We start from the raw sequence: 111397 nt of genomic DNA, 5'->3' as shown, positions 1-111397 counted from the left end.
CCAGCAGGCGGGCCGGACCGCTGGGAATGATACTGCGTCTGGCTTCGAGGAGATGGAGCCGGAAGCTGCAACACTCGATTCATCAATCGCTTCCATGCAGGTCAGTGAGGTCGAGGGCAAGACCATCGTTAATGCCGAAGACGAGACACTCGGCAAAGTCGAAAAGGTACTGCGACACAAGGACGCCGGCGACCTGCATGCCGTCGTCTCGGTGGGTGGCTTCTGGATCTTCGGCGCCTCCGATGTTGCCCTGCCGCTGAGCAATATGCAGTTCAAGGGCGAGCAACTGGTACTGCAGGACATCATCGGTAAGGATGAGCTCGATGATCTGGCCACCGATTACGATGAGGGCCGCTACAGCGAGGTGGACGGCGACATGACCCTGACGGAAGCGATGGAGCGCTAGGCTTTCCCGTTTGGATAGACAACGCCGCTGGCGATCGCGAAGGCAAGGCCACCAGGCCTTGCCTTTATCATGGGTTCGAAAAGACGGCAGTACCGCCTTTTGTCGCGACCGGCGCTGCCGGGCCATGCCGCACGACATCTGGCAAACTACGCTGAACGTATCCTGAACCGTCGAGAAAGGAAGCCATATGAGCGAGACGCAAAAGCCTTGGGCCGAGCCCATGCCGCAAACGCAGTTCACCCTGATGCAACGCATCCTGGATGCGCCCAGCCCCGTGGGGCTGGAGGGGGCAATGACATACAGTGTGCTCAAGCCCCATTTCGAGAGCTTCGCTCCCGAGGGTTGGCACATGCACCAGTACAAGGGGCATGCCGGCGTGGTGTGGGATACCCACCCGGGCCGCGACGACCTGTTCAAAGTGATGCTCATCGGTCACGCCGACAAGATCCGCATGCAGGTGCGCAGCATTGGCGACGACGGCAAGATCTGGATCAACACCGATGCCTTCCTGCCCAACGTACTGGTCGGTCACGAGGTCAAGCTGTTCAGCGAGGACCCGGAGCGGCCGGGCCGCTACCGCATCATCCAGGGCGGTACCGTGGAGGCACTGGGTGCCATTCACTTCTCTGACGCGGCCCAGCGCGAAGGCAGCAAAGGCATCAAGAAGGAGCAGATCTACCTCGACCTGCAGATCCACGGCGAGAACAAGAAGCAGCAGGTGCTCAACCTCGGTGTGCGACCCGGCGACTCGATCCTCTTCGACCGCCCCATCCGCCACGGCTTCAGCCCCGACACCTTCTACGGCGCCTACCTGGACAACGGCCTGGGCTGTTTCGTCACCGCCGAAGTGGCACGGCTGATCGCCGAGGCCGGTGGTACCGAGAAGGTGCGAATACTGTTTGCCATCGCCAGCTACGAGGAGATCGGCCGCTTCGGCAGCCGCGTGCTGGCCGGTGAGCTCGAACCCGACGTAGTGATCGGCGTAGACGTGAATCATGACTACGTGGCCGCCCCCGGCATCGGCGAGCGGCGCATGCAGCCGCTGGAGATGGGCAAGGGCTTCACCATGTCGGTGGGCGCGATTGCCAGCGAGCAGCTCAACCGTATCGTCGAAGCCAGCGCCAGAGAACACGGTATCCCCATGCAGCGCGACATCGTCGGCGCCGATACCGGTACTGATGGGATGGCCGGCGTGCTGGCCGCCATCGATTGCGCCGCTACCTCCATCGGTTTCCCCATTCGCAACATGCACACCATCTCCGAGACCGGCAACACTCAGGACGTGCTGGCCGCTATCCATGTGCTCAAATACACTCTCCAAGCGCTGGACACCTTGCCGGACCCGCATCGGGCGTTCCTCGACAACCATCCGCGGCTCGATCAGGCTGAACGCCTGACACACCAGGGGTCGGCCAAACCCGAAGAGGGTCTCGACGGCAAGGGCCAAGAAGAGGGTCAGCAGCGACACCCTTCCTGAGTGAAGACGGCCATTCCATGTCGGGTGGATACTGCTTCACGATCCAGGAGTAGGCGATGGTTGGGACAGCATCGCTCGACATGGACCCATGGACGGTCGGTCATGCTATCGCCCTGACGGGATTCTACGCCTCGGCACTGCTGGCGGTGGGAGGCGTGCTGTTTCGCAACATTCGGTTACCGCACGCAGATTGTATTCCTGTCGGCTCGGGCTAGGGTCTTAGTGAGAAATCGTCGCAACTGCACGACAGGGAGGTGCCGCAATGCCATCCGATCAAGCTTTCGACCCCACACGCCGGCACATCGTCGGTGGCCTGGCCTCGGGAGTGGCCGCCGCGGCAATGGCCGGGCCGGCACTTGGCCAGCAGTCGTTGCCGTCTACTTCACGAGCCGAAGGGCAGGGCGCCGCAGCCGGGGGCGGTTCCTTGCTGCAGAAGCAGGACCCCACCGAGCAGTATCCCAGCCCGCCATTTCCCGAGCAGCCGCAGGAGTGGCCGGGGTTGGCCAGCGAGATGGAGCCGCGCCCGGACCATGGCGAAGAGAGCTACCGCGGCAGCGGCCGGTTGACGGGGCGCAAGGCGCTGATCACCGGCGGCGATTCCGGCATCGGCCGGGCCGCCGCGATCGCCTATGCTCGAGAAGGAGCCGACGTGGCGATCAACTATCTGGAAGCGGAGGAGTCGGACGCCCGCGAAGTGATCGAACTGGTCGAGGCGGAAGGACGCACGGCCGTGGCCATTCCCGGCGACATCCGCGAGGAGTCCTTCTGTCGCGAGCTGGTCGAATCTGCGGTGGAGCAGCTCGGCGGACTCGACATTCTGGTCAACAATGCCGCCCGACAGCAGTGGAAGCCCTCGATCAGTGACATTACCACCGAGGACTTCGACGCCACCCTGAAAACGAACCTCTATGCCATGCTATGGATCACCCAGGCGGCCATGCCGCATCTCGAAGCGGGAGCCTCGATCATCAACACCGCTTCGGTGGTAGCCTACGATCCACCCGAAATATTGCTCGATTACTCGATGACCAAGGCGGCGATCGTCAACTTCACCCAATGCCTGGCCAAGCAGGTCGCCGGCCAGGGCATCCGAGTAAACGCCGTTGCCCCCGGTCCGTTCTGGACCCCTCTGCAGCCGAGCGGCGGCCAGCCCCAGGAGAACGTGACCAGCTTCGGTAAGGAAACGCCAATGGGCCGCCCCGGCCAACCGGTGGAACTCTCCGGCGTCTATGTGCTGCTCGCCTCGCAGGAGTCCAGCTACGCCACCGGCCAAGTCTATGGCGCCACGGGCGGCAGCGGCGGCCCGTAACGAGGTGACACATGACAACGTCTTCACACGATTCGAATCACGACCCGAAGGGACGTATTTCCCTGCACTCGCACGACCGGCGAGTGCAGGTGCGGGTCGGCGATGTGCTCCTCGCCGACACCCGCAATGCCCTTGAGCTGCGCGAAACCGGCTATCCGCCCCGGCTGTACCTGCCGTGGGAGGACGTGGACATGGCGCGTCTCCAGCGTACCGATACCGTCACGCACTGCCCGTTCAAGGGCGACGCCAACTATTTCTCGGTCGTCCTCGACGGTGAAAGCCTGCGCGATGTCGCCTGGAGCTACGAAACGCCATTCGAAGCCATGTCGGCGATAGCCGGGAAGCTTGCCTTCGATACGCAGAAGGTCGATCAGCATGTGCGGGATTAACGCACGCCAGGCCCGCCATCTGCTCGAAGCCGCCCCTACGGCCTCGCTGCCGATGACCTACCAGCAGCTCGCCGAAGCGCTGGGATTCACGCCGCCGCGTACCATCCAGCGTGTCGCCCAGGCGCTCGAAGCACTGATGCGCGAAGATGGCGAGCTGGGACGCCCTTTCATCGCTGCACTGGTAGTAAGCAGGCAAGGCAACCTCCCGGCGCCAGGCTTCTTCGAGCTGGCCGTGGCATTGGGCCGCTTCCCTGTCGACCCCTCCCGGCATGCCGAGGCGTATCGCGTGGAGTTACAGCGTGCGCTGGCCGCTCGAGATGGGCGCTAGTCACGCTGTTCGTCTCGGCGCAGCGGATCGAGCAGCGGGCCAAGGCCATTGTGATCGATCTCGTGCATCAGATGCAGCAACTGGCCGATCTCGCCGGGTGGGAAGCCCTCCCGGGCGAACCAGTTGAGGTAGGGCCCTGGGAGGTCGGCGATCAACCGGCCTTCGTACTTGCCGAACGGCATCCTGCGGATGACCAGCTTTTCCAAGTCTTCGGGCTTCACTCGCTCACTCCTTCGTCGGGCGACGGCTCGTATCCCACCAGCAATTTCGGACAGGGGCAAGTCGGAGTGAAGAGAGCCATCGGATTTGCGTCTGTCTCGGCTTCTACTGCTAAGCTTTCTTCGAGCGAATGGCCGGAAGCGCCATGTCAATCAGCGGGAAAAGGATGTCAGTAGTGAGCGTGACGGACAGGACGCCGCAACGGGAGATTCAGCAGGCAGCGCCGGTAAAGTCGCTGCAGGTAATGACGATCAACGTGCACAAAGGCTTCAACGTGTTCAATCGTCGTCATATCCTGCCGGAGCTGCGCGATGCCGTGACCACCCTATCGGCCGATATGGTGTTCCTGCAGGAAGTACACGGCGAACACAAGAAACACTCCCTTCGCTACCATGACTGGCCGGGCGTGCCGCAGTATGAGTATCTGGCCGATACCATGTGGCCCGACTTCGCCTATGGGCGCAACGCCGTTTACCCCGACGGCGACCATGGCAATGCCCTGCTGTCCCGCTACCCGATTCTTCATTACGAAAACAGGGATGTCACTATCCACGGCACGGAAAGGCGTGGGCTCCTTCACTGCCAGTTGGCGGTTCCCGGTCAGCCCACGGTGCACGCGGTCTGCGTCCATCTTGGGCTGCGCCAGAAACATCGCCTGCTGCAGCTGAGATTGTTATGTCAACTACTGGACTCGATACCCGATGATAAGACGGTCATCGTCGCGGGAGATTTCAACGACTGGCAATTGAAAGCTGACGCGGTGCTGACCGAGTGCGGGCTGCGCGAGGCGTTCGTGGACTGCAAAGGAGGGCCGGCAAAAACGTTCCCGGCGCGCTGGCCCCTGCTGTGCCTGGACCGGATATACGTCCGCCACGCCTCTTGTCGCAACCCCAGGGCCCTTTATCGCAAGCCGTGGTCGCATCTCTCCGATCATGTTCCACTCATAGCAGAGATAGGCCTGTGAATTTCCAATGGAAGGAAGGCAATCAAGCCAAACTGTTGATCAATGGAAACCAGTACTTCCCCGAGGTGTTCGAGGCGATTCGCTCGGCGCGGTGGGAAATACTGATCGAGACCTTCATCATTTTCGATGACGAGGTCGGCCAAGGGCTGAAAGAAGCCCTGCTCGAAGCCGCAGCCCGAGAGGTGCGCATCGAAGTCACTGTGGACGGCTACGGCACGGCGGACCTGAGCAGCGACTATATCGCCGAGCTGACCGACGCCGGCGTGAACATGCACATCTATGATCCGCGCCCTCGCCGTCTGGGGATGCGCACCAACCTGTTCCGCCGCCTGCATCGCAAGATCGTGGTGGTCGACGGGGAGGTAGCCTACATCAGCGGGATCAATTACGGCTGGGACCACTTGCCCGATAAGTACGTCATGGGCAAGCAGGACTATGGCATGCGCGTGCGTGGGCCGGTCGTCGAGGACGTCCGCCGCGCCGCCACGACACTACTTTTGGAGCATCAGGCGGTCGAGGGGTTGCCGCAGCGCCTCGGCGACACCTCACCCGTCGGGCAGGCCGCCATGCGTCTGGCCGTTCGCGACAACCATCTGCATCGCACCGATATCGAAGATCACTACCTGGAAGCGATTCGAACGGCAAGGTCGCGGCTATTGATCGCCAACGCCTATTTCTTCCCCAGCTATCATCTCTGGAGTGAATTGCGCAACGCCGCCCGGCGGGGTGTGGAGGTGACACTGATACTTCAGGGCCGCCCTGACATGCCTTGGGCGAGGATGTTCTCCAGCTCGTTGTACAGCTACCTGCTCAAAGACGGTATACGTATCTATGAGTACAAGGAGCACCCTCTGCATGGCAAGATCGCCATCGCCGATGACGACTGGGCGACCGTGGGGTCGAGCAACCTCGATCCGCTCAGCCTGTCGCTGAACCTCGAAGCCAACCTGTTCATTCGCGATACGGACCTCAATCGGCAGATCCATGAACACCTTACCGAGCTGATCGAGAACAGCTGCCGCATGATCACGCCCGAAGCCGCGGACAAGGGGCGCTGGTGGCGGGCGCCGCTGATGTTCGTTAGTTTCCATTTCCTGCGCCACTTTCCTCTCAGCGCAGGTTGGAGCCCTGGTCACTCTCCCAGGCTCGAGCCGCTGACCCCGAAAGAGCGGCCGAAGAAGCGGGCCCTGCGTTGAGCCAACGAGGTAACGACATGAAAGCTCCCGCCACCGAAAGGCTCAAGCCATCCCGGACCTGGCGACGCTGGTTGAAGCGAGGCATCACGCTGGCTTTTTTCGTGCTGGTTGCGGTGCTGCTGTTTTCGCTGGCCCGCAATGTCGACTGGCCCAAGGTCATGTCAACCTTGCGGGGCTACAGCCCGCTGATGCTGGTCGCCGGGGTGGGTATTACCGCGGCCAGCTATTCCGCCTTCTGCAGCTACGACCTGCTGGGCAAGAAGTACACCGGTCATGGTCTGTCGGCCGGGCGTGTGCTGCTGGTCGCCTTCGTGTGCTACTCCTTCAATCTCAACCTGGGCGCCTGGGTGGGCGGTCTGGCCATGCGCTACCGGCTCTATACCCGACTGGGCCTCGAGGTAGGCACCGTTACCCGCATTCTCAGTATCAGCCTGATCGCCAACTGGCTGGGCTACATGATTCTCGCGGGTGTCATCTTCTCCTTTCGCCTGCTCGAGCTGCCACAGAACTGGGAAATCGGTGCCACCGGTTTGCAGTTCATTGGCTTCGGGCTGCTGGCGGTCTCCTTCGCTTATCTGGCCGCCTGCCGCTACTCCAAGCGACGCGCATGGCACGTGCGCGGTCATGAGGTCGTTCTTCCGCCGCTCCGGCTGGCGCTGATGCAGGCCGCCCTGGGCGCGACGAACTGGTCGTTGATGGGGGCGCTGATCTACCTGTTGCTGCCGCAAGGACTGTTTTTCCCAAGTATTCTCGGCATTCTTCTGATCAGTTCGATTGCCGGGGTTGTCACCCACATCCCAGCCGGTCTCGGCGTGCTGGAAGCGATATTCCTCGCCCTTCTTCAGCACCACGTTGCCCCGAGCCAGATACTCGCCGCGCTGATCGGCTACCGTGCCCTCTACTTCCTGCTGCCGCTGACGGCAGCCTTCCTGGTCTATCTGGTACTGGAACGGCGCGGTCAAAAGCGCAAGAGAGATGAAGCCAGGCAAGAGGGGTGAGTGAGCCAACCTGCTTCACTTGAGCGGTGCTGCGGCCTGGCAGGCAGGACCGAACGGATCGAAGGCTCGCCGGGTAGAGTCGGTATTGGCTGCACTCTGTTCGCTTCTCGATGAATGGCTTACCCTTGGTTTCCCTGTGTTGCAAGAGAGAAGCAATGGCTGGTTCTGCATCGCGTCGCCTGCCCTACCATGTCGCGGATACCATCAAGGGCTGGATCGTGGAACGTCAGTTGGTGCCGGGCGATCGCCTGCCCAGCGAGGCCGAGCTGATGGAGACCTTGGGCGTCTCCAAGGGCACCATTCGCGAGAGCACGCGGGTGCTGGAAGCGCAGGGATTGGTGGTGACGCGTACCGGCCCGGGGGGCGGCGTTTTCGTCTGTCGTATGAGCGAGGCCAAGGCGACCTCGCTGCTCAGTCACTATTTCTATTTCCAGGACATCTCGATTCGGGACATCTACCAGATCCGCCTGGCGCTGGAGCCCGAACTCGCCGCTTCGCTGGCCGGCAAGGTCGGTGCCGACGATCTGGCTCGCCTGCGTGAAAGCCTGCACACCTACGCCACGCCGGCGCCCGACCTGGAGATCGAGCGCCAGCAGCATATCGACTCGCTGCGTTTCCATGAAATGCTGGCCGAGCTGGCGGGGGGCAATCCGCTGCTGTCGTTCATCATCCGCTTCACCGTGCAGGTGCTCTCCGACCTGACCGTCTATCGTCGGCTCTACGAGCCAGGGGACCACCAGATCGGTCCCACCGGCTGCCAGTATCACGCGCGGCTGCTGGATGCCATCGAAGCGGGCGATGCCGAGCTGGCCCGCGAACTCATGCGGGAACACATGCTCTCGGCACAGGCGGTAATGAACGACAACGAGGCCCAGGTCCGGCGCGGCTTCCTGACCGACTGACACCGCGCCTTGCCTGAGGTCAGTTCCTGCCGCACGCTTGCGATCCCAGATTGGTGAGGAAGCGCATCAGCACACGGGTCGCGCGGTCGGCATCCTCGATGCTGATGGCTTCGTCCGGGTGATGGCTCAGACCGTCCTTGCAGCGCACGAAGAGCATGCCGATATCGGTGAGGTCGTGCATGGCCAGGCCGTCGTGGCCGGCACCGCTGAACATGCGTTCAGCGGGTTCACCGCATTCCTCGCAAGCGCCTTCCAAGGCTTCGATCAGCCATTCGGCGCATGCCACCGCTTCGGCCTGGTAGGTAGGCTCGCTCGACAGCTCGAGCCCGCGCGCCTGGGCAAGCCGCTGGCAGGCATCCAGGATTCCCTGGCGCCCCTGCTTGCGCACTGCGGCGACGGGGGAGCGCAGTTCCAGCGTGAAGTTCACCTCGGCGGGAATCACGTTAACGGCATTGGGCCTGACTTCCAGCTTTCCGACCACGCCAACGAAGTCCTGGGTGGCGTTCAGTATCCTGTCCGCTTCCACCACCATCTCGGCCGCACCCACCAGGGCGTCGCGACGGCCCGGCATCGGCGTGGTGCCGGCGTGGCCGGCCTTGCCGCGCACGCACATGCGATGGCGCTCGATCCCGGTCAGCGCGGTGACGACACCCACCGCCTGGTCGCGCTGTTCCAGCACCGGGCCTTGCTCGATATGCACCTCGACGAAGCCGATGACCGACTCGGGCCTGCGCGCCAGATGAGGAATATTGCGCGGGTTGCTGCCGAAAGTCTCAAGGGCCTCGCCGAGTGAAACGCCCTCGGCGTCGCGCGCTTCCAGGCTCGCGGGGTCGAAGGTGCCGGCCAGGGCGCGGCTGCCGATCAGGGTCGACTGGAAACGCGTGCCTTCCTCGTCGCCGAAGGCCACCACCTCGATTCCATAGGGCAACTCGATGCCGTCTTCCTTCAGCGCCTGAAGGGCTTGCAGCGGCAGGGCAACGCCCAGCATGCCATCGTACTTGCCCCCCTCGGCGACCGTGTCCTGGTGGGAGCCCATTATCAGACTCTTCTCGCCCGCCATGGCGCGTGCATTGCGCCCCACCAGGTTGCCGGACGCATCGAGCTCTGGAGTGAGCCCGGCCTGGCGCATCCAATCGGCAATCGGCTCCAGTACCGCACGATGCTCGTCGGAACAGAACAGGCGCGTGACGCCCGGGCCGGGCCGGGAGTGGCGCGCGGCTTCGTCCAGGCGCGCCATCAGGTCTCGGCCAAGGGGCGTCTGCGTCGTGGAATCGGTCATGCTTCTCTCCTGAATCAGTGCGTTGGCAGCGAGGCAAGGAAGGCGGAGAACGCCGGGGCGCGCACGCGACGAGCCAGCGCTCGTAGCGCATCGGCGGGGTCGTCGTCCCAGTCCACCCGCAGGTCGATGGGGGCCGTATCGAAGGACTCGATGCGCAGGGCGGCCGAGCGAGTACCGCGGGCGTCACCGCCGACCTGCAAGGCCGTGTCCAGCGACTCGACCAGCGTCTCCAGCAGGTGTGCTTCGTAGCCGTCGTGATAGCGAGGCGTGACGCTCTGCGTCCATACCTCGTCGGGATTGGCGCAGGTCAGCGCCAGAAAGGTCTGCAGCAGTGTCACCACGACCCGCTCATCGGCCAGCATGTTGCCGGCCACCGCTACCGTAGGGCGCAGCTCGGCGCTCACCACCGCGACGTTATCGCTGCCGGAGTGCACCGCGGCCTGGCCGCCGGCATCCATCACCAGGCACTGGCGGCGCGACGCACCGCTGTCCTGCCGGATCACCTTCTGCAGGGCCTCCTTGGCGGTGCAGCGCTGGCCCAGGGCCTGGCGAATACCTTCGGGGTACCAGGGGTTCGTGACCAGCCCCTGGGTGGCGCAAGCGCCCAGGCCACGCCAGGCATGATGCACGTAGCCGCCCACCGCCACGCCGCCGGTGGCCGTCAGCGCGGCGACCATGCCGGTCGCCGGCTGCACGTGAATGAGTGACAAGGTCATGTGGTGGCTCAGTAGCCGACGTAGTGGCCGATGACCAGGCCGACCCAGGCCAGGACATAAACCAGCACCATGAAGGGCAGGATGGCCTTCAGCCACTTCACGTAGGAGACCCGCCCCAGAGCCAGCATGGCCAAGGTGCCGCCGGAAGTGGGCACGATCAGGTTGGTCAGGCCGTCGCCGACCTGGAAGGCGGTGATCATCAACTGGCGGCTCATGCCTACCAGATCGGCCACCGGGATCAATATGGGCATGGTGACCAGCGCCTGCCCGGAGCCGGAAGGCACGAAGAGGTTGATCGCCCCCTGCACCACACTGGCCATGATCGCCGACATGGCGCCGGGAATTCCCTGAATCAGGCCGCTCAGTCCGTGAACGATGGTGTCGATGATCTGGGCCTGGTTGAGAATCACCTGAATGGAGGCGGCCAGGCCGATCACCAGCGCCCCGGCGGTAACCCTGGAGGCACCTTCCATCATTTGAGCGACGATCTCGTTGGCGGTGAGCCCATTGACGATGCCGATCACGATGGCAATCAACAGGAACATGCCGGCAATCTCGTTGATGTACCAACCTTGAGTGAAGACGCCCACCAGCATCGCCGCCAAGCCCAGGATGAACACTGCCAGGGTCATCTTGTTCTGCTTCGTCAACTGGTATTCATCCAGTGACTTGGTCATCGCCTTGGCGTTGTCCGGCTCCTCGAAATCCATCTTGACAACCCACTTGCAGATGTAGAACGAGAGCAGGGCCAGCGAAGAGACCACCAGCAGGGTGCGCAGCCAGGCACCGGAGAAGGTAGGCAGTTCGGCAATGCCCTGGGCCACGCCAACGGTGTAGGGGTTGATCGGTGAGAGGGCAAAACCGATACCGATGCCGCCGACGGCCATGGTGGTGCCGACCAGGCTGGAGCAGCCGATGGCGCTGGCGATCAGCACCGCGATGGGCACCAGGGCGATATTGTTCTCGAAGCCCACTGCCACGCCGAAGAATCCGTAGATGAAGGTGCCGGCGGTAATGATGATGTTGCGTCGTTCGACGCCGACCCGGTTCACCGCTACGCCGATCGCGTTCTCCAGGGCGCCGGTGCGCTGCAGGATATGGAACAAGCCGCCGGCTATGAACACGATGAACAGGTAGAGCGACGCCTCGTTGAGGCCGCGCGGGACCGCCACGAAGATATCGAAGGGCGAGATGGCATCCACATCGGGAAGATAGGTGAAGGACTCCGGCACCACTCGGGTGCGGCCATCCTGCTCGACCCGCTCGTACTCACCTGCCGGCACCACGAAGGTGAGGGCATAGGTGGCCAGTAGAATCAGGAAGATCAAGACCATGGGGTCGGGTACCGTCCGGTACCATTTTTTCTTGCGCTGTGTCAGCGCCTGTTCGGTTGTCTGCATGTCGTTGTCCTTGTTCGCCGGGCGCCGGCGAGGGGAGTACCGACGCATACCATAAAATTTATCATGATAAATTGGCGGGTCAAGGAACGGGGTGAGCTCAAGGACCGCATGCCCGAAGCTCTAGCCTCAAAAAGATAGTGGACCGAGACACTGGCGTTTCATCGCCAACGGCGATAAATTGCAACTTATACGTTGCCTATTTGGTGTCTATGCAACACATGTGATGCTTATGAGGCTTCTCGATCAATACCGTCAAAGGCGACTGACGCTGCACCTCACGCAACAGGACATGGCCGATCGAACCGGCATGGTGCGTCAGCAGTACCAGCGTCTCGAGCAAGGAGGGAACCCCCGCCTGAACTCCCTTGAGCTCGCTGCGGACGGCCTCAATGCCAGGCTGATGCTGATCCCGCTTGAAAAATGGCACGCCGTCCAGTCGTTGTTGAAGGGAGAGACCAGCGAGACCGCTGGCCTCGATGCCGACCCTTGGCAGGGCCTGCTCGGAGACGGCGAACGTGATGAGAGCGAGCGCAATGAAGAATGAGGCGGTCGAAATGCTGCGCCTGAGGCGCGAGTAAGAACCGCTGCCCTACCTGGGCGAACTGATGTTCTGGTGGCTGCTCCAGCCATTGATCGCCGAGCCAGAGCCGCTTGTCAGAATCAGCGATACCCACCGGGAATGGCCCCACCGCCAGCTCGCCCTGACTGAGCGAGGGGCGGGACGTGCTCGAAGAATGAAATATCTGGACAGCCACAGTAACGCTACGGAGTTCGGTGAACCGCCGGATCGTTAATCGTTCGATGGTATTGCAGCCGGATCCATCCAGAATGACTCCCAGACGTGGCCATCGAGGTCCGTCAGGGAGCGACCGTACATGAAACCGTGATCCTGAAGAGGGTTGTTATCCGCCGTGCCGCCATTGGCCGAAGCTGCCTCGCACATGGCATCCACCGCCTCGCGGTTCTCACACGACAGGGCGAGCATCACTTCGCTGGAATCGGCCGGCGGAATCGGGCGGTCGGTGAAGGTGCGCCACTTATCATGGGTGAGCAGCATCACGTGGATCGTCTCGCTCAGCACCATGCCCGCGGCCGTCTCGTCGGTGAAATGCGGATTGTTGGTGAAGCCCAGCGCCTCGTAGAACGCCATCGATTTATGCAGATCGGCAACGGGTAGGTTCACGAAGATCATGCGCGACATAAGAAAACTCCATCGAGTGGTGTAACAGGATTAGTCGATTGTGCTGACTCCTGCTAGTCGATTGAGTCGTGATGTTTTCGACAGTATGTCGCCTCTTCTTATGCCGAACACTGCAACCGTGCGTCTCGCCGCATACGCAGCATGGTGAGCACATTGGTCAGGAAGATCAGGCTCTCGGCAATGGTGCCGCCGATCGAGCCCGCCAGCACGTTGCTGGCAACCCAGCACAGCGCTGCCCCGGCCAGGGCGATGCGCATCGGAATGCCACTCAGCATGAACATGCCGTAGGTGCCGAGCAGGCCTGCAGCCAAGGCCGGAATGTCCCGCGGGCCGCTCCAGGTCAGAGCGGCGACCAAAAGCGTGGCCAGCAGCATGCCGAGCATGATCGCCGGATTGCGCCGAAAGCGGCGCACCAGGGCAATGCGCAGCACGATCAGCGCCGAGATACCCGCGGCCACCCAACTCTCGAAGAGGGCGAACTGCGCGGCGAAGGCGACATTGGCGAACAGCAGCAGCACGAACAGACGGTCGTCGCGCTTGCTGGCGAAGGCCACGATGCACAGGGCAAGCGCCACCAGGCTGACCCCTTGGCCCAGCAGCCATCTCAGGCCGATCTCTTCCATGCGTCATTCCATTATCGAGCTAATAAGTCACACGAGCTTAGCATGGCAATCTCGACCGGGCGTCCTGGGCTCACATCTGGGAGAGCAGGTAGTTCGGCTTGCCCAGCATCTTGATCAACCGTAGCTGCTGCTCGAGCCAGTAGGCATGGTCTTCTTCGGTGTCTGCCAGCAGTCCCAGCAGTACGTTGCGGGTCTGGAAGTCCCGCTCCTGCTCGCAAAGGGCGATGCCTTCCTTCAGGGCATCACCCCACTTCGTATTCGAGCTGAAGGTCATTGCCGAGCATTTCCTCTACGTCCTGGCCGATGCGCACCGGGGTACGGGTATGCATGTCGGGCTTGCCTTCCAGGAACAGAATCCGCTCGATCAGCTGCTTGGCATGCCCCTTTTCGTCGTCGAATTCGTGGGCGATGCGCTCATAGAGCTTGGTGAGCCCCCAGTCAGCGTACATTTCGGAGTGGATGAAGTACTGGTCCATGGCGGCGAGTTCCGCTGCCAGCAGGCCGTTCAAGGCCTCGATGATGGTCTGTTTGCCTTTCATGCGGTTCCCTGTGTTAACGCAAGAGAGTAGATTGGCTCATCCTAGGGTGAATAGAAGTTATGGTCAATTTTTCCTTTAAATTCAGCTGCTTGATTTTGACTCCGCGTGCGATTCGCATTTGGTTTCCAGGCGCCCGCTAAGGCTCGGCATGGCTTGTCGCATTCGATACTCCAGGGCAGGCCATGCAATGCGCAGGCGAATGAAAGATACTAAGCAGAGTAACGATAGACAGGCATTACGCGAGGCGACATGAATTCCACCATCGAACTGCTGAAATCCCACCGCTCGATTCGCAAATTCACCGACCGGAAGATCCCGCACGAGCTGCTGCTGGATCTGATTCGAGCAGGCCAGGCTGCGGCGACCTCCAGCCACGTACAAGCCTACACCGTCATTCACGTAAAGGACCCTGCTAACCGCGAGAAGATCGCCGAGCTGGCCGGCGGCCAGGCGTATGTCGCCACCGCCTCCGATTTCCTGGTGTTCTGCGCCGACATGAAACGTCCTACCGAGGCCTCCGAGCGCACCGGTGCCAACGTCGTGCGCGGCATGACCGAGCAACTGGTGGTGGCCAGCGTGGATACCGCACTGATGGCCCAGAACGTCGCCATCGCCGCCGAATCCGAGGGGCTCGGCATCTGCTACATCGGGGGTATTCGCAACAATCCTCAGGCCATCAGCGACCTGCTGCACCTGCCGGAGCACGTTTTCCCGGTGTTCGGCATGTGCCTCGGCTATCCGGCCATCGATCCGGACGTCAAACCGCGCCTGCCGGTAGACGCTATCCTCAAGGAGGATTACTACACCGACGACAGGGAGCAGGTGGCGGCCTTCGACGAGGCCATGCAGGCCTACTACAGCGAACGTAAGGGTGGCAACAAGGACAGTAACTGGTCGCGCAACCTCACTCCGCTGTTCGACAGCAAGCTGCGCGCCCATATGCGCGAGTTCCTGACCAAGCGCGGTTTCGAGATGAAGTGATTAGGTGAAGTTCATGCAGAAATGGATCGCTATCGGTATGGAACGACGCGAATCATGCACGAGAGAACCGAATGGCTGAGATCGTATTGTTTCATCACGCCCTAGGGCTGACTCCTGGTGTCGTCGCATAAGCCGACAGGTTGCGGCGGGCCGGGCACGAAGCGCATATACTCGATCTTTTCGGTAGGCGTACTTTCGACAGTATCGAGTGCGGTATGGGATTCGTTGAAGAGCTTGGGTTTGGTGAAGTGATCGAACGTGGGGAGCGAGCGGTAGACGGGCTGTCGAATGATCTCGTCTACGCCGGGATTTCTCTCGGCGTGCTCCCGGCCCAGAAGCTTGCCCAAACCCGAGCCGGTGCGCGTGGTGCCCTATTATTCGATTTCTGCGTACCTGTTTCGGAGTTCGGGCCCGCTTGGCCCAAAAACGTGCCCGTGCAGATCCATGCCATGGATACCGATCCGATTTTTGTTGGCGAGGGGGACATAGATGCCGCCCAATCGCTCGCCGAAGCCGTCAAGGAGTCAGAGTTGTTCCTCTACTCGGGTAATCAACATTTTTTTACCGACAGCTCTCCGGGTTCGTATGATGCCGAGGCAACGGCTCTCATGCTTGAGCGAGTATTGACGTTCCTGGCTGCACGTTAACGGAATGATTTCGGGCCGGACGGTTCGAGCTTTACCCATCGACCGGAGCATCGGAGACATCATGGAAACCCTGTTGAGTTCACGCTCGGAAGTGACGGAGGCAGCCTTGGCCGCCATCGCGCACATGCCCACCGCCAGCCTGCCGGTATTGATGGACGATGCGTTCGCCCAACGCCTGACCGATGCCGACCTCATGCGGATCGCGGTACTGCTGGCGCAGAAGAGCCATGACGAAGGCGGCTGCCCCATCGGCGCGGTGATCGTCGACAACGCTACGCGCCGGATCCTCGGCAAGGGGCACAATACCCTGGTACAGGAGAATCACCCCTATAACCACGGGGAGACCTCCGCCATTCGCGATGCCGGCCGCTGCGACTTCAGCCGGGCCACGCTCTTCACCACGCTGAGCCCCTGCGAGATCTGCGCGACCCTGCTCCACATGAGGGGCTTCGCTCGGGTGGTGGTGGGTGACGTGACCAATGCCTCGGGTACGGAAACGCTGCTGCGCGACAAGGGCATTCAGGTAGATATCCTGGAAGATTCGCACGGTATCGAACTCTATGCTCGCTTCCGTGCCGAGCGGCCCGAGCTGGACCTCGAAGACTGGAAGGGCGTGAGAGCCACACGTGAGCCATGACGTCCCCGATCACCACCGAGCTGCCGATCGGCATCATCAGCGATACCCACGGGCTGCTGCGCCCCGAGGCGCTCACGCTGCTGGAGGGCTGCGAACTCATCCTGCATCTGGGCGACGTGGGCAGTCGGGACGAGGACGCCACTATCCTCGAGCGGCTGGCGGAGTTGGCGCCGGTGAAGGCGATACGCGGCAATATCGACACCGCCCCCTGGGCCGAGGCGCTGCCACTGAAGCGGGACCTCACGGTCAACGGCTGGCACCTGCACCTGGTGCATATCCTGCAGGATTTCGACCCAGCCACCCCCTGCGACGCCGTGCTCCACGGCCACTCCCACAAGCCGCGCCACGAATGGCAGGGCAGCCAACTGCTGTTCAACCCCGGTGCAGCAGGCAAGCGACGCTTCCGTCTACCCATCACCCTGGGCAAACTCTGGGCCGACGAGCGCGGGCTGCGTGGCGCTATTCTGCATCTTCCGCTCCGCTGAGCCAGGCATGGGGCAAGCCGTTTTCTGCAATAATACCCAAGCCTTCCCCTGAGGCTCGGCTTACGCTATCCCTGTATGGCGTTCAGGGAGGCGCGACATGGCCAGGCAATCCAGCCGGTTCGACTACTATAAGAGCCGACAGATACCCGAGCTCACGGTGCTCCAGGCGTCGCTGAGCGACTTCTGCTACGACCGCCATGCCCACGAGGAGTACGCCTTCGGCGTGACCCTCTACGGGCGGCAGGACTTCTTCAGTGGCGGTGAGTTTCACCGCAGCCCGCCGGGCAACGTCATCCAGTTCAATCCCGAGCAGGTGCATGACGGTCACCCGGGCGACGACAACAGGCTGGGCTACGTGATGCTCTACGTGCCTGCCGAGCAGCTCGAAGCCTCGTTCGCCGACGCGGCCGGGCACCTCGAAGCCATCCAGCCGTGGCAGCAGTACGTCGAACAGGATCAGGTCGAAACGCTGGCTGAGTGCCGTCAGCAGCCCGTCTTCCCCCGCATAGCACTGCTGCGTCTCGAAACCGTTGCCTTCCAACAGTCGGGAGATCTGGCCGTTCAGCGTTTTGTCGTCTTCTACGACCAGCACGCGAGGCAGGCACGGGGTGATCGGGGCCATGGCTCATCCATTCTTAAATGAAAGTTATTGTCATATGCGCATGAGATTGCAATGGACAAGCGCGATAGTAGGCTGCCGACATCGGCGCGCCGACGACATTCGAGCCATCGAAGCCTGGGCGTGCTTCAGTTCGTCTAATCAATTCAACAGGTGTGAGGTGAACCATGGTCAAGCGCTTCAAGGTGGGAGATCACGTCAGCTGGAACTCCGAGGCGGGGCAGGTAAGCGGCAAGATCATCAAGGTTCATACCCAGGACACGGAGTACAAGGGGCACAAGCGCCATGCGAGTGAGGACGAGCCGCAATACGAGATCAAGAGCGACAAGACCGATCACATCGCCATGCACAAGGATTCGGCGCTCTCCAAGCTAGACGACTAGCTAGCCGGGGGTGCGCTCATCGACAGCGGCTCTCTCCTTCAGCAGCCAGGTCCCTAGCCCGGCGACGGCGAGCCCCAGGGTGGCGAAGAACATGAAGGTGGCGGCATGGCCTTCGGTACCGACGAGCCAGCCTGCCAGTGGTGAGCCGGCGACCTGGCCGACCGAGGTGGCCAGCAGTGGAAGCACCGGGGCGAAGGCGGGCGCGTCGGCCATGATTTCAACGCTCCTGACCAGGTGGAACCCGGTAAGGATCATGTACCCGGCGCCGAACAGAGCCGCCGATGACATGGCGAGGACGAAGTTGCTGGGATGCAGGGCCAGCAGCGCTAGGCTGGCGGCCATCACCGTGATGCCTGTCATATGGCTGATGAGCGATCCGAAGCGCGAGATGAGATCACCAGCGCTGCCACCCACTAGCCCACCGAGGCCGACTGCCAGCCACATCCAAGCGGTCTTGCTCGACGCCAACCCTCCGGCGGTGATTACCGCATCGGGGGCAAACACCCAATAGGCTGCGCTAACGCACCCCATCCCGGCGGCCAAGCCGCTTAGCCGGATGATTCTCAACCACTGCTTGCGACTGCGAGGAAGGGCTGCTGAACGGGGCCGTGATGAAGAGGTAGAGCGCTTGCCCCGGGGAAGGTAGAAGTAAGCCGTCAAGGCAGCCAGTGCCGCCAGCGCAGCGAAGCCGGTATATGCACTTCGCCAGGCTTGCGCCCAAATAAGCACCGCGGGCATGGCGAGCGCGATCCCAACGCTCGTACCTGCATTGATGGTGGCATTGACCCGTCCGCGCAGCCCGGGCGGAACGACGCGGGACACAGCCTCGGCCATCGCCGGTGAGGAGAGGCCGGTACTGATGCCGCAGACCAGCACGCCAGCGGCCAGCAGTAGCGATGAAGGTGCCAGGGCGATCGTCATCAGCCCGACCCCGGCCAGGCCAGCCGCCGCGGCTCCGGCGTGCCGAACCCCGAGGCTCCGAGTCACCCAAGGGGCCGCAAGAATCGCAAAAACGAAGCTAAGGAAGGGCAGGGCGCCGATCACACCCGCCATGGTGGAGGAAATCGTCAGCTCCTCGCGCATCGAAGGCAGGAACAGCCCGAATACGAAGCGGGCCAGGCCATAGGTGATGGCAATTACCCCACTGCCGAGGGTCGCCATGCCGAGTGGAGTAAGGCGCTTCATAGAGCCTCGCTCCGAATTGCGGCGTGCCTTCGCTGACCTTGAGGCATGTCGTCTTCCAAAATACCCAACATGCCTATCTTGAAGCTCTGGATCATCCTTCAGGTTTTTAGCCTGTGTTCAGGTCTGGACATGGTTTTCAACCTCCTGTCGAAAACGGTGCGGCGAATAGGCCAGTACCTCGGTAGTGCCGAGCATTCCGGAATCAGCCTAGCTACCCGGAGCATGCTCGGCAAATGAAGCTCGCGTGAGAATCCGCTTCGCAAGAAATTGACGCCCCCGGAAGGGGGCGTCATAGGGTGGGTTAAAGCCGTGTATCAGGTCGCGCCCGCAAGCACCAGATCGCGATGTTCCTGGCGCAGGCTCTTTACCAGGCCCACGCACATCACCAGCAAGACCAGGGAGAAAGGCAGGCCAGTGGCCACGGCGCCGGCCTGAAGGGCGCCGAGTGCGGCGTCGCCGCCGCCGTATAGCAGTATTCCGGCGATCACTCCTTCCAAGGTGGCCCAGAAGACCCTTTGGCCGCGCGGGGCATCGGTCTTGCCGCCAGCCGTGATGCTGTCGATCACCAGCGAGCCGGAATCCGAGGAGGTGACGAAGAAGATCAGCACCAGCAGGATCGCCAGGCTGGAGGTCAGGGTCGTCAGCGGCAGCTGCTCGAGCATGTGGAACATCGCCAGGGAGACGTCGCTGATGCCATTGGCCAGCTCGCCGACGCCGGCCGCGGACTGGGCTAGGGCGGTGCCGCCGAAGGCGCTCATCCAGACGATGGTGACCAGGGTCGGCACCAGCAGCACAGCGGTCAGGAACTCGCGGACCGTGCGCCCGCGCGAGACCCGCGCGATGAACATGCCGACGAAGGGCGACCAGGAGATCCACCAGGCCCAGTAGAACACCGTCCAGCCGTGGTACCAGGTGGTGTCATCGCGGCCGATCCAGCTGGAGAGCGGCACGATATGGCTGGCGTAGGCCAGGGTGGTGTCCCACAGGCCGTTGAGGAACAGCAGGGTTGAGCCGGTCAACACCACGAACAGCAGCAGCAGCAGTGCGAGCACCATGTTGATATTGGAGAACAGCTTCACGCCCCCGTCGATGCCGCGCCACACCGAGAACAGCGCCACCGCTGTGACACCGACGATGATGGCGATCTGGGTGCCGAGGGTGTTGGGCACGTCGAACAGGTAGTTGAGGCCGCCGGCGGCCTGGGAGGCCCCGAAGCCCAGCGAGGTGGCCAGGCCGAAGATGGTCGCCAGTACCGCAGTGATGTCGATCAGGTGGCCGGGCCAGCCACGTACCCGGTTACCCAGCAGCGGGGTGAAGGCCGAGCGCAGGCTCAGCGGTAGCCCACGGTTGTAGGCGAAGAAGGCCAGGGAGAGGCCCACCACGCCGTAGATGGCCCAGGGATGCAGTCCCCAGTGGAACATGGTGGCACCGATGGCGGCACTAGCCCCTTCCGGGGTTCCGGCGGCGGCGTTCAGTGGCGTACCGTACCAGTCAGTGTAATAAGCAACCGGTTCGGCCACGCTCCAGAACATCAGGCCAATGCCCATGCCGGCGGCAAACAACATACTGAACCAGGAGAGCCGCGAATGCTCCGGCCGGGCGTTCTCACCGCCCAGCCGGATGCGCCCCAGGGGCAGCACGATCAGCACCAGGCAGAGCAGCACGAAGATATTGCCGACGATCATGAACAGCCAGTCGAAATGCTCGATGGACCAACCCCGGGCGGCCGTCAACTGAGTGTTGGCAGCGTCGGGATAGATCAGGGCATAGAGGATGAAGGCGATGATCGCCAAGGCAGAGAGGGGAAAGACGGGGTTGTGGAAGTCCAGGCCCAGCACCTGGGTGTTATCATGGCCCGGGGCCATGGTGATTTCGTCGTTGTGGTTCATGCGAGGTCCTCTATTGTTATTGTCGCGTCGCCTGTGAGCGATACTGGACATTCTTGGCGTGTTGGTGAGGTTTAACGATCAGGCCAACTGACACCTTGCTGCACGGGTCGTATTCAAGAGCAGGCAGGCGATCGTCATTGGACCCACGCCACCGGGTACGGGCGTAATTGCACCAGCGACGCGGGCAACCGACTCGAAATGCACATCACCCACGAGCTTTCTCTTGCCGTCGACATCAATGGCGTTAATGCCGACATCGATTATCGTTGCACCTGGCTTGATCCAGTCAGCGTTGATGAACTCCGCGCGGCCGACCGCCGCGACCACAATATCGGCATCGCGGCACAGTGATTCGATGTCCTTGGTTCGTGAATGGGCAATAGTGACAGTGCAGTTTGCCTGTAGGAGCAGTGCAGCCATTGGCTTTCCTACGATATTGGAGCGCCCCACCACTACGACATTCTTGCCACTAAGGTCCGGATGGATCTGGTGCAACATGATCATGCAACCTTGTGGCGTGCACGGCACGAGCAATGGCCGCCCAGAAGCAAGTGCCCCGACGTTTAGTGGGTGAAAGCCATCAACATCTTTAGCTGGATGGATGGAGGCTATCACCACATCCTCATCGAGATGTGATGGAAGCGGCAGTTGCACTAGAATGCCGTGAACCTCGGGATCTTTGTTTAGATGATCAATTAGCTCATTCAGTGTGTTCTGGGAGGTTTCGGCATCAAGGCGGTGCTCAATAGAACCCATTCCCGCCTCTTTCGCCCGCTTCACCTTGTTTCTCACGTACACTTGGCTGGCGGGATCCTCCCCCACCAGCACGACAGCCAGCGTCGGCACTATGTCATGTTCGCCCTTGAGCAGCTCGACTTCAGAGGCAACTTCTTGCAAGATCTGGTTCGAGAGCTTTTTTCCGTCTATTAATTGAGTCATCATGCCCTCTTTTTCTATTTAAAAATAATGGTTTTGTTACCTGAAAGGAATACACGGTTCTCAGTATGCAACTTAACGGCGCTTGCCAGTGCTTTCGTTTCGGTGTCGCGGCCAAGGGCAACAAGTTCATCCGGGTAGTAAGCATGATTAACTGGCAGCACGGCCTGTTCGATAATCGGGCCTTCATCCAGATCCGCGGTCACGTAATGTGCAGTGGCACCGATCAGCTTAACGCCACGCTCAAATGCCTGATGATAAGGCTTGGCCCCTTTGAAGCCGGGCAGAAAGGAGTGATGGATATTAATGGCTCGGCCGTGCAGCTGCTTACATAGACTGTCAGACAAGACTTGCATGTAACGTGCCAGTACCACCAGGTCGGTTCCGGTCTCTTTGATGATGTTGAGCAGCTCGGCTTCCTTTTCCAGTTTGGTTTCTGCTGTCACTGGTAGGTGAACAAAGTGAAAGCCTTCTCGCTCAACTAGTGGTTGAAGATCCAGATGGTTGGATACGACCGCAGTGATATCGATATTAAATTCGCCTTTTCGATAACGGTAAAGAAGATCGACCAGGCAGTGGTCGAACTTGGATACCATGATCAAGACCTTAGTCGGATGGATGACCTCATGCATCGCCCACTCTATGCCATGCTTGTTTGCCAAGTCATTGAATCCAGCGCAGATGTCGTCGAAGGTGTAGCTGGAGTCCGGGGTGATATTGAACAACGTCCGCAAAAAGAACTGTCCACTGATTTTGTCATCAAATTGAGACAGCTCCGCGATATAGCCGCCACGATCTGTAATATAAGATGCGATACCGGCAACGATGCCAGGTGCGGTTTTGCAACTGACAGTGAGGATGTACTGGTTGGAGTAATCCGAAATTTCACTCATGGCAGAAACCTTTGTGTATGGGTATTTTTTGGTTTATTTAGCTGACGGTAACTTGATGTCTTTGGTGTTGTTTTGTTCAAGCGTAAAATGGATTGCATGGCGAGTTATTCACTATTGTGAAGGAACTCCGCATCATAAAGGTTCATCTTGAAGGGTTCTTATGGCCTTGTGTCGAGTTAGACGCGTTACGAGCGACACGCAGCCAGGACGAGGTTCCCTTCTGACGGTGATCAACGGGCAATTGCACTACCTGGATCTTGTCGCCGTCTTTCATCTTCTGGCTTCCATCCCAAGCTTCGACCCAGACACACCGCATCTCCGGATATACCTCACAATTGCCGTTGGTGCGTACCCCACCACAAGGGCCGTTGCGCAATGATTTAGGACAGTTCATGGGGCATGACATCCCGGTAGAGATGAGGACGCACTGACCACACATCTTGCAGTCGAAAAGCAATTCTTTGCTGATCTTTTCCAGTTTGCCCACGGTCTTTTCCGCGCGCTGGTAGCCTACCGAGTTCCAAAGCGGCTGCAAATTGACGACTACCGGTTCGAATAATCTATATACGTGCTCAAGGAATCTCGCGTGCCGCACGGCCCAAAGACGAATGGAATACATATGTCTCTCCTTTCACGGCAGCGCCACTGTAAAGCTGAAAATGGATTCCAGGATCCGTGAAACGCCAACTTGCTTCTTCAGTATCAACAAGGAACTTCACGCCTTGCCAGAGAATACTTCCCAGTACAAGAGGTGGGTAATTATGTCTCTATGGCGCTTCACGAATGCAATTGCTTTGTAAGCCAACCACTAGGCCTGTTATTCAAGCCGATATGGCGATTTTCTTTTTAGGGTCGAAGAATGGCTTTTCGACAACAACAGCCTGCACGGGTCCGGATGCCGTTGGAATTTGCAGTTCGGTGCCGAGCGTGGCATGTTCAGCGGTAACCATGGCCAAGGCAATATTCTGCTCGAGGCGTGGGGAGTAGACCGCAGAGGTCACCTTTCCGACGGTTTCGCCATCTTTGCTAAGCGGCCAGAACCTAGTGTTGGGTTTCTTGAGGGGTGCCATGTCTACCCGCAGCCCGACCTGCTTACGACTCACGCCATTTTCACGGATGCGTTGCAATGCGGCCTTGCCGATAAAATCCGCCTCCATATCCGGTTTCACCAGGCGGTCCATCCCGAGTTCGTAAGGATTGGTGTTGCTGTCCGCGTCAGCGTGATAGGAGAGCATCCCACCTTCGATGCGGCGAATCGTGGAGGTATGACCAGGCTTCAGCCCAAAGGGCGCACCTGCCGCCATGATCTTTTCCCAGAGTTCGTCCCCTCGCGTGCCGTCACGCAGGTAAAGTTCGTAGCCCAGTTCGCTCGACCAGCCGGTGCGCGAGACAATCAGTGGGATGCCATCAAGCTCGATCTCGCGCAACCAGTAGTAGCGCAGGTCCATGATGCTCTCGCCAAAGAGTTTCTTCATCACCTCGCCCGAGTTCGGGCCTTGTAATTGCAGAGGCGAAACATCGGGTTCGCGGATGCTGACATCTAGCCCGGCATGAACCGCAACGCCTTGCGCCCACAATAGGATGTCGCTGTCAGCCAGAGAGATCCAGAAGTGATTCTCTGCCAGCCGTAGCAGGATCGGGTCGTTAAGGATGCCACCGTCCGCATTGGTGATGAGAATATACTTGCACTGTCCAACAGCCATTTCCGACAAGTCACGCGGGGTAAGGCTCTGCACGAATTTCGCTGCATCCGGACCTGTGATTTCGACCTGTCGTTCGCCGGCTACATCGCAAAGGATGGCCTCATTCACGAGATTCCAGAAATTCTGCTCCGGATCCCCGAAATCACGCGGAATATACATATGGTTGTATACTGAAAACCCTTTTGCTCCCCAGCGTACTGTTGCGTCAAAGTAAGGGGACTTTCGAATCTGAGTTCCAAACCCAAAGTCATCTTCTTTTTCTATGCTGATTGAAGTAACGTTTGTCATTGTAATCTCCTTTCGATTCATGATGTAAAATACAAGAGAGTGTCCGTGCTGGCTGGCTTGACAACATCACTATAGACCCACATGGCACTGTGAAACGGTCCAAAATTTCTGTGATTTAAAACTGAACGGACCATTTTCTTTCGCAGCGAAGACCATTTGGTTCGGCTTGCCCGAACAGCGCCTCTTCGTCGATCAAAGCATCTCGGTGACCGCTCGGGTCTCGGTAGCGGTGGCATGCCAGTTGTTTGTCCCCATGGAGAGACTACCGGAGAGATATCTGAGCTTTACGCCGATATCTTTCGCTTCCGGTTCAATCACCTGATTCAGCCATTAAACTGGAAAGTTTGGGCTGAGTCGATTTTATGTCTCTGGTTGCGATGTAAGTCATGTAGCGTTCAATTCCCAGTTCCGCTGAAAGAAGTTCTTCCATTACGCACTGAAAAGCGGAAAGGCTGGGTGCGACTACTTTCAAGACGTAGTCCATGCCACCGCCCGTCGCTATGCATTCGATTATTTCATCTACTTGACCGATATAAGACTCAAAGCGTTCGAAAGCCGATTTTTGATGGCCTTTCAAGGAAATAGTTACAATGACTTTCGAGACATCTACGATTTTATCCAGCGAGATGTCTGCATGATATCCGCGTATCAGGCCGGCTTCCTTTAATCGATTGAATCGAATCCAGCATGGCGTCGGCGAAAGGTTGACCAGTTCGGAAAGTTTGATCTTGCTGAGCTGCCCGTGCTGCTGTACTGCACAAAGAATACGCAAATCTGCAGCATCAATGGTAATTTTCCTCATGTGTTCCCAGCCTTTATAGTGATTCCGCAGGTGGGGCCTTCATCGATTCATGTGGATTTGGCCTAAGCTCAGTTTAGATCATACCGATAAATTTGGCCTCGTGATGGCCGGCTCACCCAGGCGCACGTCCCCGTAACGACTGACCGTCAGGGCAACGAGGAAGATCACTACCTTCAGCCCGATAAGCAGGTACAGCCAACTGAACTGGCCCGTTGCGCTGGGTACCTGAGTGGTGGCAGTTACACTCTTCACTCTTGATGACTCATGTTTTCGGCTGCGTAACGCCTACACTTGTCCCGAGCATTGATCAAGACGTCTCGTAACAGCTCTTCGGCGCTGGGATGGTAAACCGGCATCGACAGGACCTGCTCTGCCGTCATACCGTGTGTGATGGCTAGGGCAAGCAGGTGTGCCAGGTGTTCAGCCTTGTACCCGAGCAGCTCGGCCCCCAGTATCTCGCCGGTTTTCGCGTCCAGGTAGACTTGAATGCGCCCTTGGACCTTGTTCCAAACCACATGGCGAGGACTAGTAAACGGCAGGTCGCCAATGACAATCTCCTGGCCTTCCAGTTGCCGAAAGCTCTGACCGATTATAGCAATCTGAGGATCTGTAAAGGCCACCATCAACGGCGGCCTACGCTGTGCAGGCATCGGGTTCGGGTAGTTCAATGCATTCGCGGCGGCGATACGTCCTTCATCGAAGGCTTCGTGCCACAACGGCAGGTGGTCGGTCACATCGCCGGCTATGAAAATAGGAAGGTTCGAGCAGCGCATCGTCTGCGGGTCGAATGTCACTGCGCCTGCTTCAGTGACTTCCACGCCCGTATGCTGCATACCCAATCGGTCTACATTGGGTATCCTCCCCGTGGCTACCAGTACTCTGTCGAACACCTTGGTGACCCGCTGGCCATTTGATTGCTCAAACTCGATCCAGGCGCCTTCGGCATCCTCCCGTGTGCTCACCACCTGGCCGACGGGATAGATCTCCAGTTCGGTGCAGAAGAGATCGAGCGCTTGCTGCTGCATGGCCGGATGGGTGAGGGCGTTGATCCTTCCGGAGCGGCCGTAAATTGTCGTTTCGACTCCCAGTCGATGGAATGCCTGCCCCAGTTCCAGCGCAATCACTCCTGTACCTATCACGGCTATCGAGCGGGGCAGATCCTCCAGCTCAAAGACAGTATCGCTGGTGAGGACGCGGGCCATTACGGGCTCGAACTCCTCGCTGACAGCAGGCCTGGAGCCGCAGGCGAGGATGAACTTCTTCGCATTGACCTCGACCGCTTCACCCACTCTGAGGCGGCCTGGTCCGATGAACCGGGCGCGCCCCTCAAGCTTATGGTGGGCCGGAATCTTGTCTACATAGCGGAGATTGTTGGCAACAAATCGATTATCTCGCTCTCGGCGCAACCGTTCGAAGACCTTGCGGCCATCCACTCGGCCCGTCGCTGTCACCCCGAAAAACTCACTGGTGTTCAAGTGGTGAGCGTAATCGGCTGCGGTGATCATCAGCTTGCTGGGCATGCAGCCGACTCGAGCACAGGTGGTGCCGTAGGGACCGTCCTGGATCATCACCAGGCTATCGGTCTTACGGCTTATCTTCGAGTAGGCGCCCAGCCCGGCAGTGCCGGCGCCGATGATCGCGTATTCAACATTCAGGGTCTTCATGGAAGATTCGCTCATGCGGCGCCTCATCGTATAGGGTGTTTAATTGTTGAAACGAGTAACTTAGTGGTTGAGAGGTGTCGCGCTTGGCTTCAAACCCTCGCTAAATTCACAAAGGCTGGCGAGGGGATATTTAAAGCTTGTGTTTTTTCAAGTGAAGTAGGTTGAATGTCGACAGCCCAAGGCAGGCTATCCGGAGCCTTACAAGCGGTAAAGCGATAGATTCTAAGCATTTGGGTTATCTTTTCTAACCCATGGGCGGCCTGGCAGTCCGGTGTCGACCCTCGTGGAGGTTGGTAGAACATCCCTTTTGCAATTTTACCAAATTGCAAGTCCTCACGTTAGGCAAGCTAATCCTACTGCTTAGAAATCGTCGCTTTCCAGGCGTTTGCCGCATCACATAGGATTCAGGGATTCGCCGAAAGGGAAGCCTATCCATGTCAGTTCACCAGTCCGCCATCCGTTGGCAGCGAAATCCTCATGAAACCGAGGTCGAAACCTACTCGCGCAAGCACCAAGTCACATTGAATGGTGGCCAGCAGATCAACGTTTCCGCGTCGGTTGAATTCAAAGGGGATTCAAGCTGCGCCGACCCGGAACAGATGCTGGTCAGCGCGGTGTCCAGCTGTCACATGCTGTTTTTTCTGGCAATTGCCGACTTCCAAGGTTATCGAGTCGATTCCTATGACGACAACCCCGTCGGACATTTGGAAAGCAGCGCTAATAAAGGGATGGAGGTGACGCGTATTGTGCTATCGCCGCGCATTACCTTCGGTGGCGATATCATGCCGAATCAGGATGCAATAGCCAGAATCCATGCCTATGCCCATCGTAATTGTTTTATCCGTAACTCTATCACCGCCGAGGTGACGATCAAATGATGTTTAATCAACTATGCCTGGCGGGGAGTAGATTATGAATAACAATCAATCTTCTGAAAGTGTGCTTCTCAGAGAGGATAATGACGGGGCTGTCTATCTCACGTTGAATAGGCCGGATAAGTTCAACACCCTTTCCGAGGCGATGCTGACTGCGTTGCAGCGGGAGCTGGATGCGATCGCCGTCGATCCTGCCGTTCGCTGTGTGGTAATCGGTGGCAAGGGGCGGGGGTTTTGCGCCGGTCACGACCTGAGGGAAATGCGTTCCAATCCTGAACAGTCCTATTACCAGGCGTTGTTTCGTCGTTGCAGCCGAGTGATGCAGAGTATCGTCGCCCTGCCAGTGCCTGTCATCGCCAGCGTCCAGGGTATGGCCACGGCGGCGGGGTGCCAGTTAGTAGCCAGCTGCGACCTCGCCATCGCCGCCCAATCAGCCAGCTTCGCGGTATCGGGCATCAACGTGGGCCTGTTCTGTTCGACCCCCGCCGTGGCGCTGTCGCGCAATATATTCCCCAAGCGGGCGTTCGACATGCTGATATCTGGCCACTTCATCGATGCGGATACGGCATTGGAGTGGGGGCTGTTGAGTGGCGTCACCGACGATGCCGACCTGGACGCTGCCGTGGCCGACAAGGTGGCACAGATCCGGAGCAAGAGCCCCGCGGCGGTGCGTTTCGGAAAGTCCATGTTCCACCCCCAGCGTCAAATGGCCCTCGAGGACGCCTACGACTTTGCCGGCGATGTGATGGCCGAAAACATGTTGAGCGCTGACGCAGGCGAGGGGATCGATGCCTTTCTCTCCAAGCGTAAACCTATCTGGGAACAGCCAGGCCGCTAGCTTCACTACACGTCATATAACCGTGATACCGGTCAGGCCGCGGTTCATAATAGGGATTAAAGCATGAGTGATCTTTGCCATTTCAATGATGCTCTCGAGAAAACGGCGGCGAATTATGTACCACTGTCACCCTTAAGCTTCATCAAACGGGCTGCTGCCGTTTATCCTGACAGGACAGCGCTGATCTACAACGAGACGCGCTACAGCTGGCAGCAGACTTATGCCCGCTGTTGTCGACTGGCAGCCATGCTGAAACATTTCGGTATCAAAAGGGGCGATACGGTGGCCGTCATGTTGCCGAATGTCCCGGCCATGTACGAAGCCCACTTTGGGGTTCCCATGGTGGGCGCGGTGTTGAATGCGATCAACATTCGCCTGGATCCCGAGGCGGTGGCCTTTATCCTCGAGCATAGCCGCTCGCGACTGCTGCTGGTGGACCCCGAGTACGTGGACGTGGTCGAAAAGGTCTTGGCCCGGCTCGAGGGGCCGGCACCCAAGGTGATCAACGTATCCGACCCGAGCCAGGGTGAAGAGCGTTTGATCGGCAACCTGGAGTACGAGGCGTTGCTGGCCGAGCAACCGGCGCTGGATGACTGGCGGCTGCCGGTCGACGAGTGGGATGCGATTGCGCTGGGGTACACGTCAGGCACTACCGGCAATCCCAAGGGGGTTGTCACCCACCATCGGGGTGCTTACCTGAATGCGGTCAGTAATGTGCTGTCCTGGAATTTGCCTTCCAGCGTGGTCTACTTGTGGACCCTGCCGATGTTTCACTGTAACGGCTGGTGTTTCCCGTGGACACTGGCGGCGATCGGCGGGACCAGCGTCTGTCTGCGCCGGGTCGACCCGGAGGTGATCTTGCACCTGATCAGGCAGCATCGGGTCAGTCACTACTGCGGTGCGCCCATTGTCCACTCGATGATCGCCGATGCCGCCGATGCTGCGCAGGCAACGATCGATCATAAGGTGTCGGGGCTGATCGCCGGTGCGGCGCCGCCGGCGTCCGTGCTAGAGCGGATGGAGAAGCTCGGTGTCGAGATTACCCACGTCTACGGACTGACCGAGACATATGGCCCCGCGTCGGTGTGTGCCAAGCAGGATGGCTGGGACCAACGTCCCCTGGAGGAGCGAGTCCGGCTCAACGGACGCCAGGGGGTCACTTATACCCTGCAGGAGGGCATCGCGGTACTCGACCCGACCACGCTGGAGCCCGTCCCTGCCGACGGTGAGACTGTGGGCGAGATCATGTTTCGAGGCAATATCGTCATGAAGGGATATTTGCGTAACGAGGCTGCAACCAGCGAAGCCTTTGCCGGCGGCTGGTTTCACTCCGGTGACCTTGGCGTAGTGGAATCGGATGGCTACATCAAGATTCGCGACCGACTGAAGGACGTGATCATCTCTGGCGGGGAAAATATCTCCTCGATGGAAGTCGAGGAGATCATTCAGCGGCATGAAGAGGTCGAACTCGCGGCGGTCGTGGCGATGGTGGATGCCAAGTGGGGCGAAGTTCCCGCGGCCTTCGTCCAGTTGCGCCCCGGCAGTGAGCTAAGCGAAGACGCGTTGATCAGCTTCTGCAAGGAGAATATCAGCCGCTTCAAGGCTCCCAAGAAGGTGATCTTCGGCCCCTTGCCGACTACTCCCACGGGGAAAATCCAGAAGTTCCTGTTGCGCAAGCAGCTTGAGACTGCTCCCTCGGCCTGATTCGATCGAGGAGTAGAGGAAGCAACGGGGTTGGCGGAGTGAGGACACTGACCCTCGAACAAACAAGGAAACTATCATGTACAGGATGCGTCGCTGGGTGGTTCGTCATTCCAGAGCCTTTGAGATGATCTACCGACGCTTCGAGCCGGTACTCGTCAAGCTCGCCCCTGTGTGGAGGCGACTGGGTCACGACCGCGTCGAGGCGCCGATGAGGATAGTGGAAAAGGCCGCCAAGGGGGCGCTTTTCGATTGCCAGATGTGCGGTCAGTGCATTCTCTCTGCCACCGGCATGTCCTGTCCCATGAACTGCCCCAAGACACTACGCAACGGCCCCTGTGGCGGGGTGCGTGCCAATGGGCATTGCGAGGTGAAGCCAGACATGATGTGTGTCTGGGTCGATGCCTGGGAAGGAAGTCGTCGCATGAAGCAGGACGATCATATCCACGCTGTCCAGTTGCCGGTCGACCATCGTCTCAAGGGAAGCTCATCCTGGCTTCGCGTGGTTCGCCAGCAGGACGGTACCTCCTCTTCAACCGCCAACAGAGAGACAACAAGATGAAGTTCGATGACGAGCCCGTCCCGGGCTACTCCCTGCCGATCCTGCCCGGCCATGTCTCCCCCGGGCGTCTGGAGAGGGTTCTGCGCGCGGGCAAGTTCGCCATCACCAGCGAGATCGACCCGCCGGACTCTGCCGACCCGGCAGAGGTGCTCAAGCGGGCGGCAATCTTCGATGGCTATGTCGATGCCATTAACGCGACGGACGGCTCCGGTGCCAACTGCCATATGTCCAGCGCCGGGGTCTGCTCACTGCTGACCCGGGTCGGCTATGCCACCATCATGCAGATATCCTGCCGTGACCGTAATCGCATCGCCATACAGGGCGAGATCCTCGGTGGAGCGGCCATGGGCGCCTGCAACCTGCTGTGCCTGACCGGTGACGGTGTGCAGGCCGGCGACCATCCCCAAGCCAAGCCGGTATTCGATCTCGACTCCATGTCGCTGCTGCAGATTGCCCGCAACATGCGCGACGCGCACCGCTTCGAGAGCGGGCGGCGCATCGAGACGCCCCCGCGGATCTTTCTCGGTGCGGCCGAGAATCCCTTCGTACCGCCGCTGGACTGGCGGCCGCATCGGCTGGCCAAGAAAGTGGCGGCCGGTGCCCAGTTCATCCAGACGCAGTACTGCTTCGATATCGAGCGGTTGCGCGATTTCATGCTCAAGGTGAACGACCTCGGCCTGCTGGAAGGCCCTGACCGCGTATTCATCCTGCCCGGGATCGGGCCGCTGGCTTCGGCACGCAGCGCCCGCTGGATCCGCGAAAATGTCCCCGGGGTGCATATCCCCGACGCGGTGATCAATCGGCTCGAGGGGGCCGAGAACCAGAAGGAGGAGGGCAAGCGGCTGTGCATGGACCTGCTTCACGCAATTCGCGAGATTCCGGGAGTCAGCGGCGCCCACATCATGGCCTACCGCCAGGAGCACAGTGTGGCGGAGATCATCGAGACGACGGGGGTGCTCGAAGGCCGCGTGCCTTGGTACCCAGGACGCGACGACCCGAAAGCGCTCAACCCTGAATCCCCCGGCGCCTTGCCGTTAACGTGATGGAACTGGATAGTGACACCGGGACGTTGCCTGGCGACCGTCTCTACTGTTCGCCGGATAGTGCCAACCTGGTCGCGCTTCCCTGGAAGCGCTTGCCGAGCGACGAATTTCTGCCTTGTATGGCCGTTGCTCGTCAACTCTTCAAACAGAGCCTGAACTGGGTGAGGGTATATTGGCTTCCTCCAGTAACCATTCGCGAAATCGTCCGGCGATCGGTCGCTCCAGACCTTCGCCCGCACTTACCACGTAGTAAGCCTGGTCACAGTCCAGGGGGCGGTCGGCCAATACCGTCAGCTTTCCGGCAACCAGCTCCGCCTGGTGTAGATCCCGACTGCCGAGAAGGGCGCCCTGACCGGTAATTGCCGCTTCCAGCGCGAGAAGGCCGTTGCCGAATCGCAGCTCCCGCAGCGTTCCGATGTCATACCCCTGTTGCTTGAACCATTCTCTCCACCCGTAGGGCTCGTCGAAACGGGTGAGTGTGCTGTCGCACAGCAACGGCAGCCCGCGCAGAGTATCGATATCGTCCACGGTGGCGGCCAGTTCCGGTGTGCAGAGAGGCACCAGATCCAGGTTCATAAGACGCTGGGGCTCTAATCCCATGTAGTTGCCGTAGCCAAGGCGCACGGAAACGTCGATGCCGGCGCGCTTGAGATCGGTGACTCCGAAGACGCTATCACGTGAGCGATCCACCGTATGCAGGCTTGCCTGAAGCCTCACTTCGGCTTCCGGACAACGGGCATAGAAACGGTGCAGGCGTGGCACTATCCATTTGGTGGCGAAGAGGGGTTCTGCGCATACGGTAACGATCAGGCTCTCTTCGCCATAGGAGCGGATCTTGTCCACCCCGCGGCCAAGAGCCTGAAACCCCTCTTGCAGCTCCGGCAGGGCTACGCGTGCGGCTGGGGTCAGACTTACCCGCCGATGGTGGCGGATGAACAGGTCGACACCGAGATACTCCTCGAGAGCCTTGATCTGGTGACTGATCGCCGCCGGTGTGACATTGAGCTCTTTGGCGGCCGCAGCGAAACTCTTGGTTCGCGCGGCGACCTCGAAATAGTGAAGTGCAATCAGGGATGGGAGTCGTAACATGGCCAGTACTCACAGAATGGCGTTGAAACACTGCGCAACCCCTCGCGCCGCTCAAGGATATGCTACAGAAGGCGTGGCGTACTCGGGCTATCTTCATCCTCCGCAACGGGTTCGACCGGCTCGCCATTTTCATCCAGCAACTGTTGATCATATGCTGCCTGGAGACCGGTATCTTCAACCGACACCTGCTCCTCCTGTGGTTCTCCTGCAGTTTCCTCGGCCCAGTCTGCCCAATAATCGATGTGGCCCGGATATATCGGCGACAGAATCGCTACCACGATGCCGATAACCGAGAAAATCGAAAACGCATAGGCATAGCCGAAGCCGTCTACCAGCATGCCTGCAATGGGTGATCCCGTAGCTTGCCCCAGTGCTACCGCCATGAAAGGCAACACCGGCCCCATCGAGAGTCGACCCGGCAGCAGGCGGATGCCGGTCATCAGGTACAGCCCCGTAAGGCTCATATAGGCAAGGCCGAAGACCAGCGCTGAGAACATTGCCAGGCCTAGCTGGCTTGGGCTCGCGGCAAGCAATACCAGGCTCGAGGAAAGCATCATCAGCATCAATGCTTGCGTAATAGGCGGGTTGTTACGGTCAGCCAGGTCACTCACCATGGCTCCACCGAGCCCAGCAATACCGACCGCGAACCATAGCCAACCGGTGTGGCCGGGGTGCAGGTCGCCGAGGGTAACCGTCAGGTCCGGGGCAAAAAGCCAGTAAGGCGCCGCAATAAAGCCCATGGCAAAGGCGAACAACGTGAGCCGGATGAGACGCGACCACTGCAACCTGCTGATAGGGGGCGGTGGCGCGGCGTTTGCTGGCATGATCCGTGATACCGAGGGGAGGAAGTACCACGCCGCAACGACACCGATGCCTGCCAGCATGGCGAACATTGTATAAGTGAAACGCCATGCATTGGAGAGGAACACAACAGTAGGTACCGCGACGATGATACCGATGCTTGTACCTGCGTTCATGATCGAGCTCACTCGCCCGTGCATCGTGCGGCTCACCATTGCCTGCATGGCAGCGGTTAGTGCCGGCATCATCAAACCGGTACAGATGCCGCAGACGAACACACCAACACCAAGCGATAGCGCATCTGAGGCCAGGCTGATCAATGCAAGGCCGACTGCACCGAAACCACTCGAGAGTACCGCCAGCAAACGAGCACCAAGGCGATCAGCGGCAAACGGTGCGACCAGCGTGGCAAGTACGAAGCTGATTAACGGCAGTGCCCCGATGATACCGATCAGGTAGGCCGTCAGTTCCAGGTCGGTGCTGATGGAAGGTACGTACAGGCCAAAAGCAAAGCGTGCAAGCCCGAAGCTGATGGCGATTAACGCGGCACCGAAAAAAGCAAATCCCATATTCGACAAGGTTCTCATTGATCCTTGCTCCAAGCCGCAGCGAGAAGGGCATCGACTACCGACCGAGTGTCAGCTAAGGCCGTCCGCATGCCCAGCAGCAGCACCGCCGTATTACAGCCTTCCAGCACCAGGAAGAGGCGTCTCGCCAGATCCGGGTGGTGGCCCAGGCCATCGAGTGCCACAGCGGTTTCGAGTCGTGTCAGCAGGTCGCGCTTGGAAGATCTCGCCAAGGCATGGATCTCGGCGCTGTGCTCGGCGAACTCGCCCATCGCCTTGGTCATGATGCAGCCATGCGGACTATAGGCTTCCAGCCAGCGGCCATGGGCATCGACCAGCGCCCGCGTCGCCTGGCCCGGTGAAGCGGCGGACATTGCCGCATCCAGGCTGGCGACGAAGCGTTCATGGCGGGCCTGCAGCACGGCCGAAACCAGCGCTTCCTTGGAGGCGAAGTGGTTGTAGAGCGTCATGCGTACCACCCCGGCGGCCGCCACGATGCGGTCGATGCCGGTGGCGTGAAAGCCCTGCTCATAGAAGAGTCGCTCGGCCGTGGCGAGCAACTGGTCACGCTTGGAGGCTGGCATGGGCATGCTCCTATATAGACCGATCTATCTAAATGCAATCACATCTAAGACCAGAAGAGCAGCCTGTGTCAAACGATAAGTAAAAGGGCCGCTTTCCTGGGAAAGCGGCCCTGCACATTAGGCTTACTGATCAATCAGCCGGCATGTCAGTTCTTAGGCGGCTCCCGACTCCCGGAAGTTATGCCAGGCATGGTGATAGAGCACGCCGGCATAGCCGTTACGCTGAATGATCTTGAGAATCTTCGCGGGATCTTCGTCATTCAGGGCCTTGTGCAGTTTCGCCCGCTGCTCTTCATCCAGGGCCTCGTACCAGTGGTAGGGCATGCCCTGGGCATGGCTATCCTCGGTCTTGCGCATCAGGTCAATCTCGATGCGGCCGCCATGTCGATACAGGATGTCGTAGCCCTCCTGCAGCTGAGCCGACGGTACGTCGCACGGCTTTTCGAGACCTTCCAACACGTTATAGTAGTAATAGCTCAGCGGTTGCATGTGGCTCCTCCAGCGGTATGCCGTTGCTTGTCTCTGCCAACCTACTTCCTTTCTTCATCCTGCCTGAGACAGGGCGGCGAGCTCAATGAAAAAAGGCACGCCATAAGGGCACCCGCGCACACCCTGGGCCGCCACGGCGGTGTTGCTCGGCAGCGAGGCCCATCTCGTCGGAATCACTGGTTCACCTCCTCGCGAATCAACGCTCCAGAGGTAGTGGCGAGAGATGGCCTTTCACCTTACAGACGCTGCCGGTGCACGATGTCAGCCACCGAACTTCTCGTTCTCGCCCAAGTTCGGGGTAGCGTCCTTCTTGACATTGGCCTTGGCGAACTCATACAGCTGGAACACCTTGCTCTCCTTGGCCTTCCAGTGCTCGCCCATGGTCACCTTGATCTCCAGCAGGGCGAGGTCCGGGTCGTCCTTGCCGTCGGGGAACCAGGCGGCGACGAACGGGTTCCAGTATTTCTCGACCAGCTCGCGGTCAGCGGTCAGGTTGGCCTTGCCCGAGAGCGACACGTACACGCCCTCTTCCTGATCGGAAAAACTGAGGCAGACATCGTGGTCGCGGCTGGTCTCGGAAACCTTCTCGGCACTTCGGCGGGTAAAGAACCACAGGGTGCCGTCATACTCATCCTGCACCAGGTGCATCGGCCGGGCGCGAGGCGTCTCGCCATCCAGCGTCACCAGCATGCCGACTTTGATGTCTTTGATCATCTTCCAGATTTTCTGCTTATGCTCCGGGCTGGACATGGTTTCAACCTCCTGTCGAAAACGGTGCGGCTAATAGGTATCACGCCGGCAATGCCGAACATGACGAGATCAGCCTAGTTACCCGGAGCCACCCCAGCAAATGCCCTGCCGTTGGCAGAGCAGAAACATGTTGCGAGTCATGCCCTCGCGGGCAGTGTTGACGCTAAACTGAGATAAGCGAGGGGCTGCGGCTAGCGAGGGCGGGCGGTGACTTACGAACAATCTGTGAAGATCCTCTGGCGCCATGGCGATGGGCAAGCGTCCGATCGTGCCGCAAGGCTGAAGGAGCTCATTCGCTATGCCACCCTGGCCCCTTCCGGCCACAACACCCAGTGCTGGCGATTCAGAGTCACTGACGATGCCATCGCTATCCTGCCGGACCTCTCGCGGCGTACTCCGGTCGTCGACCCGGACGACCACCACCTCTACGTTTCGCTGGGATGTGCCGCCGAGAACCTGAGCCTGGCGGCGCAAGCTTCCGGGCTGTCAGGCGAGGTGACCTTCCATCCCGAAGGCGACGGAGAGGTGCGCGTTACGCTGACACCCTGCCAGCCGGAACTCTCCCCACTGTTCGAGGCCATCCCGGCGCGGCAGTGTACGCGCACCGACTACGACGGCACGCCCCTTACCGATAACGAGTTGAGTCTGCTGCAGGCCGCGGGAACCGGGAAGGGCGTTTCCATCAGCCTACTGACCGAGCGCAAAGCGATGGAAAAAGTGCTGGAGTTCGTGCTCCAGGCCAACAGCCTGCAGATCGGCAACCGGTCATTCCGGCAGGAACTCGAGAACTGGATCCGCTTCGGCGACCGAGAGGCAGTCGAAGCCGGCGACGGGCTTTTCGCGCGCTCGATGGGCAGCCCCGCCACCCCGCGCTGGCTGGGCAGGTGGCTGTTCCGCAGCCTGTTTCGGCAAGGCGTCGAAAATGCCAAGGTGGCTCGTCAGGTACGCAGCTCCGCCGGAATTGCCGTGTTCATCTCGGAAAGCGACGACAGGGCGCACTGGGTGGAAGCCGGCCGCTGCTACCAGCGCTTCGCCCTGCAGGCGACGGCACTCGGCATCTGCAATGCCTTCATCAACCAGCCAATCGAAGAGGCGAGCGTTCGCCCTGTGTTCACCGAGGCACTGGGTCTAGTGGGTGGGCGTCCCGACCTGGTGGTGCGGTTCGGGCGAGGCAAGGCGATGCCGCGTTCGCTGCGGCGGCCGGTGGAAGCGGTCCTCATTCCGTCAAGCCCAGCGTGAAGCTGCACCGCAGTGTGGACAGCTAGCTATCCACGGCAACCCTGAAAAATGCGCAATCGAGTTGTTACGCCCGGCTATCTTGCATGAGCGGTTATGCCAACTCCCTGGCTCCATTGCCTCAAGACTCGCGATAACCCTCCAGCGCGAAGGGATTGAGAAACTGCCTGCCCCAAAGATAGCCCCGGTCGACTTTGCTCAAGTCGGCTTCATCGCACACGCTCTCCCACCGTTCCCGGATCGTGGCGAGTTGGTGGTCGATGATCTCTTTGGCCTGTATTCGGGTTAACCCCAGATGTTCCGCCGCTGCCAGGCAACGGACAAGCTGGCTGCGACGTTCCTGACCGTGCAACAGCATCGCCTGAGTAGCTTCTCCTCTGGTTTTCGATTGGGGGCAGATGTCATAGGCCGCCGTCGATCGCGAGCCGCGCATCCGCTTCGCCAAGCTCGACACCGAGGCGGGACCGGCCCAGGCCGGGCGCTTCGGCATTCGCAGCATTCCCATGCTGATCGTGTTCAAGGAAGGGCGTGAGAACGCCCGCCAGGCCGGGTTGATGCAGGCGGGGCAGCTCAAGCGCTGGCTCGAGCCGCACCTGCTCTAGAAGAAGCAAGCGTCAGCGCGACAACAGCCCCTCGGCGAGCGCCTCGCCGAGGCGGTTGACGGCGCCGGCCAGCTTCTCGTCGATGACGTGCAGATACTCCGTCCAGTCGTCGACGTGGTGCAGCTCCGCGTTGCCGTCCGAAATGCCACGCAGCACGATCAGCGGCACGTCGAAGCGCATGCAGGCGCGCAGGCAGGCGTAGCTCTCCATGTCCACCATCTCGGCGGCAATGGCGGCATAGGCCTCGCCCGAAACGATATTGGCGCCGGTAGAGAGCGTAGCCTCGGCAATGCCGGGGATGCGCAGCGTCAGCGGAAGGATCGCCGGCAGGTCGAGAAAAGGCGTAGTGCCTTTCTCGAAACCCAGCGGCGAGGCGTCCATGTCGCGGTAAGCGATAGAGCTCGCCTGATAGATCTCGGTCTGCTCGAGCGAACGGCTACCGGCCGAGCCCAGCGACACTACCAGGTCCGGCAGGCGTCCGTTTCGGGCGAGGGCGGCCAAGGCTGCGGTGAGTTCCACCGCCGCCTCCACCGGGCCGACGCCGGTCATGAACGGCGCGAAACGCTGCTTGAGGTGCGGCCCGTACTCGGCCTCGGCGGCCATCGCGAAGAGGATCTCGCAACCGCCCAGTTGAGTCAGCGCTGGCGGTGTGGGCTTTACCGCGCTCATCATTCGCTCGCGTTGCCGACCGTCTGGATGACCTCGAACCCCTCGAAGTTCGGCGGGCCCAGGTAGAGTCCCTCGCGCTTGCTCTGGCCGGCGTTGGCGTGCGCCTTGCGGAACGCTTCGGAGTGGGTCCAGGCCTCGAAGTCGTCGCGCGAGCGCCAGATGGTGTGCGAGGCGTAGAGCACGTGATCCTCCTTCTCGGGGCCGCGCAGCATATGAAATTCGACGAAGCCGGGCAGGCCCTGCAGGTGGGTCTCCCGCTCCAGCCAGATCTGCTCGAACTCTTCCACTCGCTCGGGATTGACCCGAAAACGGTTCATGGCGATGAACACGATATTGCTCCTTGTGGTCTGGCAGCCAATGGTGACCGCAAGACGATGACACCGACGCCGACAGGGGGCAAGCCTGTAGAGGCGGGTTCAGCCCGGCGCTCGTCCCCTTGATCGGATAGCCTTCAACTTCTGCCGGTCGACTCGAGAATCGCCTGGCGCAGTGCCTCGGGCGGTTGGGCGCCCGAGAGGCCCGTGGTGCCGTTGATGATGAAGGTGGGCACGCCGCTCACGCCCAGGCGCCGCGCCTCGGCGAGGCCGGCTTTTACCTCGGCCCGACCCTGGTCGCTGGCCAGGAAGGCGGCTATGTCGATATCCGTTAGCCTGCCGTCTCGGGCGGCGTTGGCCAGTACCGTTCTGTCACCGATGTCCTCACCCTCGACGAAGTAGCGCCGGAAGAGTGCTGCGACCACCGCCGACTGAACGCCATACTCCCCAGCGAGCCAGATCAGCCGGTGGGCGTCGAAGATATTGGGCGTTCGCTGCATGCGTTCGTGGTGAATCTCGAGACCGGCCTGGGCGGCGGCAGCCTCCACCTGGGCGTCGAGAGCCTGGGAGCGCTCCCATGATCCGAACTTGGCGGTGCGGTAGTCACGCCGCGACAGGCCTCCGGCGGGCATGTCGGGGTTGAGCTCGAAGGGGTGCCAGGCCACCGATACGCTGATCTCCTCGGGCACTTCGGCCAGGGCGAGGTCGAGGTGGCGTTTGCCGATGTAGCGCCACGGGCAGATGGCATCGTAGATCACGGTGATGTCGACGTGGGGCATGGTCGCGGAGCCATTGGGTAGGGTTCCCTCGAACCCTACCATCTCCTGCTCGCGTTTGACGCTGGTTACAGCCATCGGATACCGGAAGGGCTATCGTAAGCGAAAGCCACCGGGAAGAGACGCCGATGCACCAGGGAAGCTGCCTGTGCGGGAAAGTGAAGTACGAGTACCGCGGCGAGATCGATGAAGTCTCCATGTGCCACTGCCAACAGTGCCGGAAGGCCCAAGGCTCCGCCTTTGCCGCCGTGTCGCCCATCCGTTCGGCCGACTTTTGCATCACCCAGGGCGCGGAATACCTCAAGGAGTACCGCGCCACGCCTAACAAGGTGCGGGTGTTCTGCGCCGAGTGCGGCAGCCCGATCTACAGCGCCCGCAACGACCTGCCCGAAGCCAAGCGGCTGCGGCTGGGCACCCTCGATACGCCGATAACGCCCAACAAGCGCTACCACGCCTGGGTCTCTTCCAAGGCCGAGTGGTTCGAGCTTGCCGATGAGCTGCTCAAGTTTCCCGAGTTCCCCCGTTGAATGACCAGCGCCATGCCAAAGGCGTGGCGCTGACCAAGATCAAGGAAGAAGCACAATTATCCCGGTAACCACCGATCCCTGCGTGCCGGCAATTCTCTTTCAATCCTGTTTCTCCATACTGCAAGGGAATGTCTCGGGCACTGCCTGACAACTCAGAAAAGGATTGCATTGTGAACAAGACCGTTTTGATCACTGGCGCGGCATCTGGCATGGGCAAGGCAACGGCGCTGCTACTCGCCGAACAGGGTTACACCGTGTACGCCGGCGTCAGGAGTGACAGCCACGAACTGATGGAGGAGGCGGGCAAGCGCGGTCTCGAGCTGAACACCGTGTCTCTCGATGTGCAGGATACCGCGTCGATACAAAACGCCGTTCAGCACGTCATCGAGAAGGAAGGAAAGATCGATGTGCTGGTCAATAATGCAGGCTTCGGTCTTCTTGCCACCCTTGAAGAAGGCACCGATGAAGAAATCTTCAAGCAATTCGATGTGAATGTTTTTGGTCTCATCAAGATGACCAGAGAAGTTCTTCCCCATATGCGCAAGGCGGGTAGCGGCGTTATCGTCAATATCTCTTCCTTCCTGGGCAGGATGGGGCTGCCTCTGCTCTCGCATTACAATGCCAGCAAATACGCGGTGGAAGGGATCACCGATTCCTTGAGATTCGAGGTGGCGCCTTTCGGAATACGGGTTCACTCCGTTCTTGCCGGCCTTTTTGGCACCAATTTCGTCAAAAAAGGGCTTGTCGCCAACAGCCAAACGACCGGTGACGACTCTCCCTACAAGGAGCTGGTGGCCCATTTCGTGCCGATCGTGGCCAAAGCCATCAATGAAGGCCCGGATCCACAGCCCATCGCACTGGCGGTGAAGAGCATCATCGAGAATGAGGACAGCGAAATCGCCGTCAAGGTCGGCCAGGAGGCGGAACTGTTCGTGCCACTGCGCAGGGAGATGGATGACAAGGCGTTCGAAGCGAAGGTAAAGGAAACCTTTGGTCTATAAAGCTGCCTCTCGCGTTTCACCCGGTACGCTGAGTTTGCTCGCCGCACCGACGAGAGGAAGAGCGCCAGGTGAAACGCAGGAGAAACCGAATGGCCTACTTCGGAGTGGCCGCTGGCCTGCTGCTGGCGCTGGTACTCACAGGCGTACTGGCCATGCAGGCCTGGCGCCTGGCCGATAATCGCGCGATGGACACGGCCTGGGCCTGGCTGCAATCCCAGGCGCCCGCCACCGTCGAAACGTTCGATCCCGCCATGGTCGAAGGCCTGCCCGACGCCGCCCGTCGCTACTTCCTCTATACCATCGCCCCGGGCACACCGCTGCATGTGGTCAGCGAGATCCATATGACCGGCGAGCTCGGCCTGGGCGACAAGCAAGCGCCGGGCTATCGCCCCATGCGCGCCCACCAGATACTCGCCCCGCCCCACGGCTTCATCTGGCGGATTCGGGCCGGTTCGGGATTCATGCAACTCAGCGGTTCGGACGGCATGGCCAACGGCCGTTCCTGGACGCGCTTCTGGCTCAACGGCACGCTACCCGTCGCCCGGGCAGGAAGCGACGACAACCACCTACGCTCGTCGTTCGGCCGTGTGGCAGGGGAGGCCGCCTTCTGGACACCCGCCGGCCTGCTACCGCAACATGGCGTGCGCTGGGAAGAGACCGACGAGCCAAACCTGGCACGAGCGGTCATCACCCACGGCACCCTGGAGCAAGCGATAGAGATCGCCGTGGCCGAAGACGGCCGCCCGATTTGGGTACAGTTCCAGCGCTGGAGCAACGCCAAACCCGAGAAGGAGTGGCGGCTTCAGCCCTTCGGCGGCTATCTCGACGACTTCCGTAACTTCGATGGTTTCACCCTGCCCACCAGAGTCGACGGCGGCAATCACTTCGGCACGGAGGCGTACTTTCCGTTCTTCCGGGCGAGGGTGGAAGAGGTACGGTTTCTGTTTCCGTAGCGAACAGCTCTGGCTGGACTTCGTTGATTCAGCGCATGGGAAAAGCCATGCTCCAGTGCTAGGCTGAAACACAAGAACACATAACGACACGTCCATGCGCACAGGGATGGCCCATATGCGTCGGATCCCGTGTGATTGATCATCAGGGACCCGTCAGTTAGTTGTCTTTCATTTGTGGATAGGATCACTAAGCATGAACCGAATTATGCTTTTTCTGCCAATGCTATTTTTTACTGGCTGTGCGTCCACGACAGGTCCTGATAATGACTTAGGTTTCGCTGAGCTGGCCGACCTAAAGGCTTTTGAAGGTTGCTATAAAAACTGTAGCGACCCTTCGGATGGCTCAGCATCGGCCTGCCTGAGCGATATAATATGGCCGAAAAGGTTTGAGATAAAAAGCAAGCCTGAGGCAATTTTCATCGAGCAGGAAGGCAGTAATGTATTAGTGGTTTCTGCGATATCTAATGGAGTGGCTGTCAAAAAATCCTCGTTCGAAGCCGGAAAAGACTTTAATTTCAAAAACGGCCGCATTGAGCTGGACCGAGAATACATAGCATCCGGGGCAGGTGAGCCCGGAAATGTTTTCATCGGTTTTGGGACAGGTCAAACGGTTTTAGGCCTTGATGATTATGGTCAAGGCCGAGTGAGCCAATCGGTTGCCTTTGCGGGCACTGGATTTCTTATAATTCCAGTTGCGGGGTCAGCTACGGACGTTAGTAAGATCGAGAGGTCAGAGAGTCTTTGCAATTGAAGCTAACCAGGGGCTGCAGTCGACCAGTTTTTATTGCCGCTCCAAACCAGCGGTTGAACCCAGACGTTAAATCAGCATATCCTAAATAAACTCTCTTGGCCGAAAGCCGAAATTACCAGCATGGGGATATCGGCTCCTTTACATTCAACCCAGCCCACTCACACTTACCACCTCTCTCGTCACCGCCTCATCCAGACTCCCACGGCCCGTCTCCACCAGTGTCAGCCAGTTCCTTACCCCGGTGATGCCGGTGTAGACCAGTTCCCGGGTGATGATGGGGTTAAGGCGCTGGCAGCCGCAGCACTGTCTTGATGCTCCGGCTCCCAACGCTTGGGCACCTACTCGGCGTCGGTGCCCGAGCTGCTCTGCTCTGTCTCTACCTGCCCGCGCCGCTGCAACCAGCGCATCACCAGCCAGCACAGCGCGGCCCAGGCCGCTCCGGCGGTCCAGCCGGCAAGTACATCCGTCGGCCAATGCACGCCGAGGTAGACACGGCTCATACCCACCAGCAGGGTGAGCAGTATCGCCAGTATCAGCAGGTAAGCCTTCAGCCTCAGCGCTGGCTGTACACGGATGAGCAGGGCGGCCAGGGTGAGGTAGGTCACGGCAGACATCATCGAGTGGCCGCTGGGGAAGCTTGCGGTGTAGACCATGGCTTCATGCGGCACGAGGTCGGGCCGAGGACGATCGAAGCCCATCTTCATCAGCGTACTGAGCAGCATGCCGCCGGGCACCGCAACCGAGGCAAAGAGCGCCGCGCGATAATTCCGGGCGAGTAGCAGGTAGCCCAGGGCGCCAAGGGTGATCACGACAAGCACGCCGACCCCACCGAGCGCGGTAAAGTCCCGCCCCATTTCCTCGACCCAGCCTGGGCCGAGCGGATCAGTGTGATCGGCAGCGTTGCGCAGGGAGAGCAACAGGGTCTCGTCGATGCTCTGGGTCTCTCCCTCGGTGACGGCATCGGCCAGCTCGATGAACCCCCAGACCCCGCCGGAAAGTACCGAGACGCACAGCAGCACTGCCAACTCGTAGCGGCCGAGCCGAGCCATCAGGGAAAGGCCGTGGCGTTTCACATGTTTGATTTTTCGGTAGTGCTTCATTGGCAACTCCCTTGCTTTGATAACTATACATGTCGATTTTCAGGACACCCCTTGGGCTTTATTACAACCTCCCCAACCCACTCACCCTGACCACCTCCCTCGTCACCGCTTCATCCAGCATGCCGCGCCCCGTCTCCACCAGCGTGAGCCAGTCCCGTGCGCGGGTGATGCCGGTGTAGACCAGCTCGCGGGTGAGGATGGGGTTGGGGGCGTCGGGGAGCAGCAGGGCGGTGTGAGTGAATTCAGAGCCCTGGGATTTGTGTACCGTCATGGCGAACACGGTCTCCACCGCCTGCAGGCGGCTGGGCAGCACCCACTTGATGTTACCGCTGCCGTCGCTGGCCGGGAAGGCGACGCGTAGCAGGGTGCTGCCGGGCGAATCAATGACGCTGCGGGCTTCGGGTACGGCGAGGGTGATGCCGATATCGCCGTTCATCAGCCCCAGGCCGTAGTCGTTGCGGGTGACGAGCACCGGGCGGCCTTCGAACCAGCCCTGTTCCAGCTCCAGGTCGCTGGCCTTGAGCCAGTCGGCGCGGCGCAGCGCGCGGCCGATGCGCGGGTTCAGTCCTTGTATGCCCCAGGGGCCTTTCCGGAGGGCGCACAGCAACTGGAAGTGGCCGTGGGCGGCGAGCACCTGGCGCGCCCAGTCGTCATAGGGCTGGCGGGCTTCGCCTTCGCCGAAGTAGGGCTGCGCGGGGCGCGCTGATTTCATCACTTCCAGGTAGTGGCTGTAGCCGACCGGCGGGGCGATGGGTTCGCCGCGGCGGTCGTGTCGGCCTTCACCGCTGTTGGCGAAACCGGCCGGGTTGCCGTTTACCACCAGGCGGTCCAGCGCCGGATCGTCGGCGTCCGCCAGGGCGAGGCGGGCGATATCGGCGTAATCCTTCTGGAAGATCTGGCGTACGGCGCGTTTCTTTTCCTTCTGACCATGATCGGAACCAAGTGGGCGATTGACCGCCTCGGCGAGCTGGCCGATGCCGCTTTTCGCATCGAAGCGGTGGCTTACCCGCAGCATGGCGATGGCCTGGTCCAGCGGCTGCCCTGCTTCGTCGCAGTATCGTTCGGGTATCGGCATGCCGATCACGCGTTCCAGCCAGTCGCAGGTGGCCGGGGTGTAGTGGCCGCCTTCGGCGCGCTGGCACAGGTCGCCGAGTACGGCGCCGGCTTCCACCGAGGCGAGCTGGTCCTTGTCGCCGAGCAGGATCAGCCGCGCCCTGGGCGGCAGGGCGGTGAGCACGGCGGCCATCATCTCGATATCCACCATCGAGGCTTCGTCGATCACCAGGGCGTCCAGCGCCAGCGGGTTGCCGGCGTGGTGGCGAAAGTGGCGAGTGTCCGGTCGCGAGCCCAGCAGGCGGTGCAGCGTGGTGACTTCGGTGGGAATGCTGTTTTGGAGCAGCGCTACTGCGCTCGACGATACGGCGTTGGAGTCCTCCTCAAACTGCTCATTTACGTCCCGTAAACTCCGCGTTTTCGTCGGGCTCCGCCTTGTCTCGTCTTCGCTCGCTACGCGCTCAAGCTGAGCGGTAAGACCTGTCGCATCGACCAGGCCCTCTAGCTTGAGCGCATTCACCTGCTTGGCGATGGATTCGTTGAGCCGTGCGGCGGCCTTGCCGGTGGGGGCGGCCAGGCGGATGCGCAGCGGGCGCGGGGCACCTGAGCCGGGTTGTGTGGTTTCGCCCAGGGCCAGCGCCTGGATCAGGGCGAGCAGCTTGACCACGGTAGTGGTCTTGCCGGTACCTGGGCCGCCGGTGATCACCGCGAAGCGAGAGCGGCTGGCCAGTGCACAGGCGGCCTGCTGCCAGTCGAGCGCATGGCTTTGGGGAAACAGTGCGGCCAGCGCCCGGGGCAGGGTGGCGGTGTCGGCTTCTGCCTGAGCGGGAGCCTCGAGCCGGGAACCGATCAGCCCGCGAATGTCCTGCTCGTACTGCCAGTAGCGACGTAGGTAGAGCCGCACGTTGCCGTCGTGTTCGCTGCGCACCAGCGGAGTGTTGCCTGGACCACTACCGTCGGCCACCAGGGCGGGGTGGTTCAGGGCGTCGCGCCAGGTGGCGAGTTCCAGCCCTGCCAGCAGGTCGCTGGGCAGCGGTGGCGGGTCGCTCAGGTCGTCGCCTTCCGGCGGTAGCGAGAGCGCCAAGTCGGGAGCGGCCAAGGTCTGGGCGAGGTCGAGGCAAACATGGCCGCGGCCCAGCTGATGGCTGGCAAGGGCGGCGGCGAGCAGCAGCAGGGGAGGGGCGTCGCTCACCTCGCGCTGGAAGAAGCTGGCCAGCGCGCGGTCCAGCGCGCGCAGCCAGCTGCGCTCCACCCAGCGGTCGAGCAGGGCGAACAGCGCTTGGGTGTCGTGAAGCGCGGTTTTTACGTTGCCCTGCGCGGCTTGGGGCAGTTCCGGCTTGGCAGGTTCGCTCTTGTCGGGTGCGTCGCCTGCTGATTCCTCACCGAGATCGGCGAACAGGTCGGGGGTGGCGTCGTCGTGGTGCTTGCTGCGCTTGCTCATGCCGGCGCCTCCGTTGCCTGGGTGGCGGCGCTCGCCGCTCGGGCGTCGCCCTGGAACAGCGCGTCCATCGCTTCGATCAATTGGCGCGGGGGGCGCTCGGCGTGCACGCCGCGGCTCTCGGCATTGGCGCCACGCAGGAAGACGGTAAGCGAGCCACCGATGTGGCGGTCGTAGTCGTACTCCGGCAGGCGCGCCTTGAGCAGCCGGTGCAGGGCTAGCAGGTAGAGCGCGTACTGCAGGTCGTAGCGTTTCTCGGCCACCGCCTGGCGCATCGCCTCGGGGCTGTAGGCGCTGTCGTCCGGCCCCAGGTGGTTCGATTTCCAGTCGGCCACGTAGTAGCGCCCTTCGTGCTCGAACACCAGATCGATGAAGCCCTTGAGCATGCCGTTGAGGGTGTCGGCATCCAGCGCGGGGCGCGGCAGGCTGGCGCCTGAGCTGCCATCCGGGCTGGGGAGTGTGTAAGCACTTACGAGGGCGTCCAGCCGGCGGGTGTCGACCTGGCGCGAGGCGAACCAGAACTCCATCTCCACCTGGTAGCTCGTCAGCGTTTCGAGCGTAAGGCTGCCCGCGCCATTGGGCAGCGGCAGCGGGGCGGCGAGCAGGGTGCCGAACCAGGCGTGCAGGGTATTCAGCCACGGCTGCCAGCCGCGCACCTGGCAGCGCCGGGCCAGGGTCTCCTCGCGCAGGGCGGGGTCGCGGGCAACGCGGGCAAAGCCGTGCTCGCCGGCCCACTCGAGAATGCCATGTAGAAACGTACCGGGCTCGGGCCCGCGGGGAAACCTGTGCAGAGAGGGCAGCGGTTCGCTCTGGCCGCTGTCGTGCGGCTCTTCGATCACTTCCAACGCCGTGGCTTCCATGGCGGTGGCCGGCTCGGGCAGGTTGCCGTTTCGCTGCGCTTCGCTTTCATGCGGGCTCGGCGGTAAGTCAGCCCTTACTGGGGCGCTTACCATTTCTCCCGAGAGGCGCAGCGCTGAATAGCTGGCGATCCACCATTGCTCGCGGGCGGGGCGCATGGGTGTGCGTGCTTCGCCGAGGCTGGTCTCTCGTTCTGTCTGGGTGACGATCTGGGCGTGGGCCGATGGCGCCGGGGCGATCTCGATGGCGGCGCAGTCGCTCTTGAGCTGGGTGAGCGCACTGGCGAAACCTGTCGGGCTCAACGGCTCGCCGTTGGCCAGCAATTGGCCGATGGCGCTGCCTTCGCCGCCCTTGAGCGGCGCCATGCCGAGCCAGGTAGCGTGGCGCGCACGGGTCAGGGCTACGTAGAGCTTACGCAGGTCCTCGCCCAGGCGTTCGCGGTCGACGGTGGCCAGGGTCTCCTCGTCGGCCTCCAGGCTGATGCGCAGCCGGCCTTCGGCGTCGTGCCAGCGCAGCGGCGAGTCGTCCTTCTTCGTCGGGCGGTGGCTACAGATGAAGGGCAGGAACACCAGCGGGTACTCCAGCCCCTTGGACTTGTGAATGGTGATGACCTGCACCAGGTCGGCATCGCTCTCCAGGCGCAGCTTGTGGGTGTCGCCCTGGCCTTCGGGGTGGGCGATGGATTCGGCGAGAAAGCGGATCAGTGCGTGCTCGCCGTCGAGCTCCTGGCTGGCGTGCTGCAACAGTTCGCCTAAGTGAAGGAGATCCGTTAGGAAGCGCTCACCCTCGCTGACGGGCCCGCTCGAAAGCAGCCGCGTGGCCACGTCGAAGTCGTGGATGATCTTGCGCACCAGCGGCAGCACGCCCTGGCGCTGCCATAGGCGATGGTAGTCGCGGAACTGCAGTACGCGGCTTTCCCAGGCCAGCTCATCCTCGTTCAACCGATCCAAGGTGGCGATATCGAGCCCCAGCACCGGGGAGGCCAGGGCGGTGCGCAGCAATCTGTCATCCTCGGGTTCGGCACAGGCACGCAGCCAGGCGTCGAGCTGGGCAGCGACCGGCGAGGCGAACACCTTGTCCTTGTCGGAGAGGTAGACGCTCTTCACCCCGCGCCGGGCCAGCGCCTGGCGAATCGCCCGCGCCTCGCCCAGGCCGTTGACCAGCACCGCCATATCGGAGGGCTTGAGTGGCTTGAAGGTGCTTTCACCCTGGAAGCCAGTTCGCTCCGCTTGCCCCTCGTTGAGCAGTTCGACCATATAGGAGGCGCAGCGCTCGGCCATCACGCCGTGATAGGCGGTCTTGGAGAGCGGCTCGTCGCTATCGAGCTGCCACAGGGTCATGGCCGGCAACGGGGTGCCCTGGCGGGTGAGTGAGTCCTTGCGCCCTTTCGCGCCGACGGGCAGAAACGGTACGGGGTTTCCCTGGGGCGAGTTGAACAAAAACGCACCGGGCGGGTGCGCCTCGGCGAATGCGAAGCAGCGGTTCACCGATTCGACCATCTCGCTGCTGGAGCGGAAGTTGGTGCCCAGGGTGACGTGGCGGCCTTGGGTGTCGCGGCGGGCGCGCAGGTAGGTGTAGATGTCGGCGCCGCGGAAGGCATAGATCGCCTGCTTGGGGTCGCCGATCAGGAAGACTCCACACTCGCGGCGGTTTTCGCGGATGCGGTATACGCAGTCGAAGATGCGGTACTGCACCGGGTCGGTGTCCTGGAATTCATCAACCAGGGCGACCGGGAACTGGCGGCGGATCTGTGCGCCCAGCGCCTCGCAGTTGGGGCCGGTGAGCGCACGGTCGAGGTGCGTGAGCAGCTCGTTGGGGCCCATTTCGGCACGGCGTTCCTGCTCGCGGTCGAGCCGCGCGCGGCACCAGTGCACGGCATGAGTAAGCAAGTCGGCGTAGGGGTCGGGCAGGGCGCGAAGTTCGTCCTGCAGTGCTTCCAGTGCGGCCAGCGCCGGGTGGTTCGGCGGCTCGCCCTTGAGCCAGATATCGGCCATGCCCTGGGGCGTGAGGCGCTTCCAGGCGGCATCGGTCAGGCCTGGCCAGGTGGCCTCGCCTTGGCACCATTCGCGCAGCGCGCCGAGCCAGTTGGCACGGCTCTTGGCGTTGAAGCTCTGGCCCTTGAAGGCCTTCTGCTGGGCGGCTTCCTCGAACAGCGCCTCGCACTCGTCCAACCATGCGGGCCAGGGGGCCTTGAGCTGGGCCAGGCGCTCGACGGTTTCATGCTGGGCGTTGGCGACCGTTTCGGCGGGGGGCGGGGCGCCCTTGTTCAGCGCTTCCGCTTCGGGCATCAGCCCGCGCACGGCAGTGTGCAGCTGTTCGGGCGTGCTCCAGTGGCGCACCACGGTGGCCAACTCGTCGAGGTTCAGCGGGTAGTAGAAGCTGCGCCAGTAGTCGCGCACCACGTCGAGTTCCAGCTCGGTCTGGTCGTTTTCCAGGTCGAGCGAGAACAGGCTGCCGCTGTCGAAGGCGTGCTCGCGCAGCATGCGGTAGCACCAGCTGTGGATGGTGGAGACGGCGGCCTCGTCCATCCATTCGGCGGCGAGCTGCAGGCGCCGGGCGCAGGCGGGCCAAGTGGCGGGATCGTATTGATCACGCAGTGCTAGTAGCAGCGGATCTTGTTGTGTCGGGGCTGATCCGGCGTCAGCCTTGGGAGCCGCTTCTTTTAGGAAGACATCTGCAGCTTCCACCAGCCTCGCGCGAATCCTCTCGCGCAGCTCCTGGGTAGCGGCATTGGTGAAGGTAACGACAAGGATCTCGGGCGGCGTGAGCGGGCGCTCGAATGCGGCGTCGTCGGCCTCCGAGCGGGCGCCGAGAACCAGGCGCACGTAGAGCAGGGCGATGGTGAAGGTCTTGCCCGTTCCCGCACTCGCCTCGATCAGGCGACTGCCGTGCAGAGGAAAATCGAGCGGATTCAGTTGAGAGACGTCGCTCATGCCTGGCTCCCCGTTGTCTTCCCTCTTCCTTCTTTGCCCTTCCCTTCTTCTTTCTTGTCGCCTTTGACGGCCAGGTGCACCGGGGCGAGCAGGCGTTCGGTGAGTTCGGCAAAGCCGAGCTTGTCCTGGCGGGCTTCATACAGGGCGGTGAAACTCGGCCAGCGGTGGGCGAGGTAGGCGTTGCGACCCGCCTCGCCGGCGTTGAAGTCGTCGCCGTAGTAGGTGCTGGCGGCGGCGCGCCAGGCGTCGCTGTCGCGCTCGGTGTCAGGCGTTCCCAGCTTGCTCAGCCAGACGAAGGCGGTGTCACAGGCGAGCGGTAGCGGCACCTGCATGCCGGCCTGCCAGGTCTTGAGGATCTCTCGCAGGTGCCCACGGGCGGCTTCCGGGTCGAGCGGCGGCAGGGTGACGTGGCCGGCCTTGGAGATCAGCAGTGTGGTCATGGGCTTGTCGTTCAGGTGCCCGGCCAGGTGCGCGACCCAGTGGCGCAGGATGTGCGACCAGCGGTACTTGCCTTTCTTGACCAAGCTGCTGCTGGTGAGCACCAGGCGGCAGCGCTCGCCTGATTCGCTCACGCGCAGCTCATCGAGCCAATCCTCAATAGGTGGAGCCCCGGGCATGCTGAGCTGCACCGGCTCGGGCTCGTCGATGGCATGGGGCCACGTTTCCAGGGCTTCCTCGTAGGCTTCGAACAGCGCTTCCATCGGTTCTGTGAGCTGTTCGCGCATGCGCTCACCGAAGGCGCCCATGGCCAGTACGCCTTGGCCCTGCAGGCGGTCGAGGGTGTCGAGCATGGCGGGCATGCGCTCGCGGCCTTCGTCTACGGCGCGGCGCTGCTCGCGAATCAGCAGATCCTGCAGCTGCCAGTTGGCGAGGCCGTCAAGGTCGAAGGGTTCGTTGTCGAGGCTGACGATGTCTTCGCGCTCAAGAAAGATCTTGAGGCGGGTGGTGAAGAAGGCGCGGGCCGGGTCGCGCAGAAAATTGCCGAGCTGGATAAGCGTCAGCGGGCTCTCTTGTTTGAATTCACCCAGTTCAAGGGGCGCCTCCTCCGCAGCCACTTCACCATGCACAGCGCGCCATTCGTGGGCGTAGGTGAACAGTCGCCGGGCCGCCACGTCGCGCTCGGTTTGCTGCGCTTCGGTGGGGAAGTAGGTGCGACTGAACGGCTGCAGCGGGTGCTCGGTGGTAAGAGCGTCGAGCAGGCCGCTGCCGTCGCGTTCTTCATTGTCTGCGATGTGCCAGCCGGCCTGGAGGTGGTCGCGCAGCTGGCCGACCAGCACCGAGGGCGGTTTCTCGCTGTTGTCGACGATGCTGCGTCCCACCCAACTGACGTAGAGCTGCTCGCGGGCGGAGAGCAGCGCTTCGAGGAACAGGTAGCGGTCGTCCTCGCGGCGCGAGCGGTCGCCGGGGCGGTAGTCGCCGTTCATCAGGTCGAAATCCATCGGCGGCTGGCTGCGCGGGTAGTCGCCGTCGTTCATGCCCAGCAGGCAGACGCGCTTGAAGGGGATGGCGCGCATCGGCATCAGCGTGGCGAAGTTCACCGCGCCGGCCATGAAGCGCTGCGACAGGCTCGGCTCGTCGATCTGCCCCAGCCAGTGCTCGCGTACCACGGACAGCGGAAGCTCGCGGGTCAGTCCGGCCTCCTCGGCGCTCTCCTGCCACTCCTGCAGCTTCTGTTCGAGCTGGGCCAGCATCAGGCTGTCTTCGGGGGCGTCGGTGAGAAAGCTCGCTTCAAGCAGGTCGCGCAGGCGCTGCACCCAGCCGCTCACGTCGGAAGGTTCGCGCAGGCTGCGCCACTGTGTTTCCAACGTTTCCAGCAGCGCGGCCAGGGGGCCAGCCAGCGCCGCCTCCAGCCCGCCGATGTCGTCGAAGGGTTCGATGCCCTGCCACGGGCCGCTGGTGGCCTCGCCCACGGCGTAGCCCAGCAGCAGCCGGCGCAGGCCGAAGGCCCAGGTGTTCTGCTCCATGCCGGCGGGCAGGTCGAGGCTGCCGCGCTGGCCGGCGTTGAGTCCCCAGCGGATGCCGGCGCCCTCGATCCAGCGGCGCAGGGTGGGTACGTCGTCTTCCTGGATGCCGAAGCGTGCGCGCAGGGCGGGGACGTCGAGCAGGTCGAGCAGGTCGCTCACCGAGAGGCGCAGCTCCGGCAGGCGCAGCAGCTTCTCCAGCGCGATCAGCAGCGGCAGGCGGTGGCGGCTGCCCTGGTCGGAGAGCGTGAAGGGGATGTAGCGCGGGTCGTCGCGTTCCAACTGGCCGAAAACCGCTTGCACGTGCGGGGCGTAGTGGTCGATGTCCGGCACCATCACGATGATGTCGCGCGGCTTGAGATTCGGGTCGGCGCTGTAGGCGGCGAGCAGCTGGTCGTGCAGTATCTCCACTTCGCGCTGGGGGCTGTGGGCGGCATGGAAGACGATGGAGTCGTCGCGGCTCGAGTCCACCGCCGGCCAGGTCTCGCGGGTCTCGTGCAGCGGACGCAGCTCACGGATGTCGTCCTGCAATTGCTGTAGCAGGCAGCCTTCCCCTTCGCGAACGAAGGGCTCGAACAGGTCGATGCGCAGCGAATCGGCAGTGAACAGGCGCTCGTACTGCTGGGCGTCGTCGTGCTCGTCGAGCAGGCGCAGGTAGTCGCGGCCCTGCTTGCCCCAGGCGGCCAGCAGCGGCTGGGCGTACAGGTGAAGACTCTCTTCGCCATCTCCATCGCCGAGCACGTCGAGCCGGGCGGGCATGCCCTGCTTGCGCTGTTGGCGGTAGCGCGCGGCGCGGAGCAGGTCCTTGTGCTCGATGATGTCGGCCCAGTAGTGCTGGCAGGGGTTGTGCACGCACAGCACCACCTGGCTGCAGCGGGCCACGGCGGCCAGCGCTTCCAGCGCCTGCTGAGGCAGCGAGGAGATGCCGAACACCATCACCCGCCGCGGCAGGCCGGCGGGGCGGTTGTCGCAATCGAGCGAGCGTGAGGCCTCGAGAAAACGCCGGTGCACCATGGCGCGGCTGGAGGCTACGCCGTCGTCGCCTACGTCCTCGATCAGTGCGCGCCACAGGGCGGGCTGCCAGCGCTGGGTGTGGGGAAGCGCCTGGGCCTGGCCGCGAGCGGAGACCAGCACGTCCTCGCCGCGGGCCCAGGCCTCGAGCCAGTCGGCGCGGTACACCTGGTATTGGTCGAGCAGGTCGGCCAGCCGCTCGGCAAGCTGGTGGTGTTTGCGCAAGTCGCTGTCGCCTTCGAGGAAGCGGCGCAGCGGGGCGAATTCGTCGCGCGGCATCAATTCCGGCAACAGGCGCAGCAGCCGCCAGATCAGGTGCGACTTGTCGAAGGGCGAGGTCGCCGGCACCGCGTTGAGGTCGCCTTCCACGTGGTTGAGCACGGCGCGGTAGGCCTGCCACAGGAAGCGCGCCGGCAGGGTGACGTCGAGCGCGGCGGCGATGCCGCTGCCACTATCGGCCTCGTCGGCGGCCAGCGCCAGCTTCATCCACTGGCCGATGCCGTTGCTCTGCACCAGGATCGTCTCGTTCTCCAGCGGCGCGAGCGGGTGGCGCTTCATCCACTCCACCGCCACGCCGCGCAGATCCTCCAGGCGGTTGCCGTGAACGACCATGAAGCCGGGGGTGAGGGTATTCTCCTGGGGGGAGGCGAACGGCATGGCGGGTCCTTGCTCAGGAAATCTGGCGAGCCCTCATGGTGCCGTAAAACATAAGGCGGATAAACGCGTCGATGAGACCAGATCCGTATAAGAATTAAAAGTTATCTATAATCCACATGTGAATCGTTGTATTGCAGGAGCAATTCCATGAACGCAGAACAGCTGCCCGAGCGCCCCGATACGGCCAGCCCCGAAGCCGGTCGCGTCGCATTGAAGTTCTTCTTCAACATCATGCAGCTGTGGGGTTGTTCACCGGCCCAACAGCGCATACTGCTGGGCGGCATCGGTAATACCACCTACCACAAGTACAAGAAGCTTCCCCAGGTGCGGCTGCCCCACGACACCCTGGAGCGAATCTCCTACCTCATGGGGATTCACAAGGCGCTGCGTATCCTCTTCAGCAGCAGCCCCGACAAGGCCTACGAGTGGGTGCACAAGGCGAATACCGCAGCGCCATTCAATGGCCAGTCGGCACTCGAGTACATGCTGCACGGGCGCGTCGTCGACCTGGCTGACACCCGTCGCTATCTGGATGGCGTTCGGGGGTGAGCGGGCCGGCGACCTACCTGCCGGCGTGGCGCAATGCTTATCGCATCATCAACAGCGCCTACCCGCCCATCGCCGTGTTCGAGGACACTCTGGATGCCGAAGACCTGGAATTGGCCTTCGCGATAGAGGCGATGACCAACGACAGATTGCTCGAGGAGGCCGGGCAGTTGAACCGTGTGCCGCCCCATGATCGGGTTGCGGGGCCCGGCTCCTCTCCCATCATGGCGTCCTTTACCCATATCGGCCGGCCATCGCGATTCACCGACGGCAGCTACGGAGTCTACTACTGCGCAAGTACGCTGGATGCGGCCATCGCCGAAACCTGCTTTCACATGGCCGAGTTTCTGGCGGCAACCCGTGAGGGCAGCGTCGAGATCACCATGAGCACCTACATCAACACGATCACCCAGGCGCTGCATGACGTGCGTGAAGGGTATCCCGAGCTGCACGACCCGGACCCGGGCACTTATCCCCAGGGGCAGGCGTTCGCTTCGCGCCTGAGAGCGGAAGGGGCGTGGGGCATTCTCTACCACAGCGTCAGGCAGCCGGGGCACGAGTGCGCAGCGGTATTCCGACCGCCGGCGCTGAGCATCCCCGTGCAGGGTCCGCATTTCCGCTATGTGTGGGATGGCAAGGCGCAGAGGGTTACCCATGTACTGGAGGTTTTCGAGCATCGGATGGACTGAGCCGAGGGCTGGGTCGCGCTGAGCCAGGCGGCTTGCGCTTGTCTGGCCGAAAGCTCTGAGGCATGGTCTGGAGAGCGTGCGTTGCACTTCTCCCTCAAGGAAGACCATGGCCTACGATCTCAGCGAACGCCTGGTAATCGGGGTGGCATCCAGCGCCCTGTTCGATCTGGCCGAATCCGACCGGGTCTTTCGCGATCAGGGGGAGGCGTCCTATCGCATCTACCAGCACATAACGAGAACGTTCCACTCGGTACCGGCGTTGCCTTCCCCTTCATCAAGCGTCTGCTGTCATTGCGGCGGGGCTGGCGCTGACGCATTGAGCGGTTCCGCGACGGGTGTAGGATGGAAGGCCGTCACCGAATGCAACAAGGGCTGCCCATGAGCGACTATCTGCTGGAAGAGGCACCGCTGAGCAGCGGGGCCATCTATCGCCTGTTCTGTGGGGCGATCTGCCCGCGGCCCATCGCCTGGGTCTCGACCCAGGATCTCGACGGCAACACCAACCTGGCGCCGTTCTCCTTTTTCAACGTGGTCAGCGTGGCGCCGCCGGTGCTGGGCTTCTCGCCGCTGCTCAACGGCGAAGGCCAGCCCAAGGACACCATCCGCAACCTGGAGCAGGTGCCGGAGTGCGTGGTGCACATCAGCGGCGAAGCGCTGGTGGAAGCGCTGAACGCCACCAGCGCCAGCCTGCCGGCGGGGGAGGACGAATTCGCCCTGGCGGGGCTGGAGAAGCTGGCCATGCCGGGGCTGTCGGTGCCGCGGGTGGCGGCTGCCCCGGTGGCCTTCGGCTGCCGGCTGCGTGAGATCTTGCGCTTCGGTGATCAGCCCATGGCGGGCTGCCTGGTGCTGGCCGAGGTGATCTCGATCCACATCGACGATGCCATCTGGAACGGGCGTCACGTGAGCGTCGAGGCGCTCAAGCCCATCGGGCGCATGGCGGGCAGCGACTATGCCCGTACGACCGACCTGTTCGGGATGGAAAGGCCGACATAGCGGGGCGTGGCATTGGCTGCGGCGACAAGCAGGCCGGGGCTGCCAGCTCAGTCCAACGGGCCTTGGGCGTGCAGGCGCCGCCAGTTCTGCGGGGTGTTGCCCAGTCGGCGGTGGAAGTGCCGGGTGAAGTGTGACTGGTCGTAGAAGCCGCATTCATGCGCGATCCAGGACAGCGGTTCATCACTGGCCAACATCATGTCGCAGGCCCGGGCCAGGCGGCGTCGGGTCACGTAGGCGAGCGGCGGCTCGCCGAAGCTCTGCTTGAACGCGTGTGAAAAATGACTGAGGCTCAGACGCGCTTCCTGCGCGAGTTCCTTTACGTGGATCGACGCATCAAGGTGCGCATCGACGAAGGTGACCACGCGTTTGATCTGCCAATTGACCAGCCCGCCATGAAGACTTGACTCCGGCTGTGTTTCCAATGACGCCTGACTGAGCAGTAGAAGGGCCTGGGCGAGGCTGGCATGTGCCGAAAGTTGGTCGCGGGTCAAGGCTGCATCCGCGTCATCAAGCAGTTCAACCAGTCGTTCTCGCATCTCGAGAAATGATCTCGGTGCCTCGGGAAGCCTGGACGTAAGCGGGGGCATCACATCGCTCCGATAGAGTCGGAAGTCCTGGGTGCGGCTGGATGTCAACGTCGCTCGGAGGGCTTGGCCTGGGTTAACGCACCCCATAAGTATAGGCCACCACCATCGAGGCCCAGCGCTTCCCCGATGCTGCGAGCGGGATGGAAAATCTCACCAGTTATCAACGCGAGTGGCCAGGCACTCGCGTTGCCGGGGGGCTGGAACAAGCCATTAGTTCGGGTGATAGTCATGCTCCTGACGATTGAGAAATCCGTCGCGGTTGCGGTCCAGTTCCCAGAATGAATCGAGCAGAGACACCTGAGCGGTCTCGGCAGGTGACAGCCGACCGTCGCGGTCGCTATCCAGCTCGTCGAAACTGCGTTTGAGCAACGGTGTCGTGCTGCCGGTGGCCCGGGTCATCAGGGGCCCATCCTCGGGAGAAGGACGATCGGCGAACGCCGCGCCCGGAATGATGGCCAGCGCTAACAAGAGCGCGAGCACGCGAAGTTTCATGGTATTGCCTCCTATCATGTGCCGGTGGGTGATCGAGTCGGTATGCCGAACTCGTCGACTTCATGATGAGAGGTAGCCACCGGCGTGGCTTGCCCAGGCATGCGGCGGTTTGCACGTTTCTGCTGTCTTCGCGCGGTCGTAGCGAATCGCCAGACAGGTACCGTCAATGCTAGAGCGACTATCCTCTGGAAGAGGCGCCGCTGAGCAGCGGGCCAACTATCGGCGGTTCTGCGGACGACTTGCCGCGCCTAAGCCAACACGTCTTGACGATGCAGGATCGCATCCCGTGCCGCCTCAGTTGCCGGGGCACGGCCACAAAGGAAGTGACATCATGAACAAGCGTTCTTCGCCCCAGGACCCGGGCCGTTCGCAGAATCTCTGGCGGCAGTCGGCCACGACATTAGCGGCTCTCATTCGAACCGGGGAAGTCTCGAGCCGCGAGGTGATCGATGCGCATCTGGCGCGGATCGAGGCGGTCAATCCGGCGCTCAATGCCGTCACCGTCATGCTGCAGACGTCGGCCCGTGAGGCGGCGGGCGCGGCGGATGCACGTCGCAAAAAAATGGGGGAACGCGATCTACCGCCCCTGCACGGGGTGCCGATTACGGTAAAGGAGAATATCGATTGCCTCGGCACCCCGACCACTTTCGGCCTGGCAGCAAACGCCAATGCGTTGCCACAGCAGAATGCCCCGGTGGTCGAGCGGATGCGCGCCGCCGGCGCCATTCCCATAGGGCGCACCAACATGCCGGAAATGGGCCTGCGGGTCTCCACCAGTAACCCGTTCAGGGGACTGACGCGCAATCCGTGGAACGCACAGCTGACCGCGGGGGGCAGCAGTGGTGGCGAAGGCTCGGCCGTGGCGTCCGGTATGTCGCCGCTCGGCATCGGCAATGACATCGGTGGGTCACTGAGAAATCCTGCGTTCTGCTGCGGTGTCGCGGCATTGAAGCCGACCCAGGGGCGCGTTCCCTTCGGTGGCGCCGGCGACGGTTACCTGAGTGCCCAGGTGATGCTGACCGATGGCCCCATCGCTCGCAGCGTGGCCGATCTCAGGCTCGTGCTGGGGCAGGTCCACGGGCAGCACGTGCGCGACCCTCGCTCGGTCACGGTGGCACTGGAAGGCCCGCGAGTCCCGCGTCGTGTTGCCATGGTGACATCGCTGCCCGGCACAGTTATCGAGCCGGCCATCATCGCCAGCGTACGGGCGGCAGGCGAAGCGCTTGCGGCGGCCGGTTATCAGGTGGAGGAGGCGATACCGCCGGAAATCGAGCTGATCAACCATCTCTGGACGCAATTCCAGATGTCCGACCTGAGTCTCACGGCCGAGTCGATGCGCCCCGTGCTCAGCGCCGAGGCCGCCATGCTCATGGATGCCCTTATCGCCAGGATCGATCCGACCGTGACGCATGCCGCGCTGCATCAGGAGCGTTCGCGCCTCGGCCGGGCCTGGGCGGCATTCTTTGCGGAGTATCCGATCGTTCTGGGGCCGGTATGGCCATCGGCACCGTTCGTGCACGATGCCGATGTCGCAACGCCCGCCGGCAGTGATCTGATGCTGGACATGCAGTGGTTCGTGACTCCGGCCAATCTGCTCGGCTTCCCCGCTGTGGTGGTGCCGACCCGGCCGATCGACAACGCACCGATGACCGTTCAGCTGTATGCCGACCGCTTTCGCGATGACTTGGTGCTGAAGGCTGCTGAGGTCATCGAGGCCGCATTCGGGCCGTGCACGCCGTTAGATCCTTTCGTGCTCTAAAGCGCTTTCTAGTTCGGCGGGCGCCTGTCGGTGGATATGACCGGCAGGCTCGCCAGGTCGACTTGCCCGTGCTGGCTGATCAGCGTAAACCGGCTCCGGCTTCCCTGCTGCTGGGCAAACCCACCGATGCGATGGTCGAGGGTGTCATAGACCTGGATGGCCTCTTCGGTCTGCACGACGAGGCGTCGAGCCTGGGCAAAGTAGGCATAGCGCAAGCCGTTCTGTTCGCCGGTCGCGTTGGGTGCGCCGAGTTCCGCCGGCCACCAGGCGGTGTTATCTTCCGCGAGGGGCCAGCCCGGCTGCGGAGCAACCATCTCACCCGCTTTCTCACCTATCATATCCCCGATTTCGTGGCATAGCGCATCCACGCGAGCGTTCAAGGCATGGTTGAAAGGATCGCTCAGCATCAGCATGCCGCCCTGCATCCATTGGCCGGGGCCGCCGAACTCGGGATGCGAGAACATCGCCATCTGGCCATTACCGTCGGCCACGGCCGATACCATGTGGGCAATGGCGTCGCGACTGAAATCGTGGCGCTCGACGAGGTCGTCGACGAGGGCGAGTCCCTGGGGGCTGAGTGAAGGCATGACGGTTCGACTCACAGCTCGCCGGCCAGCTTCTTTTCCACCAGGTCGAGTCGGTCCTGGCCCCAGAATGGCTCCCCTTCGACGTCGTACCAGGGAACGCCGAAGCAGCCGGCGCCAATAGCCTGTTCGCAGGCATCCTCGAGGCGCTGATGGCCCGGCTCTTCTTCCGACTCTTGCAGCAACGCCTTGCCATCCAGTCCGCAGGCGTCGGCGATCTCGCCCAGCGTGGCGAGGTCGGCAATGTCGCGCTCCTCGGCCCAGCAGGCCCGAAGTATGGCCAGCGTCAGCTCGGCGATGTCGTGGCCCCGGGCCTTGGCGGTCAGCGCCAGGCGCGCCGCCGGGCGATCGTCGGCAGGGAAAAACTTCGGTTCCACGTTGAGCGGCACGCCCAGTAGGCGCGGCCAGCGTCGCAGCTCCGCCAGGCGATAGGCCTGGCGTTCGGGTGCGCGCTTGGGCAGCGGCAGCCCGCCCGTCCTGGGGAAGACCGCGCTGACCGTGACCGGCACGTAGTCGATCGTGGCACCGTGGCGGGCGGCGATCTCGCCGAGACGGGCATGGCCCAGGTAGGTCCAGGGCGAGACCGGGCTGAAGTAGTAGGTAATGCACTTGGGCATAAAGGACTCCTAGCTTCCGTTCCTACGGTTTCATGAGGCTAGCTCGCCCGCGTCCGGGTGTCTTGTTTTTACCTTTATCGTGAGGCGTGCGGGGCGCTCAGCCCAGCACTTTGCCCTCGCGCCAGTAACCCATGCTGCTGACATAGCGCTTGGGCAGCCCGCATTCGTTGACCAGGTAGCGTCGGATGCCCAGGGCCACTTTGCTTTCGGCGGCGATCCAGGCGTAGAAGGGGGCGCCGTCGTCGGCCGTTGCGGCTTCCCAGAGCAGCTCATCGCCCGGCTCGTCATGGGCTTCGACGACCTCGGGCTTGCCGCCCAGGTGGGCGACCTCGGCGCGCAGGTCGATGTCGCGCACGGCGCGCAGCAGCCGCTCGCCATGGGCGCAGCCGGACGTGGTATCGCGCGGCAGCCAGCTGACCTTGGCCGACGCAGGAAGTGCCTGGGCATCGCCGCCCAGCGGTACTTCGATCAGGGCTTCCACCTGCGGGCGATCGGCATGCACGGCGAGCTCTTCCAGAATGCCGGCAGCCGCCGGCAGGGCGGTTTCGTCGGCCACCACCAGGATTCGCTTCACGCCGCGGGGCGGTTTCCATTCGTAGCCCACGCCGGCGTTCTCCACGTCAGCGGTCGGAGCAGTCATGGCCAGACGCTCGCCCGGCCGGGCATGCATGGCCCAGCGCGAGGCGGGGCCTTTGTCGCCGTGCAGCACGAATTCGACGTCGACCTCGCCCTGCGCTGCTCGTAGTTCGCGAATGGTGTAGGTGCGCATCGGCGGGCGCAGGTCGTCGGGCAGGGCGCGATAGGCCGCGTACCAGTCATCGGGCTCGCCTGCTATGCAGGAGAACAGGGCATCGAGACTGCCGCTCTCGGTGGTAAAGAACAGCTTGATGCGTTGATCCGGCGCGTAGGTGGCCATGCGCGATACATCGGGGCCGGTGAAGGTGAACCTGACCAGCGAAGGGCTGACCTGGGTCCGGCGGGAAAGGGTGATGTCGAAAACTCGATAGCTCTGCTTGGCCATGGCGCCGTGACTCCGCTTGAGATGGCAGCAGGCTAGCATTCACGATAATCATTCTCAATATAATTGCGCCGCTGGGTGCAGCCTGCGGCGCGGCCGGCTGGTGTTCCGGCCGGCCGCGCCTGGTGTGGCTTACGTCAGCGATAGGTGTCCTGGTAGCGCTTGCGCAGCTCGTTCTTCTGCACCTTGCCCATGGTGTTGCGCGGCAAGGACTCGGCAAAGAACACCCGCTTGGGCTGCTTGTACTTCGCCAGACGCCCTTCTAGATGATCGAGTACCTGCTGTTCCTTGAGCGCGGCGCCCGGCTCCGGCACCACCACGGCGGTTACGCCCTCGCCGAAGTCGGGATGCGGTAGGCCGATCACTGCCGACTCCACCACGCCCTCCAGCTCGTCGATGACCTGCTCGACCTCCTTGGGGTAGACGTTGTAGCCGCCGGAGATCACCAGGTCCTTGTCGCGACCGACGATGTGCACGTAGCCCTGCTCGTCGGTCATGGCCAGGTCGCCGGTGATGAAGAAGCCGTCCTCGAGCAGTTCCTCGCGGGTCTTCTCGGGCATGCGCCAGTAGCCGATGAAGACGTTGGGGCCGCGGATCTCGAGCATGCCGATTTCGCCCTGCGGCACCACTTCGTGGGTCTCGCGATCGGTAATGCGATACTCCACCCCCGGCAGCGGCATGCCCACGGTGCCGGCACGGCGCTCGCCGTCGTAGGGGTTGGAGAGGTTCATGTTGGTCTCGGTCATGCCGTAGCGCTCAAGAATGGCGTGTCCCGTTCTGGCCTGGAAGGCCTGGTGGGTCTCGGCGGTGAGCGGCGCCGAGCCGGAGACGAACAGGCGCATGTTGGCGGTAGCCTCGGGCGTGAGCCGCTCGTCCGCCACCAGGCGGGTGTAGAAGGTCGGTACGCCCATCAGTACCGTGCCGCGGGGCAACTCTTCGAAGATCACGTTGGCATCGAACTTGGCCAGGAACAGCATGCTCGAACCGGTCATCAGGGTGACGTTGCAGCCGACGAACAGGCCGTGGGTATGAAAGATCGGCAGCGCATGTATCAGGCGGTCCTCGGCGCTGAAGCGCCAGGCCTCCTTCAGCGTGGCGGCGTTGGAGCCCAGGTTGCGGTGGGTCAGCATGGCGCCCTTGGAGCGCCCGGTGGTGCCCGAGGTGTAGAGGATCGCCGCCAGATCGTCGTCTTCGCGCGGCTCGATACCCTTGTACGGCTCGGCCCGCTCGGCGCGCGCCATCAGGCCGCCGTCGGCATCGGTGCCGAGCGTTTCAACCGCCGGACAGCCGCTCTCTCTGGCCACCTCGCGCGCCTCCTCGAGGGCGGCGGGGCGACACACGAACAGCGCCGGCTCGGCGTCGGTCAGGAAGTAGCGGATTTCGTCGGCGGTATAGCCGGTATTGAGCGGCAGGTAGACGCCGCCCATGCGCAGGCAGGCGAGGTAGAGCAGGATCGCCTCGGGGCTCTTGTCGACCTGCACCGCGACCCGGTCGCCGGGGGCCACGCCCAGCTCGACCAGGGCACCGGCCAGGCGGGCGCTGGCCTCCAGGGTGTCGCGATAGGAGTAGCGGCGGCCTTCGCGGGTGGTGATGAAATCGGCATCGCCGCGGTCGCGCATGCGGGCGGCGAAGGTTTCGAAGAGGTTGTGACTCATTTGGCAGGCTCTCCCTTGGCCATTTTCCGGGCGCGGCGATTGAGATCGCGGACTTCATTGGAGCAGACCACGGTGGCGTTGGCGGTGTAGTTCTCATGATTGCGCTCGATGTCGTCGAGCACGTAGAGATAGTTGACCATGAGGCCGGCGGCCTGCTTCACGCCCTTGAGCGAAGTGTCGCCGAGCCAGTTGATGCGATGCAGCTCGGCGCCGTTGCCCAGATGGAAGCGTGCCACCGGGTTGAGCGGCAGGCCGCGTGAGTTCTTCTCCTCGACCAGGTAGCGGGCCGCAAGCGGCTTGACCACGGCCTTGAGGCGTTCGCTCTGGGCCGGGTCGAGATGCCAGTCGGGGGCATCGAGTTCGTGCAGCACCTGGCTCAGCTCGTCGGGCAGCGCGTCGTCGTTGCGTTGCTCGGCGAGCCAGTGGGCGAAGCCCGGCACCGGCGACAGCGTGACGAAGTGCTTGAGCTGCGGCAGCTCCAGCTTGAGCTCCTGCACTACCTGCTTGATCAGGAAATTGCCGAAGGAGATGCCGCGCAGGCCGGTCTGGCAGTTGCTGATGCCGAAGAAGGCGGCGGCGTCGGCGGCCTCGGGGTCGTCGATGCTGCGCTCGCCGGCACTTTCGCCGGACAGGATGGGCTGGATGCGGTCGGGCAGGCCCTTGCACAACGCCACCTCGACGAAGATCAGCGGCTCGTCGCCGATGGCGGGGTGGAAGAAGGCGAAGCAGCGGCGGTCGCGGGCGTCGAGGCGTCGGCGCAGGTCGTCCCAGTCGCGGATCTCATGTACTGCTTCGTAGCGAATGATCTTTTCCAGGATCGAGGCCGGGGTATTCCAGTCGATGCGCTTGAGCATCAGAAAGCCGCGGTTGAACCAGGAACCGAACAGGTGGGCGAAGTCGGCGTCGATGGCGCCCAGCTCCTGCCTGCCTTCTGCGTCCCGGTCGCGCAACCGGGCCAGCAGCCCCTCGCGTATGCGCACCAGTTCGTAAGTGCCGTTGCTGGCCAGGTTGAGACGCCGGAACAGCTCCTGTCGGCGCGGCTCGCAGGCATCGAACAGGGCGTGCAGGCTCGGGTTATCGCGGCGTTCGCGATAAGCCTCGTAGGCCGCGTCGATACGCCCCGGGTCGGCGGCGAATTCGTTGGCCAGCCCCTCGAAGAAGCGGGTGCGTTCGTCTTCCGTCAGCCGGTTGTACATGGATAGCGCGCGGCTGGCCAGGCTGATGCTCGAAGCCTCGCCGTCGCTTTCCAGCAGCGCCCGGCAGGCCGCCAGCATCTGGGCGTGGTCGGGCGCGGTAAGCTCGCCCTGCCGGCGCCAGAGCCGGGCATCGCGCTGGGTGATGCTGTTGAACAGCTCCTGCAGGAAAGTCATGTTCATGATTCCACTCTCTTCAGCCCATGATCAGGTTGGGTAGCCACAAGGCAATGCCCGGGAAGAAGCACAGCAGGACGATGGCCAGCACCATGCATAGCGCGTAAGGCAGGCTCCCCATCAGAATGTCGCGCAGCGAAATGTCCGGCGCGATGCCCTTGATGATGAACAGGTTCAAACCCACTGGCGGGGTGATCAGGCCGATCTCCAGGTTGATGGTCAGGATCACCGCGAACCAGTAGGGGTCGAAGTTGGCGGACAGGATGATCGGCAGCAGGATCGGCGCGGTCATCACGATCACCGCCACCGGCGGCAGGAAGAAGCCGGCGACCAGCAGGAACAGGTTGATCACGCCCATCAGCACCCAGCGGTTGACCTCCAGGTCGGCGATGGCGCCGGCCACGGTCTGGGTGATGAACAGCGAGGAGAGCGCGTAGGCAAACACCTCGGCGCAGGCGATCACCAGCATGATCATCACGCTCTCGCGCAGCGAGTCGCGCATGATCAGCTTGAGCGGCCCCAATTGCCACATGCGGTAGATGATGATGGCCAGTGCCAGGCACAGGAAGGCGCCCACCCCCGCCGCTTCGGAGGGCGTGGCCACGCCGCCGTAGAGCGCGAACAGGATGCCCACCACCACGGCGAGGAAGGGCAGCACGCGGATCAGCGCCTTGATGTTGGTGTCGACGTTGGCCTTGACGGTCTCTTTCATCTGGCTGGCGGCCTGGGCCAGCGGGTTGGCGTAGCCTCCTGCCATCCGGCAGGCGATCACCGTCCAGATCATGAACAGCCCCGCCAGCATGAAGCCCGGCACCACGCCGGCAATGAACAGCCGACCGATCGACGTCTCGCTGGCGATGCCGTAGATGATCATGGTCACCGAGGGCGGGATCAGGATGCCCAAGGTGCCGCCGGCGGCGATGCAACCGGCGGCGACGCCGTCGGGGTAGCCGCGCGAGCGCATCTCGGGAATACCCATCTTGCCGATGGCGGCACAGGTGGCCGGCGAGGAGCCGGAGAGGGCGGCGAAGATCGAGCAGGCGCCGATGTTGGATACCGCCAGGCCCGCGCAGGCAGGCGGCCCATCCACAGGTCCAGCGAACGGTAAAGATCGCGGCCGGTCGGCGACGATGCTACCGCCGCGCCCATCAGGATGAACATGGGAATGGCAACGAAGCCGAACTCGGCGATGCGTTCGAAGAAGGTTTCGCCGAAGTAGGTGAGTTCAGGCAGCCCTCGGTCGTAGAGCAGGGCGAGCAGCGAGACGCCGCCCAGGGCGAAGGCGATGGGCGTGCCGATGGCCATCAGCACGACGAGACCGACGGCGACGATGATGCCTAGGGTAATGGGATCCATGTCACTTCTCTCCGCGCAGTATTTCGGCGACGTACTGCAGCGTCAGCAGGGTCGTGCCCACGGCGACGGGGATCAGCGCCGGCCACAGCGGCGGGTTCCATACCGTGCCGGTGGTCCACTGGCCGTGCCAGGCCTCGGCGGTGTAGAGCCAGCTGCCGTAAGTCAGCGCCGCGCAGAAAGCCAGGCCGAACAGCGAGGCGATCCACAGCATGATCCGTCGACCGATGCCGCCCATCAGGTCGGGCAAGATGGTGATGGCAACGTGGCCGCCGGTCATGAGCACGTAGGCGCTGCCCATGAGCATGGCGCCCGTTACTGAAAACACGGTGAACTCGGTCTGCCAACTGGTACTCATGCCTAGCACGTAGCGCACGAAGACCATGTGGCAGATGGCCATCACGCCGGCAATGAACATGGCGGCAGCCAGGTAGGCGGCGAAGCGTGAAACGCCGTCCGTCAGGCGAATGTAGCCCGCGACGAGCGGCAAGCGCCTGGCAAGAGGTGGGGTATTGGCCATGGCCATGTCGTCCTCCCGGAGTCAGGGGCACCGGCCGCTGTGGCCGGTGCCGATGGCTGAACGAATCCGCTTCACTCGACGGCCAGGGCGGCGTCGATGAGGGCCTGTCCGTTGGGGACGTTCTCGGCGAAGTTCTTGTAGGAACTCTGCTTGGCGATCTCCAGCCAGGCGTTGTAATCCGCCTCGCTCATGCTGACGACCTCGACGCCGTTCTCGCTAAAGGCGTCGACCATCTGCTGGTCGAGGCCGGCGGCCTCGGCGGCGAAGAACTCCTCGGCGGCCTGGGCGGCCTCCGTCAGGGCCTGCTGCTGCTCCTCATTGAGACCCTGCCAGACCTGCTCGGAGATCAGGATCGGCTCGTACATGAACCACAGGGCGTGTTCGCCGGGTTCGGTCAGGCAGTCGACCTGTTCGTAGATGCGGTACGAGACGAAGGACATCGACGAGGTATTGGCGGCGTCCAGCACGCCGGTTTGCAGCGCGGTGTAGATCTCGGAGGAGGGCATCGAGGCGATCGACGCGCCGGCGGTTTCCAGCATCTGCTCGAAGGCGGGGCCGGCGGCGCGGAAGGTCTGGCCGTCGACGCTCTCGGGCGAGGTGATGCAGTTCTCGGTGGAGGCGAAGCCACCGGCCAGCCAGGCGTCCGCCAGCACGCGAGCGCCGCCTTCCTGGATCACCTCCTTGATCATGCCCATGAACTCGGAATCGTTGAGGCGCTGAGCGTGCTCATGGTTGCGCACCAGGCCGGGCATCAGGGTGGCGGAGAACTCGGGGTGTCGGCCACTGGCGTAATCGAGCGGCAGGGCGGTAATGTCGAGGCGACCGCGAGACAGGGCCGCCCACTGCTCTTTAGCCTTGAACAGCGACTGGCCGGGATAGACCTCGATCTTCAGATCGACATCGGCTTCGGCGACCTTGTCGGCCATCAGCTGGACCATCTCGTCGCGTACGTCACCCTGTCCGCCGGGGAACTGGTGCGAGGCGCGAAGGACGGTTTCGGCAGAGGCGGCACCGCTGAAAGCGAGGGCCAGGCCTACGGCGAGAGGAGTGAGGATGTGGCGTTGCATTTGGCGTCTCCACGGGTTGTTCTTATGTAGTAGAAAGGGTTTTGTGATGTTTATCAGACGAGCTGATGTATACTTCAATAGCGCTTACGTATACGCTTGTCAAATCCGTTACAGTAAAAAGACGCGAAAAACGGCCGTTCTCAAGATGCCGTGTAAGGAAGGAGGGTGACCATGACCAGCCCCAAGCGCTCCAGTGCACAGCGCCTGCGCGATTCCCTGGAGAACGCCATCATCAATGGCCGCCTGGCGCCGGGCGAGCGGCTCGACCCCGAGGCGCTGGGTCGCGAGTTCAACGTCTCGCGCACGCCGGTACGCGAGGCGATCCAGCAGCTCGTGGCCAGCGGGCTGGTCACGGTCACGCCGAAAAAGGGCACCTTCGTGGCGCGAGTGGGCATCGACCAGCTGATCGAGATGTTCGAGGTCATGGCCGAACTCGAAGGCATGTGCGGTCGCCTGGCGGCACGGCGCATCAACGATGCGGAGCTCGCCGAGCTGCGCGGGGCGCTGGAGCGCTGCGAGGCCGCTGCCCTGGCCGGCGATACCGACGAGTACTACTACGAGAACGAGGCCTTCCACGACTGCATCTATCGCGCCAGCCACAATGGCTTTCTGCTGGGCGAGGCACGCCAGCTCAAGCAACGACTCAAGCCGTACCGGCGCTTGCAGCTGCAGGTGCGCCAGCGCATGCACAGTTCTCTACGCGAACACCGGGCCGTGGTGGCGGCCATCGAAGCCGGCGATCCGGAAGCGGCGGAGCATGCCTTGCGTGACCACGTGCTGATCCAGGGCGAACGCTTCAGCGACTTCGTGGCCAGCATTCGTGAGTTCGAAAAACCCGCCACGGCCACCGGCTAGGGCGCGACGGCGCCGCCGCGCTCGATTTTCGCCCTCCGCGCGCCTACAGTGACGGGCATGAACGTCAGTGGAGTCGCCATGTTTCCCCCTTTTACCCTTCGCTACGCTCGCCTGCCGGAACGTTTCTTCGAACGCTTCGAACCGGTACCCGTGCGTGAGCCGCATCTGATCGCCTTCAACCAGCCGTTGGCTGAGACACTCGGCTTCGATCTTGCCGTCTTCGATACCGAAGAGGTAGCGGGATGGTTTTCCGGCAACGTGGTGCCGCGTGGTTCGGAACCGCTGGCGCAGGCCTATGCCGGGCACCAGTTCGGCGGCTTCGTGCCGCGGCTGGGCGATGGCCGCGCGGTGCTGCTGGGCGAGGTGACCGACCGCGACGGCCGGCTGCGTGACATCCAGCTCAAGGGCGCAGGGCGTACGCCGTTCTCCCGCGGTGGCGACGGTCGTTCACCGCTAGGGCCGGTGCTGCGCGAGTACCTGGTCAGCGAAGCGATGCACGCCATGGGCATTCCCTCTACCCGCGCGCTTGCTGCGGTGACCACCGGCGAACGGGTGGTGCGCGGCATCCCCGAGCCGGGGGCCATCCTCACCCGGGTGGCCGCCAGCCACATCCGCGTGGGCACCTTCCAGTATTTCGCCGCCCGCGGTGACTTCGAGGGCGTGCGCGAACTGGCCGACCACACCATCGAGCGCCACTATCCGGAGCTCGCCAAGCGTGAGGGCGGCGAGCGCTACCTGGGGCTGCTGGAAGCGGTGCAGGCGCGCCAGGCGGCGCTGATCGCCAAGTGGATGGGGGTGGGCTTCATTCACGGGGTGATGAACACCGACAATACCTCGATTTCGGGCGAGACCATCGACTTCGGCCCCTGCGCCTTCATGGAGCAATACGACCCGCAAATGGTGTTCAGTTCCATCGACGAGGGTGGGCGCTACGCCTATTCCAATCAGCCGTGGATCGCCCAGTGGAACCTGGCGCGGCTGGCCGAGACCCTGCTGCCGCTGATCGATGACGATAGCGACCGCGCGATCGAGCGCGCCACCGAGCTGTTGCATCGCTATCCCGGGCAGCACGAGGCCGAATGGCTCGAGGTCATGCGGGCCAAGCTCGGCCTGCAGCAGGCACAGCCAGGGGACAAGGCGCTGGTCGAGGCGCTGCTGGCGTCCATGCATCGTGGTCGTGCCGACTTCACCCTGACCTTCCGCCGCCTGGCGGATGCCGCCGAGAACGCCGAGGCGGAGGCTTCTTTGGTGGCCCTTTTCGAACGCCCCGAGGAAATCGGCGGCTGGCTCGAGGAGTGGCGCAAGCGGCTCGCCCAGGAGCCGCTGCCCGAAGGTGAGCGAACGCATCAGATGCGCCTGACCAACCCCGCCTTCATACCGCGCAACCACCGCGTGCAGCAGGCGCTCACCGCAGCCATGGATGAGAACGACTTCGGTCCCTTTGAGACGCTGCTCGAAATCGTCACCCGGCCCTTCGGCGATCAGCCCGGCTTCGAGGAGTACGCGCGCCCTGCCGAGCCCACCGAGCGGGTTTTCCGCACTTTCTGCGGGACTTGACCGCTCATTTCTCGCCGAGCAGATCGTGCAGCGTGCGGGCCAGCTGCCTGGCGGCCGACACCTCGGCTTCGCCCTGGCGCATCACCAGGTACCAGTTCAGCTGGAGCCCGTTGGCGGTCAGGGCGACGGAGGCCAGCCCGCCTGGCGCCAAGTGCGGTGCGAGGGTCCATGCCGGCAGAATGCTGACGCCCAGGCCGCCGCGTACCAGCGCCAGCACGGCGTCGGTCACCCCGGCGCTGATCACCCGGGCCGGCAGCACGCCGGCGGGGCTGAACAGCTGCTCGTACTCGCGACCTTTTTCGGGCGTGGTGTGGTAGGCGACGTAGGGTTCGGCAGCCACTTCCTCGGCGTCGACCCAGTCGCGCTGGGCCAGGGCATGATCCCAAGGTGCCGCCAGGCGTAGCTCGTCGCGGCGCAGCGAGATGGCCTCGAACCCGATGGGCGGATGATTGCCGGCAACCAGGGCCAGGTCGAGGTGGCCCTGTCGCAGAGCCCGGCAGGGATCCAGCGAGATATCCGGCACGATCTCCACGCCGATGCTTGGATGGCCTTCGGCGAAGGCGGCCAGGCCGTCGGGTAGCCAGTGGTAGCCGCCGCACGCTTCCACGCCCAGACGCACCACCTCTTCGATGCCTACCGACAAGCGATGGATGTCGCGTTCGGTGCGCTCCAGCTCGGCCAGTACACCGCGAGCGGCATGCAGTAGCCGCCTGCCCGCCTGCGTCGGGTTGAGCCGGCGCTGGCCGCGGGCGAACAGCGCAGCGCCCAGCAGGCGTTCCGCCTCCTTGAGCCGGTGGCTCAGGGCCGACTGGGTCAGGCCGAGCTGAACGGCGGCATCGGATACGCTGCCGGCGTCGGCGATGGCCACCATCATCTGCATCTGGCGAATGCTGAGTCGCGTCGTCATATTAATTTATTTCATGAAATGTCGTATTTAAATAAAATTTAAATGCATGGAGGCCCCTCGTAAACTGTTCATAAGCACAACTCGCAGAAACCATTCGAAGAAACAATGACAAGACAGGAGGGCAGCCATGGCCAGGCACGATGAAGCGCCGGCACGCGGTGCCACGGTGGACCTCTCGCAAGAGGCGGTGCACTGGGACCAGCCGATGAGCTACGGCGAGTACCTTCAGCTGGGGCCGCTGCTGTCGGCGCAGCAGCCGGGTACCCAAGAGCATGACGAGATGCTGTTCATCGTCATTCATCAGGTCTCGGAGCTGTGGCTCAAGCAGTGTCTGCACGAGGCCCACGCCGCCGCCGCCCACGTTGCTGCCGATCGGTTGCGCCCGGCGTTCAAGATGCTGTCGCGGGTGGCGAGGATCCAGGCCCAGATGATCAACGCCTGGGAAGTGCTGGCAAGTATGACGCCGGCGGACTATGCGCGCTTTCGCAACAGCCTGGGCCAGAGTTCAGGGTTCCAGTCCTTCCAGTATCGTGAACTCGAGTTTCTGCTCGGCAACAAGAACGCGGCCATGGTCGAGGTGCACCGCCGCCACCCGGTTCACTACCAGCGGCTCAAGGAGGTACTGCACGCACCGAGCCTCTACGACGTCAGCCTGCAGCTGCTGGCACGGCGCGGGTTCGAGCTTCCCGAGTCGGTGATCGAGCGGGACTGGTCGGAGCCCCACCAGCCCTGCGCCGAGGTGGAGCAGGCCTGGGCGGCGATCTATCGCGATACCGAGCATCACTGGGAGCTCTACGAGCTGGCCGAGAAGCTGGTCGATACCGAATACCACTTCCATCAGTGGCGCTTCAGCCATCTCAAGACGGTGGAGCGCATCATCGGCCACAAGCCCGGCACCGGCGGCACCGGTGGCGTCTCCTTCCTGGCCAAGGCGCTGGACCTGCAGTTCTTCCCCGAGCTGTGGTCGGTGCGTACCACCCTCGAGGAGGGCACCTCATGAGCCGGCTCTACGACATCTCCCAAACGCTGCGCCCCGGCATGCCGGTTTGGCCCGGCGATACCGCCTTCGCGGCCGAGCCGACCTGGATGCTCGGCGAGAGCTGTCCGGTCAACGTTTCGCGGCTGGTGCTTTCCACCCACAGCGGTAGCCATGCCGACGCGCCGAGCCACTTCGCCGCCGAGGGACAGACCATCGATGCGGTGGACCTGGTCTGCTACCTCGGTCCCTGCGTGGTACTGGACATGACCCACGCCGGGCCGAGAGTCGAGCCCGAGCATCTGTTGCCTGTGCTGCCTTCGCGGGTCGAGCGGGTGCTGCTGCGCACCTGGACGCGCTTTCCTCACGACGAATGGTGCAGCGATTTCACCACCATCGCCGCGGAGAGCATCGACCTGCTGGCCGAGCGTGGTGCCCGGCTGATCGGCGTGGATGCTCCCTCGCTCGACCCCGAAGTGGACAGCGCGCTGTTGGCGCACCGGCGGGTGCACCATCACGGCATGGCCATTCTCGAAGGGCTGGTGCTGGACGCCGTGCCACCGGGCCATTATGAGCTGATCGCCCCGCCGCTGAAGCTGGCCGGGGCCGACGCCGCGCCGGTGCGTGCCCTGTTGCGTGAGCTGGGTTAATAGCTGCGCGAGCTGGATTGACCGCTTGCCCGATCCTTTCCCTCCTTGCCGGAGCCGACCATGCCCCTGACCCTCGATGACGTCCGCGAGCTGGATCGCCAGGATCCACTGGCCTCTTTCAAGTCACGCTTTGCCCTGCCTGCCGGAACGATCTATCTAGACGGCAATTCCCTGGGAGCCCAGCCTGCAGCCGCCACCAACGCTGTGGAGGCCTTGATGGCGCAGTGGCGCGATAAGCTCATCCAGGGCTGGAACCAGGGCTGGTTCGAAGCGCCCGAGCGACTCGGTAATCGGCTGGCTGGTCTGCTCGGGGCCGAGCTGGGCGAGGTGCTGGTCACCGATACCATTACCCACAACCTGTTCAAGCTGCTGGGCTATATCACCGAAGGGCAGGGAATCACCGGAGGGCAGGGCCGGGCACGCCCGGTGATCCTCAGCGAAGGCGGCAACTTTCCCACCGATGGCTACATCGCCCAGGGCTTCTGCCGCTTTGGCGGTTTCGAGCATCGAGTCGTGCCGGAAGGGGAAGCGCTGGATGCGTATCTCGACGACCGCGTAGCGGTGGTGGTGCTCAGCCACGTGCACTACCGCACTGGCAGGTTGCGTGACATGGCGGCAATCACGCGGCAGGTACATGCCGGCGGCGCCGAAATCATCTGGGACCTGGCCCACTCGGCCGGTGCCCTGCCGGTGGATCTCGCCACCTGTGGCGTGCGCTACGCCGTGGGCTGTACTTACAAGTACCTCAACGGCGGCCCGGGGGCGCCGGCCTTTCTCTATGTGCGGCGCGACTGCCAGGACCGCGCCTGGCAGCCGCTATCGGGCTGGCTGGGGCATGCGTCGCCGTTCGCCTTCGAGGCCGATTATACGCCGGCGCCGGGCATCTCGCGGTTTCGCACCGGTACCCATTCGCCTCTCGCCTATGCGGCGCTGGAGGCGTCGCTGACGCTGTGGGAAGAGGTCGACCTCGCTGCGCTTCGCCGCAAGAGCCAGCGGCTGATCGAGCTCTTCCGCGAGTCGCTGGGCGACTGCCTGGATGAGCACGGCATAACGGACATTACACCGTCCGAGGCGGAGCGGGGCAGCCAGGTCGGGTTGGTGAAACCGGACCATGGTTCTTCCAACGCCCCGAAGCATGGCTCTTCCAACGCCCCGAAGCATGGCTCTTCCAACGCCCCGAAGCATGGCTATGCCATCGTCCAGGCGCTGATCGAGCGTGGGGTGGTCGGCGATTACCGCGAACCGGGGCTGATGCGGTTCGGCTTCGCGCCACTCTACCTCAGCCACGAGGATGTCTGGCAGGCGGCTCGGCACCTGCGAGAGGTGCTAGCCGCAACAGAGTACCTGGAGCCGCGCTTCCAGCAGCGCGGTGCGGTGACATGAGTTATTTTGTGCCATCAGATGGCTCAGCTTGCTTACACGCACGGTCATCGCTCTGTGAGTACACACCAAGCAGCGGCGGGGAGTAGTTCTCCCGAAAAGCGCACAGCGGAAACGAGACGGACCCAGTCACCAGGGTCGCTGTCCTTCAGGTAGCTCATACTAGCTCGCGCTTTTCCTTACGCGCTGCGCGCCAATCGTGCAACACCGCGCGGCAGATCAGCACCAGAACCCCCAGAGTGAGGGCAGGCCAGATCAGAACGTAGAAACCATAGAGCATTGTCATGGCGAATTCTCCCGTGAGCGGTGGCGAGCATCGGCACCGCTTTTAACGTAGGTAGAAGGAAATCAGCGTTGGATGGCCACATTGGCCGAAGCGGTCTGGCCGCCTTGCGTGACGGGTTCGGGACGGGGTGCATCGTAGTTGCCCACCTGTTCGCCAATGGAGGCGAAGTCGAAGTCCGGCTGGCGGCTCAACAGGCTCATCACTACGCAAACCAGGGTGCTGGCGCCGTAGGCAGTCAGCGAGGCCAGCAGCACGGTGTAGTCTCGCAGGAAGTCGGTGGCAAAGAATAGCATTGCCATCAGCGCCAGTGCGGCGGCGATGAACCCGGCGATACGGCCTAGGAAGCCGAACACCATCAGTCCGATGATCACGCCGCCACCGATGCACGCCAGCAGCTCAAAGAACAGGCCGCTTATACCATCCAGAGGCAACAGCTCGAAGCGCGCCAGGCAGAACAGCACCATGGCCACCAGTACCGAGGTGGTAAAGGCCTGGTTGGTCACCCGGTTCCAGAAGCAGCTGGCGATGACCGGAAAGACGATGGCTCCCCATAGCGCGCCGACGAACACCAGCATCACCAGAATATCCAGCGAGAAGCTGGCGAAGATGATGCCCACCACGGTGGCGACGATCATGGTCAGTCGACCGATCAGCAACATGCGCTTGGGGTCGGCCTTGCCACGAGCGATGTTCTTGCCGTAGACGTCAGCCATCATGATCGCCGACAGCGCCGAGAGGTCGGAGTCAGCAGTGGAGGAGAGCGAGCCGATCACTAGGATGAAGAACAGCGCAATGAACACAGGCGGCAGATAGCTGGAGACCATCTGCGGAATCAGGTTGTTCATGTCGCCGCCCATAGGCTCGACTCCGAGAGTCAGCGCCATCAGCCCGATCATGCCCAGCCCGATGACGATGGCACCGTAGCCGATGGTGGCGGTGAGAAAGGTCGGCTTGATGTGCGACTCGTTCACCGCGAACAGGCGCTGGGAAATGGTCTGGTTGCCGATGGCGTAGGCCAGCACGGCGACGAAGAAAGGCGCGCCCTGGTTGAGGATGGCATCCATCGAAAAGAAGTTGGCCTGCTCGGCGGTGAGGTTATCCAGGCCCGCCACGAGTTGGGTGGGGCCGCCCATGGCGAAGAACACCGCGGGTATGATCACTACGGCGATGGCCATCAGGGCCACCAACTGGGCGAAGTCGGTCAGCACCGAGGCGCGGAACCCGGACCAGAGGGTGTAGAACAGCACGCCGGTGCCGGCGATGATCACACCGGCCTGGAAGGTGAGCGGCGAGAGCACCGCGACCAGCGCCCCGGCGGCGGTGAAGTTGACCATCAAGCTGATTACGCTGCCCAGTACGTTGGAAAGGGCAAGGATCAGCTGGCTGGAGGCGCCATGCCGGGCGTGGATCAGCTCGCCCAAGGTATGAGCATTGGGAGCTAGCTTGCGAAAGCGCCGGCCGAAGGGGTAGATAAACAGGATCATCAGCGCGCCCCATAGCCCGTAGTGGATGGGGCCCGAGACGCCGTAGGTATAGCCGGAAGTGGCCGCGGCGTAGAAGGAAGCGGCCCAGATCCAGGTGGCCGTCATGCTCGCAGCACCCATACCGAAGCCAACGCGGTGATTGGAAACCATGAAGGCATCGGCGTCTTCGTTCTTCTTGCGGATGCCGAGCGTCATCAGGTAGGTGCCGCCGTAGAAGGCGAGCAGCAGCAATATGACGGTCAGGGTCGAAAACTGATAGAGCGATTCGCTATTCAAGGGCAATCCCTCGTTAGATGGAACGGACACACCCGGGCAGGTCGGGCAGCCGACATGCCGAGCGCAGTGACGGAGCTAGGGGGTAGCTAGGCCAGAAGGCGGGCAGTGCATAGGCACAGACACAGGTAGGCTGACGCCAGTGTGGCGCAACCTCGAGTGCTAGCGATCGGGCACGGCAAGATGCTGCCGTCAGTCAGGCATTACCCCGCAGAGGGGGCAGGCGGCGGGCGGCGCGGCATGCACCGTCCTTCATCGGCGTAGTGGCGCGACATGGATTCCTTCTCTATCGATGGCGTCGACGACGTGCAGTCGAGAGTAGCGGTGATCCAGTCTGCATGGAGGCAAGACCAGGATGTCCCAAGGCGGGATCTGCCCAAGGTTCGTTGTCAGTGTTTTTGTCTGAACCAAGGGCCATATACCCTACGGACCCAGCATCAAAAAGTCCAATTTGTGGCGAATAGGTTGAAACGGCGTCCAATTACACTGAAATATCGGCATGATCGAACCAGGGCGGCTGCCGAGCCGCCCTGGATGGATCGGTCTCAATTGATCATGCCGGGAAGCCAGGTGGCGATACCGGGGAACATGATCAGGATGGCAACCAGCAGCATCGAGCAGAGGATGTAAGGAATGGCAGCCGAGTAGATTTCACGCATGGTAGTGCCCTTGGGCGCCACGCCCTTCATCACGAACAGCAGCAGCCCCAGCGGTGGGGTGGAGAAACTGATCTCCAGCGCCAGAAGCATGATGATGCCGAACCAGATGGGATCGAAACCCAGCACCTGAGCCAGTGGAAAGAAGAACGGCACCGTCAGCATCATGATCGAGATTTGCTCCATGAAGGTGCCGAGCACCAGCAGCACGGCGAACATGGCGAGCAGCATCAGGATCGGCGCCAGGTCGAAGCTGGTAGCCCACTGGATCAGCCCGCTGGAAGCGCCCGAGAAGGCCAGCAGCTGGCTGAAGGTGGCGGAGCCGAAGACGATCAGGTAGGCCATCAGCGTGACCTTCAGCGCGCCGATGACCGAGAGCTTGAACGCCTCCCAGGTCATACAGCGGTAGATCGCCGCCAGCACGATGGCGCCCAGGGCGCCGAACGCCGCCGCCTCTGAGGGCGTGGCGAAGCCTATCAGCATCAGCGCCACGATGAAGACCATCACGCTGATCATCGGCAAAATGTCGGTGGTGATCAGCTTCAGCTTCTGGGCGAACGGCACCGGCTCGAGTTCGTAGTTGGGCGCCGCCTCGGGGTCGATGCGGGTCTGGGTCCAGATCGTGGCCATGTAGAGGCCGGCCAGCACCAGGCCCGGCAGGATGCCGGCGATCAGCAGGGCGCCGATGTCGACCTTGGCTAGCGTGGCCAGCAGCACCGCCAGCGCCGAAGGCGGGATGATGATGGCAAGCCCCCCGGTGCCCAAGATAGGCCCGATGGCCATGTGCTTCTTGTAGCCGCGTCGCTCCATCTCCGGCACCAGCAGCGAACCCATCAGCGCGGTGGAACCCATCGACGAGCCGCTCAGGGTGGAAAAGCCGGTGCCGCCGACGACGGTCACGTAGGAGAGCCGCCCGGGAACCTTGCCCATCAATTGATCGATGGCATTGAACATGCGCATGCCCAGGCCGGTGCGGAAGAACAGCTCACCCATCAGCAGGAACAACGGTATGGGCACCAGGTTGAAGCTGGACAGCGCGCCGAAACCGTTGTTCAACAGCTGAATGAGGCCGTTCTGACCGCCCATGAAGTGCCAGGCACCGATGACGTTGGCCGCCAGGAAAGCCAGGGCGATGGGCGTGCCGATGGTCATGAAGCCGAGAATGAGGGCCAGCAGAAAGGCCAGGGCCAGATACCATTCCATTATTCCTTGATCCCCGCTTCGCCGCTGTGAAGGATGTCCCGCCCGACCACGAAGCGGGCGAATTCGATGGCCATCATGGTGAAGCACACCGGGAAGGCGATGGTGAGGATCCACTTCGGCACGAAGAAGGCGCGCACGTCGTAGTCGCTGCGTGCCAGGTTCATCGACACCAGGTCATAGCCCTTCCAGGCCAGCACCGCGCACACCGCCACGCACAGCAGGGCGACCAGGCGGCTCAACACCTGAAGGGCTGGCGGCGGCAGGATCGACGTGAGCAGTTCGATGTGAACGTGCCCCTTGTGCCTGACCAGCCAGGGGGCCCCCAGCAGAGTCAGGTAGAACATGGCGTACTCGGTGGAGAGAAAGAACCACGCCGAGGGCTGCAGGCCCAGGTTGCGGATGACCACGGAGAGCACGATGGCAACCATCAACCACACCAGCATGATGGCGGCCAGCAGGGCCATGCCGTTGAGCAATAGCCGATAAGCACGACTCGCGTAATGCATAGGAATACCCGAAGGCGAAGGAGTGTCGGAGCGAGTGAAACTATGGGGCCGGCTGCATGGCGGCCGGCCCCGCGACGCTTACAGGTCGTTGAACTTTTCGATCAACTCTTCGTAGTGCTCCAGGCCCGTCGGATGACGCTCCATCTGGCTGCGCATGCGCTCCCAGGTGGCTTCGCGGGCGGCTTCGGAGTAGCGTTTGCCGGCTTCGCCCTCCAGGCGGAAGACCTGCATGCCGTCGGACTCCAGTTCGGCCTGCTGCTCTTCCGCCAGCACCTCGAAGCGCTCGGCGCTGGCATGCTCGTGCTCAATGGCGACTTCCTGGAGGATCTGCTGGGCTTCCTCACTGAGGCCGTTCCAGCTTTCCTGATTGACGATCACGCCCATGTCGGTGGAGAAGAAGGCCGGATCGATGCGGTAGTTGAGGAAGCGGTCCCAGTTCAGGTCCTTCAGGCCGATCTGGGTCCAGCCGGTGGCATTGACGACATTGCGCTCGAGCGCCGAGTAGACATCGGTGGTGGGCAGGCTGATCGGCTGGGCGCCGAGGTAGTCCTGGAAGAAGGCGTCATACACCGGGTTGCTGCGCAGGGTCAGCCCGGAAACGCTGAGGTTGCCCTCTTCGTCCAGGCTCGGTTCGTCGATGGTATACAGGTTGTAGCTGACCCCGCTGTCGAACCAACCCAGGTAGTAGACGCCCATCTTGTCCTGGTGGATCTGGTTGAGCAGATCGATGCCGCCGTTCTCGCGGGCGTGGATGGCGTTGGTGTTGGAGGCCACCAGGGCGTCGCGCTCGGGCACGGTGCCTGCATAGAAGCTGGCGGCGGTGTAGGCCATGTCGACCACGCCGTTGCGCACGGCGTCGGGCTGCTCGGAGAGCCCGATCACCTCGGGGCCGCCGCGCACGTCGATCTGCACCACGCCCTCGCCGCGCTCGTTCACCTTGTCGACGAACTCGAGAAAGCTCTGGGTATAGATCAGCGACGGCGGGAAGGCGTGAACGGCGGTAATGCGGTCGACCGCCAGGGCGTGGCCGGAGGCCATCAGCGTGGCCAGGCCGAGAGAGGCGATGAGAGGCTTGTTCATGATTGTTCTCCTTGTGGACATCGAGTTCGTAGCGCTGCTTATTTTTGCCCCATGGGGCGGTTAAGCGTCAGCCCCGGGAAATGATCTTCCCGGCGGGTACTGTCACGTTGAGCCAGGGGTGTTGCCGTGAGTACTCGTCAGCGAAGCGCTGGATCGCCCGCGCGTGCTGTCGGGTCATGTCGATATCGTCCCAACCGTTGAGCAGCTTGGTGCGCCAGGTCGAGGCGATGCTGAACGCAACGCTCAGGTCGCCGACGCTGATGCGCTGCGCCTCCAGGTCGATGTGCAGCGAGCCGGGCGCCTCGCCCAGGGCCGCGAGCAGGGTTTCGGCATCCTCCTCGCTGACCGTGGCCGGCAGCAGGCCGTTGTTGACTGAATTCGAGGCGAAGATGTCGCCGAAGCTCGGGGCGATCACGCAGCGAAAGCCATAGTCCACCAGAGCATAGACCGCGGCTTCTCGTGATGAGCCGGCGCCGAAGTTGCGGCGTGCCACCAGCGTCTTCGCCTGTGCCGCCTCAGGATGGTTGAGGATAAACCCCTCGATTGGCCGGCCGCTCTCGTCATGGCGCAGGTCATGGAGCAGGAACTGACCGTAGCCGACGCTGCGCGGCTCCTTCATGAAGCGTGCCGGGATCAGCTGGTCGGTATCCACGTTGGCCCGCGGCAGCGGGCAGGCCAGGGCATCGAGTGTCTTGATCGGTTCCATCATGAGGCTCCTGACAGCTCGCGGACGTCGGCCAGGTGCCCGGCCACGGCCGCCGCGGCGACCATGGCCGGCGACATCAGGTGGGTCCTGGCGCCCGGCCCCTGGCGGCCCTTGAAGTTACGGTTGGTGGTGGAGGCGCAGCGCTCTCCCGGCGGTACCAGGTCGCCGTTCATGCCCACGCACATGGAGCAGCCGGATTCTCGCCACTCCAGCCCCGCCTGGCGAAACACGAAGTCCAGCCCTTCGGCCTCCGCCTGGCGCTTCACCTGGGTGGATCCGGGTGAGACGATGCCCGGCACCTTGCTGCGGCGGCCGCGCAGAATCTCGGCGGCGGCGCGCAGGTCCTCCAGGCGGGCGTTAGTGCAGGAGCCGATGAAGATGCGGTCGATGGCGATATCGGTGAGCGGCTGGCCGGGCGCCAGGCCCATGTAGTCCAGGCTGTCGCGTGCCTGTCGGGCACGCGCGGCGTCCTCGATACGCGACGGGTCGGGAACGCACTGGTCGATGGGCAGTGCCTCCTCCGGCGAGACGCCCCAAGTCACGGTGGGGGCTATCTCGGCGGCCGCCAATGTCTCTTCCCTATCGAATCGGGCGTCGGGGTCGCTCTGCAATGTCTGCCAGTAGGCTAGCGCCTGGTCCCATTGCTCGCCCCGGGGAGCAAAGGGGCGCTCACGCAGGTAGTCAAAAGTGATTTCGTCGGGGGCGATCATGCCGCAGCGGGCGCCGCCCTCGATGGAGAGGTTGCACAGCGTCAGTCGCGCTTCCATCGACAGGCCGCGAATGGCGCTGCCGGTGTATTCGATGGCGTATCCGCGGGCGCCATCCGCCCCCAGGCGGGCGATCCAGGTCAGCGCGATATCCTTGGCTGAAATGCCGGGAGCCAACTCGCCTTCGACGGTAAGGCGCATCTTCTTCGGCCGGGTCTGCCACAGGGTCTGGGTGGCGAGCACATGAGCCACTTCCGATGCACCGATGCCGAAGGCAATGCAGCCGAAGGCGCCGTGTGTGGAGGTATGGCTGTCGCCGCACACCATCGTCAGCCCGGGCTGGGTCAGCCCCTGCTCCGGGCCAAGCACATGCACGATGCCCTGGCGCGGGTCGTCGAGGCCGAACAGTGTGATGCCGTGCTCGCGGGTGTTTGCGGCGAGCTGCTCTATCATGCCGCGGACCTTGGCGTCGCCGATGTCTTCGAGGTGGCGGGTCAGGGTGGGCACGTAGTGATCGGCGATTCCGAAGGTCAGGTCGGCTCGAGCCACCGAGAGTTCGCGCTCACGCAGCTTGTTGAAGGCATGGAAGGACCCCTCGTGCACGAAGTGCCGATCGATCCACACCAGGCTCTGGCCGCTCTCGCTGCGAAGGATCTCGTGGGCGTCCCACACCTTGTCGAACAGGGTCTTTGGCTTGGTCATATCGTTCGCTTCGCCGCGGCTGCGTCAAGTGAGTGGCGTTCGGCCACTTCGCGTGTCGTTGTTTTTCCAGCGATCTACATATCGCTGTCTACATACAACTATCTCAAGCGCATACCACAGGTCAAATGTATTTTATTGTCTTTTTAATCTGTCCCATAAATAGGACATTTGGCGAGCAGGAATATCCGGGCGGTCATGCCTCGTGGGGCTCCGCCTGCGCATGCTGAGACTCGGTGGCCACAGGCTCCCAGTAGCGAGCCGCCTCGTCGCCGGTGCGGTTGAGGTCGATCTGGATGCGGTAGCGGTCAGGGCGGTAGAGCGCATCGAGATGCTCCACGCCACGCCCCTCCTCGTCGTACACCACGCGGGTCAGGGAGATCAGCGGCGAGCCCACCGAGACGTCCAGCGCTTCGGCGACCTCATGGGTGGCCAGGGTAGCCGAAATCGTCTGGGCCGCATGGTCGACCTTCACGCCGCTGCGTTCGAGCAGGGCGAACAGGGGGGTCTGCGCCAGGTCCGCCTCGTTGTAGTGCAGGGCAATGTGCTCCGGTACGTGGGTGACGAGGTAGGAGAGCGGCTTGTCGTCGGCCATGCGTACGCGGATCGAGCGCTGTACGCGTTCCCCGTCGCGCAGCCCGAGGCCTTCGCGCACCGGCTCCGTCGGTTTGACGTAGCAGAACTCCAGCAGCCGCACCCGTGACGATTTGCTCATCTTGACCAGATTGGGCATCAGGTTGGCGACGCTGGCGGTCATCACCGTGGCGTCCAGTGGCTGTTCCAGCACCACGGTGCCCAATCCGGGCTTGCGTGCCACCAGCCCCGCCTCGTTGAGCGCCTGCATGGCGCGCCTGACCGTGACCCGCGAAACGCCGTACTGCTCCGCCAGCTTCAGCTCGCCGGGTAGCTTGCGCCCGGGTGCCAGCCGGCCGCTGAGGATTGCATCCTTGAGCAGCAGATAGATGCGATGGGACTTGGTGCCCCCGACGGCGTTCGCATGCGTATCGTTCATGGTTCGGTCCTTGTTCTCGTGGCGGATCGTTATGAGCGGATTGATGAAGTGCTTGACGTGGTGCACGCAGTAGACATAGAAATGTATTATGCATAGGACAGCTTTGTGTGCCATGCATTCTGAAGAATAGCGCCAAACAACGATAAAGGCTTCCTTGGAGATTCTTTCATGCCCGTCATTCAGGTCAGCCTGATCCGTGGCTATTCCGGCGAACTCAAGCAGCGCCTGTGCAAGCAGCTTACTGACGCCGTACGGCACAGCATCGCCGCGGATCCGGATGGCATCACCGTGCTGCTGCACGAGGTGGAGCCCGATGCCTACATGCGCGGCGGGCGGCCCCGGACACCGGGCGGCGCCAGCGACGACGAAGCGGTAGGCGAGGCGCCCGCGGACGTGGTGCGCAGCTTTCTCGAGGCCATGGAGGCGCGCGACATGCCACGTGCCGAACGCCTGCTCGACGAGGACTTCACCATGACCTTCCCCGGCGGCGTCGAGATGACGCGCCTGGAAGAATTGGTGGTCTGGGCCGGCGAGCGCTATCGCTTCGTGCGCAAGCGCATCGATGCCTTTGATACCTGCGACGAGGGCGATTACGTGACGGTAGTCTGCCACGGTGAACTGCACGGCGAGTGGCCCGACGGCACGCCCTTTGCCGGCGTGCGCTTCATCGATCGCTTCGAGCTGCGCCACGGCAGGCTCCTGCGTCAGCAGGTCTGGAACGACCTGGCGCTGGCGCGCTCCTGAACCAGGCCTGTGGCCCTTTATCCCTTACCCGACCGTTTGAGGAACCCTATTGTCATGACTCTTTCCGCCAGCGACCTCAAGGCCAAGCTGCACGCCCCGGAGATCGTCGTCGCACCGGGCGTCTACGATGCCTTGAGCGCCTCGCTCGCCGCCGATGCCGGTTTCGATACCGTCTATCTTTCAGGGGCCAGTATCGCCTACACCCAGCTCGGACGTCCCGACATCGGTCTGGTCAGCCTCAGTGAGGTCAACGACGTGATGTCGCACATCCGCGAGCGCACCGAGCTTTCGGTGGTGGTCGATTGCGATACCGGTTTCGGCAATGCCATGAACGTGATGCGCAGCGTGCGCATGCTGGAGCGTGCGGGAGCCAATGCCATCCAGTTGGAGGACCAGACCTACCCAAAGCGCTGCGGTCACCTGCGTGGCAAGACACTGGTCGCCCAGGAGGAGATGGTTGGCAAGCTCAAGGCCGCGCTGGATGCCCGTGAGAGCGATGCAACTCTGATCATAGGGCGTACCGATGCCGTGGCGGTGGAGGGAACCGAGCGTGCCATCGAGCGCGCGCAGGCGTATCGCGAAGCGGGCGTCGACATGCTGTTCATCGAAGGCATTCGCAGCGACGATGACATCGCCAGCATCATGGCCGAGTTCCGCGGTCAGATTCCGATCATGGCCAACATGGTGGAAGGGGGCGACACCCCGCTGCAGAATGCCCAGGCGCTGCAGGACATGGGCTTCTCGCTGGTGATCTTCCCCGGTGCCCTGGTGCGTGCCTTTACCCATATGGCGCAACAGTTCTTCGACACCCTGCGCCGAGATGGCAGCACCGATGCCTTCCGCGAGCGCATGCTCGACTTCCGTCAGCTCAACGAGGTGATCGGCACCCAGGCCATGCTCGAGCTGGGCCAGAAGTACGACAGCCGTCGATAACAAGGACAGACCCCCTTCAGGAGAGAGCGCATGATCACGACCGACAAGACCGCCAAGGAAATATTCGCCGAGGTAATGGCCAACCCGCAGCGCGTGCCGTTCGGTTTCGGCAACAAGGCGGTGCTGGTCAACGTCGACCCGCAGAAGGCCTATACCCGCACCGATCTCTACAAGACCGCCTACGAGACCGACCCCAGCCAGCTCGAGTACGTCAATCAACTGGCGAGCGGCATCCGCAAGCTCGGCTGGCCGGTGGTGTGGACGCATGTGGCCTTCCTCGACTCTGCCGAGGATGCCGGCGTCTGGGGCACTCGCACCGATACGCCCGATTCGCTGCAGAACATCAAGTACGGCTCCGATCGCGCCGCCTTCGACGAGCGGGTGGAGATCGATCCGCGCGACGTCGTCTACACCAAGCGCATGCCGTCGGCCTTCTTCGAGACGCCGCTGCAGTCGCTGCTGGTGTGGCACCAGGTGGACACTGTGATCGTCACCGGTGGCTCCACCTCCGGCTGCATTCGCGCCACCGCGGTGGATAGCCTGTCGCGTGGCTACCGCACCATCGTGCCCATGGAGTGCGTGGCCGACAAGCACGAGAGCTACCACTACGCCAACCTCACCGACCTGCATCTGAAGTACGCCGACGTGATGCCGGTGGCGGATGTGCTGGCCTGGCTCGAGAAGCGTGCCGCGGAAACGGTCTGAGCCGGCGAGGAGAGCGACATGAAGGCTGAGTTGAAAGAGCGACTGGGTGCCTACGACTACTGGCCCTACGAGAACCGCCCGAAGATCACCTGGCCGAACGGCGCCCGGGTCGCCTTCTGGGTGGCCCCCAACATCGAATACTACGAGCTCGATCCGCCGCTCAATCCGCAGCGCAAGCCGTGGCCCACGCCGCACCCCTCGGTGCCCGGCTTCAGTATCCGTGACTACGGCAACCGGGTCGGCCACCAGCGCCAGATGGCACTGCTCGACAAGTACGGCATTCGCGGTTCGGTATCGCTGTCGGTGGCGCTGTGCGAGCACCATCCCGAGATCATCGAGATGTGCCGCGAGCGCGATTGGGAGTTCTTCAGCCATGGGGTCTACAACACCCGTTACACCTACGGCCTGAGCGAGGCCCAGGAGCGGGAGATGATCCGCGACGGCATCGAGACGATACATCGCCATACCGGGCAGAAGTGCGCCGGCTATCTGGCGCCGGCCCTGTCTCACTCGGAGCACACCCTGGATCTGTTCGCCGAGGTGGGCCAGGAGCTGTTCGGTGAGGAAGGCGGCATCTATACCTGCGACCTGTTTCACGACGATCAACCCACGCCGATTCATCTGCGCTCGGGGCGGCGCTTTCTCTCCGTGCCCTACTCGCTGGAGATGAACGACACCATCGTCTACGCGGTGAACAAGGTGGAGCCGCGCCACTACCTGACCATGCTCAAGCGCCACTTCGACCGGCTTTACGCCGAGGGCGCCGAATCGGGCACGGTCATGTGCATACCCACCCACAACTACCAGGTCAGCTGCCCGCACCGCATCAAGGCCTTCGAGGAAGCGCTGGAGTACATCACCGGCCACAGCGACGTCTGGCTCGCCACCGGCCGCGAGATCGCCAGCCACTATCTTGCGCACCACTACGATGATGCCGTGCGCGATATCGACGCCAAGGCCGTCGCGGCCGGGAGGAACTGAGCCATGTCACTCGACCCGGGTTACCTCTCCTACCCTTGGCGTCGCTACGGTTACGACCATGACCGTTACGCCTGGTCCATGCTTGCCAATCGCAAGCCGGTCCACTGGCCTGGTGGCAAGCCGTTGGCGGTATGGATCAACGTGTCGCTGCAGTTCTACCCGCTCAATCAGCGTGGCGTGCCGTTCAAGGTGCCCAACGGCATGACCATGCCGTATCCGGATCTGCGCCACTCCTCGCTGCGCGACTACGGCAACCGGGTGGGCATCTACCGCATGCTGGCGGCCTTCGAGCAGCGCGGCATTCGCCCCACTTGGGCAATCAATGCTCAACTCGCCGAGCAGACCCCCTATCTGCTGGAGCGGCTCAAGGCCTACGGCGGCGAGTTCCTGTGCCACGGCTGGAACATGGATCACCTGCACTACGGCGGCCAGGATCGCGACGAGGAGGCCGAAATCGTGCGGCGTTCGGTCGAGACCCTGCGCGAGCTGACCGGCCAACCCATTCGCGGCTGGCTGAGCCCGGCCAAGCATCAGAGCTGGAATACGCCGGACTTGCTCGCCGAGAACGGCATCGAGTACTGCTGCGACTGGGTCAACGACGACATGCCCTACGCCTTCGCCACTGAGCGCGGCGAACTGACCATGATGCCGCTCTCCACCGAGATCGAAGACCAGTTCGTGATGTGCCAGAACCTGCATTCGGAGGACAGCTGGGTGAACCAGGTGACGGACGCTTTCGATTTCCTGCTGGAGGAGGGCCGAGCGCAGGGTGGCCGGCTGCTGGCGCTCAACCTGCACCCCTGGCTCGTCGGTCAGCCGCATCGTATCGGCTGCCTGGAAGCGGTGCTCGACCATATCGCCGGACATGACGACGTATGGCAGGCGCCGGCCGGCGAGATACTCGATGCCTACCGCAAGCAGGCCGGCGACAACGACTGAGGAGTCTCACCATGGCTATCGTGGCCTTTCATGACGGGCAGGAATTCGAGGCACACGTGCCGCTGGTGATCATCGGCGCGGGAGCCTGCGGCCTGGTGGCGGCATTGGCTGCCAGGCAGTACGGCGCAGATTCGGTGGTGTTGGAGCGCGATGCGCTGCCAAGGGGTAGCACCTCGATGTCCCAGGGTTTCATCCCCGCGGCGGGTTCGCGCTTTCAGGCCGAAAAAGGGGTCGAAGACAGCCCTGAACTAATGGGTCAGGACATTCAGCACAAGAACGGTCATCAGGCGGACCCGGCCATCGTGCGTGCCCTGACCGAGGCCTCCGCCGGCGTGGTGGAGTGGCTGGCCGACGCCCACGGCGTGCCCTTCGACCTGGTGGAGGGCTTCCTCTACCCCGGCCACAGCCGTATGCGCATGCACGCCACGCCGCGGCGCACCGGGGAGGAGCTGATGGGCAGCCTGCTCAACGCGGTGGAGGCGGCGGGCATCGACCTGCTCACCGAGGCTCGAGTCGTGGAGCTGCATGCGGACGACACGGGGCGCGTGCATGGCGTGACCCTGGAGCGCCCCGACGGCAGCCGGGAATCGATTGGCTGCGATGCGCTGATCCTGGCCTGCAACGGCTATGGCGGCAATACCGAGCTGGTGGCACGCCACCTGCCGACGCTGAAGGGGGCCCTCTATTTCGGCCACGAGGGCAACCAGGGCGATGCCCTGCTTTGGGGCGAGGCCATGGGCGCCAGCCTCAAGGACCTGGGCGCTTGCCAGGGCCACGGCTCGCTGGCCATGCCGCACCAGACCCTGATCACCTGGGCGGTGATGATGCGCGGCGGCGTGCAAGTCAATACCGAGGGGCGACGCTTCGCCAACGAGCATGGCGGCTACTCAGAGCAAGCGGCCAAGGTGCTGGCCCAGCCGGGCGGCATTGCCTGGAATCTGTTCGACGAACGCATCCACCAGGCAGCGCTGGAGTTCGAGGACTATCGCAATGCCGATACGGCAGGGGCGGTGCGCACTTTCGACAGCCTCGAAGCCATGGCTACCGGTCTGGCTCTGCCGCTGGAAGCCCTGCGTGAAACCTTCGCCGAGATGCACGCCCTGGCCGAGAGCGGCGAAGCCGACGGCTTCGGCCGCAGCTTCAATGCCGCGGACCAACTGGTGGCGCCTTTTCATGCTATCAAGGTCACCGGCGCGCTGTTCCATACCCAAGGCGGGCTCGAGGTGGACGCCCAGGCGCGGGTGCTACGCCAGAATGGTGCTGCCTTCGCCAACCTGTTCGCCGCCGGTGGCGCGGCGAGAGGTGTCTCCGGTTCAGGCGACAGCGGTTACCTCTCCGGCAACGGCTTGCTCAGCGCCGTGGTGTTGGGCGCCATCGCCGGGCGCGAGGCGGCTCGTCAGCTGGGGCGCGAATCGGCTGCTTGAGGTCCCAGTCGCAATGCTATGGCGTGGGGTCGGGCAGCACCAACTTCCCCGCCTCGCCCATCAGCAGGGCGCGATTGAGCTCCAGCGCCTCACGCAGAAAATCCCAAAGTAGCCGCACCCGCGCCAGGCGGCGCTGCTCCTGGCGCGCGGTGATCCAGAACTGACGCACGATCTCCACTTCGCCATTCAGCACGCTCTCTAGCCGGTCGCCGGTTTCGGCCATGAAGCAGGGCAGCACGGCGAGCCCGGCCCCCTGCAGGGCGGCGGCGTGCTGGGTGGTGACGCTGGTGCTGCGGATCGAGAAGTGCGGTGCCGTGCCAACCACCGCGGGGTCAAGCAGAGGGTCGAGGTAGCTGAGCTGCTCGCTGAAGATCAGATCGTCGACGTAGCCGATCAGGCGGTGTTCACCGAGTTCGGCGAGGCGCCCCGGGCGGCCGTGGCGCTGGAAGTAGCTCTGGCTGCCGTAGAGCCTTAGCCGGTAGTCGCACAGTCGCGAGATCACCAGCCCCTGGCTTGCGGGCCGCTCCACGGTGATCGCCAGGTCCGCCTCGTGGCGGCTCAGGTTGACCACCCGGGGCAGGGCAAGCAGGTCAAGAGTGATGCCGGGGTGCTGCTCACAGAAGGCGGAGAGTAGTGGGGCGATGATCCAGGTGCCGAAGCCTTCGGTCACGCCCAGGCGAATCTGTCCGCTGAGCTGGCGGTTCTTGTCGGCCAGGTTCTCACCTGCCTCGAAGGCGTGACGGGCCATCTCTTCGGCGTGGGCCAGTAGCTGTTGGCCGGCTTCGGTCAGATGGTAGCCGTGGGTGCTACGCTCAAAGAGCTGGGTGTTGAGTTTCTGCTCGAAGCGTCGGGTGCGCCGCGATAGCGTGGAGTGATCCAGGCCCAGGCGCCGGGCAGCGTCGGTCAGCCGCTGGCTGCGGGCGACTTCGAGAAAGATCTGAATGTCCTGCCAGTCGAGCACGGCGCCACCTTCGCTGTAACTTTATCCTTATTGGCTGGTTGTGCATTCTTGCACAAAACTTGTGAAGAAGTGCGCATTGTCACGTTGCAGGACGGCTCTATAGACTCGAATTCATTGAGGTTCGTGTAAATCTACACATAAAGTCTAATGTAACCCATCTCAGCCATATAACGACTACAAGCACGAGAGGAGCATATCGCCATGTCCGTTCGCGAAATCCCCATGTACATCGACGGCCAGGCCGTCCCCTCTACGAGCCAGGAGTGGCGTGACGTAGTCAACCCCGCTACCCAGGAAGTGGTGGCGCGGGTGCCATTCTGCACCGCTGAGGAGGTCGACCGCGCCGTGGCCAGCGCCAAGGAGGCGTTCAAGACCTGGCGCAAGACGCCGCTGGCCAAGCGCATGCGCATCATGCTCTCGCTGCAGGCGTTGATCCGCGAGCAAACCGAGGAACTCGCCGCGCTGATTACCGAGGAGCACGGCAAGACCCTGCCCGACGCCGCCGGCGAAGTGGGGCGCGGCCTGGAGGTGGTGGAGCACGCCTGCTCGATCACCTCACTGCAGCTCGGCGAGCTGGCCGAGAACGCGGCCAACGAGGTCGACGTCTACACCCTCAACCAGCCGCTGGGCGTGGGTGCCGGCATCACCGCCTTCAACTTCCCGATCATGCTGCCGTGCTTCATGTTCCCGTTGGCCATAGCCAGTGGCAACACTTTCGTACTCAAGCCCTCCGAGCAGGACCCCAGCTCCACCATGCGCCTGGTCGAGCTGGCCCATGAGGCGGGCGTGCCGGCCGGTGTGCTCAACGTGGTCCACGGCGGCCCGGATGTGGCTAATCAGATTGCCGATCACCCCGACATCAAGGCACTGTCGTTCATCGGCTCCAGCCACGTGGGCTCGCTGCTCTACAATCGTGCCGCCGTGGCCGGCAAGCGCATGCAGGCCATGATGGGTGCCAAGAATCACTGTGTGGTGATGCCGGACGCCAACCGCAGCCAGGCGATCAACAACCTGCTGGGTTCCGCCTTCGGCGCCGCGGGGCAGCGCTGCATGGCCAATTCGGTGGTGGTACTGGTGGGCGAGGCCAACCAGTGGCTCGACGACATCGTCGAGGGGGCACGCAACATGAAGGTGGGCCCGGGCACCCAGCGCGACGCCGATCTCGGCCCGCTGGTTTCCCCGGCCGCCAAGGAGCGTGTGGAGCGCTTGATCGACGCCGGAGAGAAAGAGGGCGCCAAGTTGCTGGTTGACGGCCGTGGCTACCAGGTCGAGGGCTACCCGGACGGCAACTTCGTCGGCGCCACCGTGTTTGCCGACGTCAAGCCGGAGATGACCATCTACCGCGAGGAGATCTTCGGCCCGGTACTGTGCGTGGTCAGTGTCGATACGCTGGATGAAGCGATCGCGTTCATCAACGCCAACCCCAACGGCAACGGCACCTCGATCTTCACCAACTCCGGCTGGGTGGCACGCCGCTTCGAGACCGATATCGATGTCGGCCAGGTGGGTATCAACGTGCCGATCCCGGTGCCGGTGGCCTACTTCAGCTTCACCGGCTCGCGCGGCTCCAAGCTGGGCGACCTGGGCCCCAACGGCAAGCAGGCGATCCAGTTCTGGACCCAGACCAAGACTGTGACCGCGCGTTGGTTCGAGCCGGAGAATGTCTCCAGCGGTATCAACAGCACTATTTCGCTGAGCTGATCAGCTAGAGCCAGCAAGCGCCCCCGCCGTTTCCGGTGGGGGCGCTTGCGTTTACACCCGTGAGCGCTCTCTGTTGCTCTATGTGGTCTACCTCGGGTCCTTTTTCGTTCTGATGTTCACGGCGCGAGGTTTTGCGTTCCAGTACTGGTGGCCGACACTGCCAACCTTCAACAACCAGTTGGTGCCGATCAACATCGGTATCTTCGCCTTCATGCTTGCTGTCTTCAGCAACAGTTTCATGAGCCTTCGCCAGCATGCCCCGCGGGCGACCCGGGTGCGCTGTACTTCCTGCGGGTGGCCGGCATCCTGCCGTACAACATCGTCACCGAGTACGCCGTCCAGGTCGGTTCGGGAATCGAGTTCCTGCTGCTCTCCCTGGGACTGGCCTGGAAGATCAATCAGTTCAAGAACGAGAAACTCGCCGCCGAGCGCGCCACCGTCGAGCTGCAGCGTTCGCTCAACCAGCGCCTGGAAGATCAGGTACTGCAACGCACCCAAGAGTTGGAGAGGGCCAACCGGCAGCTCACGATCCTGGCGCGAACCGACCCGTTGACAGGTTTGTTGAACAGGCGCCAGTTCCACGAACTGGTGGATCAGGAAATGCAGCGTCGGCGGCGCAGCGGACAGACTTGCTGTTCGCGGTGATGGATATTGATGGCTTCAAGCTCTACAACGACACTTAAGGCCACAGGGCTGGCGACGAGGTGCTGATGCGGTTGGCGACGCTACTTCTGGACCACTTTCGGCGTGCCGGCGACCGGCTGTTCCGCCTGGGTGGGGAGGAGTTCGGCTTGCTGCTCGAGGTCGACTCCCTCCAAGCGGGCAAGCAGTTGCTGGAGCGGTATCGCGAGGCTCTCCAAGGGTTGGGAATACCGCACGAGGCGTCACGCCATGGAGTGATCACGGCCTCCTTCGGCTTGGTGGCCTGTCAGGGTTGCGAGGCCGTGCGTGATGTTCAGGCTCTCTACCATCTTGCCGACAAGGCCATGTACGAAGCCAAGGCAACCGACCGCAATCGAGTGGTTCCCTGCTGTCGGGGACATGACGGAGGTCGCATGGACAGCAAGTTGACGTTGACGTTAACTGTGACGTGACAAGAACGACAACGCCCAGGAGAACGTCATGTCAGCCCCACTCAGCCGCTTTCCCGTGCCCGAATCGATCGACGACCTGCCCGAGGATATCCGAGAGGCCATTCTGGCCGTGCAGGAGAAGGCCGGCTTCGTGCCCAACGTATTCCTGATGCTGGCGCATCGCCCGGACGAGTTCCGCGCCTTCTTCGCCTATCACGACGCCCTGATGGAGCGGGAATCCGACACGCTGACCAAGGCGGAGAAGGAGATGATCGTGGTCGCCACCAGCGCCCGCAACCGCTGCCTGTACTGCGTGGTGGCCCACGGCGCGCTGGTGCGCATCTACAGCAAGGATCCGCTGCTGGCCGATCAGGTCGCCATCAACCACCGCACCGCGCCGATCAGCGAGCGCCACCGGGTGATGCTCGACTTCGCCCTGTACTGCGGCCTGGAAGTGGGCGAATACACCGACGAGTGGCAGGCCCGCCTCGTTGATGCCGGCTTCACTCACGACGACATCTGGGACATCGGCGCCATCACCGCTTTCTTCGGCCTTTCCAACCGCCTGGTCACCCTCACCGGCACCCCGCCGAACCCGGAGTTCTACCTGATGGGAAGGGTGCCGCGGGAGAAGAAGTGACGGTTCAGGCGCGACAGGCTTCCAACAGCATCCGCACCGGTTTGAGCTGACTGACGTGCAGCACCAGTACGCTGTTGCCAGTGGCATCTTCGGTAGGGCGCACCACGGCGAACTCGCCTTCTTCGAGATGGAACTCATGGATCTCGCGAGGGCCTTCCAAGGTACGGCAGTGGATCGAGCGGTAGGTATCGTCCTCGCCGTAGGTCAGGCGATGATAGACCTTGAAGAAGGTGTAGAGTGTGAGGCCTTGATCGAAGGCGGGCCAGCGCGCGGGGATGGTGCGCGTCTCCTCGTCGAAAACCTGCCCCTTGGCCTCGGCGGCGGCGATGGCGTTGGCCAGCGGTTCGGCAAGCAGCGAAACATTGTCGCGCGGCAGCGAGGCGGCAATGTCGATGGCCTGCTGATGGCTGTTGCTGACCTGGGCCAGGTCGTCGAGCGATGCGATACGATAGTCGCCATGGGCCAGATCGGCAGGCTCGAAGCCGCCGTTCTCCCAGCCATGGATGACCCGCAGCGTCAGGCGGCCGTTCTCCAACGGCTTGCAGACCAGCGCCTGCAGGGCGACCCGCAGATGCAGTTGACGTTCGATGACAAGGTTGTCGAAGGCGGAGTAGGGGTCGGCAAAGATCTGATGAAGATGCCCGGGGGCGTGTTCCTTGGCTTCGCTAAACATGGCGGTTCCCTGCGGGGAGGAGTGTTCTGGTTTTTTCGTTGTTATATCATTTCAGGGGCTCGAGTCATATCGGCCGATCAATGGCCGGCTTGAGGCCTGACACGACAATTCATTCACTGTCGCCAGGGGAGTCTCGCTGCGGCGAGGCTGAGAGAGCGCACGGCGCTGACCCTGGAACCTGATCCGGTTCATACCGGCGGAGGAAGTGCGACATGCCCTACCTGACGTCAGCCGTGCTTGGCGCGGCGCTGCTTTGCTTTGCTTTCCTGGGTCTTCGCGCCCGCCGGGCCGATGGCCCCCTCGACGACTACGTTACCGCCCGCAACTCTCAGTCCGCCGCGACCCTGGGGCTATCGTTCCTGGCCTCGGGGATGGGCGCGTGGATTCTCTTCGCGCCGCCGGAGATCGGCGCCTTCGTCGGTCCCGTGGCGCTGGCGGGCTACGCCATCGGCTCGGCGCTGCCTTTCATCGTGCTGGGTCTCTACGGCCCGGCGATTCGCCGCCACCTGCCCGAGGGGGCGCAGCATTGGCGAGTTCGCCGAGGCGTGTTACGGCACCGGCGTGCGGCGTTGGGTGTCGCTGGTCTCGATCCTCTACATGGCATGCTTCCTGGCTGCCGAGCTGACTGCCATCGGCGCGATCACGGCGCTGCTCTCCGACGTGCCGCCGGCGCTGGTGGTGATCGGCGTGGCCGTTACCACGCTGCTCTACACCGCTGTCGGCGGCCTGCGAGCGAGCCTGGCCACGGACCGCTGGCAGGCGTGGCTGCTGATCGCCTTGCTGTTGCTGGTCGGCAGTGTGGCGCTTGTGCGCCTGCCCGAGATGCCCATCGAGGCGGCGCTGCCATCGATTCCCGTCGGCGGTGCGCTGAGCGTGGCGCTGACGCTGGTCATCGCGGTCACGGCCGCCAACCTGTTCCACCAGGGTTACTGGCAGCGGGTATGGGCCGCGCGTGACGACCGTGCCCTCAATCGTGGTGCCTGGCTGGGCGGTGCGACCACCGTGGCGGTAGTGAGCCTGGTGGGGGGGTTAGGCATGCTGGCAGCGATGAGCGGGGTCGCCCTGGGCGAGCCGCCGATTCCCTTTTTCGCGCTGCTGGGCGAAGCACCGGGCTGGCTGGCGCTGCCGGCGCTGGTGCTGGCAGTCACGCTGGTCGCCTCCAGTGTCGATACGCTGCAGAACGGCATCGCCTCGCTGGCAGTGGCGGGTTCCGGCAAGCGTGGGCTCTCCATCGGTGCGGCCCGGCTGGTCACCGTGGCGCTGATGGTGCCGGTGGTGATCGTGGCGCTGCAGGGTCTCTCGGTACTAAGGCTGTTCCTGATCGCCGATCTGCTGTGCGCCGCCATCGTGGTGCCGGTGCTGCTCGGTCTGTGGCGGCGCATGACGCCGTTGGCTGCGGTGGCGGGTGGCGTGGCGGGCCTGCTCGGTGCGATTCTGCCGGGCTGGGTCGCTCAGGGCAGCCTGGCGGGCGGTGTGCTGGCGGCGAGCTTCCCCGGCAGTATCCCGACGCTGCCGCCGTTTCTCGGCGCGTTGGCGGCCTCCACGCTGGTCAGCCTGGCCGTGGCATGGGCGGCACCGCATGAGCGTATCCGCACGCAGTGAATTGGCCCCTGGCCGGTTTACGCTTGATGAAGTCCCGATTTATCGTCGCGCCAGCTCCCGGCTGGCGCATTTCTCATTCATTCTCCCGACCAAAGTCTATTCTTCTATTTGGGCTTTGCTCCTAAGCTTTCTTTCGTTGATTATTTTATTCAAGGTGAGGTAAATATTTAACACTCAACAACGACAATCGTGAGGACGATATGACACAGGAATCCGCGGCAGAGCCGAACCAACTGGCTCGCGTACTGGCCCGCAAGGATGTGCTGGCGCTGGCCTTCGGCGCCATGATCGGCTGGGGTTGGATCGTGTTGACCGGCAGTTGGATCCAGTCCGCCGGAAGCCTGGGCGCGATCACGGCCTTTCTGATCGGTGGCCTGATCATCGTGCTGGTGGGCCTCACCTATGCCGAACTCGCTTCCGCCATGCCCCAGGTAGGCGGCGAACACGTCTACAGCTATCGCGCCCTTGGCCACTTCGCCTCCTTCCTGTGTACCTGGGCGATCACTCTGGGTTACGTCAGCGTGGTGGCCTTCGAGGCCGTGGCGCTGCCTACCGTCGTGGAGCATCTCTTCCCCGGCTATGCCGTGGGGCATTTGTGGACCATCGCCGATTGGGACGTACAGGCGACCTGGGTGGCTGTCGGCGTGGCCGGCTCGGTGCTGATGATGTGGGTGAACTACGTGGGCATCCGCACTGCGGCGCTGCTGCAGAAGCTGGTGACCCTGCTGATCCTGGTAGTGGGCATCATGTTCATCACCGGGGCGCTCTTCCAGGGCAATACCGCAACCATGGAACCGCTGTTCTCCGTCGAGGAGGGCGTCGTGGGCGGCATCATGCTGGTCATCATCATGGTGCCCTTCATGTTCGTGGGGTTCGACGTGATTCCCCAGGCGGCCGAGGAGATCAACCTGCCATTTCGCGAGATTGGCCGCGTATTGATGATCTCGGTGATCATGGCGGTGTTCTGGTATTCGCTGATCATCCTGGGTACCGCCCTGATGCTGAATCCCGATCAGTTGGCTGCCAGTTCTTTGGCCGTGCCGGATGCCATGCAGGCCGTCTTCCAGGCTCCATGGGCGGGCAAGTTGATGATCCTGGCCGGCATCGCCGGTATCGTCACCAGCTGGAACGCCTTCTACGTAGGCGGCTCGCGGGCGATCTACGCGCTGGCTCACTCCGGCATGCTGCCGGCCTGGCTGGCCAAGCTGCATCCCAAGCATCGTACCCCCACCAACGCTATCCTGGTGATGGGCATTCTCTCTTCGATCGCGCCGTTCTTCGGTCGTCCAGCCCTGGTCTGGCTGGTGGTGGCCGGCGGTCTCGGCATCGTCATTGCCTACCTGTTCGTGGCGATCTCTTTCGTGGTGCTGCGGCGCCGTGAGCCGGAGATGCCGCGTCCGTTCCGGGTACGCCAGGGCAAACTGGTGGGCAGCCTGTCGATTGTTCTTTCCCTGGGTCTCATCGCCATGTACATGCCTGGCAGCCCCTCCGCGCTGGCACCCGTCGAGTGGCTGATGTTCGCCGGCTGGATGCTGATCGGCCTGGCGCTCTATGCCTGGTCGAGGAAGCGCTACGGCATCGCCTTCAGCGATCGCATGATGAAGCGTGAGCTGGCCGGGACGGACCCCTACCCAGGGCGCTGACGGCCCGCCGCTGTCGATCCTGCAAGGCCCTCGTCGATACAGGCCGTGCCTTGCAGGCGGCGCCAGTAGTTGCCACCGCGCCTGCGGACGGCCACCCTCTGTAGATCACACGATCGAAACGGAGACCGTCTCATGAGCGATACCCCGGATCCACGCCGCCGTCATTCCGCCCCGGTGGTGGACGGCGTCGGCAAGTCGGCCAGCCGCGCCATGCTGCGTGCGGTGGGCTTCAGCGACGAGGATTTCACCAAGCCCCAGGTGGGAATTGCCTCCACCTGGAGCATGGTCACGCCCTGCAACAGCCATATCCACGAACTCGCCGAGCGGGCACGCGACGGTGCCGATGGCGCCGGCGGCAAGGGCGTGGTGTTCAATACCATCACCATCTCCGACGGTATCGCCAACGGCACCGAGGGCATGAAGTACTCGCTGGTTTCGCGTGAAGTGATCGCCGACTCCATCGAGACGGTTGCCGGCTGCGAGGGCTTTGACGGCCTGGTGGCCATCGGCGGCTGCGACAAGAACATGCCGGGCTGCGTGATGGGCCTGGCACGGCTGAACCGGCCGAGCGTGTTCGTCTACGGTGGCACCATCCAGCCGGGGGCGGGCCATACCGACATCGTTTCGGTGTTCGAGGCCATGGGCGCCCACTCGCGCGGCGACATGGACCTGATCGAACTCAAGCAGATCGAGGAGACGGCGATTCCTGGCCCGGGGTCCTGCGGCGGCATGTACACCGCCAACACCATGGCCTCGGCCATCGAGGCGCTGGGCATGAGCCTGCCGGGCAGTTCGGCGCAGAATGCCGTATCGCAGGCCAAGCGCGCCGACTGCGAGGCGGCCGGTGCCGCGGTGCTCGAACTGCTCGAGCGCGACATCAAGCCCAGCGACATCATGACCCGCGAGTCCTTCGAAAACGCCATCACCGTGGTCATCGCCCTGGGCGGTTCCACCAACGCGGTGCTGCACCTGATCGCCATGGCCAGCACCGTGGGCGTGCCGCTCTCGCTTGCCGATTTCACCGAGATCGGCCGGCGTGTGCCGGTGCTGGCCGACCTGCGCCCCAGCGGGCGCTACATGATGAGCGAGCTGGTCGAGATCGGCGGCATCCAGCCGCTGATGAAGACGCTGCTCGACGCCGGCATGCTGCACGGCGACTGCCTGACGGTGACCGGTAGGACGTTGGCCGAGAACCTGGCCGCGGTCGAGCCGTATCCCGAGGGACAGCGGATTATTGCCCCGCTGGCGACTCCCATCAAGCGCGAAAGCCACCTGCGCATTCTCTACGGCAACCTGGCGCCCGAAGGCGCGGTGGCCAAGATCACCGGCAAGGAGGGCACGCGCTTTTCCGGCACCGCGCGAGTGTTCGGCTCCGAGGAGGAGGCGCAGGCGCGCATCAACGACGGCACGGTCATGGCCGGCGATGTGGTGGTGATCCGCTATGAGGGGCCGAAGGGCGGCCCCGGTATGCGCGAGATGCTTACGCCCACTTCGGCGATCATGGGGCGCGGGCTGGGCGATGCCGTGGCGCTGATTACCGACGGGCGCTTCTCCGGCGGCAGCCACGGCTTCGTGGTGGGGCATGTCTCGCCCGAGGCCTTCGATGGCGGACCGCTGGCGCTGGTGCATGATGGCGACGCCATCACCATCGACGCCGAGGCGGATACCATCGAACTGCACGTCGACGACGCGGAGCTTGCCCGTCGCCGCGATGCCTGGCGCCAGCCCGCGCCGCGTTATACCCGCGGCGTGCTGGCCAAGTATGCGCGCACGGTGAGCTCGGCGAGTACCGGCGCCGTCACCGACCTGGCCGACTGACGGGCTCCTGGTGCGTTTGGCATAGCCGGGGGTCTTGGCTAGGTTGAGGATGGACGGCGTAAACGCGTCGTCCCGATAGCTGAAGGCAACAGCAAGGAGGCAACATGCCCAAGAGCGGACCCAAGCAAGCCCGCGTCGAGCCGATCCGAGATGCCGAGGACATCAACCTGCCGGTCACCGGCTGGCACGTGATCGACGAGACGGACCCCGACAACGAGATCGTCGTTTCGGAGCACGACACCGAAGTCGAGGCCCTCAAGGCAGCGGAAGAGTACGAGCAGCGCGAGGAGTGAACGGAGAACGAGCCATACCCCACCATGCATCGCCCCTGCGGAAAGCCAGCAGGGGCGATGTGCTCTCCTTGCCACGGGCACGTCAGATTTCGACGCGGCTGACCCGAATTGGCAGACCCTGGCGCACAGCGGCGCCGCTGATGGGCTCAAGCCAGGTGCCATCGACGCTGCGAGTGGGATCCTTGAAGCCCAGATCGTTGATGTTGATGCCGGCTCGCAGCCACTCGAGGTCTGGCTGGGACACTCCGTCGATCAGGTGAGGTGTCGCCCCCAGATCGCGGTGGCCATAGCCGTGCTCGATGCCCAACGCGCCCGGCATTACTCCGTTGCCTACCAGCGCCAGGGCGACGACGCTGCCCCCGGGGCTCTCGATGCGAATGGTGTCGCCGTGCTGGATCCCGAAGCGCTCGGCATCCTGGCGGTGCAGCATCACCGGGTTGTAGGGCTTGATCATGCGCAGCCGCTCGAGCCCGATGGCGTAGGAGTTCATCAGGTTCGATTTGAACGAGAAGGCCAGTAGCGGCCACTCCTCCTCGGTAAAGACCTCGCGCATGGCACGGCCATCGGCCAGTTTCGGCAGGCTATGGAAGGGCACGCCGCGGTTGAGTGCACCATTTCGAGTGTCGATGCTGGTGCCTACCTGCTCGTTGTAGACACAAAGGGTGCGCTTCCAGGCGCCGGTAAGATTCTCGCCCTTGAAATGGTCCTTGAAGTCCTCGAAGCGCCCACCGCGAGCATAGAGATAGGCCACCGGGCCCTGCTCCTCGGCCTTCAAGGTGCGCTCGATGCGCGGTATCAGCGGGGCCAGGCCGGCGTGGGCGATGTCGCTTTCGTTGGCGTCGGGTAGCGGATTCCCCTGCATGGCCACGTTGGCGGCGGCGCGCAGGTAGAAGTCCTCCGCGCGGTTGAGCGGGTGCAGGTTACCCTCGGCATCGGGGATTGCCTCGTCACCGAAGCCGGCCAAGTCCAGGCGCTTGGCCACGGCGATGAAGAAGCTGTCCAGGGAGACCGGCTCGCCGTCCTGGGTCTGCTGCTGGCGGGGTTCCACCACCGGCCAGCAGGCGGTCGTCATCTTGCCCAGGGTGCCCTTCCAGGAACCGGTGAACCCCCACACCTCGTACATCACCGAGTCCGGCACAACATAGTCGGCGTAGCGGTTGGTCTCGTTGAGGAAACCGTCGATGGCCACGAACAGCCCCAGGCGCTTCGGGTCCTTGATCTTGTCGGCGATCAGCGCCTCCAGGCCGGCCTGGCCGTAGATCGGGTTGGCCATGCAGCCGATTACCGCCTTGATCGGGTAGGGGTAGCCGTCCAGGGCCGAAGGCAGGTGCTCGGTGAGGGTGGGCGGCGCCAGTGAGCGCCACGGCGCTCGCGCCGGGTAGGGATTCTCTCCGGCGGCCACCTTGCGCTGGTACTCGGAGGACTTCTCGTAGGGAAAGCGCGAGCGCGAAAGAAACACCCCCTTGGGGCCGCGCTTGCCGGGGAAATTGGCCAGATCGTAGCGCGGCCCTTCGCCCACACCGTTGAACTGACCGCCGCCCACGGCGCTGCCGCCCTTGCGGTTGTGGTTGCCGGCCAGCACGTTGAGCATCTGCATGCCGAAGGCGGCATAGAAGCCATGCCCCGACATCATGCCGCCGTGGGAATTGGCTACCGCGCGACGGCCGTGACTGGCGAAGCGGCGAGCCAGGTCGACGATGATTGCTTCGGGGATACCGCATTGTTCGGCGTAGGTTGCCGGGCTGTGCTCGTTGGCTGCCTCGCGCAGCAGGGTCATGCTGCTCTTCACCGTGAGGCTCGAGCCGTTTGCAAGCTTGATCTCTTGGTTCACGAACAGCTCGGCGGCCATTGCTCGGGTGCTCTCCGCCAGCTCGCCGTTGGCCACCACCATGGTCACGTCTGCATCGCTGCCGGCCTCGGCCAGGCCGAGGTCGCTGGCGCGCAGGAAGTGGCCTCGGCGAGGGTGGCCCTGGGTATGGATCACCAGATGGGTGGCATTGGTGTGGGTGACCTCCCCGGCGGCGTCCGCAGCAGGTTGGCCGGGCAGCTCAAGGAACGCCTTGGCGTAACCCTCGTTGTCGAGCAGCCACTGGATCATGCCCATGGCCAGGGCACTATCCGAGCCTGGTAGTATCGGAACCCAGTGGTTGTTGCCGGCAGCGTGCGAGGCGGAGGTATTCAGCACGGGGTCGACCACGACGTATTCCAGAGTGCCTTGGGCCCGTGCCTGGGCGATCAATCGCCCCTGGCGCTTGAAGGGATTGCCGGCCTGGCTAGGGGCAGTGCCGACGTACAGGATGAAGCTGGCATGCTGGATGTCAGGCTTGGTGTGGGCATTCTTTTCCAGGTCGTTCATCACCGCACCGGCACCCATGCGGTAGGCGAGACCGCAGTAGGAGCCATGATGGCCATAGTTGCGGGTGGCGAAGGCATTCATGGTGAAGCGTTTGAGCAGGGCGGAGCGGCCATAGTCAGTGGCTTCCATCACCATCAGCTGGTTGGCCTTCGGACCGAACTCGGGATTCTCGGGGTCGATCAGCGTGTCGTGGTCGTGAATGGTGCGAAGACCCTCCACGTGCCCCTCGCCGAAAAGGTCGCCTCCCTCGCATATCTCCTCGATCAGCTGTTCGAAGGAGATCTTCTGCCACTTGCGGTTGCCGCGTTCGCCTACCCGCTTGAGACAATGGGTGACGCGGAAGGGGCTGTCGATCTGCGCCATCATGGCATTGCCTCGGGCACAGGCGGTGGAGCGGTTCTGCTGACCCTGCTCGCCGTAGGCGCTCAGCCCGCGCAGGGCTTCGGCCACGGGGGTGTGCATGGGCAGGTGTTCGTCGGCGGAGAGCGGGTGGTAGGGGTTGCCCGAAACGCGCAACACCCGTTCGCTGTCATTGTCAACGCGCACGCGTACGCCGCATTTTGTTGTGCACCCGTAGCAGACAGTGAAGGCCACGCGCTGGTCCGGGTTGAGGGTGAGTTCGCCGCTCTCCGGGTCGACTGTGTATTCAGGCGCCAACGAGTTGCCGTGAATGCGATGGTTGGGTTTCTCCCCGGCGCTGCCGGTGACCCCTTTGCTCATCTTGAGCAGCGGGTCGGAATAGCCCGCGGCGAAGGTGGCGGCGCCGCCGGCGGCAACGGCGCCTTTCATGAAACGACGGCGTGAAGTGTCCACGGAAGACTTAGCCATGGCGGGGGGTTCCTTCGATGTTGTTCGCAGCGTTTCCGCCGGCACGGTTTGCAGCGGCGGGGGATGCAGGTAAGGGGTCGGTGGCAATGCCGCCCTGGCGGGCCTGGCGCCATGGTACGAAGAGTTCTACCAGCAGAATGGCGGTAAGCCACAGACCGAAGGTGCCGACAATCCCCAGAATGCCGGAAGAGCCGGCGGGAATGCCGTAATGATGGAAGCCGGCGCTATGGCGGGCCACGGTCTGTACGTCCATCAACACCACCCAGCGGAACATCCAGCCCACATGCAGGGCGACCAGACCCAATACCCAGGCCCAGGCGTAGAGCGCCGGGCGCTGCGCGGTGGGGCGAGTCAGCAGGTAGAGCACGCTGCCGAGCAGCGCCACGCCGGTGAAACCACCCCACAATGCCGTGCTGCGCCATTCGGCACTGCCGCGCACCGATTCTATGGCCGCAGACACCGAACCGACAGTGGCGTTAATGCCATCGAGAAACCAGCTGGCGGCGACCAGGCCGGCCATCAGGCAGGCTCCCAGCATTACCTTGAGCATCTGTCTCGTGACGCTGCCGTCACGCAGGCCGCTGACCCGATTCAGGACCATAAGCAGCCCGGCCGCGGCGATGAAGCCGGTGGCCACGAACATCGGTGGCAGCCAGACGGTGTGCCACAGCGGGCGGGCCTTGACGATGGCCACCTCGGCGCCGGTATAGAGCATGATGCCGGTAGAGAGGACCAAGGTGCCCAGGCCCACCGTTACCAGCAGGGCGCGGGGGGTGGGCGAGTCACCCAGCGACAGCCAGCGGGCAACCAGCCCGGCGATGCCGGGCGCCTGGCGATTGGCTTGCAGCGCCGGGCGCCAAGCCAACCATGCCATCACGATGACACCCACCACGTAGAGTGGCAGGATCAGGCTGCCGACGGACATCCACGAATGGGTGTTTGAGTAGGCATAGAAGTGCCAGAAACGCAGCGGCTGGTGCAAGTCGGCGAGCAACGCCACGGGCGCCACCAGGGTGGTGGTCAGACAGGCCAGCAGCGCCAGACGAGCGGTAGGCAACCAGGTCGGCTTGCCGAATATCAGCGCCGGGGAGGCTAGCCACAGGGTGGCGTACGAGAGCGCAATCATGAAGAAGTACTGCACAGCCCAGGGGTACCAGGCGATGTCATAGCGCGGGGCGAGCAGCTCAATGGCGGAATTCATAGCCCATCTCCTTGCCGTGGGGGTCGAGAACTTCCAGGGCCACCGGCTCGGCCAGGGGGCGAGTGACGAAGCGCTCGTCCATGCCGAGGTAGAAGACCTGAGGCAGTGTGTTCTTTTCAGGCTGCAGCACCATCAGTTCGTCGCGATGCTCGGCGATCATGCGGCTGATCTGGCTGTTCGGGTCACGCATATCGCCGATGATCCGAGCTCCACCTACGCAGCTCTCGACACATGCCGGCAACAGGCCGGCTTCCAGGCGGTGGGCGCAGAAAGTGCATTTGTCGGCAGTCTGGGTGCGCTCGTTGATGAAACGAGCGTCGTAGGGGCAGGCGTTGACACAATAGGCGCAGCCCACACAGCGGTCGCTGTCCACTACCACGATGCCATCCTGGCGCTGGAAGGTGGCCTCCACCGGACAGACCGGCACGCAGGGTGGGTCCTCACAGTGGTTGCAGAGTCGCGGCAGCATGAAGGTGGCGACCTCACCGGTTTCGTGGTGCTCGACCTCGTACTGGGAAACGGTGGTTCGGAAACTGCCCAGCGGGGCGGCATTCTCGATATGACACGACACGGTGCAGGCCTGGCAGCCGATACATTGGCGCAGGTCGATGAGCATGCCGTAGCGCTTGGTAGAATCGCCTTCTCGGCGGGGCGGCTGCTGGTTGATGCCGGCGCTGGCGATGTTGGCGAGTGGTATCAGGGCGGCACCCGCACTGAGGCGGGCCAGCTGGCCGAGAAGGGTGCGGCGAATGGAATCCAATGGCGCCTCCGGTGGCTGGGTGCGGTGGGTTTTCGCACTTGGGTAAGGGTGAATACCGGAAGGCTACCCGCGACCAAAGTCTAGGCGCTTGACTTGCGTCAATAGTTAGTTAGCAAGCTTTTAATATTCGCTTAATATTCAGGTAAGCAATTGCTATGAAAGTAAAAATTCTAAGCCGGACGATACAAAAAAACGCCTCGCAAAGTGGCGAGGCGTTTCGTGTTCGGCCGTATCGGCATGTCATCGCCAGCGTCGGCTAGTAGTTGAGCGCGCCGTCGGGATCGATGCTGTGGTAGACGAGCCTTAGCTCATCGAGAGAGAGGTGTTCGAGGCGGCCGGCCAGCAGATCGCTGATCTTTTGGGCCGGAAGCCCGGCTCTGCGTGCGATCTCACGGCATCCGAGATCGGATACGGCGATCAGCCTTGTAACGATGCGCATCAGCCGTGTGCGCTTTTCTAGGTCCCTGACATCGAGGTCAGGGCATCTTCGCGGGGGGTCGAGGTATTCCGCGCTGATGGTATGTCGTGCCGTACTCATGATGCTCCAGTGGGCGATTGCGACATACACACTATGGGGCCATTGCAGCAAATTTGCCAGTGTCGTTTCGGTGATTCTTTTGGCTGATGCTGGCTCCCTGTCAGAGAGCAAACGGTTATCATAGTTGTGCAAAATATCGAGCATCAGGAGCGTCGCTTGCCAATGGTCAAGCCAGCGTTGTCAGGGCTTTTTTTCACGTATGTGCTTATTTAAAATAAACTTATTTAGGGCTTGGGAGGGAGAAAGTCCTGTTCGGAATACTCAATGTTGTATTGTGTTATGGCGTGATGTTGATTATTTTGTCTATATCGTTGCAAAAAATCTACATACAAATTCACAACACGCTCAGACGAAGAGGCAATCATGAACAATGAGACGTCGACGGAGACGCACCTGACGCGAGTCCTGGCCCGTAAGGATGTCCTGGCCCTGGCCTTTGGCGCCATGATCGGTTGGGGCTGGATCGTATTGACCGGTAGCTGGATCCAGTCGGCCGGCAGCCTGGGGGCGATTACCGCCTTCCTGGTCGGTGGGTTGGTCATCGTACTGGTGGGCTTGACCTATGCCGAGCTGGCCTCGGCGATGCCCCAGGTGGGTGGCGAGCATGTCTACAGTTACCGCGCCATGGGGCACTTCGCTTCCTTTCTCTGCACTTGGGCCATCACCTTGGGCTACGTCAGCGTCGTTGCCTTCGAGGCCGTGGCGCTGCCCACCGTGGTGGAGCATCTGTTTCCAAACTATGCCGTGGGCCAGATGTGGAACATAGCTGGCTGGGATGTAAAGGCCACTTGGGTCGCCGTCGGCGTGGCCGGTTCGGTGCTGATGATGTGGATCAATTACATCGGCGTGCGCACCGCCGCCCTCGTCCAGAAGGTGGTGACTCTGCTGATCCTGGCGGTCGGCATACTGTTCATCACCGGAGCCCTGTTTCAGGGCAACACCGAGACCATGCAGCCACTGTTCAGTGTTGAGGAAGGCGTGATGGGCGGCATCATGATGGTCATCATCATGGTGCCTTTCATGTTCGTCGGCTTCGACGTGATCCCGCAGGCTGCCGAGGAGATCAACCTGCCGTTCCGTGAGATCGGTCGCTTGCTGATGATCTCGGTGATCCTGGCCGTGTTCTGGTACTCCTTCATTATTCTCGGTACCGCTTTGATGCTCGATCCCGTGGCGCTGGGCGCGAGCTCTCTGGCGGTGCCGGATGCCATGCAGGCGACCTTCCAGGCGCCTTGGGCGGGCAACCTGATGATCCTGGCCGGTATCGCAGGCATCATCACCAGCTGGAACGCCTTCTACATCGGCGGCTCGCGGGCCATCTACGCCCTGGCGCACTCGGGCATGCTGCCGGCCTTCCTGGCCAAGCTACACCCGAAGCACCGCACCCCGACCAACGCCATCCTGTTGATGGGGGTGCTCTCTTCCATCGCCCCCTTCTTCGGCCGCCAGGCGCTGGTCTGGCTTGTCGTGGCCGGTGGCCTGGGCATCGTCATCGCTTACCTCTTCGTGGCGCTCTCCTTCGTTGTGCTGCGGCGGCGTGAGCCGGAGATGGCGCGCCCCTTCCGGGTCCGCCGTGGCAAGACGGTGGGTGCCCTGTCGGTGATCCTGTCGCTGATGCTGATCGGCATGTACCTGCCGGGCAGCCCGTCCGCGCTTTCCACCATCGAGTGGTTCATGTTCGCCGGCTGGATGTTGATCGGCCTGGCTCTCTACGCCTGGTCGCGTAACCGCTATGGCGTCGCCTACAGCGACTCCATGATGAAGCGCGAGCTGGCCGGCGCGGACCCCTACCCCGGCCGCTGAAGTCTTCCTGCCGCCGGCCGCTCGCAAGCGGCCCTGGCAGTTTTATGTAAAGGATAGCCAACGGCTGTCCTTTATTTTTGACAAAATCAAAAAATGTAGATATTTTTAAATTGTGTCAATAATATTATGGAGCCCCGACATGACCGTTCTGACCCAGCTTCCCGACACCGCCATGCCGCTGCCCGCCGATATCCGTGGCTTCACGCTGGCGCCATCCGCCCAGTCGCCGCGCCTGCTGCAACTGACTTTCAGCCGCGAGGTGGTCGAGGCCTTCCTCGAGGCCGTCGCCGAGTGGCCGGTGCAGGCTCTGGAGTACAAGTCCATGCTGCGCTTCCGCGTGGCGAGGATGCTCGACGATCTGTGCGACAACACTCTGCAGCCGGTGCTGGTCAATACCCTGGTGGATCGCGCCACCGGGGGCTTACAGGTGGTACCTGAAGGGCTCGATTCCGTCGAGCAGGCCGACGAGATGGTCAAGTTCGCCACCGCCGTGGCGAACCTGATGGGGCGTTCTAACTACGACGCCATGAGCGGCCAGTACTATGCGCGTTTCGTGGTCAAGAACGTCGATAATTCGGACAGCTACCTGCGTCAGCCCCACCGGGTGATGGAACTGCACAACGACGGCACCTTCGTCGAGCAGGACACCGATTATGTGCTGATGATGAAGATCGACGAGCAGAACATGGAGGGTGGCAACTCCTTGCTGCTGCACCTGGACGACTGGGAGGGCCTGGAGCGCTTTTATCGTCATCCGCTGGCGCGCCGGAAGATGCGCTGGACCGCGCCGCCCAGCAAGAACGTCGCCAAGGACATCTACCATGCGGTCTTCGACGTGGACGCCAGCGGCCTGCCGATCATGTCCTACATCGACCAGTTCGTGCAGCCCAAGAACTTCGAGGAGGGCAACTGGCTTACCGACCTCTCCGAGTCGCTCGAGAACAGCCCTGCAATCCTCTCGGTGCCCAACCCGGTGGGCAGCTTCCTGCTGATCAACAACCACTTCTGGCTGCACGGGCGCGATCGCTTCAAGCCCCACCCGGACCTGCGCCGCGAGCTGATGCGCCAGCGCGGTTACTTCACTCATGCCAAGACCCTGCGCAACCCGCGCCAAGTCTGAGGCGAAGTATCCAGACAGCGGGGTTACCCTGACGAGGCCACGCCGTGACGACGGCGTGGCCGTCTCATTAAAGGAGCAGGACGGCATGTACGATTTCATCATCATCGGCGGCGGCATCCTGGGAATGTCCACCGCCATGCAGCTCAAGCAGGCCTATCCCGACTGCCGCATGCTGGTGGTGGAAAAGGAGCGCGAGGCGGCCCGCCACCAGACCGGCCACAACAGTGGGGTGATCCACGCAGGGGTCTACTACACCCCGGGCAGCCTCAAGGCGCGCTTCTGCCTGGCGGGCAACCGGGCCACCAAGGACTTCTGCGAGGCCCACGACATACCCTACGACAGCTGCGGCAAGCTGCTGGTGGCCACCAACGAACTGGAGATGCAGCGCATGCAGGCGCTGTGGGAGCGCACCGAGGCCAACGGCCTGGAGCGCGAGTGGCTGGGCCCCGAGGCGCTAGCCGAACGCGAGCCCAATATCACCGGCATTGGCGGCATCTTCGTGCCCTCCAGCGGGATCGTGGACTACGCCGCGGTGACCCGGGCAATGGCCTCAGAGTTCGAGCGGATGGGCGGCGAGGTCCGCTACGGGGCAGAGGTCACCGCACTGGAGGAGCGGCGCCAGGAAGTGGTGGTGACCACCGGGGCCGGCGAATTCACCGGACGCTACCTGGTGACCTGCTCGGGGTTGATGGCCGACCGGGTGGTGCGCATGCTGGGCCAGGACCCCGGCTTCACCATTTGCCCCTTCCGAGGCGAGTACTACCGGTTACCGGAAAAGCACAACGACATCGTCAACCACCTGATCTATCCCATCCCGGATCCCTCCATGCCCTTCCTGGGCGTGCACCTGACGCGGATGATCGACGGCTCGGTCACCGTGGGCCCCAATGCGGTGTTGGCCTTCAAGCGTGAGGGCTATCGCCGGCGCGACGTGTCGCTAGCCGACATGGCGAAAATGTTCACCGACCCCGGGATTCTCAAGGTCCTGGGTCGCAACTTGCGCCCGGGGCTCACGGAGATGAAGAATTCGCTGCACAAGCGGGGCTATCTCGAGCTGGTGCGAAAGTACTGCCCCAGTCTGACGCCTGAGGACCTGGGCCCCTACCCGGCCGGGGTGCGGGCCCAGGCGGTGTCTCGCGACGGCAAGCTGGTGGACGACTTCCTTTTCGTCAATACCCGCCGCACCGTTAACGTCGGCAACGCCCCGTCGCCGGCGGCCACCTCCGCCATCCCTATCGGCGCGCACATTATAGGCCAGGTGAAGGAGATGGTTGAGGGGTGATGCTAGAATCGTCCACGCAGCGTGGCTATCGCACCACGCCCGGGGGCCAGCAGCTCACCGCCGACGGGCTGGTCGGTCAGGTATGGGACGGCTCTACCTGTTGCTGCTGACCTCGGCCTAGGTGTGGCTGACGTTGGGCCTGGCCTTGGTGGGGGTTTCTGCACTGACGCAGACCTTGCCGGCCTATGCCGGACGCCATGTGCTGTTCCTCGGCGCGATGGCCGGTGCCGTACTGGCAGTGTTCTGCATTGCCGGGCTACGCCATACCGGCCGCTCCTTGGTGCTGCCAAGGACGATCTGGCTGGCCTTGGCCTGTCTGGCGGCGGGCGTCGTGCTGCGCAGTGTCGTGCCACTGTTCTGGCCGCAACACTACCTGACGGCGGGTGTCCTGGTGCCAGGTCTGCTTTGGTGGCTGACGTTCTGGCTCTATGCGCTGAGCTTCGGGGGTATGCTGACCAGCGCAAGGCCTGACGGCTTGCCCGGCTGACCGACCATGGTGGGATTGCCGAAAATTTACAATAACGTAGAAACTATGGATTAGCCCCCCGGCGCAGGGGCGTGCTAGTTTTTGTCTGGAAACGGCCGGCTTTGCCCGGCGCGTTCCAGGACAACCATAAACGATCCGGTTTCAGGACGGAGGATTCCATGCGAGCTCTCAAATATGCAGCAGCCGCCTCGCTGCTGGCTGTGGCCCCGCTGGCAAGCGCCCAGCAACTTTCTATCGCCACCGGGGGTACCGGCGGTACGTACTATCCTTATGGGGGCGGTCTGGCCGAGTTGATCGGCAACCACATTGAGGGCTATGACGCCGTGGCCGAGGTGACCGGAGCATCGGTGGAGAACATGGGCCTGGTTTGGCGTGGCGATTCCGACCTCGCCCTGGCACTGGCCGACACCGTCTATCAGGCCCATAACGGCACCGGTGACTTCGAGGGTCGCGAGCTGGAGAACATCCGCGCGCTGGCCTCGATCTATCCCAATGCCGTTCAGATCGTCACGCTGGCGGACTCCGGCATCGAATCGCTAGCCGACCTCGAGGGCAAGACGGTCTCCGTGGGCGCGCCGGGTAGCGGTACCGAACTCAATGCTCGGGCGCTGCTCGAAGCCAACGGCATTACCTACGAGGACTTCGATCCACGTCGTCTCAACTTCAACGAAACGGCCGACGCCATTCGTGACGGCGACATCGACGCCGGCTTCTGGAGCGTGGGTCCGCCCACCAGCTCGATCATGAACCTGGCCACTACCCGCGATATCCGCCTGATCGGCCTGAGCCAGGAGGAAATCGACAAGGCCAAGGAGGCCGAGCCCGTGTTCGCCGCGTACAAGCTCAAGGCGGGTCTGTACGAAGGCATGGACGAGGCCGTGCAGAGCATCGGCATCCCCAACGTGCTGGCTGTGAGCAGCGAGATGGATGAGGAGCTCGCTTACCAGATCACCAAGGTGCTCTTCGAGCAGACCGATGAGCTCATCGCCATCCACCCGGCTGCCAACGACACCACGGTGGAGTTCAGCGTGGAATCGACCCCGGTTCCCTTCCACCCGGGCGCACTGCGCTATTACGAGGAAGTGGGTGCCGAGATCGCCGATCATCAGCGTCCCTGACGCGACATGATCGTGTTGCGCCTGTTAACGGGGCGGGCCTGGCTGCCCGCCCTGTTACTTTGTATGAGCCAGGCGGCCGCTGCCGATGAGGCCTTGCTGGAGGTCGTAGGCACTGATGGTGAGCGTCTGGTGAGTCTGCCGGTGGCCGAAGGTGAAGGCTGGTGCCTGGAGTGGAACCACTCTGTCGAGGGCTTTCCGGTGCTGGATTGCTATCGTCACCGTGATGGGCGCATGGTCCTGGTACGCAGCCACTTGCCCGACTTCGCTGCGGGGCTGGATCATATTCCCGGGCGCGGCCGCCAGGTATCGGACGGCGAGGGCGGCTACTGGATCGAGGCGATCGATGAGCCGGTACCGGGCAATGCCTACCGGCTGCGGGTCGGATCGATGCGTGTCGATCATCGTCTGGTGATCGACGATACCCGGATCAGCCTCAGCAGCCTGGCCGAGAATCAACGGGTGACGATCCGCCTTTCCCTGCCACCCAACCAGTGAACGACCACCCTGTGAGAGAAACACGATGAGCGATTCGGGAACCTCCCCCATTATTCCCGGCAGCCAGGCGAACCATTCCCGCCCGGTATTGTGGCTGATCACCTTGGTGGCGGTGGGGCTGTCGCTGTTCCAGCTCTACTCCGCCGGCATTCAGCCACTGGGCCTTTTCTACCAGCGCAGCATCCACCTGATGCTGATCATGATGCTGGCTTTCCTGATGTTTCCCCTGCTGGGGCCGAAGCACGATCGCGGTCCCATCGCCGGGCTGGTCGATACGGTATTCTTCGCTGGAGCCCTGGTCACCGGCGGTTACCTGGTGCTTTTCCTCGACGAGATCATCGGCCGTGCCGGCTTCTGGAGCCAGACGGATATCGTGGTCGGTTGTATCGCCACCGTTACCGTGCTTGAGGCAGCACGCCGTGCAGTGGGGCTGGGCATGACCGTGATCGGGATGGTCGCCATTCTTTATGCCTTCGCCGGCCCGAGGGGCGAGCTGCCATGGCTAGGCCAGTTTTTGCCTGGCATCCTCGAGCATCGCGGCTACAATCTGGATCGTCTGGTGGGCCAGCTCTATCTAGGACAAGAAGGTATCTTCGGCCTGCCCATGGGGGTGGCCGCCACTTATATCTTCATCTTCGTGCTGTTCGGCGCCTTCCTCGAAATTACCGGTGCCGGCAAGTTCTTCATCGACATGGCCTACGCCGCCACCGGCCGCCAGCGCGGCGGGCCGGCCAAGGCAGCGGTCATCGCCTCGGCTGGCATGGGGTCGATCTCCGGCAGTGCCATCGCCAACGTGGTGACCACGGGTGCCTTCACCATCCCATTGATGAAGCGCCTGGGCTACAAACCTCACCAGGCGGGCGGCATCGAGGCCGCTGCCTCTACCGGCGGACAGA

At 62.9% G+C, this 111397-nt stretch carries 108 protein-coding genes, 6 pseudogenes and 1 riboswitch (2 of these 115 only partly in view); of the genes and pseudogenes, 59 read left to right on the top strand and 55 right to left on the bottom strand.

Going from position 1 to position 111397, the window contains the following annotated elements:
• From HNO52_RS17040 to HNO52_RS17015, 6 genes are all read left to right on the top strand, one after another.
• Positions 1–406: the 3' portion of a PRC-barrel domain-containing protein gene (locus tag HNO52_RS17040; protein WP_197566423.1), read on the top strand. Its footprint begins 263 nt before the window's first position; only the last 406 of its 669 coding nucleotides appear in the window; its start codon lies off the left edge, out of view; it ends in the stop codon at positions 404–406.
• Between the two features lie 187 nt (positions 407–593).
• On the top strand, positions 594–1883 hold the full coding sequence (locus HNO52_RS17035) for a M20/M25/M40 family metallo-hydrolase (RefSeq protein ID WP_197566422.1): 1290 nt from the start codon (positions 594–596) through the stop codon (positions 1881–1883).
• A gap of 56 nt (positions 1884–1939) precedes the next feature.
• Positions 1940–2098 (top strand): hypothetical protein, encoded by a 159-nt coding sequence (locus tag HNO52_RS17030; RefSeq protein ID WP_197566421.1) that lies wholly within the window; start codon positions 1940–1942, stop codon positions 2096–2098.
• A gap of 47 nt (positions 2099–2145) precedes the next feature.
• Entirely contained in the window at positions 2146–3192 is a 1047-nt protein-coding gene (locus HNO52_RS17025) for an SDR family oxidoreductase (protein ID WP_269476063.1), read from the top strand.
• 11 nt (positions 3193–3203) lie between these two features.
• Positions 3204–3581 (top strand): DUF427 domain-containing protein, encoded by a 378-nt coding sequence (locus HNO52_RS17020; RefSeq protein WP_197566420.1) that lies wholly within the window; start codon positions 3204–3206, stop codon positions 3579–3581.
• The gene (locus HNO52_RS17015; protein ID WP_197566419.1) at positions 3568–3909 is read left to right on the top strand and encodes a hypothetical protein; all 342 of its coding nucleotides are present in this window, start codon (positions 3568–3570) and stop codon (positions 3907–3909) included. The genes HNO52_RS17020 and HNO52_RS17015 overlap by 14 nt, the downstream gene beginning before the upstream one ends.
• Here the strand turns inward: HNO52_RS17015 and HNO52_RS17010 are convergent.
• Positions 3906–4130, bottom strand: a complete 225-nt coding sequence (locus HNO52_RS17010) for a DUF3820 family protein (protein WP_197566418.1) — start codon at positions 4128–4130, stop codon at positions 3906–3908. The two genes, HNO52_RS17015 and HNO52_RS17010, sit on opposite strands and share 4 nt — an antisense overlap.
• A 173-nt stretch (positions 4131–4303) precedes the next feature.
• Here HNO52_RS17010 and HNO52_RS17005 point away from each other — a divergent pair, with 173 nt between their 5' ends.
• From HNO52_RS17005 to HNO52_RS16990, 4 genes are all read left to right on the top strand, one after another.
• Complete coding sequence (locus tag HNO52_RS17005; protein WP_232090365.1) at positions 4304–5092, top strand: endonuclease/exonuclease/phosphatase family protein; 789 nt, start codon at positions 4304–4306, stop codon at positions 5090–5092.
• Positions 5089–6288, top strand: a complete 1200-nt coding sequence (gene clsB, locus HNO52_RS17000) for a cardiolipin synthase ClsB (protein ID WP_197566417.1) — start codon at positions 5089–5091, stop codon at positions 6286–6288. Before HNO52_RS17005 ends, clsB begins: the two co-directional genes overlap by 4 nt.
• Positions 6289–6305: 17 nt before the next feature.
• The gene (locus HNO52_RS16995; RefSeq protein ID WP_197566416.1) at positions 6306–7286 is read left to right on the top strand and encodes a lysylphosphatidylglycerol synthase domain-containing protein; all 981 of its coding nucleotides are present in this window, start codon (positions 6306–6308) and stop codon (positions 7284–7286) included.
• 155 nt (positions 7287–7441) lie between these two features.
• Positions 7442–8188, top strand: a complete 747-nt coding sequence (locus HNO52_RS16990; RefSeq protein WP_197566415.1) for a FadR/GntR family transcriptional regulator — start codon at positions 7442–7444, stop codon at positions 8186–8188.
• A 19-nt stretch (positions 8189–8207) separates the two neighbouring features.
• Here HNO52_RS16990 and HNO52_RS16985 read toward each other — a convergent pair whose 3' ends face one another.
• Genes HNO52_RS16985 through HNO52_RS16975 form a run of 3 tightly spaced genes read right to left on the bottom strand, consistent with a single transcriptional unit; the run spans position 8208 to position 11583 of the window.
• Positions 8208–9467: an allantoate amidohydrolase gene (locus HNO52_RS16985; RefSeq protein WP_197566414.1), complete on the bottom strand. Its 1260-nt coding sequence runs from the start codon at positions 9465–9467 to the stop codon at positions 8208–8210.
• A 14-nt stretch (positions 9468–9481) separates the two neighbouring features.
• Positions 9482–10183, bottom strand: coding sequence for a DUF1028 domain-containing protein (locus HNO52_RS16980; RefSeq protein WP_197566413.1), 702 nt, complete (start codon positions 10181–10183; stop codon positions 9482–9484).
• Positions 10184–10191: 8 nt separating this feature from the next.
• Complete coding sequence (locus tag HNO52_RS16975) at positions 10192–11583, bottom strand: YfcC family protein (RefSeq protein ID WP_197566412.1); 1392 nt, start codon at positions 11581–11583, stop codon at positions 10192–10194.
• A 223-nt stretch (positions 11584–11806) separates the two neighbouring features.
• Between HNO52_RS16975 and HNO52_RS16970 the strand changes: the two genes are divergently transcribed.
• A complete protein-coding gene (locus tag HNO52_RS16970; RefSeq protein WP_332107642.1) occupies positions 11807–12127 on the top strand; it encodes a helix-turn-helix domain-containing protein in 321 nt (106 codons plus the stop codon).
• Positions 12128–12373: 246 nt separating this feature from the next.
• On the opposite strand, the gene HNO52_RS16965 is transcribed toward HNO52_RS16970, so the two are convergent.
• The 3 genes and pseudogenes from HNO52_RS16965 to bfr form a co-directional block, all read right to left on the bottom strand.
• Positions 12374–12784, bottom strand: a complete 411-nt coding sequence (locus tag HNO52_RS16965) for a VOC family protein (RefSeq protein ID WP_197566410.1) — start codon at positions 12782–12784, stop codon at positions 12374–12376.
• A gap of 98 nt (positions 12785–12882) precedes the next feature.
• Positions 12883–13407 (bottom strand): YgjV family protein, encoded by a 525-nt coding sequence (locus HNO52_RS16960; protein WP_197566409.1) that lies wholly within the window; start codon positions 13405–13407, stop codon positions 12883–12885.
• 70 nt (positions 13408–13477) lie between these two features.
• Positions 13478–13946: pseudogene (gene bfr, locus HNO52_RS16955) on the bottom strand (bacterioferritin).
• A gap of 249 nt (positions 13947–14195) precedes the next feature.
• Between bfr and nfsA the strand changes: the two are divergent.
• From nfsA to HNO52_RS21135, 5 genes and pseudogenes are all read left to right on the top strand, one after another.
• Positions 14196–14927: an oxygen-insensitive NADPH nitroreductase gene (nfsA, locus tag HNO52_RS16950; protein WP_197566408.1), complete on the top strand. Its 732-nt coding sequence runs from the start codon at positions 14196–14198 to the stop codon at positions 14925–14927.
• A 215-nt stretch (positions 14928–15142) separates the two neighbouring features.
• Entirely contained in the window at positions 15143–15574 is a 432-nt protein-coding gene (locus HNO52_RS16945; RefSeq protein WP_197566407.1) for a dienelactone hydrolase family protein, read from the top strand.
• Positions 15575–15635: 61 nt separating this feature from the next.
• Positions 15636–16211, top strand: coding sequence for a nucleoside deaminase (locus HNO52_RS16940; RefSeq protein WP_197566406.1), 576 nt, complete (start codon positions 15636–15638; stop codon positions 16209–16211).
• Positions 16208–16696: a metallophosphoesterase family protein gene (locus HNO52_RS16935; protein WP_197566405.1), complete on the top strand. Its 489-nt coding sequence runs from the start codon at positions 16208–16210 to the stop codon at positions 16694–16696. Before HNO52_RS16940 ends, HNO52_RS16935 begins: the two co-directional genes overlap by 4 nt.
• Positions 16697–16793: 97 nt before the next feature.
• A pseudogene (locus tag HNO52_RS21135) lies at positions 16794–17078 on the top strand (AraC family ligand binding domain-containing protein); the annotation flags it as partial.
• Positions 17079–17159: 81 nt separating this feature from the next.
• Here the strand turns inward: HNO52_RS21135 and HNO52_RS21130 are convergent.
• Positions 17160–17318: pseudogene (locus HNO52_RS21130) on the bottom strand (response regulator); the annotation flags it as partial.
• Positions 17319–17482: 164 nt separating this feature from the next.
• Here HNO52_RS21130 and HNO52_RS16925 point away from each other — a divergent pair.
• Entirely contained in the window at positions 17483–17698 is a 216-nt protein-coding gene (locus tag HNO52_RS16925; RefSeq protein WP_197566403.1) for a hypervirulence associated TUDOR domain-containing protein, read from the top strand.
• Here the strand turns inward: HNO52_RS16925 and HNO52_RS16920 are convergent, their stop codons facing one another.
• From HNO52_RS16920 to HNO52_RS16880, 9 genes are all read right to left on the bottom strand, one after another.
• Positions 17699–18883 (bottom strand): MFS transporter, encoded by a 1185-nt coding sequence (locus HNO52_RS16920; protein ID WP_197566402.1) that lies wholly within the window; start codon positions 18881–18883, stop codon positions 17699–17701.
• A gap of 314 nt (positions 18884–19197) precedes the next feature.
• Positions 19198–20772 (bottom strand): BCCT family transporter, encoded by a 1575-nt coding sequence (locus HNO52_RS16915; RefSeq protein WP_197566401.1) that lies wholly within the window; start codon positions 20770–20772, stop codon positions 19198–19200.
• 78 nt (positions 20773–20850) lie between these two features.
• Complete coding sequence (gene folD, locus HNO52_RS16910; RefSeq protein ID WP_197569276.1) at positions 20851–21711, bottom strand: bifunctional methylenetetrahydrofolate dehydrogenase/methenyltetrahydrofolate cyclohydrolase FolD; 861 nt, start codon at positions 21709–21711, stop codon at positions 20851–20853.
• A 14-nt stretch (positions 21712–21725) separates the two neighbouring features.
• On the bottom strand, positions 21726–22601 hold the full coding sequence (purU, locus tag HNO52_RS16905; protein WP_197566400.1) for a formyltetrahydrofolate deformylase: 876 nt from the start codon (positions 22599–22601) through the stop codon (positions 21726–21728).
• 142 nt (positions 22602–22743) lie between these two features.
• On the bottom strand, positions 22744–23220 hold the full coding sequence (locus tag HNO52_RS16900; RefSeq protein ID WP_197566399.1) for a methylenetetrahydrofolate reductase C-terminal domain-containing protein: 477 nt from the start codon (positions 23218–23220) through the stop codon (positions 22744–22746).
• Positions 23221–23422: 202 nt separating this feature from the next.
• Positions 23423–24592 (bottom strand): glycine cleavage T C-terminal barrel domain-containing protein, encoded by a 1170-nt coding sequence (locus tag HNO52_RS16895; RefSeq protein ID WP_232090362.1) that lies wholly within the window; start codon positions 24590–24592, stop codon positions 23423–23425.
• A 310-nt stretch (positions 24593–24902) separates the two neighbouring features.
• A complete protein-coding gene (locus HNO52_RS16890; RefSeq protein ID WP_197566398.1) occupies positions 24903–25394 on the bottom strand; it encodes an Lrp/AsnC family transcriptional regulator in 492 nt (163 codons plus the stop codon).
• A 78-nt stretch (positions 25395–25472) separates the two neighbouring features.
• Entirely contained in the window at positions 25473–25646 is a 174-nt protein-coding gene (locus HNO52_RS21505; RefSeq protein WP_197566397.1) for a BCCT family transporter, read from the bottom strand.
• Positions 25643–27073: a dihydrolipoyl dehydrogenase gene (locus HNO52_RS16880; protein WP_197566396.1), complete on the bottom strand. Its 1431-nt coding sequence runs from the start codon at positions 27071–27073 to the stop codon at positions 25643–25645. Before HNO52_RS16880 ends, HNO52_RS21505 begins: the two co-directional genes overlap by 4 nt.
• Before the next feature lie 419 nt (positions 27074–27492).
• On the opposite strand from HNO52_RS16880, the gene HNO52_RS16875 reads away from it, so the two are divergent.
• The 5 genes from HNO52_RS16875 (at position 27493) to HNO52_RS16855 (ending at position 32077) form a co-directional block, all read left to right on the top strand.
• Positions 27493–27936, top strand: coding sequence for an OsmC family protein (locus tag HNO52_RS16875; protein ID WP_197566395.1), 444 nt, complete (start codon positions 27493–27495; stop codon positions 27934–27936).
• A gap of 34 nt (positions 27937–27970) precedes the next feature.
• Complete coding sequence (locus HNO52_RS16870; protein WP_197566394.1) at positions 27971–28771, top strand: enoyl-CoA hydratase; 801 nt, start codon at positions 27971–27973, stop codon at positions 28769–28771.
• A 63-nt stretch (positions 28772–28834) separates the two neighbouring features.
• On the top strand, positions 28835–30475 hold the full coding sequence (locus tag HNO52_RS16865) for an acyl-CoA synthetase (protein ID WP_197566393.1): 1641 nt from the start codon (positions 28835–28837) through the stop codon (positions 30473–30475).
• A gap of 76 nt (positions 30476–30551) precedes the next feature.
• Entirely contained in the window at positions 30552–31034 is a 483-nt protein-coding gene (locus HNO52_RS16860) for a methylenetetrahydrofolate reductase C-terminal domain-containing protein (RefSeq protein WP_197566392.1), read from the top strand.
• Positions 31031–32077 (top strand): methylenetetrahydrofolate reductase, encoded by a 1047-nt coding sequence (locus HNO52_RS16855; protein WP_197566391.1) that lies wholly within the window; start codon positions 31031–31033, stop codon positions 32075–32077. Before HNO52_RS16860 ends, HNO52_RS16855 begins: the two co-directional genes overlap by 4 nt.
• 141 nt (positions 32078–32218) lie before the next feature.
• Here HNO52_RS16855 and HNO52_RS16850 read toward each other — a convergent pair whose 3' ends face one another.
• The 5 genes from HNO52_RS16850 to HNO52_RS16830 form a co-directional block, all read right to left on the bottom strand.
• Positions 32219–33166: a LysR family transcriptional regulator gene (locus tag HNO52_RS16850; RefSeq protein ID WP_197566390.1), complete on the bottom strand. Its 948-nt coding sequence runs from the start codon at positions 33164–33166 to the stop codon at positions 32219–32221.
• A gap of 62 nt (positions 33167–33228) precedes the next feature.
• Positions 33229–34554 carry an MFS transporter gene (locus HNO52_RS16845; RefSeq protein WP_197566389.1) on the bottom strand — a complete coding sequence of 442 codons (1326 nt, stop codon included), beginning with the start codon at positions 34552–34554 and terminating at the stop codon, positions 33229–33231.
• Positions 34551–35117, bottom strand: coding sequence for a TetR/AcrR family transcriptional regulator (locus HNO52_RS16840; protein WP_197566388.1), 567 nt, complete (start codon positions 35115–35117; stop codon positions 34551–34553). Before HNO52_RS16840 ends, HNO52_RS16845 begins: the two co-directional genes overlap by 4 nt.
• A 153-nt stretch (positions 35118–35270) precedes the next feature.
• A complete protein-coding gene (locus tag HNO52_RS16835) occupies positions 35271–35606 on the bottom strand; it encodes a hypothetical protein (protein WP_197566387.1) in 336 nt (111 codons plus the stop codon).
• A gap of 261 nt (positions 35607–35867) precedes the next feature.
• Positions 35868–36356, bottom strand: coding sequence for a pyridoxamine 5'-phosphate oxidase family protein (locus HNO52_RS16830; RefSeq protein ID WP_197566386.1), 489 nt, complete (start codon positions 36354–36356; stop codon positions 35868–35870).
• Positions 36357–36581: 225 nt separating this feature from the next.
• Between HNO52_RS16830 and HNO52_RS16825 the strand changes: the two genes are divergently transcribed.
• Positions 36582–37595, top strand: coding sequence for an Acg family FMN-binding oxidoreductase (locus HNO52_RS16825; protein WP_232090360.1), 1014 nt, complete (start codon positions 36582–36584; stop codon positions 37593–37595).
• Positions 37596–37713: 118 nt separating this feature from the next.
• On the opposite strand, the gene HNO52_RS16820 is transcribed toward HNO52_RS16825, so the two are convergent.
• Positions 37714–38082 carry a hypothetical protein gene (locus tag HNO52_RS16820; RefSeq protein ID WP_232090358.1) on the bottom strand — a complete coding sequence of 123 codons (369 nt, stop codon included), beginning with the start codon at positions 38080–38082 and terminating at the stop codon, positions 37714–37716.
• Here HNO52_RS16820 and HNO52_RS16815 point away from each other — a divergent pair.
• The gene (locus HNO52_RS16815) at positions 38024–38194 is read left to right on the top strand and encodes a thioredoxin family protein (protein WP_197569274.1); all 171 of its coding nucleotides are present in this window, start codon (positions 38024–38026) and stop codon (positions 38192–38194) included. The two genes, HNO52_RS16820 and HNO52_RS16815, sit on opposite strands and share 59 nt — an antisense overlap.
• A gap of 12 nt (positions 38195–38206) precedes the next feature.
• Here HNO52_RS16815 and HNO52_RS16810 read toward each other — a convergent pair whose 3' ends face one another.
• From HNO52_RS16810 to HNO52_RS16800, 3 genes are all read right to left on the bottom strand, one after another.
• The gene (locus HNO52_RS16810) at positions 38207–38866 is read right to left on the bottom strand and encodes a 5'-methylthioadenosine/S-adenosylhomocysteine nucleosidase (protein WP_232090356.1); all 660 of its coding nucleotides are present in this window, start codon (positions 38864–38866) and stop codon (positions 38207–38209) included.
• Positions 38863–39192 carry a heme-degrading protein HmuQ gene (gene hmuQ / locus HNO52_RS16805; protein WP_197566384.1) on the bottom strand — a complete coding sequence of 110 codons (330 nt, stop codon included), beginning with the start codon at positions 39190–39192 and terminating at the stop codon, positions 38863–38865. Before hmuQ ends, HNO52_RS16810 begins: the two co-directional genes overlap by 4 nt.
• A gap of 122 nt (positions 39193–39314) precedes the next feature.
• Positions 39315–40031, bottom strand: a complete 717-nt coding sequence (locus HNO52_RS16800; protein ID WP_197566383.1) for a DsbA family oxidoreductase — start codon at positions 40029–40031, stop codon at positions 39315–39317.
• Between the two features lie 50 nt (positions 40032–40081).
• Here HNO52_RS16800 and HNO52_RS16795 point away from each other — a divergent pair, with 50 nt between their 5' ends.
• From HNO52_RS16795 to HNO52_RS16780, 4 genes are all read left to right on the top strand, one after another.
• A complete protein-coding gene (locus HNO52_RS16795; protein WP_197566382.1) occupies positions 40082–40480 on the top strand; it encodes a GFA family protein in 399 nt (132 codons plus the stop codon).
• A gap of 170 nt (positions 40481–40650) precedes the next feature.
• On the top strand, positions 40651–41481 hold the full coding sequence (locus HNO52_RS16790) for an SDR family oxidoreductase (protein WP_197566381.1): 831 nt from the start codon (positions 40651–40653) through the stop codon (positions 41479–41481).
• An 89-nt stretch (positions 41482–41570) separates the two neighbouring features.
• A complete protein-coding gene (locus HNO52_RS16785) occupies positions 41571–42434 on the top strand; it encodes a DUF6544 family protein (RefSeq protein WP_197566380.1) in 864 nt (287 codons plus the stop codon).
• A 193-nt stretch (positions 42435–42627) separates the two neighbouring features.
• The gene (locus HNO52_RS16780) at positions 42628–43185 is read left to right on the top strand and encodes a hypothetical protein (RefSeq protein ID WP_197566379.1); all 558 of its coding nucleotides are present in this window, start codon (positions 42628–42630) and stop codon (positions 43183–43185) included.
• Between the two features lie 338 nt (positions 43186–43523).
• On the opposite strand, the gene HNO52_RS16775 is transcribed toward HNO52_RS16780, so the two are convergent.
• The 4 genes from HNO52_RS16775 to recC form a co-directional block, all read right to left on the bottom strand.
• Complete coding sequence (locus tag HNO52_RS16775) at positions 43524–44285, bottom strand: phosphatase PAP2 family protein (RefSeq protein WP_197566378.1); 762 nt, start codon at positions 44283–44285, stop codon at positions 43524–43526.
• A 61-nt stretch (positions 44286–44346) separates the two neighbouring features.
• Positions 44347–46779, bottom strand: a complete 2433-nt coding sequence (recD, locus tag HNO52_RS16770) for an exodeoxyribonuclease V subunit alpha (RefSeq protein ID WP_197566377.1) — start codon at positions 46777–46779, stop codon at positions 44347–44349.
• Positions 46776–50567, bottom strand: a complete 3792-nt coding sequence (gene recB / locus HNO52_RS16765) for an exodeoxyribonuclease V subunit beta (protein WP_197566376.1) — start codon at positions 50565–50567, stop codon at positions 46776–46778. The genes recD and recB overlap by 4 nt, the downstream gene beginning before the upstream one ends.
• The gene (gene recC, locus HNO52_RS16760; protein ID WP_197566375.1) at positions 50564–54196 is read right to left on the bottom strand and encodes an exodeoxyribonuclease V subunit gamma; all 3633 of its coding nucleotides are present in this window, start codon (positions 54194–54196) and stop codon (positions 50564–50566) included. The genes recB and recC overlap by 4 nt, the downstream gene beginning before the upstream one ends.
• A gap of 147 nt (positions 54197–54343) precedes the next feature.
• Here recC and HNO52_RS16755 point away from each other — a divergent pair, with 147 nt between their 5' ends.
• The 4 genes from HNO52_RS16755 (at position 54344) to HNO52_RS16740 (ending at position 56424) form a co-directional block, all read left to right on the top strand.
• Entirely contained in the window at positions 54344–54745 is a 402-nt protein-coding gene (locus tag HNO52_RS16755) for an MbcA/ParS/Xre antitoxin family protein (protein ID WP_197566374.1), read from the top strand.
• Positions 54742–55431, top strand: a complete 690-nt coding sequence (locus tag HNO52_RS16750; protein WP_197566373.1) for an RES family NAD+ phosphorylase — start codon at positions 54742–54744, stop codon at positions 55429–55431. The genes HNO52_RS16755 and HNO52_RS16750 overlap by 4 nt, the downstream gene beginning before the upstream one ends.
• A 106-nt stretch (positions 55432–55537) precedes the next feature.
• The gene (locus HNO52_RS16745; RefSeq protein ID WP_197566372.1) at positions 55538–55813 is read left to right on the top strand and encodes a 5'-nucleotidase; all 276 of its coding nucleotides are present in this window, start codon (positions 55538–55540) and stop codon (positions 55811–55813) included.
• On the top strand, positions 55810–56424 hold the full coding sequence (locus HNO52_RS16740) for a flavin reductase family protein (RefSeq protein ID WP_197566371.1): 615 nt from the start codon (positions 55810–55812) through the stop codon (positions 56422–56424). The genes HNO52_RS16745 and HNO52_RS16740 overlap by 4 nt, the downstream gene beginning before the upstream one ends.
• A 47-nt stretch (positions 56425–56471) precedes the next feature.
• Here HNO52_RS16740 and HNO52_RS16735 read toward each other — a convergent pair whose 3' ends face one another.
• Together HNO52_RS16735 and HNO52_RS16730 are read right to left on the bottom strand one after the other, a co-directional pair.
• Positions 56472–56960, bottom strand: coding sequence for a helix-turn-helix domain-containing protein (locus HNO52_RS16735; protein WP_197566370.1), 489 nt, complete (start codon positions 56958–56960; stop codon positions 56472–56474).
• A 261-nt stretch (positions 56961–57221) separates the two neighbouring features.
• Positions 57222–57503 carry an EF-hand domain-containing protein gene (locus HNO52_RS16730; RefSeq protein ID WP_197566369.1) on the bottom strand — a complete coding sequence of 94 codons (282 nt, stop codon included), beginning with the start codon at positions 57501–57503 and terminating at the stop codon, positions 57222–57224.
• 331 nt (positions 57504–57834) lie between these two features.
• Between HNO52_RS16730 and HNO52_RS16725 the strand changes: the two genes are divergently transcribed.
• A complete protein-coding gene (locus tag HNO52_RS16725) occupies positions 57835–59262 on the top strand; it encodes an amidase (protein WP_197566368.1) in 1428 nt (475 codons plus the stop codon).
• An 8-nt stretch (positions 59263–59270) separates the two neighbouring features.
• Here the strand turns inward: HNO52_RS16725 and HNO52_RS16720 are convergent, their stop codons facing one another.
• The 8 genes and pseudogenes from HNO52_RS16720 to dctP (HNO52_RS16685) form a co-directional block, all read right to left on the bottom strand.
• Positions 59271–59849, bottom strand: a complete 579-nt coding sequence (locus tag HNO52_RS16720; protein ID WP_197566367.1) for an SHOCT domain-containing protein — start codon at positions 59847–59849, stop codon at positions 59271–59273.
• A gap of 11 nt (positions 59850–59860) precedes the next feature.
• The gene (locus HNO52_RS16715) at positions 59861–60463 is read right to left on the bottom strand and encodes a 2-hydroxychromene-2-carboxylate isomerase (protein ID WP_197566366.1); all 603 of its coding nucleotides are present in this window, start codon (positions 60461–60463) and stop codon (positions 59861–59863) included.
• Between the two features lie 97 nt (positions 60464–60560).
• Positions 60561–61484: a siderophore-interacting protein gene (locus tag HNO52_RS16710; RefSeq protein ID WP_197566365.1), complete on the bottom strand. Its 924-nt coding sequence runs from the start codon at positions 61482–61484 to the stop codon at positions 60561–60563.
• 134 nt (positions 61485–61618) lie between these two features.
• Positions 61619–63136, bottom strand: coding sequence for a malonate--CoA ligase (locus HNO52_RS16705; RefSeq protein WP_197566364.1), 1518 nt, complete (start codon positions 63134–63136; stop codon positions 61619–61621).
• On the bottom strand, positions 63133–64512 hold the full coding sequence (locus tag HNO52_RS16700; protein ID WP_197566363.1) for a malonyl-CoA decarboxylase: 1380 nt from the start codon (positions 64510–64512) through the stop codon (positions 63133–63135). The genes HNO52_RS16705 and HNO52_RS16700 overlap by 4 nt, the downstream gene beginning before the upstream one ends.
• Before the next feature lie 13 nt (positions 64513–64525).
• Positions 64526–65862: pseudogene (locus tag HNO52_RS16695) on the bottom strand (TRAP transporter large permease).
• 1 nt (position 65863) lies between these two features.
• Positions 65864–66385, bottom strand: a complete 522-nt coding sequence (locus HNO52_RS16690) for a TRAP transporter small permease subunit (RefSeq protein ID WP_197566362.1) — start codon at positions 66383–66385, stop codon at positions 65864–65866.
• Positions 66386–66450: 65 nt separating this feature from the next.
• Positions 66451–67446, bottom strand: coding sequence for a TRAP transporter substrate-binding protein DctP (gene dctP, locus HNO52_RS16685; protein WP_197566361.1), 996 nt, complete (start codon positions 67444–67446; stop codon positions 66451–66453).
• A 171-nt stretch (positions 67447–67617) separates the two neighbouring features.
• Here dctP (HNO52_RS16685) and HNO52_RS16680 point away from each other — a divergent pair, with 171 nt between their 5' ends.
• Both HNO52_RS16680 and HNO52_RS16675 read left to right on the top strand, forming a co-directional pair.
• Positions 67618–68301: a GntR family transcriptional regulator gene (locus HNO52_RS16680; RefSeq protein WP_197566360.1), complete on the top strand. Its 684-nt coding sequence runs from the start codon at positions 67618–67620 to the stop codon at positions 68299–68301.
• A 78-nt stretch (positions 68302–68379) separates the two neighbouring features.
• Complete coding sequence (locus HNO52_RS16675; protein ID WP_197566359.1) at positions 68380–69858, top strand: protein adenylyltransferase SelO; 1479 nt, start codon at positions 68380–68382, stop codon at positions 69856–69858.
• A gap of 4 nt (positions 69859–69862) precedes the next feature.
• Here HNO52_RS16675 and HNO52_RS16670 read toward each other — a convergent pair whose 3' ends face one another.
• On the bottom strand, positions 69863–70765 hold the full coding sequence (locus tag HNO52_RS16670) for a LysR family transcriptional regulator (RefSeq protein ID WP_197566358.1): 903 nt from the start codon (positions 70763–70765) through the stop codon (positions 69863–69865).
• Between the two features lie 127 nt (positions 70766–70892).
• Here HNO52_RS16670 and kynA point away from each other — a divergent pair, with 127 nt between their 5' ends.
• The 3 genes from kynA to kynU are packed head-to-tail and all read left to right on the top strand — an operon-like array spanning position 70893 to position 73774.
• Positions 70893–71765: a tryptophan 2,3-dioxygenase gene (kynA, locus tag HNO52_RS16665; protein ID WP_197566357.1), complete on the top strand. Its 873-nt coding sequence runs from the start codon at positions 70893–70895 to the stop codon at positions 71763–71765.
• Positions 71762–72391: an arylformamidase gene (gene kynB / locus HNO52_RS16660; protein WP_197566356.1), complete on the top strand. Its 630-nt coding sequence runs from the start codon at positions 71762–71764 to the stop codon at positions 72389–72391. Before kynA ends, kynB begins: the two co-directional genes overlap by 4 nt.
• A gap of 60 nt (positions 72392–72451) precedes the next feature.
• Positions 72452–73774 (top strand): kynureninase, encoded by a 1323-nt coding sequence (gene kynU / locus HNO52_RS16655; RefSeq protein ID WP_197566355.1) that lies wholly within the window; start codon positions 72452–72454, stop codon positions 73772–73774.
• Positions 73775–73928: 154 nt separating this feature from the next.
• Here the strand turns inward: kynU and HNO52_RS21125 are convergent, their stop codons facing one another.
• The 8 genes from HNO52_RS21125 to HNO52_RS16620 all read right to left on the bottom strand — a co-directional run bounded on the left by HNO52_RS21125 (position 73929) and on the right by HNO52_RS16620 (position 82383).
• Complete coding sequence (locus HNO52_RS21125) at positions 73929–74057, bottom strand: putative transporter small subunit (RefSeq protein WP_232090354.1); 129 nt, start codon at positions 74055–74057, stop codon at positions 73929–73931.
• Between the two features lie 62 nt (positions 74058–74119).
• Positions 74120–75817, bottom strand: a complete 1698-nt coding sequence (locus tag HNO52_RS16650; protein ID WP_197566354.1) for a sodium:solute symporter family protein — start codon at positions 75815–75817, stop codon at positions 74120–74122.
• 542 nt (positions 75818–76359) lie between these two features.
• Positions 76360–77673: a TRAP transporter large permease gene (locus HNO52_RS16645; protein WP_197566353.1), complete on the bottom strand. Its 1314-nt coding sequence runs from the start codon at positions 77671–77673 to the stop codon at positions 76360–76362.
• The gene (locus HNO52_RS16640) at positions 77673–78179 is read right to left on the bottom strand and encodes a TRAP transporter small permease (protein WP_197566352.1); all 507 of its coding nucleotides are present in this window, start codon (positions 78177–78179) and stop codon (positions 77673–77675) included. The genes HNO52_RS16645 and HNO52_RS16640 overlap by 1 nt, the downstream gene beginning before the upstream one ends.
• A 78-nt stretch (positions 78180–78257) precedes the next feature.
• Complete coding sequence (dctP, locus tag HNO52_RS16635) at positions 78258–79259, bottom strand: TRAP transporter substrate-binding protein DctP (RefSeq protein WP_197566351.1); 1002 nt, start codon at positions 79257–79259, stop codon at positions 78258–78260.
• A gap of 67 nt (positions 79260–79326) precedes the next feature.
• Complete coding sequence (leuD, locus tag HNO52_RS16630; RefSeq protein ID WP_232090352.1) at positions 79327–79968, bottom strand: 3-isopropylmalate dehydratase small subunit; 642 nt, start codon at positions 79966–79968, stop codon at positions 79327–79329.
• Complete coding sequence (gene leuC / locus HNO52_RS16625) at positions 79965–81374, bottom strand: 3-isopropylmalate dehydratase large subunit (RefSeq protein WP_197566350.1); 1410 nt, start codon at positions 81372–81374, stop codon at positions 79965–79967. Before leuC ends, leuD begins: the two co-directional genes overlap by 4 nt.
• Positions 81375–81567: 193 nt before the next feature.
• Complete coding sequence (locus tag HNO52_RS16620) at positions 81568–82383, bottom strand: GntR family transcriptional regulator (protein ID WP_197566349.1); 816 nt, start codon at positions 82381–82383, stop codon at positions 81568–81570.
• 168 nt (positions 82384–82551) lie between these two features.
• Between HNO52_RS16620 and HNO52_RS16615 the strand changes: the two genes are divergently transcribed.
• The 6 genes from HNO52_RS16615 to HNO52_RS16590 are packed head-to-tail and all read left to right on the top strand — an operon-like array spanning position 82552 to position 88109.
• Positions 82552–83127 carry a tautomerase family protein gene (locus HNO52_RS16615; protein WP_197566348.1) on the top strand — a complete coding sequence of 192 codons (576 nt, stop codon included), beginning with the start codon at positions 82552–82554 and terminating at the stop codon, positions 83125–83127.
• A 54-nt stretch (positions 83128–83181) separates the two neighbouring features.
• Complete coding sequence (locus HNO52_RS16610) at positions 83182–84060, top strand: isocitrate lyase/PEP mutase family protein (RefSeq protein WP_197566347.1); 879 nt, start codon at positions 83182–83184, stop codon at positions 84058–84060.
• Between the two features lie 30 nt (positions 84061–84090).
• Entirely contained in the window at positions 84091–84765 is a 675-nt protein-coding gene (locus tag HNO52_RS16605) for an isochorismatase family protein (protein WP_197566346.1), read from the top strand.
• A gap of 18 nt (positions 84766–84783) precedes the next feature.
• Positions 84784–85746 carry a polysaccharide deacetylase family protein gene (locus HNO52_RS16600; protein WP_197566345.1) on the top strand — a complete coding sequence of 321 codons (963 nt, stop codon included), beginning with the start codon at positions 84784–84786 and terminating at the stop codon, positions 85744–85746.
• Between the two features lie 3 nt (positions 85747–85749).
• A complete protein-coding gene (locus HNO52_RS16595; protein WP_197566344.1) occupies positions 85750–86685 on the top strand; it encodes a polysaccharide deacetylase family protein in 936 nt (311 codons plus the stop codon).
• 11 nt (positions 86686–86696) lie between these two features.
• Complete coding sequence (locus HNO52_RS16590) at positions 86697–88109, top strand: FAD-dependent oxidoreductase (RefSeq protein WP_197566343.1); 1413 nt, start codon at positions 86697–86699, stop codon at positions 88107–88109.
• A gap of 16 nt (positions 88110–88125) precedes the next feature.
• Here HNO52_RS16590 and HNO52_RS16585 read toward each other — a convergent pair whose 3' ends face one another.
• Complete coding sequence (locus tag HNO52_RS16585) at positions 88126–89070, bottom strand: LysR family transcriptional regulator (RefSeq protein ID WP_197566342.1); 945 nt, start codon at positions 89068–89070, stop codon at positions 88126–88128.
• Between the two features lie 201 nt (positions 89071–89271).
• Between HNO52_RS16585 and HNO52_RS16580 the strand changes: the two genes are divergently transcribed.
• From HNO52_RS16580 to HNO52_RS16565, 4 genes and pseudogenes are all read left to right on the top strand, one after another.
• Entirely contained in the window at positions 89272–90771 is a 1500-nt protein-coding gene (locus tag HNO52_RS16580; RefSeq protein ID WP_197566341.1) for a CoA-acylating methylmalonate-semialdehyde dehydrogenase, read from the top strand.
• Between the two features lie 82 nt (positions 90772–90853).
• Positions 90854–91324, top strand: a complete 471-nt coding sequence (locus HNO52_RS16575) for a 7TM diverse intracellular signaling domain-containing protein (protein WP_442907184.1) — start codon at positions 90854–90856, stop codon at positions 91322–91324.
• 142 nt (positions 91325–91466) lie between these two features.
• Positions 91467–91865: pseudogene (locus HNO52_RS16570) on the top strand (GGDEF domain-containing protein); the annotation flags it as partial.
• A gap of 28 nt (positions 91866–91893) precedes the next feature.
• Entirely contained in the window at positions 91894–92484 is a 591-nt protein-coding gene (locus HNO52_RS16565) for a peroxidase-related enzyme (protein WP_197566338.1), read from the top strand.
• Between the two features lie 4 nt (positions 92485–92488).
• Here HNO52_RS16565 and HNO52_RS16560 read toward each other — a convergent pair whose 3' ends face one another.
• Positions 92489–93157, bottom strand: coding sequence for a hypothetical protein (locus HNO52_RS16560; RefSeq protein ID WP_197566337.1), 669 nt, complete (start codon positions 93155–93157; stop codon positions 92489–92491).
• 114 nt (positions 93158–93271) lie between these two features.
• Positions 93272–93380: riboswitch (TPP riboswitch) on the top strand.
• On the opposite strand from HNO52_RS16560, the pseudogene HNO52_RS16555 reads away from it, so the two are divergent.
• The 4 genes and pseudogenes from HNO52_RS16555 to HNO52_RS16540 all read left to right on the top strand — a co-directional run bounded on the left by HNO52_RS16555 (position 93370) and on the right by HNO52_RS16540 (position 98513).
• Positions 93370–94759, top strand: a pseudogene (locus HNO52_RS16555) (sodium:solute symporter family transporter). It overlaps the preceding riboswitch by 11 nt.
• A gap of 200 nt (positions 94760–94959) precedes the next feature.
• A complete protein-coding gene (locus tag HNO52_RS16550) occupies positions 94960–96402 on the top strand; it encodes an APC family permease (protein ID WP_197566336.1) in 1443 nt (480 codons plus the stop codon).
• Between the two features lie 132 nt (positions 96403–96534).
• Positions 96535–98220 carry a dihydroxy-acid dehydratase gene (gene ilvD / locus HNO52_RS16545; protein ID WP_197566335.1) on the top strand — a complete coding sequence of 562 codons (1686 nt, stop codon included), beginning with the start codon at positions 96535–96537 and terminating at the stop codon, positions 98218–98220.
• 104 nt (positions 98221–98324) lie between these two features.
• Entirely contained in the window at positions 98325–98513 is a 189-nt protein-coding gene (locus HNO52_RS16540) for a hypothetical protein (RefSeq protein WP_197566334.1), read from the top strand.
• An 82-nt stretch (positions 98514–98595) separates the two neighbouring features.
• Here HNO52_RS16540 and HNO52_RS16535 read toward each other — a convergent pair whose 3' ends face one another.
• The 4 genes from HNO52_RS16535 to HNO52_RS16520 all read right to left on the bottom strand — a co-directional run bounded on the left by HNO52_RS16535 (position 98596) and on the right by HNO52_RS16520 (position 104340).
• On the bottom strand, positions 98596–101697 hold the full coding sequence (locus HNO52_RS16535; protein ID WP_197566333.1) for a molybdopterin dinucleotide binding domain-containing protein: 3102 nt from the start codon (positions 101695–101697) through the stop codon (positions 98596–98598).
• Complete coding sequence (gene nrfD, locus HNO52_RS16530; RefSeq protein ID WP_197566332.1) at positions 101690–102898, bottom strand: NrfD/PsrC family molybdoenzyme membrane anchor subunit; 1209 nt, start codon at positions 102896–102898, stop codon at positions 101690–101692. The genes HNO52_RS16535 and nrfD overlap by 8 nt, the downstream gene beginning before the upstream one ends.
• On the bottom strand, positions 102882–103658 hold the full coding sequence (dsrO, locus tag HNO52_RS16525; protein WP_197566331.1) for a sulfate reduction electron transfer complex DsrMKJOP subunit DsrO: 777 nt from the start codon (positions 103656–103658) through the stop codon (positions 102882–102884). Before dsrO ends, nrfD begins: the two co-directional genes overlap by 17 nt.
• A 256-nt stretch (positions 103659–103914) precedes the next feature.
• Positions 103915–104340, bottom strand: a complete 426-nt coding sequence (locus tag HNO52_RS16520; RefSeq protein ID WP_232090348.1) for an XRE family transcriptional regulator — start codon at positions 104338–104340, stop codon at positions 103915–103917.
• Between the two features lie 219 nt (positions 104341–104559).
• On the opposite strand from HNO52_RS16520, the gene HNO52_RS16515 reads away from it, so the two are divergent.
• The 7 genes from HNO52_RS16515 to HNO52_RS16485 all read left to right on the top strand — a co-directional run.
• Positions 104560–105999, top strand: coding sequence for an APC family permease (locus HNO52_RS16515; RefSeq protein ID WP_197566330.1), 1440 nt, complete (start codon positions 104560–104562; stop codon positions 105997–105999).
• A 139-nt stretch (positions 106000–106138) separates the two neighbouring features.
• Positions 106139–107119, top strand: a complete 981-nt coding sequence (gene glaH / locus HNO52_RS16510) for a glutarate dioxygenase GlaH (RefSeq protein WP_197566329.1) — start codon at positions 106139–106141, stop codon at positions 107117–107119.
• Positions 107120–107204: 85 nt separating this feature from the next.
• Complete coding sequence (gene lhgD / locus HNO52_RS16505; protein WP_197566328.1) at positions 107205–108401, top strand: L-2-hydroxyglutarate dehydrogenase; 1197 nt, start codon at positions 107205–107207, stop codon at positions 108399–108401.
• A gap of 121 nt (positions 108402–108522) precedes the next feature.
• Positions 108523–108888, top strand: a complete 366-nt coding sequence (locus tag HNO52_RS16500; protein ID WP_197566327.1) for an NnrS family protein — start codon at positions 108523–108525, stop codon at positions 108886–108888.
• 158 nt (positions 108889–109046) lie between these two features.
• Entirely contained in the window at positions 109047–110006 is a 960-nt protein-coding gene (locus HNO52_RS16495) for a TAXI family TRAP transporter solute-binding subunit (RefSeq protein ID WP_197566326.1), read from the top strand.
• A 6-nt stretch (positions 110007–110012) separates the two neighbouring features.
• Positions 110013–110501: a DUF1850 domain-containing protein gene (locus HNO52_RS16490; RefSeq protein WP_197566325.1), complete on the top strand. Its 489-nt coding sequence runs from the start codon at positions 110013–110015 to the stop codon at positions 110499–110501.
• 25 nt (positions 110502–110526) lie between these two features.
• On the top strand, positions 110527–111397 hold the beginning of the coding sequence (locus HNO52_RS16485; RefSeq protein WP_197566324.1) for a TRAP transporter permease. The gene runs 1148 nt beyond the window's last position; the window shows 871 of its 2019 coding nt (coding positions 1–871); it begins with the start codon at positions 110527–110529; the stop codon falls past the right edge of the window.

This window comes from Halomonas sp. MCCC 1A13316 (genome assembly GCF_014931605.1).
Lineage (GTDB): Bacteria > Pseudomonadota > Gammaproteobacteria > Pseudomonadales > Halomonadaceae > Halomonas.
The sequence above is the reverse complement of the archived record's forward strand: the minus strand, read 5'-3'. Positions and strand labels throughout refer to the sequence as shown.

What these genes read in the sequence shown, in the direction of transcription:
- HNO52_RS16560 (WP_197566337.1), bottom strand. Translation starts at nt 93,157, where the DNA reads ATGTTTAGCGAAGCCAAGGAACACGCCCCCGGGCATCTTCATCAGATC.
- HNO52_RS16925 (WP_197566403.1), top strand. Translation starts at nt 17,483, where the DNA reads ATGGTCAAGCGCTTCAAGGTGGGAGATCACGTCAGCTGGAACTCCGAG.
- purU (WP_197566400.1), bottom strand. Translation starts at nt 22,601, where the DNA reads ATGAGTGAAATTTCGGATTACTCCAACCAGTACATCCTCACTGTCAGT.
- HNO52_RS16515 (WP_197566330.1), top strand. Translation starts at nt 104,560, where the DNA reads ATGAACAATGAGACGTCGACGGAGACGCACCTGACGCGAGTCCTGGCC.
- HNO52_RS16870 (WP_197566394.1), top strand. Translation starts at nt 27,971, where the DNA reads ATGAATAACAATCAATCTTCTGAAAGTGTGCTTCTCAGAGAGGATAAT.
- HNO52_RS16810 (WP_232090356.1), bottom strand. Translation starts at nt 38,866, where the DNA reads ATGATGAGCGCGGTAAAGCCCACACCGCCAGCGCTGACTCAACTGGGC.
- HNO52_RS16855 (WP_197566391.1), top strand. Translation starts at nt 31,031, where the DNA reads ATGAAGTTCGATGACGAGCCCGTCCCGGGCTACTCCCTGCCGATCCTG.
- HNO52_RS16675 (WP_197566359.1), top strand. Translation starts at nt 68,380, where the DNA reads ATGTTTCCCCCTTTTACCCTTCGCTACGCTCGCCTGCCGGAACGTTTC.
- HNO52_RS16820 (WP_232090358.1), bottom strand. Translation starts at nt 38,082, where the DNA reads ATGCCGAAGCGCCCGGCCTGGGCCGGTCCCGCCTCGGTGTCGAGCTTG.
- leuD (WP_232090352.1), bottom strand. Translation starts at nt 79,968, where the DNA reads ATGATGGAACCGATCAAGACACTCGATGCCCTGGCCTGCCCGCTGCCG.
- HNO52_RS16935 (WP_197566405.1), top strand. Translation starts at nt 16,208, where the DNA reads ATGACGTCCCCGATCACCACCGAGCTGCCGATCGGCATCATCAGCGAT.
- HNO52_RS16700 (WP_197566363.1), bottom strand. Translation starts at nt 64,512, where the DNA reads ATGAACATGACTTTCCTGCAGGAGCTGTTCAACAGCATCACCCAGCGC.
- HNO52_RS16670 (WP_197566358.1), bottom strand. Translation starts at nt 70,765, where the DNA reads ATGACGACGCGACTCAGCATTCGCCAGATGCAGATGATGGTGGCCATC.
- HNO52_RS16865 (WP_197566393.1), top strand. Translation starts at nt 28,835, where the DNA reads ATGAGTGATCTTTGCCATTTCAATGATGCTCTCGAGAAAACGGCGGCG.
- HNO52_RS16990 (WP_197566415.1), top strand. Translation starts at nt 7,442, where the DNA reads ATGGCTGGTTCTGCATCGCGTCGCCTGCCCTACCATGTCGCGGATACC.
- HNO52_RS16595 (WP_197566344.1), top strand. Translation starts at nt 85,750, where the DNA reads ATGTCACTCGACCCGGGTTACCTCTCCTACCCTTGGCGTCGCTACGGT.
- HNO52_RS16975 (WP_197566412.1), bottom strand. Translation starts at nt 11,583, where the DNA reads ATGCAGACAACCGAACAGGCGCTGACACAGCGCAAGAAAAAATGGTAC.
- HNO52_RS16745 (WP_197566372.1), top strand. Translation starts at nt 55,538, where the DNA reads ATGGCCTACGATCTCAGCGAACGCCTGGTAATCGGGGTGGCATCCAGC.
- HNO52_RS16580 (WP_197566341.1), top strand. Translation starts at nt 89,272, where the DNA reads ATGTCCGTTCGCGAAATCCCCATGTACATCGACGGCCAGGCCGTCCCC.
- folD (WP_197569276.1), bottom strand. Translation starts at nt 21,711, where the DNA reads ATGACTCAATTAATAGACGGAAAAAAGCTCTCGAACCAGATCTTGCAA.
- HNO52_RS16890 (WP_197566398.1), bottom strand. Translation starts at nt 25,394, where the DNA reads ATGAGGAAAATTACCATTGATGCTGCAGATTTGCGTATTCTTTGTGCA.
- HNO52_RS16715 (WP_197566366.1), bottom strand. Translation starts at nt 60,463, where the DNA reads ATGCCCAAGTGCATTACCTACTACTTCAGCCCGGTCTCGCCCTGGACC.
- HNO52_RS16730 (WP_197566369.1), bottom strand. Translation starts at nt 57,503, where the DNA reads ATGAAACTTCGCGTGCTCGCGCTCTTGTTAGCGCTGGCCATCATTCCG.
- HNO52_RS16940 (WP_197566406.1), top strand. Translation starts at nt 15,636, where the DNA reads ATGGAAACCCTGTTGAGTTCACGCTCGGAAGTGACGGAGGCAGCCTTG.
- recD (WP_197566377.1), bottom strand. Translation starts at nt 46,779, where the DNA reads ATGAGCAAGCGCAGCAAGCACCACGACGACGCCACCCCCGACCTGTTC.
- HNO52_RS16690 (WP_197566362.1), bottom strand. Translation starts at nt 66,385, where the DNA reads ATGGCCATGGCCAATACCCCACCTCTTGCCAGGCGCTTGCCGCTCGTC.
- HNO52_RS16980 (WP_197566413.1), bottom strand. Translation starts at nt 10,183, where the DNA reads ATGACCTTGTCACTCATTCACGTGCAGCCGGCGACCGGCATGGTCGCC.
- HNO52_RS16620 (WP_197566349.1), bottom strand. Translation starts at nt 82,383, where the DNA reads ATGAACGATACGCATGCGAACGCCGTCGGGGGCACCAAGTCCCATCGC.
- dctP (WP_197566361.1), bottom strand. Translation starts at nt 67,446, where the DNA reads ATGCAACGCCACATCCTCACTCCTCTCGCCGTAGGCCTGGCCCTCGCT.
- HNO52_RS16970 (WP_332107642.1), top strand. Translation starts at nt 11,807, where the DNA reads ATGCTTATGAGGCTTCTCGATCAATACCGTCAAAGGCGACTGACGCTG.
- HNO52_RS16705 (WP_197566364.1), bottom strand. Translation starts at nt 63,136, where the DNA reads ATGAGTCACAACCTCTTCGAAACCTTCGCCGCCCGCATGCGCGACCGC.
- kynB (WP_197566356.1), top strand. Translation starts at nt 71,762, where the DNA reads ATGAGCCGGCTCTACGACATCTCCCAAACGCTGCGCCCCGGCATGCCG.
- HNO52_RS17035 (WP_197566422.1), top strand. Translation starts at nt 594, where the DNA reads ATGAGCGAGACGCAAAAGCCTTGGGCCGAGCCCATGCCGCAAACGCAG.
- HNO52_RS16830 (WP_197566386.1), bottom strand. Translation starts at nt 36,356, where the DNA reads ATGTCCAGCCCGGAGCATAAGCAGAAAATCTGGAAGATGATCAAAGAC.
- HNO52_RS16900 (WP_197566399.1), bottom strand. Translation starts at nt 23,220, where the DNA reads ATGTATTCCATTCGTCTTTGGGCCGTGCGGCACGCGAGATTCCTTGAG.
- HNO52_RS16920 (WP_197566402.1), bottom strand. Translation starts at nt 18,883, where the DNA reads ATGAAGCGCCTTACTCCACTCGGCATGGCGACCCTCGGCAGTGGGGTA.
- glaH (WP_197566329.1), top strand. Translation starts at nt 106,139, where the DNA reads ATGACCGTTCTGACCCAGCTTCCCGACACCGCCATGCCGCTGCCCGCC.
- HNO52_RS17020 (WP_197566420.1), top strand. Translation starts at nt 3,204, where the DNA reads ATGACAACGTCTTCACACGATTCGAATCACGACCCGAAGGGACGTATT.
- HNO52_RS16780 (WP_197566379.1), top strand. Translation starts at nt 42,628, where the DNA reads ATGAACCGAATTATGCTTTTTCTGCCAATGCTATTTTTTACTGGCTGT.
- HNO52_RS16965 (WP_197566410.1), bottom strand. Translation starts at nt 12,784, where the DNA reads ATGTCGCGCATGATCTTCGTGAACCTACCCGTTGCCGATCTGCATAAA.
- HNO52_RS16740 (WP_197566371.1), top strand. Translation starts at nt 55,810, where the DNA reads ATGAGCGACTATCTGCTGGAAGAGGCACCGCTGAGCAGCGGGGCCATC.
- HNO52_RS16540 (WP_197566334.1), top strand. Translation starts at nt 98,325, where the DNA reads ATGCCCAAGAGCGGACCCAAGCAAGCCCGCGTCGAGCCGATCCGAGAT.
- HNO52_RS16850 (WP_197566390.1), bottom strand. Translation starts at nt 33,166, where the DNA reads ATGTTACGACTCCCATCCCTGATTGCACTTCACTATTTCGAGGTCGCC.
- recC (WP_197566375.1), bottom strand. Translation starts at nt 54,196, where the DNA reads ATGCCGTTCGCCTCCCCCCAGGAGAATACCCTCACCCCCGGCTTCATG.
- kynU (WP_197566355.1), top strand. Translation starts at nt 72,452, where the DNA reads ATGCCCCTGACCCTCGATGACGTCCGCGAGCTGGATCGCCAGGATCCA.
- HNO52_RS16895 (WP_232090362.1), bottom strand. Translation starts at nt 24,592, where the DNA reads ATGACAAACGTTACTTCAATCAGCATAGAAAAAGAAGATGACTTTGGG.
- HNO52_RS16710 (WP_197566365.1), bottom strand. Translation starts at nt 61,484, where the DNA reads ATGGCCAAGCAGAGCTATCGAGTTTTCGACATCACCCTTTCCCGCCGG.
- HNO52_RS16565 (WP_197566338.1), top strand. Translation starts at nt 91,894, where the DNA reads ATGTCAGCCCCACTCAGCCGCTTTCCCGTGCCCGAATCGATCGACGAC.
- HNO52_RS16845 (WP_197566389.1), bottom strand. Translation starts at nt 34,554, where the DNA reads ATGAGAACCTTGTCGAATATGGGATTTGCTTTTTTCGGTGCCGCGTTA.
- HNO52_RS16605 (WP_197566346.1), top strand. Translation starts at nt 84,091, where the DNA reads ATGATCACGACCGACAAGACCGCCAAGGAAATATTCGCCGAGGTAATG.
- HNO52_RS16875 (WP_197566395.1), top strand. Translation starts at nt 27,493, where the DNA reads ATGTCAGTTCACCAGTCCGCCATCCGTTGGCAGCGAAATCCTCATGAA.
- HNO52_RS16775 (WP_197566378.1), bottom strand. Translation starts at nt 44,285, where the DNA reads ATGAAGCACTACCGAAAAATCAAACATGTGAAACGCCACGGCCTTTCC.
- HNO52_RS16490 (WP_197566325.1), top strand. Translation starts at nt 110,013, where the DNA reads ATGATCGTGTTGCGCCTGTTAACGGGGCGGGCCTGGCTGCCCGCCCTG.
- dctP (WP_197566351.1), bottom strand. Translation starts at nt 79,259, where the DNA reads ATGAACAAGCCTCTCATCGCCTCTCTCGGCCTGGCCACGCTGATGGCC.
- HNO52_RS17025 (WP_269476063.1), top strand. Translation starts at nt 2,146, where the DNA reads ATGCCATCCGATCAAGCTTTCGACCCCACACGCCGGCACATCGTCGGT.
- HNO52_RS17030 (WP_197566421.1), top strand. Translation starts at nt 1,940, where the DNA reads ATGGTTGGGACAGCATCGCTCGACATGGACCCATGGACGGTCGGTCAT.
- HNO52_RS16880 (WP_197566396.1), bottom strand. Translation starts at nt 27,073, where the DNA reads ATGAGCGAATCTTCCATGAAGACCCTGAATGTTGAATACGCGATCATC.
- HNO52_RS16495 (WP_197566326.1), top strand. Translation starts at nt 109,047, where the DNA reads ATGCGAGCTCTCAAATATGCAGCAGCCGCCTCGCTGCTGGCTGTGGCC.
- HNO52_RS16960 (WP_197566409.1), bottom strand. Translation starts at nt 13,407, where the DNA reads ATGGAAGAGATCGGCCTGAGATGGCTGCTGGGCCAAGGGGTCAGCCTG.
- HNO52_RS21125 (WP_232090354.1), bottom strand. Translation starts at nt 74,057, where the DNA reads ATGACAATGCTCTATGGTTTCTACGTTCTGATCTGGCCTGCCCTCACT.
- HNO52_RS16600 (WP_197566345.1), top strand. Translation starts at nt 84,784, where the DNA reads ATGAAGGCTGAGTTGAAAGAGCGACTGGGTGCCTACGACTACTGGCCC.
- HNO52_RS16610 (WP_197566347.1), top strand. Translation starts at nt 83,182, where the DNA reads ATGACTCTTTCCGCCAGCGACCTCAAGGCCAAGCTGCACGCCCCGGAG.
- HNO52_RS16680 (WP_197566360.1), top strand. Translation starts at nt 67,618, where the DNA reads ATGACCAGCCCCAAGCGCTCCAGTGCACAGCGCCTGCGCGATTCCCTG.
- HNO52_RS16725 (WP_197566368.1), top strand. Translation starts at nt 57,835, where the DNA reads ATGAACAAGCGTTCTTCGCCCCAGGACCCGGGCCGTTCGCAGAATCTC.
- HNO52_RS16800 (WP_197566383.1), bottom strand. Translation starts at nt 40,031, where the DNA reads ATGGCTGTAACCAGCGTCAAACGCGAGCAGGAGATGGTAGGGTTCGAG.
- lhgD (WP_197566328.1), top strand. Translation starts at nt 107,205, where the DNA reads ATGTACGATTTCATCATCATCGGCGGCGGCATCCTGGGAATGTCCACC.
- HNO52_RS16985 (WP_197566414.1), bottom strand. Translation starts at nt 9,467, where the DNA reads ATGACCGATTCCACGACGCAGACGCCCCTTGGCCGAGACCTGATGGCG.
- kynA (WP_197566357.1), top strand. Translation starts at nt 70,893, where the DNA reads ATGGCCAGGCACGATGAAGCGCCGGCACGCGGTGCCACGGTGGACCTC.
- HNO52_RS16735 (WP_197566370.1), bottom strand. Translation starts at nt 56,960, where the DNA reads ATGCGAGAACGACTGGTTGAACTGCTTGATGACGCGGATGCAGCCTTG.
- HNO52_RS16860 (WP_197566392.1), top strand. Translation starts at nt 30,552, where the DNA reads ATGTACAGGATGCGTCGCTGGGTGGTTCGTCATTCCAGAGCCTTTGAG.
- HNO52_RS16785 (WP_197566380.1), top strand. Translation starts at nt 41,571, where the DNA reads ATGGCCTACTTCGGAGTGGCCGCTGGCCTGCTGCTGGCGCTGGTACTC.
- HNO52_RS16640 (WP_197566352.1), bottom strand. Translation starts at nt 78,179, where the DNA reads ATGCATTACGCGAGTCGTGCTTATCGGCTATTGCTCAACGGCATGGCC.
- HNO52_RS16720 (WP_197566367.1), bottom strand. Translation starts at nt 59,849, where the DNA reads ATGCCTTCACTCAGCCCCCAGGGACTCGCCCTCGTCGACGACCTCGTC.
- HNO52_RS16835 (WP_197566387.1), bottom strand. Translation starts at nt 35,606, where the DNA reads ATGCAACCGCTGAGCTATTACTACTATAACGTGTTGGAAGGTCTCGAA.
- recB (WP_197566376.1), bottom strand. Translation starts at nt 50,567, where the DNA reads ATGAGCGACGTCTCTCAACTGAATCCGCTCGATTTTCCTCTGCACGGC.
- HNO52_RS16615 (WP_197566348.1), top strand. Translation starts at nt 82,552, where the DNA reads ATGCCCGTCATTCAGGTCAGCCTGATCCGTGGCTATTCCGGCGAACTC.
- nfsA (WP_197566408.1), top strand. Translation starts at nt 14,196, where the DNA reads ATGAATTCCACCATCGAACTGCTGAAATCCCACCGCTCGATTCGCAAA.
- ilvD (WP_197566335.1), top strand. Translation starts at nt 96,535, where the DNA reads ATGAGCGATACCCCGGATCCACGCCGCCGTCATTCCGCCCCGGTGGTG.
- HNO52_RS16915 (WP_197566401.1), bottom strand. Translation starts at nt 20,772, where the DNA reads ATGAACCACAACGACGAAATCACCATGGCCCCGGGCCATGATAACACC.
- HNO52_RS17015 (WP_197566419.1), top strand. Translation starts at nt 3,568, where the DNA reads ATGTGCGGGATTAACGCACGCCAGGCCCGCCATCTGCTCGAAGCCGCC.
- leuC (WP_197566350.1), bottom strand. Translation starts at nt 81,374, where the DNA reads ATGACCAAGCCAAAGACCCTGTTCGACAAGGTGTGGGACGCCCACGAG.
- HNO52_RS16795 (WP_197566382.1), top strand. Translation starts at nt 40,082, where the DNA reads ATGCACCAGGGAAGCTGCCTGTGCGGGAAAGTGAAGTACGAGTACCGC.
- HNO52_RS16550 (WP_197566336.1), top strand. Translation starts at nt 94,960, where the DNA reads ATGACACAGGAATCCGCGGCAGAGCCGAACCAACTGGCTCGCGTACTG.
- HNO52_RS16520 (WP_232090348.1), bottom strand. Translation starts at nt 104,340, where the DNA reads ATGCTCGATATTTTGCACAACTATGATAACCGTTTGCTCTCTGACAGG.
- HNO52_RS16755 (WP_197566374.1), top strand. Translation starts at nt 54,344, where the DNA reads ATGAACGCAGAACAGCTGCCCGAGCGCCCCGATACGGCCAGCCCCGAA.
- HNO52_RS16590 (WP_197566343.1), top strand. Translation starts at nt 86,697, where the DNA reads ATGGCTATCGTGGCCTTTCATGACGGGCAGGAATTCGAGGCACACGTG.
- HNO52_RS16945 (WP_197566407.1), top strand. Translation starts at nt 15,143, where the DNA reads ATGGGATTCGTTGAAGAGCTTGGGTTTGGTGAAGTGATCGAACGTGGG.
- HNO52_RS16645 (WP_197566353.1), bottom strand. Translation starts at nt 77,673, where the DNA reads ATGGAATGGTATCTGGCCCTGGCCTTTCTGCTGGCCCTCATTCTCGGC.
- HNO52_RS16535 (WP_197566333.1), bottom strand. Translation starts at nt 101,697, where the DNA reads ATGGCTAAGTCTTCCGTGGACACTTCACGCCGTCGTTTCATGAAAGGC.
- HNO52_RS16995 (WP_197566416.1), top strand. Translation starts at nt 6,306, where the DNA reads ATGAAAGCTCCCGCCACCGAAAGGCTCAAGCCATCCCGGACCTGGCGA.
- nrfD (WP_197566332.1), bottom strand. Translation starts at nt 102,898, where the DNA reads ATGAATTCCGCCATTGAGCTGCTCGCCCCGCGCTATGACATCGCCTGG.
- HNO52_RS16840 (WP_197566388.1), bottom strand. Translation starts at nt 35,117, where the DNA reads ATGCCAGCCTCCAAGCGTGACCAGTTGCTCGCCACGGCCGAGCGACTC.